The following is a 115343-nucleotide window of genomic DNA, read 5'->3' on the forward strand; positions in this document are numbered from 1 at the left end:
GAATACGAAAGCATCGACTGGCATGCGGGTCGAACAGCGATGCTGCGAGACAAAGCGAAGTGGGCCCAGCTCCAAGAGGTTGGCTGGACGATCATTCCGATAGTGGTCGATGACGTCAGGCTGTACCCGGCGCGGCTTGCCGAGCGCATCCGTATCCACCTGAACCGCGCAGCCTGACGCCGCGGCGCCCAACGCGCCAGGGGGGTGGCGCCTCGCGCGGCCGATCTACAGCTCCGGAACAAAGGTTAGGTTATGGTGCGTAGATGTTCACGCTGCGATTCGACATGCGTGCACCGGGGTGGGGCGCCCCGGCCGTAGACCTGTACTCCGCCGCGGTCGACATGTGTGAGTGGGCGGAACCCAGGGGTGCGGTAATGGTGGTGCTGTCGGAGCACCACGGTGCCGAGGACGGCCATCTGCCCGCGCCGCTGCTGCTTGCGTCGGCGATCGCTGCCCGTACCAATCGGCTGCCGATTCTCGTTGCGGCGGTGCCGATTCCGCTCTGGGATCCAGTGCGGCTCGCCGAGGAGATCAGCGTACTGGACCTGATCAGCCGGGGACGGGTGTCCTACGCCCTCGGTGTCGGCCATCGCCCCGAGGAATACGATCACTTCGGCATCGACATGACCATGCGCGGCCGAACCGCAGACGAAATGGTCGCGGTGCTGGGTGCATTGGTGCGCGGCGAGCCCGTCGACTACCACGGCCGCCGGGTCCGCGTGACTCCCCGCTGCGCGTCGAGCAACGGACCCCCGATGCTGATCGCCGGAGGCAGCAGGGCCGCGGCCCGCCGCGCCGGCACCCACGGCCTCGGTTTCCTCTCTCAGACAGCCGAACCCGGCCTCAAGCAGTACTACGAATCCCAGTGCCTCGAACACGGACATCAGCCGGGCATGTTCCAGGGTCCGTCACCAGGTTCGCCGACAACGGTTTTCGTCGCCGATGATGTCGACGAGGCCTGGGACGAACTCGGGCCCCACCTGCTGCATGACGCTCGCATGGCGGCGTCCTACCGGCCGCACGATGACGGGGTGGCCAGCATCACCCGCGCCCACACTGTTGCGGCCTTGCGTGCCGAAGGCGGCCCGTACCGGATCCTGACGCCGCAGCAGGCCGCCGGTTACCCACAGCCGCTCCCGTTGCATCCGCTGTGCGGTGGCCTGGCACCGGAGGTGGCATGGCGGTATCTCCAACGCGCCGAATGAAAGGGAACAATGCCTGTGCGTGTCGTCGTATGGTCCACCGGGGGAGTCGGGTCCAACGCGATCGAGGCCGTGCGGGGTCGGCCTGACCTGGAACTCGTTGGCGTGTGGGTGCATTCGCCGGACAAAGTGGGCAGGGACGCCGGCGAGCTCGCCGGGGGCGCACCGCTGGGACTCCGGGCCACCGACGACGCCGAGGCGCTGATCGCCCTACGGCCGGACTGTGTGGTGTACGCCGCCAGTGGGCCCGAACGCGACGCAGCCGCGGTGCCCGACTACCTGCGGTTTCTGTCGGCCGGCATCAATGTTGTGTCGACGTCGTCGACGAGCCTGGTGTACCCGCCGTCGTACTTCTCTCCACAGTGGCGCGACGAGTTGCAGCAGGCGGCCCTTGCCGGCGGGGCGTCGTTCTATGCCTCGGGCATCTTCCCCGGCTTCGCTTCGGATCAACTCGCTCTGCTGCTGACCACCCAGTCCAAGAGCATCCGCCGTATCACGGTCAGCGAGGTGTCGCTCAACGACCACTATCCGGTGGCCGACGTGATGATGAACGGCATGGGCTTCGGCCACCCGCTGGACTTCGAGCCCATGCTCAAGACCTCCGGCTTCATCGAAATGGCATGGAGTGCACCGCTACAGCTGATCGCCGACGGACTCGACGTAGGGATCGAGGAGGTGCGCGGCACCCTGGACCGCCGGCTGACCGCTCGGGACATCGACGTCGCGTTCGGCACCATTCCCGCCGGGACCTGCGGCGCCGTGCGGACCAGGGCCGCCGCAGTGATCGACGGCCGGGACGCCATCGTCATCGAACACGTGATCCGGATGGCGCGCGATGTCGCACCTGACTGGCCGGTTTCCGACAGCGACGCCACCTACCGAGTCGACATCGACGGCGATCCGGACGTGCACTGCGTGCTGACGCTCGGCGCGTCCGTCGGCCACGGCGCCGGGCATGCCGCGATGGCGGCCACCGCCATGCGTGTGGTCAACGCCATTCCGTATGTCGTCGAGGCGCGGCCCGGCCTGCTCAGTTCGCTGGATCTGCCGACGACCTTGCCGCGCCGCGTGTTTGGCCGCTGAACCCCCGCTGAGCAGACACAAACTCGCACCGGAACACGTGTTCCGGTGCGAGTTTGTGTCTGCTCGCGCCAGGGACGCGGCCCGCTAGGCCAGTTGGGCGCGGCCCGCTAGGCCAGTTGGGCGCGACCCCCTAGGCCAGTTGGGCGCGGCCCGCTAAGCCAGTTGGACGCGGCCGGTGATCAGGTCCATGATCGCCTTGCCCGGGGCGAACGAGCCGGTGATCGACGCCATGGCGTGGCCCTGGTCGACGTTGAGCGTGATCCCGTTGACCGATGCCGCGGCATCGCTGTTCAGCATGATCATCGCCTTGCCGATGTCCTCGGGAGTCAGCGTCTCGCTGCCGGTGTCGTCGCGGTAGTCCTGGGCGAAGGTCAGCCACAGGTCGGCGTTCGCGCGGGCCAGGGGAGTGTCGGTGGGGCCGGGGCACACGGCGTTGATCCGCACACCCTTCTTCTGGAACGGGTAGCCCTGCCAGGCCACATACCCGTTGATCGCCTTCTTGCTGAACCCGTAGTGGATGATGCCCTGCGGCTCGCGCTCCTGACACCAGTCGTGAGCGGACTTGTAGTCCGGTGAGGCCAGGAAGTCCTGAACGAGTTCCAGGTCGTTCTCCCAGCCCATCCCGGCCACCGAGGAGATGAAGCAGATTGCCGCGCCGCGGGGGAGCAGATCCTTGTCGAACAGTCGCTCGATCAGGTGGCGGTGCCCGATGAAGTTGACCCGCATCAGCTTTGGCCCGTCGGCAACGCCGGCGGCGGAGAACAACTTGTGCACCGGCCCGTCCAGCTCGTCGACCGCCCGGTCGATCGAATCCTGGTCGCTGAGGTCCAGCGAGATCACCCGATCGACGTCGAAGTCCACCGGCGCGAAGTCCATCACGGTCACGTGTGCGCCGAGAGACTTTGCGATCTGTGCTGCCGCGGCGCCCATGCCGGTCGCGCCGCCGACCACCAGGACCCGCTTGCCCTCGTAGCCCAATAAGTCTGACGCCGTCGTCATTTCTTGCCCCTTATTCCCTGGTGGTTCGTGCAACGACGTTACAGTATCCGGACAAGATGTAAGTTTCAATCGGGTGGTTGACCGTGGTCGCGGATCCCACGTAGCCTACGTGGGACAAATTTTAGGTCAGGCGGAATCAGCTGTGTTCACCCTGCGCTTCGACATGCGGGCTCCGGCTTTCGGAGCCGATCCGGCGGCGTTGTACGCCACCGCGCCGGAGATGTGCGCATGGGCCGAAAACCACGGCTGCCTGGCCGCCGTCATGTGTGAGCACCACGGATCAGAGGACGGTTATCTGCCGTCGCCGCTGTTACTGGCGTCGGCGGTGGCCGCGCGGACGCAGCGGCTGGCCCTGAGCCTCATCCTGATTCTGCCGTTCTACGACCCGGTGCGGCTGGCCGAGGACATGGCGGTCCTGGACATCCTGAGCGCCGGGCGGGCGTCCTACATCCTGGCGCTGGGCTACCGGCCGGAGGAATACGAGATCTTCGGCCTGGATCTGGGTGACCGCGGTCGGCTGGCCGACGAGAAATTGGGAATGCTGCGCCGGTTGCTTGCCGGTGAGACCGTGATTCAGAACGGCAGGCGGATCGCGGTGACGCCCCGGCCGCTGACCGAGAACGGGCCCGCAATGATGTGGGGCGGTGGCAGTCTGGCCGCGGCCCGGCGCGCGGGGCGGTACGGGCTGGGCATGCTGGCCAATGCGAATCTGCCGGGGATGCGCGAAGCCTACGAAAACGCCAGCCGCAAGCACGGCTACGAGCCGGGGCCGGCGTTCTTTCCCGACCGCAGCACCCCGTCGGTGTGCTTCGTCGCCGACGACGTCGACGAAGCGTGGGCGGAGCTGGGCGAGTATCTGTTGCACGACGCACGCACCTACGCGGCATGGAATCCCGGCAACGAGGTCTCGGCCGGCTTCACTCACGTCGATACCGTGGACGAGTTGCGTGAGGCCGCCGCCTCGCACGTGATCTACTCAGTGCCGGAGGCTGTTTCGCGGGTGCGCGCCGGCAAGATGCTCGCGATGTCACCGCTGTGCGGCGGGCTGCCGCCGGAGATCGCGTGGCCCTATTTGAAGCGGGTTGGCGAGGTCGTGCTGCCCGAGGCCGCCGAGCCTGCGGACAGCACGCTCGGCGAATTGCTGTCGAACAGGAACGGGTGATTGATGACTGGGGCTAGCACCACCGAGATCTACTACGACCCTTTTGATTTCGAGATCGACGACAATCCGTACCCGATCTGGAAGCGGATGCGTGACGAAGCCCCCTTGTATTACAACGAGAAATACAACTTCTACGCGCTGAGCCGGTACGAGGACGTCGCCCCGCAGCTGACGAACTGGGAGACCTACCGCTCGGGCCGCGGCACCACCATGGACATCATCATGAGCGGAATACAGGTGCCTCCCGGGGTGATCCTGTTCGAGGACCCGCCGCTGCACGACTTGCATCGCCGTTTGTTGTCAAGGGTTTTCACGCCGCGGCGGATGGAGGCGATCGAGCCGCTGACCCGGGATTTCTGCGTGCGGGCGCTGGACCCGCTGGTGGGTTCCGGCCGGTTCGACTTCATCGAGAACCTGGGCTCGACGATCCCCATGCGCACCATCGGCTACCTGCTCGGTATTCCGGAGGAGAACCAGGCGCACATCCGGGATCGCGGTGGGCGCGCCATCAACCTCACCGAAGGAACGTTCCGGGCGGTCGACGACGACCTGTTCGAGAAGAGCTACGAGGTGTTCTCCGACTACATCGACTGGCGTACCGAGCATCCCTCCGACGACCTGATGACACAGCTGCTCAACGCCGAGGTCGAGGACAACGGCACAACCCGGCGCCTAGATCGCACCGAGGTGTTGATGTACACCAGCATGATCGCCGGCGCCGGCAACGAGACGACGACCCGACTCATCGGCTTCATCGGCCAGCTGCTCGCCGAGCACCCCGACCAGCGCCGCGAGATCGTGGCGAATCCGTCGCTGATCCCGAAAGCCATCGAAGAAGTGCTGCGCTACGAGGCGCCGTCGCCGGTACAGGCGCGGCATGTGGCCCACGATGTCGAGTGCTACGGCACCGTGATTCCCGAGGGCTCGATCATGTTGCTGCTCAACGGGTCGGCCAATCGCGACGAGCGCAAGTACGTCGACGGCGAACGGTTCGACATCCATCGCGGCGCCGCGCATCTGAGCTTCGGGCACGGCCTGCACTTCTGCCTGGGCTCGGCGCTGGCCCGCATGCAGGCCCGGGTGGCGCTCGAAGAGGTCATCAAGCGCTGGCCGGACTGGGACGTCGATTACGCCAATGCCGTCAAGGCGCACACCAGCAGTGTGCGTGGCTGGGCGAAACTGCCTGTCCGCACGGGGTAGTGTCGGCCGGTGTCCGCCAACCGGTTGCCTGCCCTCGTCGTGGCGCTCGCCGCTGCGGCCGTCGGGTGCGGTCACCCGGACAACCAGGCGCCGAGGACCAGCAACGCCGTCAGAGTGACGATGACCAACAGCGGCGGCGGAAATCGTTGCGTGCTGGACACCACCACCGTGCCGGCCGGCCCGGTGACCTTCACCGTGTCCAACGCGAGTGCGGTGGGCATCTCACACGTGGAGTTGCTCAAAGACCAGCGCGTCATCGGCGAGAAGGAAAGCCTGGACCCTGGCGAGGACCCGGTCTCGTTCACGGTCACCCTGGACGGCGGTGCCTACCAGATCTTCTGCCCTGGAGCGGACATCGAATACCAGACGCTGACCGTGACGGGGCGCGCGCCGGCACCGGCCGACGGCCCGGTGGCAGCGATGTTCGCCAAGGGCGCCAAAGACTTCGCGCCGTATGTGGTCAACCAGATGACTCAGCTCAACGACGCCGTGCGGGCGCTGGACGCGGCCGTGCAGTCGGGCAACGTCGAGAACGCCAAAGCCGCCTACGCGCAGGCGCGACCGTTCTATGAGCGGGTGCAGTCCAGTGTGGACGGCTATCTGCTGCCGGGGTTCACCGTCGGTGACAACGCCGGAAATCTCGACTACCTGATCGACATGCAGGAGGCGACTCCGGTCGATCCCAAGGTCGGCTGGAAAGGCTTTCACGCCATTGAACGCGACCTTTGGCAGGCCGGTGCGATCACTGCCGGCACCAAGGCGCTCAGCACCGAATTGGTCAGCAACATCGGGACGTTGACCACCACTGCGACCACGCTGCAGTTCCGGCCCGAGGATCTGGCCAACGGCGCGGCCGATCTGATCGAGGATGTGTACAACACCAAGATCACCGGGCAGGAGGAAGCGTTCAGCCACCTCGATTTGGTCGATTTCGCCGCCAATGTCGAAGGCTCGCAGCACGCATACTCGCTGCTGCGGCCGGGGCTGGATCGGATTGACAGCAGTCTGGTTCAGCAGATCGACCAGCAATTCCAGGATGTCCTGGCCATGCTCGGGCACTATCGCGATCCGGCGGCGCTGGGCGGCTACCGCATCTACACGCCGGATCTGCGTGAGCGCGACACCCCGAAACTCACCGCGGTGGTTGTGCCGCTGCATCAAAGCCTGTCCGCCGTCGCGCAGAAAGTCGTCTCGGCGAACTGATCGCCGCGGACCGGCTCAGCGCGGCGGCTCGGTTTCGATCTAGGATTGGTCCACCAGGACCGCGCCCTCGGGCCGGTCGCCGAGAGTCTGCAACTGCAACGCGATGCTGGCACCCTGGGCGGTGAGCCGCACGATCTGGGCCAGCTCTGCGGGTGCGTCACACTGCAGATAGTGGTCGGCACCGGGCACCACCCAGTAACGGCTTCGGCCCGACATGCCCCGCAGGTAGGTGTGCCAGACATGGTTCGCCACCCGCAACGGTGCCACCGCATCGTGCAGTCCCCACACCAGCGTGACATTCACCGGCAGTGTGGACAGCGCCTCGAGCCAACGTTTCTCATCGGCTGCCCGCTCATGCAGATACTGGATCGTGTCCGGCAGCACCCGCATGCCGTCGTTGAACGCGAAACACTTTGCCAGCGCCGCGATCTCGGGATTTTCCGGCGTGCGCCGGGGCATGAACGTGGTGAACCCCAGCCCGGCGGCCAGCAATTCCGGCGTCGTCTCGGCGGCGGTCGCCCGGCCCGTCTTGCCGTTGAGCAGCGCGGTCTGGAAGGCGGTGAGGTTGGACAGCGGCAGGTAGATGTTGCCGTTGGTGATGATCAGATCTTCTGGCAGTGAGGATTTTTCGGCCAGCATGCCGATCGCGATCATGCCGACGCTGCAGCCCCGGTCATGGGTGATCATGCGGTAGTCGGTCAGTTTCCACACCTCGGTGATGGCGTGGACGAGCAGACGCGCGTCATCGTATAGCGAATAGACGTAGGGTTCGGGCGGCTTGTCGGATACGCCGTAACCGGGAAAGTCCAGCGCGAAGATCTCGAACTCGTCCTTGAGCTCACGCGCCAACGGGAAATAGTCGATGCTGGATGTCGGAAAGCCGTGCACGCACACCAGCGCCGGCTTGCCAGGAGTGCCGTAGCGCCGCAGGAACACCGTGACGGATTGCCCGTCGTTGGCTTCAGTGGTTGAGCGCCAGCGCAATTCCGTTCCACCGTTGTTCCATTCGACGAAAATGTCCATGGCTGTGGCCTTTCTAGGAATTCGGGAACGTCACAACGGCCAGCAGCAGCGGCAACTGGTTGCCCTTGAGCTGAGGGCTTGGCAGCATGTCCGGGCCGAAGAACGAGCCGCTGAGGTAGTTGTCGGCACTCCACACCTGTGCTGAGTTGACCTGGCCCTGGTAGCTGAAACCCTCCATGACGTAGGGCTGCCCGTCGGCCTCGAACAGCGAGGGTCCGTTCATCAGCTGGAAGTGCAGATGCGGTGCGTTGGAGTTGCCGGTGTTGCCCAGTTTGGCGATCTGCTGGCCCTTCTTGACCTTGTCGCCGGGTTTGACCAGCAGCGAGCCCTGGATGAGGTGGGCGTACATGGCGTACAGGCCGTCGCCGATGTCGAGAATGATGTGGTTGCCGTCGACGTTGTCGACGGTGAGCTTGGCGGCCAGGACGGGGTCGGAGGCCGGCAGGATGCCGGGCACATTGGCTTCGACGTTGTCGAGCGTGGAGACGACGGTGCCGTCGGCGACGGCGTAGATCGCCGACCCGTAGTCGATGAAGCTCTCGTTCTTGGTCCGGTCGCCGGCGTAGAAGTTGCCCTGGTCGTTCATGCGCATCCAGTCGATCGCGAAGCGCTGGCTGTTGTTCAGCTTCATGTTCAGCGGAAGGATGGCGTCGCGGTGCGCCCAGCCGGGGTCGCAGCAGCCGTTGAACGCCACCCAGTTATTGCCTTTCAGCGGTGACGCGATGACGCGTGGCGTGCCGGCGGAGATGTTGAACGGCGTACCCGTGGTGTCGAAGGGGCCCGGCTCCTTCGATGCCGGGTTCGCCACGCCGTTGCCGTGGAAGCGCAGCATCACGGCCTTGGGGAAGTCGGACAGGTTGTCCTGCCGGAAGTCGATGAGCAGCGAACGCGACGTGCCCGGAGCGATGGTGAAATCGGGCGCGGGAACGGCCGGTAGCACGCGCAACCGGTTGCAGTTGCCGTAATTGCAGGCGGGATCGACCAATTGGTTCCCGGAGAACGACGCGAGCACCTTGTTGGGGTCGCGCCCGTCGACCACATCGACGGCGTTCAGCGTGGCCGGCTGCGCGCTGGAGTTGGTGACCTGCATGTCGAATGCCAGGTGGTATTTGTCGTCGGTGCCCGGGAAGGGGAAGGTCGGCCGGCTGATCGGGGCGACCGTCAACGGCGTGAAGGCATTGGGAACCGTGACGCCGGCTAAGGGGTCTGGCGGTACGGGGGCACTCGTCGCGGCGGGTTGCTTCGGTGACGTGGTGCACGCGGCCACAATGAGTACGAACCCGAGGACCGCCAAACTCCGCCGTTTCGCCATCGGGTGAGCATAGTATTCCCGCCCGCGATTGCTGCTGCTTACCATGCTGGGCATGTTCAACACGCGGGTGATCGGGCTTGCCGAATACCGGATCAGCGCCGGAAAACCCGGTGTGCTCACCGCCCGCTACCTCACCGCGGGTTCCCGCGCGCTCGGCTCCGGTCGTGCCAGAGGGGAAGCCACCAGCGGTTCCGACAGCTTCGCCGGCCTCTATCGCATCCAATACGTCGACGACGCAGGCAAACTCACCGGCGACCTCGATCTGCAGATCCAGCGGACCGGCGAAGGATATCGACTGACCTGGCGGCACCGTCCCGAGAACGTAAGGCTCCCAGTGGCCATCGGTGAGGTGGTTTACGAAGGTATCGGTTTTCTGACGAGCGCGGACACGATGGCCATCACATACTGGATGGCGGAGAAGCCGTCATCGGCGCTCGAGCTTCGTCCGCTGCTGTGAGAAGGGGCACCAGTCGTGGAATCTGATCGGCACGTTCAGCTTTCGCGCAGTTCGCCTTCCGGAGCCGCCGCCGGTGCGGTACCGCACTGGTGTAACGACATGAAATCGCTAGTCAAAGAATGCGATAACGAATCTCCAACTATCGGCCGGGTCGCGCGAAAATCGTTCGTCGATTACTTCAGCCGCGCCCGCGAGATAGGGGGATCGTGCTCAAACGGTTCCGCGCTGCTCTGGTGGTGGCCGTCGCGCTGGGTCTGGGAGGCGGGCTGGCGACGGCGGATCCCGGGGGTGTGCGGACCGTGGTGACCTCGAGCTGCGAGCAGCGGACGCTGGTGCTGTCGGCGTTTCCGGCCGAAGCCGACGCGGTGTTGTCCCACACCTTGCTCGAGCCCAATCCCGTTGCCGTGTATGACCGGCAGTACTACTACCGCGGTTCGATCGCCGGCAAGAAGGTGCTGGTGGCGATGACCCGGATCGGGCTGGTAAATGCGACGGCCGTCACCGAGGCCGCGCTGAGCCGCTTCACCTGCGCCTCGGGCACCTCCGTTGAGGCAGTGATCTTTTCCGGCGTCGCGGGCGGCGCCGGCCGGACCAGTGTCGGCGACGTGGCCGTGCCGGCGCAGTGGACGCTCGACAACGGCGCCACCTACCAGCCCGTCGACCCCGCGATGCTGGCGGCGGCCCAGACGCTGACCGTCCAACTCAGCAGCGTCAACAATCTGGGCAACCCGATGTGCCTGTGCCGGCACGTCCCGACCGTGAAGCTCAATGATCTGGGGCGTCAGCCGCAGTTGTTCGTCGGCGGCAACGGGTACAGCCACGACGCGAACAACGGTCAGGCGTTCCCATGCGTCCCCAACGCCGGCGACGTCTTCGGTTGCCAGCCCTGCAGCCCACCCGGCCGCTCATTGTTGTACAGCGGCAACTTCTTTCAGGCCATCGGCCCGTGGCTGGCCAAGGGTTTGCTCAGCAACCTCAACATTCAGACCGCGGACAATCCGGCCTACGATGCGGTGGACCAGGAGACGGCCGCGTCGCTGGCGGTCGCGACCGCACATGGGGTGCCGTTCCTGGGAATTCGTGGGATGTCGGATGGGCCGGGGGACCCGCTGGGGCTTCCGGGATTTCCGTTTCAGTTCTTCTTCTACAAGCAGATCGCCGCGGAGAACGCGGCGCGGGTGGTGGAAGCGTTCATGGCGAGCTGGGCGGGCCCGTGACGCGGTTTGGTGCTGGAAGGCGGCCAGCCGGTTGGCATCAGAGGCGAAGGCCAGTGTGCCTGATGGCGGTTGGCTGCCCGTCTCGCAGCGACTATTCGTCTCCGCGGGCGACCGGCCGGGAGGGATCCGAACTCCATTCCGACCAGGATCCGGGATACAGCGCGACCTGCCGGCCCGCGGCCGCGAACGCCGCGACCACTACGGCAGCGGTGACGCCGGAGCCGCAGTAGGTGCCGACCTCCCCGTCGGGCAGCAGCTGATCGTCGACGATCAGCGTCCCGTCCGGCGCGAGCAGCGTCCCGAACGGGAGGTTCCGAGCGCCGGGTATGTGTCCGGCGACAGGGTCGAGGGGCTCGACCTCGCCGCGGTAGCGCTCCGGCGCACGGGCGTCGAACAGCAGCACGTTCCCGGTCTGCTCCGCCGTGAGTGCCGGCTGCGCACCGGCATACAGATCCGCATGCCGCACCGTCACGTTGCCCGGTTCCGGGTCGACGTCACCGGTCTGCAGCTCGCCGCCCGTCGACAGCCACGCCGCCAGCCCGCCGTCCAGCATGCGCACGGTGCGAAGGCCTGCCGCCCTCAGCACCCACCACGCCCGCGCCGAACCGGCGCGATTCCAGTCGTCATAAACCACGACGGCGTGGTCCTCGCGAACTCCCCAGCGCCGCAACGCGTCCTGCAGCCGGCCACCGGAAGGCAGCGGATGGCGGCCCCGCCCGGTCACCGAATGATCGCTGAGATCGTCGTCCAGCGAGACGTACACCGCCCCGGGAATGTGGCCCTCCAGGTATGCGGGCCGCCCGTCCGGAGTGTCGAGCCGCCACCGCACATCCAGGATCGTCACGGGTTGCCCGGACTCGATCAGCCGGGCGAGCTCGGCGGCGGTGATCAGAACCTCGTCGCGCGCATTCACGCGTTCACCCTATCCTCGACCGCGTTCACCCTATCCTCGACTGATGGTGCGACGGTTCCTCCCGTGCTGGGCTGCGGGTGCGCTGGCCTGCGGTCTCGCGACGGCAACCCCGGCCGGTGCCGTGCCCAACCCGAAGTGCACGCTCGCCACCGCCGTGCAGGAGGTGCAACACGTGTCCGAGCTGCCGGCCGAATTGCGCGGCCTGCTGCCGCCGATCGCTGATATCGGTGCGCCGTTCAACAGCACCGATGCGGTCAACGACCCGAACCTGCCGTTTCGCCGCCTGATTCGCGCCGGCCACCGCGGCAGTGACTGGTTCGTCTGGTACGAACACGGCGGAATCGGCTACTTCTGGCAGGCTGTCGTCGCCCGGGTCACGCCCGGCGGTTCGCCCACCGTATTGGCCGATGCCGGAACCATTTCCGACGCCCTGTGCACGGTGACCGACGGGGTCTACGCCGGCACGGTTCCGCCTTATCCGCCGGGCACCTGGGAGGCCGGTGCGCTCTAGGCGGGCCAGGCGTCCCAGCGGATCATGCTGCGCAACGGGCCGGCGAACAGTGGCCGCACCACCCCCGATTCCCACCGCTGCTCGACGACCGGCGCGAGCGCCGCGCTGACGGTCAGGGGGTCGTCGTCGAGATAGACGACGGTGACGTAGTGCGGATCGGTGCGCCACCCACGCGGGGCTGGGGCGCAGACCGAGCCGAACGTCCAGACTCCGGCCACACCGGCGCAGGCGAGCAGCGCCGGACTGTGCTCGGCCCGCAACGACCTGAGCCAGGCATCGGTTCGCCCGCCGGCGGGCTCCGCGGGTTCTTCCAGGATCAACAGCACGCCGCGGTGCGGCCGGAACGGTACCACCTCCGCCGACACCAGCGCCGGTGGCGCCGAATCCCATTGCAGCAGGCGAAGGCCGGAGATCTGCAGCAACGGCCGCATGGTGGGCATCCGCCCGTTCTCCCGTAGCACGCGGCCGAGTTCGACGAAATCGGCCAGCGTGTCCGCGACGGGTTCGCCGACGAGATAGTGCACGACATTGCCGATGTCGCCGAGCGGGCCGTGTGCCGCGATGCGGTGGGCGGGGTAGTCGCCGTCGGCGATCCAGCGCAGCGCGTGCACGATGCCGGGCAGCTGGAACTGCTCGGGCATGTGGTCCAGCAGGTGCCAGCGCAGGTATCCGTCGTCGGCCGGCGCCGCGGCGGTGAGGCTGAAGATCCCCGCCCTGACCCGGTTCATCCGGCGTTCAGTTCCGCGAGTGCCTGCAGGTTCTCCAGGTAGTGCTGCAGCGAGTCGTGGCGGAAGGTGGCGCTGACGATGGTGGCGCCGTGGGCGACGGTCTCGGCGATCAGTTCTCGGGCGCGGTCGGGTTCGCCTATGGGATCCAGCCGGTGCGCGGGTCCCAGTACCACCTCGAAATCCGGGGGAAGGTCGCAGCTGCCCAGCCATTCTCGCGCCTGCGGCAGGCTCACGTTGAACGGCGCCCAGCCGTCGGCCAGGGTGACGGCCCGCCGCAATGACCGCAGCGTGCGGCCGCCGATCCACAGCGGCACCCGCGGTTGCACCGCACACGGGTCGACGACCATGCCGTCGAATGAGTAGAACTCGCCATGGTAGGCGGGCTCGGCCACCGACAGGGCCGCGCGCAGCGCCCGCAACGCGTCGTCACCCCGCGTTCCGCGGTCCTCGAACGGGGCACCGATCAGGTCGAACTCCTCTTTCAACGACCCGACGCCGACCCCCAGGATGAGCCTGCCGTTGCTGACCTTGTCCAGCGTGCCGTAGCGCTTCGCGATCTCCAGCGGGTGGTGGTAGCCCAGCACCAACACGTTGGTGGCCAACCGGATTCGCTGGGTGCGGGCCGCCAGATAACCGAAGGTGGCCAGCGGATCCCAGTAGCGCGCGCCGCGGCGGGCCTGCTCCGCGGCGGGCAGTGCGATGTGTTCGCTACAGGTCAGATGGTGATAACCGAGCCGGTCGGCCTCCTCGGCAACCCGCGCGATGTCCTCGATCGACGCGTCGATCTCCCAGTCGGCACTCACCCCGGGGAACATCGTCACCACCGGTGTGGAGACGGATAACTTTGCGGTCGCGGCGCTCATCGCGCTAGATTCTAACAGTGCTCGAATTGATTCGAACATGGCTCGAATGACGGCGCGGCGCGCATACGGCGAACTCGACCGCACTCAGGTGGTGTCCTCGCTGCACGCACTGGCGCGTCGGGTCGGCGTGCAACAGGTGACGATGCGGGAACTGGCCGCCGAACTCGGCGCCGCGGTACCGTCGGTCTACTACCATGTGCCCGGAAAACAGGCCGCGCTGGACCTGCTCGCGGAATCCGTGCTGGCCGGCATCCCGGTGCCCGATACCGGCCCGTGGGATATCAGGCTGGCCGAACTGTACTGCGCGGCGCGCGAAGTCATGCTCGATGTGCCGGGCATCGCCGGCATCCTGCAGACCCGCGGCGGCGGGGAGCGCGCCCGCCGCCTGGACCGGCTCAGCCGTTCGCTGCTGGCCGAAGCCGGGGTGTCCAAAGCCGTTGCCGCGGCGGCGCACACGGTGCTCTACACCTACCTGCTGGGCTCGGTCAGTCTGGACGAAGCCCGCGGTAAAGCCAATTCCACCAGGCGTTTTCGGGCCGGGCTGGACGTGATCATCGCCGGTATCAAGGCATCCGAGGGGGAGTCATGACCGTTCCGAAGCTGGGTTCGCTGGTGGTCGAGAACCAGCAGACGCAGGCCGACCGCGACGCCGCGGCGTTGCTGAACCCCGACACCTTCGTCACCGGCGCCCCGTTCGACGCGATGGCCAGGTTGCGTGCGGATGCGCCGGTGCACCCGGTGCAGATGTCCGGCCTGCCCCGGGCGTGGCTGTTGACCCGGCATGCCGACGTGCGGCTGGTCAGCCGCGACACCGACACCTTCAGCAGCAGCAGGGGCAACACGCTGGTCGAGGTGGGGGCCGGTCCCACCTCGGCGATGCTGCCGGGCATCGACCCGCCGCGGCACGTGCACTATCGCAAGCTGATCAACCAGGGTTTCACCGCGCGCAATGTATTGCGGCTGGAGCCGCACATGCGCCAGGTCGCCCGTAACATCGTCGCCGACATCACCGAGAAGGGCGAATTCGATGCGGTTCCCGACATTTCCGCGGAGATGTCGCTGCAAGTGATCGCCGACGTGCTCGGGGTGCCCGCCGAGGACCGCATGGAGGTTTTCCGGTGGAGCAACGCGATCGGGACGTTGGGCATCGAAGATCCCGACTATGCCCCCACTCCGGAAGCCCTCGGGCAGGCCGCGGCCGAGATGTTCCGCTATTGCGGCGAACTGGTCAAGCACCGCCGCACGCACGGTCTCACCGACGACATCCTGTCGGCGTTGCTCGCCGCCGAGGTGGACGGGCAGAAACTCAACCGCGATCAGCTCAACGAGTTCTTCCTGCTGCTGGCTATCGCCGGCAACGAGACCACCCGAAACACGTTGAGCCACGGCATTTTGGCGTTGTCGCAGCATCCCGATCAGCAGGCGCTGCTGGCCCGCGATCCGGAGGCGGTCAAGCCGGCGGTCGAGGAACTGCTGCGCTGGGCGAGTCCGGTGATGCACTTCCGCCGCACCGTCACCCGCGACGTCGAGATCCGCGGCCGGCGCATTCCCGAGGGCGACTGGGTGCTGATGCACTACCTGTCGGCCAACCGGGATGAGGAGGTGTTTGATCGGGCCGGCGAATTCGACGTCACCCGCCCGGATGCCGGGCACGCGGCGTTCGGCGGTGGGGGAGTGCACTTCTGCCTGGGGGCGCAACTGGCCCGGCTGGAGATGCGGGTGATGCTCGAGGAGTTGTATCCGAACGTGCCGGGCCTGACGGTGACCGGTGAGCCCGACCGGCTGCGGTCGTCGTTCTTCCATGGGATCAAACGACTTCCGTGCAGTACGGGTTAGCCGCCTTCGGCTTTCGTGATCTGCTCGCCCATGTCTTCTGCGTTCAGTCGCGCCTGCAGGAATGCGCCCGAGGTCGGCAGGCTCAAGTGCAATTGTGAGGCGCCGCTGACGGCGACCTCGCCGCGCTGAAGCGTGAAGTCCAGGACGTGGCCGCCGGCGGTGCGGTCGTCGTTAAGGAAGTGCAGGTGATAGCCCGCGACGGCAATGCCTTGTTCGAAGTCGGGGGTGCGAAACCCGACCAGGGTGCCCGAGATGTCGGTGAACCGGGTTTCGGCCTGTCCCTCGGTCGCCTGCGTCAGCGGCGGATACGGCTTCTCCTGCTCCATGACGGTGCGGGTGTGCAGGTCGGCGAAGTGGCCGGTGACTTTGACGGCGTAGATGAGGTTGGGGCTGGTGATCCGCTGGTCGATGGCGGCGATCACCGCGGCGCGTTCGGTGCGGGCGTTGATGGCGATCGCGAAGTCACGGTGGAAGCGGGTGACGGCCGCGAACGGGGTGCGGTCGGTTTGTGCTGCGCGCGTGGCGGTTCCGTCGGCGCGCAGCCGGTAGCACATACCGTCGAGGATCACCATCTCGCCGTCGAGGTGGTTGAACGTGCCGAGCCCGAAGTCGCCGTGCTGCAGGATGTCGGCCACCGTGGCGTCGCCGTCGTACACGCCGTCGAGCAGGGCGCTGATGGTGGAGTACTGGTAGACCTCGGACTGGTGCCCGATGAGCCGCGCCGCCCACCGGCGGAAGTGCTCCTGCGCGGTGCTCATTCGAATGTGTCGTCGTGTAGGTGCGCGGCGAGGTCGACGTTGTGGCTGTAGTCGACGGGGACATCGATCAGCGACGGCCCCGGTTCGGCCAGCGCCTGTCGCAGCACCGCGCCGAATTCCTCGAGGCTGCCCACCCGGTAGCCGTGTGCGCCGAACGCCTTCGCATAGGAGACGACGTCGTAATCACCGAGCTGCACCCCGGATTTGCGGCCGTACTTGAGCTCCTCCTGAAAGCCCACCATGTCGTAGCTGTTGTCGCGAAAGATGATGTGGGTGAACGTCAATCCGAGCCGGGCGGCGGTCGCGAGCTCCTGCGCGGAGAACAGGAAGCCCCCGTCCCCGGACACCGACACGACGGGAGTGCCCGGCCGCACCAGGCAGGCGGCCATGGCCCAGGGCAGAGCGACTCCGAGTGTCTGCTGACCGTTGGAGAACAGCAACCGGCGCGGCTGGTACACCCGGAAGTGCCGCGCCAGGTAGATGTAGACCGAACCGATGTCGCAGGCGATGGTCGCGGTGTCGTCGAGTTCCTCGCGCAGCCGCAACACGACGGCCACCGGGTTCAGTCCCGGGCCGTCCGGCGGCTGGTTGCGCGCGGTTTCGTCGATGTCGGTCAACGCTTTTCGCTGAGCGTCGATCTCCGCCTGGTAGTCGGGGGTCGGGGCGAGCCCGGTGAGTGAGTCCGTCAGTGCGGTCAGTGTCGCCGCGATGTCACCGCGCAGTTCCACCGTCGGCTGGTAGTGGTTGTCGACGTCGGCGGGTACCGAGTCGATGTGCACGATCGGTCGATCGACGTGGTCGTTCCACAACGCCGGGTCGTATTCCACCGCGTCGTAACCGATGGTGACGATGACGTCGGCATGCGCCACGATGACGTCGCCGGGCTGGTTGCGGAACAGGCCCACTCGGCCCAGGAAGTGGTCTTCGAGTTCGCGGGAGATGACACCGGCGGCCTGAAACGTCTCCACTACGGGCAACCCGGTCGCGGCCACCAAAGCCCTTAGCGCCGTGCAGCTTTCGGGATCGGCGCCGCGGATGCCCACCAGCAGCGCGGGGCGCTGTGCGGTGCGGATCAGTTCGGCTGCGCGTGCCACGAGATCAGCCGGCGCCGCGGCCAATCGCGGGATCGGCAGCGCCGCGGTGATGCCCGCGGTGGTTGGGGCGGCCAGCACGTCGGAGGGCAGGACCACCGCGGCGGCGCCACAGGGTTCGGTCAGCGCCGCGCGGAACGCCGCGACGGTGGCCTCGGCGGCGTTGTCGGGATGGTCGATCTCACCGGTGAACTTGGTGACCGTGCGCAACAGCGCCGCGGCGTCCATCGACTGGTGGGTGCGCTTGAGCCGGTCCTCTCGCTGCACCGCGCCACACAGCGCCACCACCGGATCCTGTTCGGTGTTGGCGGTGAGCAGGCCGGTGGCCAGGTTGGCGGTGCCCGGCCCGGAGGTCACCAGGACGACGCCGGGGACGCCGGTGAGGCGGCCGACCGCCGCGGCCATGAAGGCGGCGTTCTGCTCGTGCCGGCACACCACCACCTCGGGTCCGCCGTCGAGCAGCGCGTCATAGACGGCGTCGATCTTGGCGCCCGGTACCCCGAAGATGTGCCGCACGCCCTGCGCGGCCAGCACATCGACGATCTTCTGGGCGCTGCGCACGGGAGTCACCCAGGCGACGCTACTTGTTCGTCGGCCATGCGGTGACCCCTAGTCGACGTCGGCGGGACCGAGCAGCCGCACCTCTTCGAGGTCCATGGTCTCCTGGATCTCCCGCAGCACGATGTCGTCGATGCGCCGCTGGTTACGCAGTTCGGTGATGGCTTGGCGTTTGCGCTCCAGGACGCGCAGGTGCACCTCGCGGATCTTGTCCCGGGCCTCGGTGAGGTGATTGCTGTCGTCGGAGTCGTCGCCGTCGGCTTCGGCCAGCCGGGCCTTCTCCTCGTACTCCTTCTGCAGGCGGGCCATCAGCTTGGGGCCGATGCCGACCTCGGCCGCGACCTCCGGCAGTGCCTCCAGCGCGATTTCGGCGCCGCGGGTGCGGGCCAGTTGCACCTCCTCGGCGCGGGCCACGTCTTCGGGCAGCTGTGCCCACCGGACCACCAGCGGCAGCGTGCTGCCCTGCATCAGGACGGTCACCAGGATCACCACCGAGACGACGAAGATGATCAGGTTGCGATCCGGGAACGGGGCGCCGCTGTGCGTTTCCAGCGGGACCGCCAGCGCCGCGGCCAGGGAGACCGCCCCGCGGAAGCCGGCCCAGCTGGTGACGCTGCGCTGCCGGAAGGGGACGTGCCGGGTGGGCCGGTTGGTGGTTCTGTCGATGGCCAGCCCCAGCATGGTGGTGAGTTCGACCCAGAGAAACCGTGTCGCGATCACCACGCCGCACACCACCAGAGCGAGGTAGAAGGCGTGCCGGATTCCGCCGTGCACGTCGGCGATCCCGCGCATGGCGTTGGGGATCTGGACGCCGACGAACACCCACAGCGAACCGTTGAGCAGGAACGTGGTGATGTCCCAGAAGGCGAACGACTGCAGTCGCGAGCGGGCCCGGATGACGCGCGGGCTGACATACGTGAGCATCAGCGCCGACACCAGCACCGCGACCACGCCGCTGCAGTGGGTCGACTCGGCCAGCAGGAACGCCGCGAACGGTGTCAGCAGGCTCAGCGCGCCCTCTTCCAGGGGCGCGTCGATGCGGCGCCGCAGCAGCGTCACCAGTCCGCCGACGATCAGCCCGGCCAGGATGCCGCCCAGGTAGGAGTAGACGAATCGCAGGGTGAGGGCCAGCGGTCCGACCTCGCTGCCGCCGACGGCCACCGACACGGTGACGCCGAACAGCACCAGTGCGGTGCCGTCGTTGATGAGGCTCTCGCCGCGCAGCACGGTCAGCGAGCGGCGCGGCAGTTTCTTCGCCAGGCCGGCGACGGCGGCGGCGTCGGTCGGGGACAGCACGGCGCCCAGCACCGCGGCCGCGTGCGATTCCATGCCCATCGCGCGGGCGGCCCAGGACACCGCGAATGCGGTGGCGATGACCAGGCCGATGCTGGTCATCACGATGACCCGCATGTTGGCTTTGATCTCCCGGAAGCTGGTGTTCAGGCTCTCCCAGTACAGGATCGCCGGCAGGAACAGCAGCAGCACCAGCTCGCCTTCGATGTGGACGTGGGCGAAGCGGGGGATCAGGCCGAGCAGTGCGCCGAGGAAGATGAGCAGCACCGGGGGACCGACGCGGAAGCGGCGGCCCAGGAGGGTGCCCAGGACTACGGTGGTGACCAGCGCGACGATCAGAACAAGCGCGAACACCTGTCCCATCCTTGCGTAGCGTCACGCCGTCGGCGCGGCGGCTGGTGTTTCAGCTGCAGTCGCAGCAGTCTCCGCAGTCGCAGCAGCAGCTGTCGCCCTCGCAGCAGGTGTCGCAGCAGCAGTCGCATTCGCACTCACAACAGCAGGCGTCGGTGCAGGTGTCCCAGCAGCCTCGTTTGGGCTTCGCTTCGGGCGGAAGCTCACCGGGCGGGATCTCGCCGGGGTAGTTGGTGAAGGGCTGGTCGCCGAAGTTGATGCCGTCCTGCTGACCGTGCGGCGTTCCGGACGGCCCGTTCGGATAGTTGTTGAAGGTGCGCGAGACCGAGCGCCTGAGCTCTTTGGTCAACAGCCGCGTGGGCAGCCGGCCGTCGGTGAAGTCGACGTCGGCGAGTGCGAGCTGGATGCCGAGCACCGCGTCGTCGCAGAGGGTGCGCGCCTCCTCGATCGGTGTCCCGGTGGCGGCCAACGGGTTCCACTTGCCGTGTGCCACGTCGTCGCGGTAATCCTCGACGGCGTCCAGGAGGTGCGCCACGCGGCCGAAGAGCAGGCCGATCTCGCGCAGCGGCGCCTCGTTGGCCGGGCGTCCGGCCAGTACGGCGGTATGCGCGAAGGCGGCAGCGACCGCGGTCTCGGTGGGTTCGGTGACCGTGAGCAGTGAGCTGCCGGGGCCGGCTTCGGCTTCCAGCTCGGTCTGGCGGTCCATCGCGGCGACCAGCACACCGGCGTCGAAGCCCAGCTCGTGTCCGGTGTCGGTGCCGCGGCGCACCCAGCGTTCGGCGAGGCGTCGCGCGGTGGGGCGTACCGCGGCCACCCCGACCAGGCCGTCGCGGTCGTCGACGTGATCGCGGACCTTGGCCGCGGCCAGTGCCAGTGACACCACGGCGGCCAGTCGCACGCATTCGCCGGTCGCCACATCGGCACGCTTCATGCCGCGCAGTGGGCACGGGCCGGCCGTGCGGCGCGTCGGCTTTGCCGCCGACTGCGCCTCGACCAACAGCGAGACGATCAGGCCGTCGTAGTTGGTTGCGATCCGGGCGGCCTGGCCGTAGTCGTCGCGCAAAGCCAGACACAGGCCGCAGAGCTGGGCGCGCCAGGCGGCGGTGAGTTCGCCGCCGAGCCGATGACGGCAGGGCCGAATGATGCCAAACACGCATTGAAAGTACCGGACCGTTTGCTGGTGCGCCGGTATATCCGGGTGCCGTGGCGGCGGGATTTCGCAGGTGTGTGCGCCGTCTGTGAACCTGCAAAGCCGTCGGCGCACACTCGGTCAGCGGGGGTTTATTGTGCACTGATGAAGGTCAAGTTCATGGCCATCCTTGCCGCTTTCCTGATGCTGGTGGGGTGCTCGAGCCCGAGCAAGGCGGCGACCAAGACCATCGAGGTCTCCATCGACGAGGTGCTCAAAGAAAGCGCGATCACCCGGGACGTCACGCTCGCGGTCGGTGACACGCTGAAAATCTCGCTGGGCGCCAATCACAGCACGCCATACCGCTGGACGGCCGATCCGAAGATCGCCGACGCCGCGCTGCTGAAGCAGGACACCCACGAATATCTGCGCGGCAACACCGACCGGATGGGTGCGCCCGGCACCGAGGTCTGGACGTTCACGGCGGTGAAGTCCGGGAAGACGACGATCGTCGCCAACTACGGCAGCGTGGTGGGGGATGCCGCACCGACGTGCGTCTTCACCGCGAACGTCACGGTGCAGTAGTGCGGTAGTTCCACGCCGCCTGCGTCCCCACCCGTCGTCAGAGAGGAGTCCCGCGATGACCGAGGAACTGAACAAGGTCGACTTCCACTTCGATCCGATGTGCCCGTTCGCGTATCAGACCTCGGTGTGGATCCGGGATGTCCGGGAGCAACGAGGCATCACCATCGACTGGCGCTTCTTCAGCCTGGAAGAGATCAACCGCGTCGAGGGCAAGAAGCATCCCTGGGAGCGGGAGTGGTCCTACGGGTGGTCGCTGATGCGGATCGGGGCGTTGTTGCGCCGCACCGACATGGATCTGCTCGATCGCTGGTATGCCGCGGTCGGCCATGAACTGCACGACCTCGGCGGCAAGCCGCACGACCCTGCCGTGGCGCGGCGCCTGCTCGGTCAAATCGGCTGTGACGCCGACATTCTGGATGCCGCGCTGGCCGATCCCTCCACCCACGACGAAGTCCGCGCCGAGCACCAGCGCGTCGTCGACGCGAGCGGATACGGCGTTCCCACACTGTTTTTCGAGCACGGACAGTGTCTGTTCGGGCCGGTGCTGGTCGACCCGCCGACCGGGCCGGACGCGCTGAAGCTCTGGGATGTGGTCACGGGCATGGCCTCGCTGCCGCACGTGTACGAATTGCAGCGGCCCAAGACGCCGGCCGACGCCGAGCTGATCGGTCGCAGCCTGCGCCCATATCTGGACGGGCGCGACTGGGTGAGCATCAACCGGGGTGAGGTGGTCGACGTGGATCGGTTGGCCGGGCGGTCCTAGACCCTCGCGCTAGGGATTTCATTCCCATCGCCCATTCGCCGGCTGACGCTCGGCAAAGTTTCCTAGCCGGAAATTACGCGCGAAGCTTTTAGGGCCTTTAGTCCCTTATTTCCGCATTCCGGTACTCGTAGCATCTGCGCTGGGGCGACGCGATTCCACTCGGGCATGGCCGCATCGGGGCGGCCGGGAATCGGGTCAGGAGGTCAACCATGGCTAATTTTCCGATGCTGCCGCCTGAGATCAATTCTCTACTGATGTTCAGTGGCGCGGGTTCCGCGCCGATGGTCGGCGCCGCGGCGGCGTGGAACGGGTTGGCCGATGAGTTGGGCGCGGCGGCGGATTCGTTCTCCTCGGTGACTTCAGGCCTGACCAGTCAGGCATGGCAGGGCCCGGCCGCGGCGGCGATGACCGCCGCGGCCGCGCCGTATGCGGGGTGGCTGAGCGCGGCGTCGGCCAGTGCAGCCGGTGCGGCGGCGCAGGCCCAAGCGGTCGTCAGCGCCTTCGAGGCCGCGCAGATAGCGACGGTGCACCCGTTGCTGGTGGAAGCCAACCGCAGTGCGTTCGTGCAGCTGGTTCGCTCGAATTTCCTCGGCATCTTCGGACCGGCGATCGCCGCCTTCGAGTTCGACTACGAGGCGATGTGGGCCGCCGATGTCGCCGCCATGACCGAATACCACGCGAGCGCGGCGGCAGCTGCCGCCGGATTGAACCCGTTCGAGCAGCTGTTACAGGCATTGCCGTTCAACGTCGGCATCGGCAATAAGCCTGGCAGCAACGGCAATATCGGCAACGGCAACAACGGCAACGCCAACATCGGCAGTGGAAACACCGGAAGCGGAAACCTCGGCGGCGGAAACGGCAGGTTGGGTACCACGGCCAACGGGAACATCGGCAGCGGGAACCTCGGCAACAACAACTTCGGCAGTGGCAACAGGGGCAACGACAACATCGGGTTTGGAAACACCGGCAACGCGCTAACCAGCACCAACCCCGGTGCCAACTTCGGCGCGGGCAACGCCGGCAACGGAAACTTCGGCATCGGCAACCGTGGCGACCTCAACGTTGGCGCCGGCAACACCGGTAACGGCAACGTCGGCTTCGGCCTGACCGGTAACAAGCTGGTCGGTATCGGGGGTGCGTACTACGACTCGGTGACCGGTCAGTTCGTTTTTAACGGCCTGAACTCTGGGACCGGCAACATCGGCTTCGGCAACTCGGGCACCCATAACATCGGCTTCTTCAATTCTGGCGACGGCAACGTCGGCATCTTCAACTCGGGCTTCAACCCCGTGTTGGCTGATGTGGGCAAGATTCAAGGTATCGGCATCGGACAGTCCGGCTTCGGCAACATCGGTCTCGGCAATACCGGTAGCGGCAATTTCGGCCTGGGAAACACGGGAACGTTGAACACCGGCTTCTTTAACACGGGCACGTTTGACACCGGCTTCGGTAATGCGGGCAGCACCGACACCGGCTTCTGGAATTCAGGCAACCTGAACACAGGCAGCGGCAATTCGGGCAACACAAATACCGGCTTCGGGAACTTCGGCAACCTCAACACCGCCATCGGCAGCGTGACCAACCAACCCGGCCCGAACTCGGGCTTCGGCAATACCGGCACCGGCGTATCGGGCTTCTTCAATTCGGCCACCGGCGGAGCGTTCAACGGCAACATGTCGGGTGTAGGAAACACCGCCAGCGGTGGCTCGAACATAGACGCCGTCGTGTCCGGCTTCTTCAACAACGCCGTCACGAGCGCTTTGAGTCCCAACAACGCCTTCAGGGTCTCGGGCTTGCTGAACACAGGCAACCAGGTAGCGGGGCTATTCAGCATTGTGCCGCTGTTGAAACAGCTGACGGGATAAGGGGCCCGTCACACCATGGCGATCGGCGAGATCTTCAGCCCAATTGCCAAGGCGCCGGACAACTCTCGGCTGGTGTCGTAGTCGAAGATCACGTGCCCGCTGATCACGTCGACGTCGCGCTTGGCCCGCTGCAGGGGGTTTTCGAGGAAGTGCGCGCTGGCGCCGGAGGCTTCGAGCAGATCGGCGATCACGCCGCGGGATTCCTTGACGATGTGCGCGGCCGCCAGGCGTGCGTCGGCGCGCACCGCGCGGGGCACGGTGTTGCCGCTGGCCAAGATGTCGTCGATGCGGTCGGTGGTGTCATGCAGTAGGCCGTGCAGCGCGCGCAATCTGATGCGGGCCTGGCCGAGGCGCGCCTGCGCTGCGGGCTTGTCCTTCTGGCTGGTGCCCTCGTAGGCGATGACCCGTTCGCTGAGCCGCTGGGTGTAGATCTCCGCGACGCGTTCGGCGGCGCCGAGGGCCGGCATGGCGGCGGTGAGCGCGAGTGCGGGTACCAGGGGCCAGCGGTAGACGTCCGCGTCGTGCAGCCTGGCGCCCGGTGTGGTGCCGGCGTAGATGTCGGTGATCTTGACCAGGCGGTGCTCGGGCACGAAGACACCGTCGGCGACGATGTCGTTGGATCCGGTGGCGCACATGCCGTCGGTGTGCCAGACGTCGACAATGCCGATGTCGTCGGCCGGCAGGAGCGCAAGCGCCGGGTAGATGGCGTCGTCGGGGCCGCAGAGGGCGCCGACGATGGCCCAGTTGCCGTCCATCACGCCGGTAGCCCAGGACCAGCGTCCACTCAGGGTGACCCCGCCGTCGGCCGGCGTGCCGCGGCCGGTAGGTGCCAGCGGAGCAGCGGCGAGGAACGGCTGGGCCGCGAAGCCCTCGGCCTGGGCCCGCTCGTCGAACAGGGACAGCATCCAGGTGTGCAGGGTGTAGAACGCGGCAGTCCAGGCGGTGGAGGCGCAACCGTGTGCCATGCGGCGTACCGGGTCGAAAATGGCTGAGAATTCGGCTTGTTGGCCGCCGTAGCCCTTGGGCTTGAGCAGCTCGGTGAAGCCGGATGCGCGCAGCTCGTCGACGGTGGCTTCCGGGAGCCGGCGCAGCCGCTCGGCTTCCTGGGCGCGCTGTTGCAGGCGGACGACGAAATCGTCGGTGATAACCGTCATCGTTACACCATACCTTTTGGTATGGTCAGGGGCGAAGCAGGAAGTCCAGGAACGTGTCGCGTTGCCGCTTTTCCGGCGTCGCTACGGACAGATGCAGCAGACCGATCCCGGCGGCGAACGTGGTGCTGGCCCGCAGGTCGGCGTCGTCGGCGCCAAACCCGTAGTCGCGGAAGGCTTGTCGTACCTGCTTGAACAGCCGGCCGTCGGCGGCGCGGACGGAGGCGGCGATGTTCTCGTCGGAGCGCGCCCACTCGCGCATGGCGCGCTCCAGGGTCCAGTGCCGCGGCCTGACGAGCATTGCGATCATCTGCGACAGCCGTTCGCGGGGTTCGACGTCGCCGAGTTGCTCGATCTCGCGGAGTTCGTCGTCTTTCATCCGGGCCCAGGATTCGATCAGCGCCTGGCGGTAGGCCGCCATGTCGGTGAAATGCCAGTAGAAGCTGCCTTTGGTGACGTTCAGGCGGCTGCAGAGCCGGTCGAGTTTGAGAGCGTGGAGTCCTTCGTCGGCCACTGTCGCATACCCGGCCTGTAGCCAGTCGTCCACCGTGAGACGGCTGCTGGTCGCCATAGACGGCAGCCTACGTGGAAGGATCGGGAGATGACTTCGCCGCGTGGCGGGTCGCGTGTGGGGACCCGGTTCGGACCGTATGAGCTGCGGTCGTTGCTGGGTACGGGCGGTATGGGCGAGGTGTACCGGGCCTTCGACACGGTGCGTGGGCGGATGGTGGCGCTGAAGCTGTTGCGCCCGGATCTGGCCGCCGATCCGCAATATCAGCAGCGATTCCGCCGGGAATCCCAGATCGCGGCGCGATTGCAGGAACCGCACGTCATCCCGGTGCATGATTTCGGGGCGATCGGGGGCGTGCTGTTCATCGACATGCGGCTGGTCGAGGGCGGCAGCCTGCGGGACGTGTTGCAGTCGCGCGGCCCGATGGACCCTGCCGATGCGGTGGCGGTGGTGGCCCAGGTGGCGTCAGCGCTGGATGCCGCCCACGCCGACGGGCTGGTACATCGCGACGTCAAGCCGGAGAACGTGCTGATCAATGCCGAAGGTTTCGCCTACCTGGTCGACTTCGGCATTGCCCGTGGCGGCGGAGATCCGAGTTTGACGGGCGTGGGCCTGCCGATCGGGTCGTATGTGTACATGGCGCCGGAGCGGTTCAACGGTGACCGGGTCGGGCCGGCGACCGACGTCTATTCGCTGACCTGTCTGCTCTATGAATGTCTCACGGGCAGGCCGCCTTTCGACTTTCCTGAACCCGCTGCGGTGATGAGCGCGCACCTGTTCTCCGCGCCACCGCGGCCGAGCATCATGCGCCGCGGGGTTTCCCGGGCCTTCGACGGGGTGATCGCCAAGGGGATGGCCAAACAGCCTGCGGCACGGTTTGTTTCGGCCGGTGATTTGGCCCGTGCCGCTGGCGCGGTGCTGCGTCCGCCGTCGGGCACGCGTCCATTTCCCACGGATTATCCGAATCCCGAGGACACCGGTTACAGTCCGTATCCTGCTCCGGCGCCCGCGCCGGTCCCGGTTCGGCCGGTGCGGAGGCGCCTGCCGGTGCTGCTGGGTGGATTCGCGGCACTGATGCTGGTGATTGCGGCGGTGTTGGCGGCGTTCCTGGCGTTCGGCAGCCGGTCCGGTCCGTCGACGCCGTCGGCTTTGCCGACGACGTCGTTGGCCCCGTCGTTGTCTCAGCCCGTGGACGGTGCCGACGGGCTCGGCTTCGTCGGGCACACGGCGCGCTGTGACCCCGGGAACCCGCCCGCGGCGGTGCTGCGCACAGCGAAATCACTGGTGGTGGTGTGTCAGCGTGGGTCGGGGAGCTTCTACTACCGGGGTGAGCGCATCAGTGACGGTGCGCATATCGAATTGGGTGGTGCGGTAAGGGCTTCGGGAGGATTCGACGTGGTGAATCCGGCGAACGGGGTGCGCTATCAGATTCGTCCGCAGATGCTGACCATTCTGAGTGGTAGTCACGTCGACTCTGCGGAGCCGGCATTGGGGTATGCCGCGGGTGGTTGACGGGGGCCGGCGTCACATCGGTCAGGTTGAATTGCGGTTTGGCGCCAGTGGCGCCAAAATGGCGCCATGCCGAGCGTCCAGATCAAGGATGTCCCAGAAGAGACTCACCGGGTGTTGCGGGAACGCGCGGCGCGCGCTCACCAGTCCTTGCAGGAGTACCTCCGCAGTCGGTTGATCGCCGAGGCGAATCAGCCGACGGTGGAAGAGGTCCTCGACCGAGTGGCCGGACGACGTGGGGGTCGAGTGTCGAGTAGGGCGGCTGTCGAACATATCCGGGCCGAGCGTGATCGTCGTTGACGCGAGTGTCTTGGCTGTCGCGCTAGGCGACGACGGAGACGAAGGACAGCGTTTTCGGGAACGGCTCGAGAGTGAAATATTGGTTGCCCCAGAACTCTTCGACCTCGAGGTGATTTCGGTGTGGCGCCGCCACGTCACCGCGAAACTGATGACCGCTCGAAGGGCCAGAGCCGCGGTCGAAGATTTGTCCGACCTCCCGATCCGACGCTGCTCGCATCAACCAGTTCTGCAACGCATCTGGGAACTACGGCATACCGTGACGTCCTACGATGCCGCTTACATCGCGCTGGCCGAGACGCTCGCTGTCGCCCTGGTCACCGCCGACGCACGCCTCGCGCGAGTATCGGGCGCCAGATGTGAGATCGAGACGCTCGGTGGCTGACCGTTTACTCGCCGAACACCACGCCGGGATTGAGGATGCCCGCCGGATCGAAGCTTTCCTTGATCCGCCGCATCAACGCCACCTTCGCGGGGTCTTCCAGTTTCAGGTAATACGGCGTCTTGGCCCGTCCCAGCCCGTGCTCACCGGAGATCGCCCCACCCAATTCCATTGCCAGCGCGAAGATGTCGGTCATCAGCTGCTTGCGGGCCACCTCATCCTTCAGCAGGATCGCCAGGTGCACATTGCCGTCGCCGGCATGCCCGCAGCCAGCCACGCCACCGCCGGCCGCCGAAGCCAAACCCCGCACCGTGCTGAGGAATTTGGGCATCGCCGAACGCGGTACCACGGTGTCGATGATGTCGTCGGCCCCGATCGCCTTGGCCGTCCAGAAGGCCTTCTCGCGCGCCTCGATCAACCGCCGCGCCGAGCCGCCTTCCAGCACGTACGCGTCCACGGCACCCAGCTCGGCCAGCAGCTCGCCGGTACGTTCGACGTCCTCGTCCAACCGGTCTGAGGTCCGGTTCTCAAGTCCCACAACCAGATACGCCGCGCAGCTGTCCCGGACCCGGTCCGGGATACCCAGTTCGAGATTCTGGGTGTGGATGATCGCGGCCATCGTCAGGTTGTCGATGTACTCGAGGATGTAGGGGGCCAGCCCGGCGGCCAGCACGGCCGGCACCGCCGTCATCACCTGGTCGAAGTCGGCGAACGGGGCGACCACCGTGGCGCTGTGGTCCAGGCGCGGGTACAGCTTGACGGTCACTTCGGTGGCCAGCGCCAGCGTGCCCTCGGAGCCGACGATCAGCTGTGTCAGGTCGTAGCCTGTCGACACCTTGGCGATCTTGCCGCCGGTGCGGATGATCTCACCCGTCGGCAACACCGCCTGCAGGCCGAGCACGTTGTGGCGGGACACCCCGTATTTGACCGCACGCATCCCGCCCGCGTTGGTGCCGACGTTGCCGCCGACGCTGGCCGACAGCTCGCCGGGGTAGACCATGTAGCGCAGGCCGTACTCGTCGGTGGCGGCGTCGAGTTCGGTCAGCGTGATCCCCGGCTGCACGACGGCCACCTGGTTGGTGGTGTCGACCTCGAGAACCTTGTTCATCCGCTCGAACGAGATGAGCAGCCCGCCGTCTGCGGGGCGCGCGGCACCCGACAGGCCGGACCCGGACCCGCGGGCCGTCACCGGCACGCCGGATTCGGATGCCGCCTTGAGTAGTTGGGCGACCTCCTCGGAGCTGGCCGGTTTGGCGACGTACGCCGGGCGCACGGGTGACTGGGTCAGTTCTTCGTCGTGGGAGTAGTCCTCGGGGACCGCGTCACCGGCGAGCAGGTGCTCACTGCCGACGATCTCGGCGAACCGCGTTGTCATGTCGCTCATCGGCATCAATCTATCCTTCGTTCGGCCCTGGAAGGTGAGGACTTCTGACTCTCACCAGCGCACCCGTTGGGGCGGATAGTAGCGGCCATGGAGCACCTGTCTGCCCTCGACGCCGCATTCCTTGAAGTCGAAGACTCCGATCCACACGTGAGCCTGGCGATCGGCGGGGTGTCGATCATCGAGGGGCCGCCGCCCACCCATGAGGAGTTCGTCGAGGCGTTCGCCGAACGCGTGCAATCGATTCCGCGCTGTACGCAGGTGCTGCGGACTCACCCGCTCGACATCGGTCCGCCGGAATGGGTGCAGGATCCGCACTTCGACATCTCGCGGCACCTGCACCGGCTGGCGGTCCCGCAGCCCGGCGGCGACGTGGAGCTGTTCGACGTGGTGGCCGATGTCATGGAGCGCCGGCTGGACCGCGAGCGCCCGCTGTGGGAGTGCTACATCATCGAGGGTTTGAGCGACGACCGATGGGCGGTGCTGACCAAGCTGCACCACTGCATCGCCGACGGCATCGCGACCACCCAGATGATGGCGAAGTTCAGCGACGAGGGCGGCGGCGAGTCCTTCGCCACCGACATCCACGGCGCCCAGGAGCCGGAGCGGCGGTGGTGGGACGTGAAGGTGAGCTTGAACCCGGTTAGTTGGATGAGTGGCTTGGTACGCGGTGCCCTCAGCGCGGCCTCTGCCGTCGAACATGCGGCGCTGGGCGCGGCCGAGCTGACGGCCAGCATGCTCACCTCGGCGCCGGACACGTCCTTGAGTGGCTCGGTCACCACGAGGCGGCGCTATCGGGCGGCCCGGGTCCGGTTGGCCGATCTGCACGAGGTCGGCGACGCGTTCGACGTGACGATCAACGACGTGGCGCTGGCGGCGATCACCGCCAGCTACCGGCAACTGCTGCTGGACCGCGGGGAGCAGCCCGGACGCAGCTCGCTGCGCACGCTGGTGCCGGTGTCGGTGCGCGGGACGAACCACTTCAACATGACCGACAACGAGGTGTCGGCGATGCTTCCGCTGCTGCCCGTCGACGAGGCCGATCCGGTGACCCAGCTCGAGTTGGTGCACAAGCGGCTGCTGCACGCCAAGGCAAGTGGTCAGAGCGAAGGCGGCAGTGCGATGCTCTCGGTGGTCGGGAATGTGCCATTCGCGTTCTCGGCGTGGGCCGTTCGACTGCTCAGTCATCTGCCGCAGAAGGCCGTGGTGGCGCTGGCGACCAATGTCCCCGGTCCGCGTGCTGAACAACGGCTGCTGGGCCGTCGGGTAGTGGAGATCCTGCCGGTGCCGCCGATCGCGCTGCAGTTGCGCACCGGCATCGCGATGGTCAGCTATGCCGAGCATTTCGTCTTCGGCATCACCGGTGACTACGACGCCGCCCCCGACCTCGACGCGCTCGCCTCGGGGATCGAAGACGGGGTGGCGCGGCTGTTGGAGCTCGGCAGGGCGCTTCGGGTCAAACGCCGGAAGCCACGTAAGGCGTTGGCCTAGGCCACCTTCGGGGCGAAGGTGACGGGCAGCGTGCCGAGGCCGGTCATGGCGGGGTTGCCGAGGTAGACGGCAACACCGTCCTCCTCGACCGCATAGTCGGGAATGCGGTCGAGGACGGCCTTGACCATCACCTCGGCCATGGTTCTGGCCAGGTGCGATCCGATGCAGCGGTGGGGTCCGAGGCCGAAGGCCAAGTGGCGATTCGGGTTTCGGTCCAGGATGATCTCGTCGGGCCGGTCGAACTCATTCTCGTCGTGGTTGGCGGCCAGCCAGCTGATGATGAGTTTGTCGTTCGCTTTCAGGTGTTGGCCATTGAGCGTGACGTCTTTGGTGACGGTGCGGCTAAGTTGCTGATTGACGGAGAAGTAGCGCAGGAACTCGTCGGTGGCGGTGCGGTACAGCTCGGGGTTGTGTCTCAGTTGGTCTCGCAGCTGGGGGTGGGTGCCCAGGTGCAGCAGGGTCAGCGCGGTTTGTGAGGTGGTGGTGTCGACGCCGCCGCCGATGAGGTTCCAGATGATGTTGAGCAGTTGCTCGTCGGTGAGTCTTCGATTCTCGAACTCGAACTGGAGGAGGAAGCTGGTCAGGTCTTCTTTCGGATTGCCTCGCCGCAGGGCGGCGTATTCGAGGACACCCTGCATCATCTCCGGGACGGCGGCGATAGCGGTGGCGTATTCGGGGCTGTCCTGGGGGACGGCCATGACGGCGTGGAAGAGGTTGGCGTAGAGGTGCCAGTTGTCGTAGGGCAGGCCCATCAGCTTCATGGTGAGGATGGCCGGGACGGGGCTGGCGAAGTCGAGGACCAGGTCCATGTGCCCTTCGGTGATGTGTCGGTTGAGGAACTCGTGCGCTTTCTCTTCCATGAACGGCCGGAGTTTGTCGACGGCGCCGGGGGAGAAGAACGGGGCCAGGGCGTGTCGCAGGGCCTGGTGGTAAGGGCCGTCGATTTCGCCGATCCCGAGGGCGGGTTGGCCGTCGGGGCGCGGGACGCCCATCTCACCCTGGTAGTCGATGCCGTCTTCGGCGTTCGGCTCGTATTTCTGCGCGAAAGTGTCGCCTTCGCGGGCGGTTTCGCGCACCGCGTCGTAGCTGGTAAGAAACCAGAAGCCGCCGTAGTTGGTGTTCCAGGCGACCGGGCATTTGTGCCTGAGCTCGGCGTTGATGGCGAGTTCGTTGAGGTTGAACTCGTCGGAGTGGTGGTCGAAGTCGACGATGATCTCGGGTGGGATGTCGGGCCGGGCTGTCACTGGTCGGTGCCTCTCGGGGTGCGCGGCTGGGTGTGTGTCTGGGTCGGCGGCGGGGTGCGCGGCGGAGCGGGCGGCGCTTTTTACGCTATCTTTGCATTATTACGCAGGAGGTGTGGGGCCATCGAGGACTGGGCGGCTGGGGCGACGATCGGCGGGCAGGTGGTCCCGGCGCTGCCTGATCTGGCTCGCATGCGGCGCGAGCGGTTTGCTCGGCTGCAGGCCGGTTTGGCTTCTGCCGGCTTGGACGGGCTGGTGTTGCTGGGGTCCAGTGCGGTGTCGTATGCGACGGGAGCCTTGACGCCGTCGATGGACGGTGACACGGCGGCGTTGTTCCGGCCCGTGGCGGTGGTGGTGGCGGGGGAGTCGGCGCCGCATCTGTTCACGATGTTCGCGGACGGCGCTCCTTCGGACGTGGTTCTGCACGGGCCGTTGTTTCCGGATCTGGACGACGGGGTGTTTGCGTCGGAGTTGGCTTCGTTGTTCGGTGGTTCTGGCGCGCGGTTGGGCATTGACCACTTGTCGCACGCCATGTTTCGCGGGCTGAGCGGCTATGAGTGGGTGGACGCGTCGGGGGTGTTGGGTTCCGCGCGGGTGTTGAAGACGGTGGACGAGGTGGCGTGTATTCGGCACGCGCAGTTGCTGAATGAGCTGGCGATGGAGGATGCGCTGGCGTTGCTTCGGCCGGGGGTTCGGCAGGTTGACTTGAGTGCGGCGTTTCTGCGGCGGGTGTTCGAGTTGGGGGCGTCGGCGGGTGGGATCGATCCGATCTGGCAGGTGATGGCTCCTTCTCGTTCGGCGGGCCCCTGGACGGTGCACGGTGACTTGGCGTATCCGACGGTGACGTCGGATCGTTTTCTGCGGTATGGCGATGTGATCTGGGTGGACGCCGGGATCATGTACGAGGGGTATGCGTCGGACTACGGTCGGACGTGGGTGGTGGGTTCGGCTTTGGATGCCGTGCAGCGTGGCCAGTTTGGACGGTGGCGCGAAGTGGTCGATGCGTGCCTGGACGTGTTGCGGCCGGGGGTGTCGGGTTTGGATCTGTGCAAGGTTGCGGTGGCGGCCAATGACGGGGTGCGGCCGTGGATCGAGCATTTCTACCTGGCGCACGGGGTGGGGACCGACAGCGCGGAGATGCCGTTGATCGGGACGGACCTGGGCGAGGAGTTCGATTCTCGGCTGGTGGTGGAGCCGGGAATGGTGATGGTGTTCGAGCCGGTGATCTGGGATGAGGGGTCGGCGGGATATCGCGCGGAAGACATTGTGGCCGTGACGGATAACGGGTGGGTGAAGTTGAGCGGCTCGGATTATGCGCCTTACGGGCGTTTGTCATGAGTCCGGTGGCGCGGGACCGTGGTGTGCGGGTTGGGGTGATGTCTTTGGAGGATTCGTGTCGGGTTGACTTCGCTGGGTTGCGGGCGGAGCGGCGGGCAAAGGTGTTCGCCGGCATGGACTCTGCTGGTCTTGACGCGTTGATTCTCGGTGGCGCCGGCAATGTGCACTACGTGTGCGGTGCTCGGTTGTTGGGCCGGGCCGGGGTTTTGCCATTCGCGCCGGTGTGTGTGGTGGTGCGCTCGACCGGGCGGGTGCATCTGCTGTCGACGTGGGACGAGGGGGTGCCGCCGGAGATCGCGCGGGAGGATCTGTATCCGCTGAGCTGGAATCCGGCGAATCTCATGGCGTCCGTGGCTTCGATAGCGGGATTGCGGGAGGCGCGGCGGATCGGGACGGATGGTTTGACCGCAACGTCCGGGGCGATGATCGAGTCGTTGGCTCCGAGTGCGGAGTTGGTGGACGGCGGCGTTGTGGTTGAAGCGTGTCGACGGGTGAAGACGGACGCGGAGATCACCTGTCTTGAAGTGGCGGCGGCGATTTCGGAGTCAGCGTTGAGTGTTATGGCTTCGGCTTTGGGTCCGGGGGTTTCGGAACGGGAATTGCTGGGGGTTTACTCCGAGCATGTGGCGCGGTTGGGGGCGCCGGTGCCGCCGTCGGAGAGTGTGTGTTTCGCTACTGGTGGCTCCGTCGGGTTCCGTCACGTGCCGTCGGATCGGGTGGTGGGGGACGGGGAGTTGGTGGTGTTGGCGCCGGGGGCGCTGTATGCCGGGTATGAGGCGGGGTTGGCGCGGACGGTTGTGGCCGGTTCGGGTTCGGGTTCGGGCGGTGGTGGTGGCGGTTCGGCTTTGGGGGAGCGTTGCGTGGCGGGGATGGACGCGTTGATGGGGGCTTGTCGTGCAGGCGGGGTTGGGGCTGATCTGTATCGGGCTTGGGAAAGGCTTGGCGTTGGGCCGGCGTCGGTGGTGCTTGCGCACGGGCTGGGGTTGGGAGCTGAGCCGCCGGTGATCGGGTTCGGGCTTGGGCGCGATGCGGTGTTGGAGGAGGGGATGGTGTTGAGCGTCCAGTCGTGGGTTGTCGAGGAAGGCGTTGGTGGGTGTCTTCAGCGTGACACGGTGGTGATTGGCGCCAGCGGCCCCTTGGTTCTGACGCGGTATGGGAGGTCGTAATGGGTTCGCGGCCGGTCGTTTTCAACCATGTCGGGTTGTGTGTGCGGGACCGGGCGGCGTCGCGGCGGTTTTACGAAGGGCTGCTGGGGTTTCAGTTCTGGTGGGAGTTGGATGCGCCGGAGGAAAGCACGGCTGCGCTGTTGCAGCTATCCGGGCCGGTGGGGTTGCACGCGACGTATCTGGTGCGGGATGGGTTGGTTCTTGAGCTGCTGGACTATTCAGGTCGTACCGTGTCCGCCGGCGGCGAGCGGGTTATGGATCAGGTTGGGCTGACGCACATTTCGTTTTCGGTGTCGGATCTTCGTTCGGTACTGGGGCGAGTGGGGGAGTTTGGGGGTTCCGTTGTTGAGGGGACCGTGTCGGAGGGGGCGGCGATGGTGCGGGATCCGGATGGGCAGTTGTTGGAGTTGCTTTCGGATGGGTGGTTGAGGGCGTTGCCGGCGAAGCCGTGAGGGCGTGAGCGCGCCATAAATGGTCGCGACCAACAATCCAGCCGGCTCGCTCTGGATATAGGGATCCATCCGAATACAATCGTTAGGGCAATGCGACGCTTCTCTCAGGAGAAGCGAATTCATGTATGAATTCCCTATGGGTTGTTGCACCGACCTCGCTCGACCTGAAGGTGAACACTAAGTTAATCACCATTTCAAGGGATCCGGGGAGGTGGATTAGTGTGAAATCTCTGTCTTTCACAACGACCGCTCTCGGTGCCGCTTTGATGGTAGGCATGCCAATCTGGGCGCCTCCCGTGTCCGCGGATCCGTCATGGACGATGCCAAACCTCATCGGTAAAGATCTGCAGGGAGCTCAAGACGCAATACAGTCTTTGAGTAACGGTCAGGTGTGGTATTCGGGCTCGAAGGACCTGACAGGCAAGGGCCGCAACCAGATTGTCGATCGAAACTGGCAGGTGTGCACCTCGGTTCCGCCGCCCGGAGCGACGTTCACGACAAGCACAAGTATCACATTTGGCGTGGTCCGCATCGATACTGAGAAGTGCCCGTGACAGGATTCGCGCGCGCGAGGCGGCACGCTCCGAGGTGATCGCGGCGCGGTTGCTTTCCTGGCTATTTCGTCCAGAGGCCGAAGAATCTCCTGCATCGCCTCATGGTTGTCGGTGGTCCCCCCTAGAGTGCACCAAGACTTGTATTTGAGGGTGGGGGCAGATCGTGTCGTTGTCAGATTGGATGGCGGACAAAGACTTCGAGTGGCGTGGCCGCTTGAGGCCCGTGAAGTTGGTCATCGAAACGGATTTTTCCGCGGAGGATGTCAGGACTGCGCAGAGCAAGTACGGCGCGGCAGCAACGCATCTAATCAACCGCGGTTGGACGCACGAGAAATTCATCAAGCGGTTCCCGGCGCTCACGCTGATGATCCTGGTCGGGCACGCAGCTCTGGCATATGACCACGGCGCTTACTGGGAAAGCTTCTGGGACGAGCTCGGTATGTCGCGTGATGGCGACTTCGAAAACGCGATCCGTCGAAGCACTGTCCCACTGCTCGATAAGTTCTCGCTGGCGCGTTTCCCTGCAATCGAGCTGGAGAGCTCGCGCAGATACGTAATGATGTTCGCGTTGCACGCCGGCATCCCGGTGCATTGCCTGGGTGATCTGCTAACGGTGATCAATGAGCACATCACTCATGGCCGGCCCGCGACTGGCGCAGCGGTTATGGAGTGGCTCGAGGAGCCAGGCAAGGAATATCGCACCGATACGTTAACGATGCCCGTGCGGAACTTCCTCCACAACGGAGCGGAGTTCGCCGTCGATATTCTCGACCGAATCATCGAATTCGTCGAGGCAACTGCCGTGGACCCCTCATTGTTCGAGATGCAGTTGGATGCCTCGACGACCGGGCTACCGGGTGTCTTGCTTGAACAACTGATCTCTCGTTTGCGGGAAACGCCGGCGCCGACTACGCGCAAACGCACTGTTTCAAGAGCACCGCAACGACCGGAAGTCACATACAACATCGACGATGACGAGATCGTTCTCGTGCTTCGCGCGGGCGCGATCGATACCCGTCAGCCTTGGCGCGTGTCACTCGATGGAGACGTCCGCGAAGTACATGCAGCTCGACGATGGGGTGGCGATGCACAGTCAGCGGTCGTCCGAACAGTAGTCCCTGGCCCGATTCGGGAAGCGGTAGTTACCCCGCCGGACGGTTCGTTGGGCACCGCTGTGCCTTTGGTTTTGAAGGCCGACCCCCTCCTGACTTTCGACAGGACCGGTCACTGGATTCCGCGGCGTGACGGTTTGAAGGACTACGTGTGGGCGATCTTTCCACGCGATCATCAGCTGGTCGACGCACGCACCCTTCAGCCGATCGAAATCGGCGACACCGGCTGTCCTGTCGGATGGCATGGCTGGCGCAGCGCTTTCGTCGAGCTAGGCCACGTGAACGCGCTGCAGCTTTCGCTGAACGATGAGCTTGTAGGCAGCCCGCGCATGGTGCGAAAGGACGCACGACCCCGCTTTCAACTCGGCTCCATCGTGCCCGGAGTGCTTGCGGCAGATGGGCGCACGGTATGCAACCAGCGCCCGTGGGTCATGCTCCCACCGTCGGAAACTTATCCTGCACCTCAGTGGAATGTACGAGTGCGGCGGCTCGGGGATACCGAATGGATCGCCGATGAGTCGTGGACCGCTGAAGATGTCGAGACGTGCGTAGATCCTTTCGACGACGCCGAAGAGCCCCAGTTGGGGCTCTTCGAAATCATGGTGAGCGGCCCCCTCGGTACCGATGCGCGGTGCGTCGTGTTCCTCGCCGAAGGGCTAGAGGTGGCTTTCGACACGCAGGTGCGTGTTCCTGCACTGGGGGGCCTGACGCCGTGCGTTGGCGAAATTGACGTCGCTGAGTTCTCGCTTTTCCCCAGCGGCCCATTCACATTCGCCCCTCGAGACATGGAACTCAAAGTTGAACTCTCCGGATCCTCGTCAGCGGCTGCGTTGCTGCTCCGTCCTCCGCATGTCGAAATCCGAAGCGGCGAGGTCGGATCACCCGCCGCGTGGCGGATGACGGCCGATGTATGCGACCCCGAGGACTTTGTACAAGACCGCTTCGTCGCAATCCGAGCGCCGGGTATCGAAACCGTTGAGTTCGGCTATGTCTCGGCGGTCGGCGACCTCCTGCAGCGTGACCCGACCCCGCGCAAGCGCCAAGGAGATGTGTTCGAGTCACGGACCCAACAATTCGCTGACACTGTTCGCCGTCAACCCAATGGCCGAATTGTCGCGTCCTGGGTTACTGAGACTGGTCTGACGGAAGTCACAGTACTCTTGGCTCAACCGCGGCGGCTCGCGTCCGATGTGCATCTGACCGATGGCGTTCTGGTATTCAACGGTGTTGCCACAGTTGATGACTTGGCCGTCTACGTATGGAGCGGCACCGCCCCGTGGCGTCGGGCGGAGATCATTCCTGTTCTCGACGGCACAGCCACGCTCCCTAGCCATCTCGTAGAAGCCGGCGAATTGTGGTGCCAGCTCTTCATCGATGACCCGTGGGTCTCGGTCAATCCACCATTGGCGCCAGGTGAAAACGCCTTCCGGGTCGAGCAACTAGGCTGGCGTGAGGATGGCACGAGTGCCCAAGTGAAGCTGTCCCGCTACCTCGTCGGTCGCCGCAGCGCGCCGATGGAGGTCGGCTCTATCCCGGAAGTCTGGGCGGCCCTCGCGAAGCTGCACTCGGATGGCAACGGCGTGCGGTTCGCCGGGCTCATTCCGTTACTGGCCGATGATCCCAGAAAGGCACTTGAATGCCTGGGCGACACCACAATTCCGATCGGCGACAAGATGGCGATGCTGATACGCAGCGAGCTCGTAAATCAGAACTATTCGGCCGAGCAGACCATCAACAAACTGCATTCGCACCCGTGGTTCGGATGCATGGTGGAAATTTCCGACCTCCCTTCGCTCTACCAACGTCGTACCGCGGTACGAGCAGAACGTGCCGAGACTCTCGCTTATCTGCGGGACCGAGGCGGAGAGCCGTTGATGGAGTTGCTCGAAACGGGCAAGTCCGCCTCCTTGCACAGCGCTTGTTTCGACGCGAACGTTTTGTCGATGAGTTCCGTGCCGGGTAACCAGGTTGAAGCAAAATTAAGTGAGATCCAGCTCGTACCGCGTGCCCAGTTACACCCGGACACGCTGCGCGCTGCCGTTTACGAGGCGTTCTCCCGACGTACGGAGTGGATCAATTCGGGGTGGTCTCACAGCTTCGCCCAACAGACGGCCTTCGTTGTCAGTCCGATCAGACGAATCTCAATGCTGGCCTCCGAGAACATTGCGATGCGTAGTGACCGCGTCCGCGGAATCGATGTTGTTGAGCATCCCTGGATGCTGATGTCCGTTCAGTCGCTGACGCTGGCATTCCTGGCCCGGCTCGAGGCTCACGGCAGGATCAGCGGGCAATACCTGAACTCTGGCTTACTTGCTGAATGGGCGCGGCTGGCGCAACTCTGCCCGACGATGGTGGCCAATGACTTGTTGATTGCCGAAGCTCTGATGCTGTACGACCGTCGAGGTGATCTCATCGAAGGAGGCCGCCATGATTGATCGGCTGGATCCGTTGCAAACTGCCAAGCAGATCGAGGGCAGCTACAAGCGTTATCTCAAAACACTTCTCGCGCCGCGCGACGAAGGCTTAGCGGCCGCCTTCGACGCCGAAATCGATGCCAGCACGATGCTGATCAAAGGGCCGATCCTCGAGATGACACCGCCCTACGAGACCGGCGCGACATGCCGTCAACTTATCGATGAGGGTGTGCTCCATCCCGGATTCGCCAAGATCAACAGCGAGGCTCTCCCCATCGACCAGCCTCTCTACGTTCACCAAGAAGCTGCCATTCGAAAGTTCCTCGCAGGTCGGAACTTAGTGGTTAGCACCGGGACTGGGTCAGGCAAGACGGAGAGCTTCCTCATACCGATCATCAACTCGCTTGTCGAGGAAGCAGCGCACAACAGATTAGGGCCCGGTGTGCGAGCGCTGCTCCTTTATCCTATGAATGCCCTGGCGAATGACCAGCTCAAGCGCCTTCGTTCCGTCCTCGCCAACTGCCCCGACATTACGTTCGGGCGCTATACGGGTGAGACCGAGGAATACTCGCGAGCGGCGGAAGCCGACTTCCTGCAAAATAATCCAGGCGCCCGGCGTCTCCCCAACGAGTTGCTGAGCCGGGAGGAAATGCGAAGCGCTCCGCCCCACCTCCTGCTCACCAACTACGCGATGCTCGAGTATCTTCTCTTGCGGCCCGAAGACATCGACCTCTTCGACGGGCCCTACAAGGGAACTTGGCGGTTCATCGTGATGGACGAAGCCCACGTCTACGACGGTGCCCAAGGTTCTGAGGTTGCGCTCCTACTTCGCCGGCTTAAACAGCGGGTCGCTCCTGGCTCGAGTATTCAGTGCGTTGCTACTTCCGCCTCGCTGACAGGATCGACCCGCGACGACCCGCGCAGTGAAGCAATGGAGTTCGCGAGCAACCTATTTGACGCTCCGTTCGAGTCTGTCGACGGCGACCCAAACCGGCAAGATCTCGTCGAGCCATTACGGAAGCGGCATTCGCCGTCACCGCAGTGGCGTCTGACCGGGGAACAATTGCTGGCGCTGCGGACCGGTCAGATCGAGCCTGCCGCAGTGTTGCCTTCAGGGATCGGGCTCGCCGAAGCGCTCAGCAACGAGCAATCGATCATCGAACTGAAAGAGGCGCTCAATAGGAAGCCAGTCGACGTACGAGCGTTGCGGGAGCAGCTTTGGCCAGACGACGAGCAGTCGGCTGAAAAGCTGGATTCGCTTGTGCAACTCGGAAGCAGTATCCACGACGCAGCTGGCCATCCGGTGCTGTCTGCGCGGTACCACCTTTTCGTGCGCGCTACCGAGGGCGCCTTCGTCAGCTTCAATGACGATGGGCCACATATTTTCCTGGCCAGGCACGAAGTCGATCCTTCCACTGGGCGCGCCGTCTTTGAATTCGGAACGTGCACCCGGTGCGGTGCGGTTCACCTTGCTGGGGAGTTAAGTCGTCGCGACGGCCGGGAGTATTTTCTGCCTTCCAAAAAGGCTGATGCGTCCGTGAATTGGCTCGTCCTGGCGGACGAAGAGGGTGGAGTGCTCCTGGACGAGGATGAGCTGACGTTGGCCGAAGACGAAGCCAAGTCGGCGAAGTCGGACCCAACTACGGGTCGGCTGTGCACGGGGTGTGGCCTACTAGCCGATGCAGCGGCGGCGACGTGCCCGTCGCCTGACTGCGGCGGAGGACCGTTGCTCACGGTGCGGGAGCACCCCCGATCAACGCGAATCATGACCCGATGCACCGAGTGTGGTGCGCAATCGCGTCAGGGTATTCGACGGCTCCGGACTGACGTGAATGCTGCACCAGCCGTGGTCACCACGGCGCTCTATCAGCAACTGCCGGAGGCACGTGATCAAGCCGCGGATCAAGTCGGTGGCGGTCGGAAACTTCTGATGTTCTCCGACTCGCGGCAGTCGGCGGCTTTTGCTGCGCCGTACCTCGACCGAACGTACTCCCGCATGCTGGAACGGCGTTACATCGCACAAGCTCTGGCTGACCCAGCCGCAGCAGGCGGTGAGCTGACTATCGGTGACCTGGCCATTCTGACTCGTGAAAAGGCCCAAGCTGCAGGGCACTTCGCAAAAGGCATGGGAAACATCGAGATCACGCAAGCTGTCAATCAGTGGGTATCCGGTGAGATGATGACGCTTGAGACGCGTCAATCGCTCGAAGGCCTAGGGCTGATGCGGGTGGCGCTGCGGCAAGATCGCCCAATCGAAATGCGCGGATTTGCCTCCTTGGGGCTCACGGAAACAGAGACCTGGGCGCTGCTGAATGAACTCGTGAAGACAGTACGGCTTCAAGGCGCCATCACGGTGCTCGATCGCGTTAACGTCAAGGATGAGCGTTTTGCTCCGCGTAACACTCGGGTGCGCATGCGCTCCACAGGTTCAGACCGAGGCAAACAGATCATCAGCTGGAGCCCAAGCGGCACAGGAACAACGAACGGCCGAATGACGTATGTGAGCAAGGTGCTTGCCGCCTTGTCAAGCGAGGTCCCACCCGGTCGAATCGTTGAAGGTTGTTGGAAGACACTCGAATCTGGCGGGTTTCTGACAGCTGAAACCGATCGTGTGCTCGGACGGGTCCATCAGCTCGATCACACCATGCTGTCAGTCTCCAACGGTGCCGATATCCAGTGGTACCGGTGTGGCACCTGCAGGCTGCTAACTGCCTTCGCGATCCGCGGCATCTGTCCCAACAGCCGCTGCATCGGCACGTTGGAGCCTTACGAACCCCCAGCTCCCCAGGTCGATACGAACCACTACCGAGTGGTTTACCAGACGATGAACACGGCGCCGTTGACTGCCCGCGAGCACACCGCGCAATGGGACGCCAAGGTAGCTGCCGAGATTCAACGCGACTTTGTTGGTGGCAAGGTTAACGTGCTCTCTTGTTCGACAACGTTCGAGCTTGGCGTAGACGTTGGCGACCTCCAATCAGTGATGTTGCGTAACATGCCCCCGAAGACAGCCAACTATGTGCAGCGCGCTGGCCGCGCTGGCCGTCGTGCCGCCTCCGCGGCTCTCGTCGTCACCTATGCGAAGCGCTCCGCGCACGATCTAGCGCAATATCAGGACCCGAACGCGATGATAGCGGGCCGGATGCGTATCCCGTGGGTGCCGACCGACAATGCGAGGATTGCGCGCCGCCATGGGCACTCCGTAGCGCTCGCTTCATACTTCCGATATTGCTTCGAACTGCGCAATGAGAAATGGACGAGAGCCGGGCAATTCTTCTCAGCCGCACCGGATGGCGGTCCCTCGCCCGCAAGCCGAGTGCATGAATACCTAACACCGGTTCCCGCGGCGGTGGAAGAGGCATTGCGAGCAGCGTTGCCGGCGAGCGTGCAGACGGAGATAGGTGTGAGCGACGGCACCTGGGTCGGAGCACTGGTGGACCTGCTGACCTCGACGGAAGAGGAGCTGACCAAAGACGTAACCGACATCGAAGCACGGATCGAAGAGTCGGTTAAGCAGCGGAATTTCGGTCTAAGTAAGCGACTCCAAGACACGTTGCGAACCATCACAGGGCGAGATCTCCTCGGGTATCTTGCTAGCCGAAATATTCTGCCTAAGTACGGATTTCCGGTGGACACGGTTGAACTCAGTACGCTCCATGCCGCGGATCCGGTTGGACGCGATCTTGAGCTCGGCCGTGACCTCAGCTTGGCAATTTATGACTATGCGCCGGGTAACCAAGTAGTGGCCGGGGGCAGAGTCTGGACGTCGACGGGACTTAAGAAGCGCCCAGGCAAGGAGCTCGTGCGCCACAGCTACCGAATCTGTCATGCCTGCAGCCGTTTTCAGCGTGGTGCCAAACTTGATCCAGGCGACCTCTGCCCCAGTTGCGGAGATCCATTCAAGTCGATCGGCACTCTGATCATCCCCGAGTTTGGCTTCATCGCCGGCAGCGATACCCACGACGTAGGCAGCGCTCCACCCGAGCGGCGTTGGCACGGAGGTAGCTACGTGGAGACTCCGGGCGACGATGCCGGCCAATATCACTGGTCTGGGCATAACGGATTGAAAGTAACTGCGCGCGCTGGCGTAAGGGCTTGGCTGGCCGTCGTCTCTGATGGCACCGGAGAGGGATTTCAGCTTTGTGAATGTTGCGGCTGGGCCCGCGCCGCCGAGCGGGGGAGCCGACGCCGCAAGCATGAGCGCCCGGACAATGGACGTGACTGCGACGGGCCGCTTGAAAGGATCTCGCTCGGCCATCGGTATCAGTCCGACGTTGCCGAATTCACCTTCGACGTAGTCGCTTATCGCCATGAGCACCAGGCGAACTGGTTGTCCTCGCTTTATGCGCTGTTGGAGGGCGCCTCATACGCACTGGAGATCAGTCGCGACGACATCGACGGAGCATTATCGTGGAGCTCTGAGCACCGCCGGAGCATCGTCCTGTTCGATACCGTTCCCGGGGGCGCCGGCGCGGCAAAGAAGATTGCCGAGAATATCGGTCTGGTTCTGGAGACTGCGGTCAAGCGGGTGACGGACTGTGACTGCGGCGAAGAGACGTCTTGCTATGGGTGCCTTCGCACCTACCGGAACGCGCGATTTCACGAGGATCTTTCGCGGCGCGCGGCGCTGAACTTACTTGGAGGGGTGGCGGGGTGATTGCAATCTTGTCGCGGCGGAAACCATTTTTTCGAGTGATTTGAGACGGCCGTGACGGGTTTCCAGCAGCCATCAGTTCGAGCGATCCGTACGGCCTTGGAGGAAGTTCCTGGTGCCCTACGCGATGAGGCGCTACCTGAAGAGGCAAGCGAGGGTCGCAGCCCTGCAAGCCAAGTCCTCATTTGGGACCCCGAGTACCGTCACCGACGCCGACATCTGGCGAATACTTGGCGAGGAACGGTTTGGTGCACTCGACGCCTTACAGCAGATCCGTGGTATCGACGCCCTCGGGTGGTATATGACCTTTCACCAGCGCAGCTCACAACATGGAGTGCATATCCCGGTCGAAGGTGTCCTTTGGTTGGTGTTGAACGTGTTTGACAAAGTCCGGTTGCCACTTGCGCGACGAATCGAAATCGCTTTCCATGCGATTCTGCGGCATGAAATCTTCCACTTCGCCGCGGACTGTATGGCGGCTAACTGGGAGTTAGCAACGGGCGTCGAGGTTTACTGGTCGTCGCGTGGGCACCAGAACGCATTGGGGCATATCGAACTCGAGGAGGGGTTGGCGAACGCGTACATGCTGCGGGGGTTCAAGCATCCTTCCCGTTTGCTTGTGATGAGTCGTGTCATCGGTTATAGGTGTGTCGCGTCATGGGTCACAGATTGCTTGGCCATTGGCTGGGTTTTTGTCGGTGCGCCAGTAATCGTGTCGGGTTTGATAGTGCGGCTGCTCACACTCGGTACGTTGAGGCCGCCAAATTGGTGCCGCTATTCGTCGTCCTTCCAGACGACCTCGTAGTCCTAAGACTCGTAGACCAGCTCTGCGAGGGTGATTTCTCCCAGAGTGCCGCCGTCATACTCCAGGTATTCGTCCATGGCGGCGACGTCCTCGGGTGTCATCGCGTCGATCTGCGGCTGGAATACCGCCCACATTTCGTCCTCGGTGAAGATCTTCCCGTCGCTCATTCGGCGGTATCTCATCCAATTATCCGGTCGCAAAATCCGGCGATCTCACCGGCGAGATCGACCCACGTCTGCAGCGTGTCCAGCGCGGTCCTGTTCGGCGCGGCATTCGCAAGAGTCTCCTCGCCCTCTTCTCCGAAATCCGTAGCGGAATATGTGATCTCCACGTCGTCCGAGTCATCGGACCACGCCGCGGTCCCGTAGAACGGAGCACTGGACACGACCGACATTCCGGGGTTGAAAGTGCTGATGTCCCAGGACCACTCCGCGTCTTGTCTACCGTCCCAGGTGAAGAAGAAGTCGTAGACGACGTGCTCGACTTGGAACCCGGTCTTCCAGAACTCAATGGCGATTTGGCCCGGCGTGATGGTTTCGGGCATCGCCATGACCGGGCTTCGGTTCCATGGCGCATTGGATCGTGGTCATCCAGGTTCCATGGGTCGGTATCGGTCATGAGGCTTCACGCCCTTCAAATTTCCCAGGAGTTGATCCAGCGTTGTGGGGGAGTTGATCGGGTTGCCTACTGGGATGCCACGGGTGACGAGTCCATCGGGAAAGACGATCCATACACAGTCGTCGATCAGAATTTGCTCAACGTCTCGTTCCTGTACGTACCACAGCCCGTCGTGAATCGACCCTTGCGGTGCACGCCAAGCCTCGTAGCTCTGCGGGTTCAGACCGCGCTCCGCCGATACAGCGACGGTTGCCTCAGCTTGTTCCATTTGCATCTCCTTCGACTGATCGCTATGCAACTACTGCGCTTCCCAGAGCAACTGATCGAGAACAAGCAGAGACAAGCCGACTTCTTGGGCGACCGCCTTTACAATGACAAGCACGGCGTGGTCGCTGTCGGCTGGGACAGAAAAGCCTAATCGCGCCAGTGCTTTTCGTACGCGTACGTCGACCTTGAGGGCGTTCGCGCCGGAGCGCATCCGCATATAAGACCACAGAGCCAGGCCGATTCCCTTCACCGATCCGACGACCGGGTCGAGCCGGGGCGCGTGCTCGAAGGGCCCGTATCGTTCAGCCCACAGCCGACAGAGCCGGTCCTCTTCGGCGCTATCGGTCAAACCTTCTCGCTCGGCGAACTCCCGGAACCCTCGCGCCACGGTGGCGATCGTCTCCACCTCAGCTGCGGACAGTCCGTATTGCGCGGCACCGAGACGGTTCTGGTCAAGAGCGGCGATACTGTGCTCGTCGTTCGCGGCCAACCATTCTGCAACCAACGGCCTCACTCGCTTTTCGTACCTCCGTTGCCGCGAAGCAACCACGTCGACGATCATTGCTCCCCGGCGGCCCGCATACACACCGACGTAGTCGGCGGCAGCCGCCTCCGCCCGTGCGCCGCGGGATTCCTTCAGCGTCTTCAATCTAACGACGGCAGGTCCCCAGGCAGGATCCTCCCGCAACAATTCGAGCGCCTGATTCATGCTGCCCCCCGAAACTTGGCCGCCCGTCACGGCCGTACTAGAGAAAAAGGATAGGGGTTAAGGCCGACATCGGGGTGTCGGACTGCCTGGGCTAGGGTTCGGCGTTCGGAGTATTAGTCGAATGCTGCTGGTCGGGCCGGCATCCAGGCCTTCGGGAGTGAGACGCTCACGTAACTGCACCACCGCGCAGGTTGATGACAGGCCGGCTGACGCGGATTCTACTGCGTCGAGACCAATCCTCGCGGTAGCGCTTGAGCAGCCGGTAGATGTGTTGTCGAGACAACTTCTCCGCACGGGCAGCTTCAGTCACTGGCAGATAACCACTAGTGAATTCGATGACAACCACTCGCGCTCTGCGACCCGACCCGCGTCGATTGGTCCAGGTGTCCGATCATCCTGATTGTCAACGGCCAAGTTGAAGTATCCGCTGGTGGCCAGATGAAAGTATCCACCCCGTGCGGTAGTTCCTATGTTGGCTTGGGAGGCTCCTTTCGGTGTTGGGCGTCTTTCATGCGGTAGGAATCGCCGTCGGTGATGACGACGGTGGCGTGGTGCAGGAGGCGGTCGAGGATGCTGACGGCGGTGGTCTGCTCGGGTAGGAATCGGCCCCATTGTTCGAAGGGCCAGTGCGACCCGATGGCCAGGGATCGGCGTTCGTAGGCGCCGGCGACGAGGCGGAACAACAATTGGGTGCCGGTGTCATCGAGTGGGGCGAAGCCGAGTTCGTCGAGAATGATCAGATCGACCCGCAGCAGGGATTCGATGATCTTGCCGACGGTGTTGTCGGCTAGGCCGCGGTAGAGGGTTTCGACGAGGTCGGCGGCGGTGAAGTAGCGGACCTTGTGCCCGGCGTGGATCGCCGCGGTCCCCAATCCGATCAGGGTGTGGGACTTTCCGGTGCCGGCGGGGCCGATGATCGCCAGGTTCTGTTGCCCCCGAATCCATTCCAGGCTCGACAGGTAGTCGAACACCTTGGGCTGGATCGAGGAAAAGGCCACGTCGAACGATTCCAACGTCTTGGGTACGGGGAACGCTGCGGCCTTGAGGCGGTTGACGATGTTGGAGGCATCGCGGGCCGCCAACTCGGTTTCGATGAGGGTGCGGAGGACTTCCTCGGGGGTCCAGCGTTGGGTCTTGGCGGTGATTAACACCTCCGGTGCGGTGCGTCGCACGGCGGCCAGCTTCAACCGCCGTAGTCCGGCATCGAGATCGGCGGCCAGTGGTGGAACCGATGGTGGTGCAACGAGTTCGGCGTCGGTGAGAGGTGGGGACTTGGTCATGAGATCACCTCGCCGTCGATGGCCGGTGTGATTTTGTAGGCGTCCAGGGACCGGGTCGGAGCAACGGGCAGGTCCAGGATCAACGCGTCGCCCGCGGGGCGCGGCTGGGGTGTTCCGGTGCCGGCGGCCAGGATGGAGCGCACGTCGGCGGCCCGGAACCGGCGAAACGCCACCGCCCGGTGCAGAGCGCAGACCAGGGCGTCGGTGCCGTGAGCGGCGCCCAGTGCGAGCAGGATCTCCAACTCCGAGGCCAGGCGGGTGTTACCGATCGCCGCGGCACCGACCAGGAACGCCTCGGCGTCGGCGCCGAGGTCACAGAACCGCTTCTCGACCGTGGTTTTCGGGCGGGGTCCGCGGTTGGGTACTGGCCGGGGTCCGTCGTAGTGCTCGTCGAGGATCGACACGCTGCCGGGTGCAACGAGTTCGTGTTCGGCCACGATCACCCCGGTGGCCGGTTCCAGCAGACAGATCGCGCCGTGATCGACGACCACGGCCACCGTGGTGCCGATCAACCGCATCGGCACTGAGTAGCGGGCCGACCCGTACCGAATACAGGACAGGCGGTCGACCTTGCGCAGCACCGAGACAGCCCCGATCTGCAGTCGCAGCGATGGGAGTGGTTGCAGCAGTTCACGTTCAGAGATCAGCCGCTCCTCAGGAATGGCGCAGATCTCTGAATGGGTCGCGGCGTTCACTTCCGCGCACCACCCCTGAGCCGCCGCGTTCGCATCGCGCAGGCTAATCGGCGCCCCGGTGACGGCGGCCTCGGTCAGCAAGGGTACGGCCAGATCGTCCTGGGCATAGCCGCACAGGTTCTCGACGATGCCCTTGGACTGCGGTTATCCGGCTAATCTTTGTGCGGTCTCTGCTGTTGAAGATGGGTCTTCAGTCAGGTTTTGCTTTTCGTAGGCGGCGGATTTCTTCTTCGTGGCGGCGCACGGTGGTGGCGATGGTGTCCAGTGCGGTGCGTAGGTGGGCGATCTCGGTGCTCAGTCCGGAGAGGGTGTGGGCTTGCTTGCCGCGGGTGCGGTGTTCTTCGATGATTGTGCGCAGGTCGGGGTTGCGGTAGAGGGTGGCGCGGCCGAGTCCGGTGCGTGCTGCGACATCATCGAAGGTGACTTGATGTCCGTCGAGAATGATTGCTGCGCAGGCGTCTTCGACGTCTTGGCGGCGTTGTTGGGGGGTCATCCGGTTTGGGCCTGGCTGAGGTGGGCGTCGAGGCGTGCGATGAGTCGGCGGTGGCGTTCGGCTTCACCGGTCCAGCCGCGGGCTTCGGCGTCACGGGCCAGGGTTTCGGAGTCGGCACGCTGAGCGGCCAGCACTGGCAGGTAGCCGGTGTCGGTGCGGAAGTTCGGGCAGTGTTCACAGATGTTGGCGTAGGCGCACGGGCCCTGGACCTGGGCGCGGATGCAGAAGCCGCCTGCCAGGCGGGCTTTGATTGCGGCAGCCTCTTTCCAGTCGCCGTCAACGATCGGCAGCGAAAGGCGTCCCTGGGGTGCCTCGGTGGGCAAGGTTCCGAGGTGGGCCTTGGCGGCAGTCAGGGCTCGCTCGTATTCGGTGCGCACGGTCGAGTCGAACAGCCGTCCGTAGCGCAGACTCATCTCGGCCGAGACATGGCCGAGCAAGGCCATCAGGCTCTGCAGGGAGACACCGGCGTTGACTAGTGCTGTGGCGTAGGTGTGGCGCAGTTGGTGCGGGGTGATGTGCGATAGGCCGGCATCGGTGGTGACGCGGGTCAAGACGTCACGGAGGTGATCGACCGTTAGGCGGCGGCCGTGGTGGGTGAACAGGTAGTCGGTGGGTCGAGCCGTGCGCGGGTGCCGCAACGGTCGCCCGGGTGAGCGGTGGGCCACGATGCGGTCGATCAGTGCGACGGTTTCCTCATCGAGGGGCACCATGCGTTCGGTGTTCAGCTTGCCCAGCGGAACTTTCAGCCACGCGCCTTGGCCGGGGATCTCGTGGACGCTGTCGAGTTCGAGGTCAACGAGCTCACCGATGCGCAATCCGGTGGCTCGTTGCAGCAGCAGCGCATCGGCGGGCAGCCGCTCGGGCCAGGCTTGCAGCGCGTGGGTCAGACGCCGATCCAGGTCCGGGGTGAGATAGCGGGGCAAGGCGCGGGGCAGCTTGGGGATGTCGGAGCGAAACACCAACCGCCGCTGCGGTGCTTCCGGCCAGCCCCATTCGGCGATGTCGTTGAGCAGGCAGTGCACCGCCAGGACCCGTCCGCGGCGCTCGGAGGCCTGGATGGGTGTCCCGGTGCGCGAGTTGGTCGCCTCGGCCGTCGCCGTCAGGTAGGTCTCGATGTGGCGGCGGCGGTCCAGCTCAGCCAGGCTCGGTAGTGCCGGATCGATGGCGGCCAGATGTGCGGCGAAGTGGTTGAGTCGGGTCGCGGTGCCGGTGACCGTGCTGCGGGAGTGGGTGGCGGTCAGCCGATCGAGGTAGGCCACAAACGATCCCTGCAGCGCCGGGCTGGCATCGCGCATCCGTTGGGCGAAGCTCTGCCGTAGCAGGCTGGTCGCATTGACCGGCTGTTCGGTAAACACGCCGAGGTGAAACATGACCTGTCGGGCGGTGTGCGTGGAGCTGCTGTAGTGACGACTGGCTTTTCCTGCACCGTGACGGGCAGCGCTGGCGGTCAGTAGGTCGTCGAAATCGTTGTCGGTCAACGCGTCCAACCGCCGGCCGGTCTGGATGAGCAGCCTGCCGATCACCTGGGATGCCGACGCGCTGCTGGTGCGCTCGGTGAAGCCGAGTTCCTGCGCGGCGCCCAGGAATAGCGCCAGGTCGTCAGCCAACGGCCCCGTCGGCAGATGCCGCCAGAACACGGCCAGCTTGCGGCGGATCAGGTAGTCATAGCCGGGCCGCAAGTAGCCGGCCAACATCAGAAACGTGACGAACGAGCGGGTGGGATGAGAAATCGTCAACCGCGCCCCGAGCGGCTCACCGGCCCAGGCCTGCGGATCGGGCCAGTGTCGCAGGAACGTTCGTGCCGCCGAGCCAAGGTTCACACTGATCAAACCCAGCCGAGTGCAATAGTCGCCGTATTCGGTGAGCAGGTCGGTCTCAGGAACGGGTGCGTAGGCGAGTGCGGGCGGCATCGAACTCCTTCCGCAGAAACGTTGGGGCCAAATGGATGTAGGCGGCAGCAGAATCAACATGGTCGTGGCCCATCAGTGCTTGGATCACCGACAGATCGACTCCGGCCTCGGCCAATGCGGTGCCAAACGAATGCCGCAACGCGTGGGGATGGCCTGCCGCAACGCCGGAACGCTCGCGGTGATACCGGAACACCGTGCGCAGCCCGGCAGGGGTCAAGGGCTGACCGCGATGGGCACCTTTGGCGACGACGAACAATGCTTCCGCGTGAGTTTCTGGGCGCTCGGCCAGCAGATAGGTTTGGATCGCACCGGCCACGTCGGTATCGATAGGCACCGAGCGTTCCTTGCCGCCCTTGCCGAACACCCGAACCCAGCGGCGTGCGATATCGACATCACTGACCCGCAGACCGAGCACCTCCGCCGACCGCAGACCCGACAGCAACATCAATCCGCCGATCGCACGGTCACGCCAGCTGCGGAAACTGCCCAGCAGCGCCGCTGACTCCTCCCGCGACAACCCGCGAGGCAACCGGCGCGGCTCGCGGACCCGCAACGGTGAACGCGCCTTCGGTTTCGCGGTATGCGCCAACAAGCCGGAACGCTCTCTGCCCGAACGCAATCGAGCCGCGCGGCCGCTGCTGACCGGGCTTCGTGCCTGCGGGTCACGCATCTCCCGGAACGCGAACAGACTCGAAATCGCCGCCAGTCGCCGATTGATCGTCGCCGGCGCATACCCCTGATTGCGGCCATCACGAATCGAATAGACGTTGCCGCCAGGTCGGCCCGGCAACCTCGCCTCCCGGCATGCCGTCAGAAACCGAAGCAGCACATCAACATCCACGTCCACCAGAGCCGCCTGCTCGCCACGCAGCCATCGCGCGAACGCCAGCAGGTCATAGGCGTAGGCCCGGCACGTCCGAGGGGAAAAGTTCCGGTCAGCCAGATACCCCAGGAATTCGTTGACCAACTCGAACTCGCCTGCAGCCGTCCCGCGCAACTGCCACACGCCGTCATCGCCGACAGCCGCGCACAGCTCCTCAGCCATGAGATGTACATATCCCATCTCGCACTACCGCCGTCAAGGAACCGCAGGAAAACGGCGTGTCGATGATAGACAGTTCTTCCGATTAGCCGGTTAAGAGAGGGTCGCTGGCGTGACAGAAATCCGGGGCGAAACCGTAGTGACCAGCCAACCGCACGTAGTCCGGGGTCGGGACGACGACATTGGCGACAACGCCGCCCTTGAGGCAGGCCATCCGGTCGGCCAGCACCCGTGTCGGGACCCCGCCAATCGCGGCCAGCGCCTCGGCGATCAACGCCAGCGTGGTCGATGCCCTCTGATCGGTGGCGAACCGCACGAAGCGCCACCGAGAGAACGCCAGCACCGCGCAGAACAGGAACAGTCCCGGCGCGACTTGGGCCCAGTCGATCACCAGGTACTGGCCCGGTTCCCACACCGCCGGACGCCGGCCTCGATGATTAGTGCTGCGCCACAACGCTTTCGCGTCCGCGACCAGCCGCCGGAAGTTACGTGCCGAACCCTCGTAACCAGCGGCCTTCGCGATCGGCAGCAATCGCTTGGCCGAGATCCGACCGTGTGACTTCTCCACGCGTTCGACGACCAGGTCGGCCACCGAATCGTAGTTATGTGCCCGTTCGGCCCGCGGTGGCGGCGGCACACCGGCCTGGCCGGCCTCGAACTTGTCCACGACCTTCTTGACGGTGCGGTGCGTGGTTCCGCACTCCGCGGCGGCGGCTCGGTAGGACCCGAGCTGATGGTAGGCGGAAATGATGTCCATACGGTCCTTCGCAGACTCAGACGAAACTAGAGGCGAGGGACCCATGCGACGTGCGCAGTGGCTGCACTCAAATAGTCAGGCAGCTGGGCTGATCTCCACGTTGTAGCCGAGTTCTTTGAGCTGGCGCACCAGCCGTGCCTTATGGAAATCTGGATCGTTGCGCTCGGCGTAGAAGTCCGCACCCAAGTCGGTGTAGGCGACCTCATCGTGAAGGACGTGCCAGACGATCACCAGGATCGTGTGGGCGATCGCGACGGCAGCCTTCTTCCCGCCCGCTTTGCCGAACCGGCGATGCAGACGCCGAAAGCGTGCGCCCAATCGTGTCTGGGTGCGCGAGACCGCCCACGCTGACTCGACGAGCACGCTGCACAGCTGCGCGTTGCCGTTGCGGGTCGCGGTCTTCTTCCGCTTGCCGGCGGACTCGTTGTTCCCCGGGCACAACCCTGCCCATGAAGCGAGATGGTCGGCGGTCGGGAACCGAGACATGTCCACACCGATCTCGGCGATGATTGTCTGCGCAGCGCGTGTACCGATACCGGGAATCGTCATCAGCAGATCCCTCTGAGCAGCGAACGGGGTAACGGCGGCGTCGATACTGAGCTCCAACCGGCCGATCATCAAGTTCAGGTCGTCGATGTGCGCTAAGTGAAGCCCGGCCAACAGAGCGTGATGCTCGGCGAATCGACCCGCCAAAGCCCTTGTCAAGTCAGGGATTCTCTTTCGCATCAACCCACGCGCCAGGTCGGCCAACGCCGCTGGATTACGCTCTCCGGAAATTAACGCCGCGATCATCGCCCGACCTGAGACACCGAGGGAGTCAGACGCTACGGAGTCCAGCTTGATGCCGCCGTCCTCGAGCACCTTGTGCAGCCGCTGGGTCTCCCTGGTCCGCTCCTCAGTCAACTTCCGCCGGTAACGGGTGAGCTCACGAACCGCAGCGATCTCCGCCGGCGGGATGAAGCTCCCACGCAGCAGCCCCACCTCACATAACTGCGCCAACCACACCGCATCAGTCGCGTCGGTCTTGCGCCCCGGCACATTCTTGACGTGGTGAGCGTTGCACAACAGGATCTCAAACGCGTCGACCTCGGCCAGAGCATGAAACACCGGCCGCCAATACACCCCCGTCGCCTCCATCGCGACATGCGTAACCTGTTCAGCACGAAGCCATTCCGCCATCTCCAGCAACGCTGCGTAGAACGTGGCGAACCGTCGCACCTTCTGCGCACGCGCTTCGCCACCACGCTCGCCTGCGCTGTCCGGGACGCGAACTGCCACCGTGACTTGTCTCTTGTGCACATCGATTCCGGCGACCCTCGAGAACATGATCTCCACGTCAACGCCTCCTTCGCTCATCCTCAAGGCGCGTCACCCGCGGAGCCCGCGAAATAGTCGAAACTCAGACACGCGCTCGTAGCAGCAACCCGGAGTACCTCCCGGTGCGGACTCCAGCGTCACTCTTCAATACGGACTTTGAAGATGCCAATCTGCACCGACGTCAGCGGGTGACGCACCACCAAGTTTCAGCCACCCGAGCGCCCCACCAGGGGCATCACCCTCTTCAATGGAACTCCCCGATGGTGATGGCGATTGGTTGGCGCCTTCACCGTCACCATCGGGGCCCGCAGTTCCTGATCGACACGACGAACACGGGGTGGATACTTTTACCTGGCCAAAAACGGATACCTCGACTTGGCCACCAGTGGGTACTTTTTCATGGCCACGGACACTGATTGAGGACCATAATGTGTTGCGCCAGATCGGATTACCGTTTCGTACTTCGAATTGGTCGCCGAGGTGTTTGAAACCGCCAAGTTTGAACGGGAGCTCGCGAAGTTGGACCGGCGCCTACAGGAACTCTGGCAGATGACCAAGCGGGATCTCACCCGATCGACTTCTTTGAAGAGCCTCGATTTCAAACAATGGAAGAAAGGCGGACGCGACTGGTATTCGGTTCGCGTGACGGGAAATTTCCGCGCCCATCTTCGGTACGACCGCGCCAAATCAGTCTGGTACGCCGAGGAAATCGGAGACCACAAAGCTATGGGTCACGGCTGAAACACTGCCCTGGGCTTTCGAGCGACTCTTCATTTGCACGGGCGACCATTATCGAATCTTAGGAAGGGTCAGTATGCCATCGTCACTGGCTACTGCCTTACCGTCGTTGACGAGATGGTCGATGGCTTCGTTGAGGCGACGCTCGACAATTGCTCCGCTTCGGGTCCAACCGAATACGCGGGCGACGCCCTGGACAACCTCGGGGCGGCTGACCGCACCGACATCTCGGATCGTCAGAATCACAGCGAGGGAGAGCTCGTCTAAATGTACATGCTCGACCCGTCGTGCGGCGCCATTTGCCGGCGCGCGAACCTGTGTGACGTCGCTGCCAGGCAGCATGAGGAAGTTTCCGTCGCGTACGACGTCTGCTCGTTGAATAGCTAGGTCGATGTTGTGTCGGATGTTGGATCCGATACGTCCTATGTTCCACCAATTACGAAGGCGTTCATAAGCAAAATCGAGATGGACTGGTCCCTCGACATTGACGAGCGTCTGAATCGAGTCGACCATGTGGAGGTGGCCGCCCGGCTCACCTGGCTCAACCCACCGCGGAAGCGGGCGTGCTGGGGCGAGTCGATAGTCGCTCGTCCATGTCGGTTCGACGGCGAAACTGGCTTCCTCGATCTCAACATTTGGGCGATCAATCACGGGCGTCTTCTTGCTTCGGTTCTCTAGGGGCGCGTTGATTGCTTCCTCAATGGCAGCCCGCAGACGCGTCTCTTCCGTAGCGCGGTCTCGGTACCACGCCGTGCTCCAAATGCGATGGAGTCGCCAGCCGAGTCCATTGAGGATCTGGTCGCGGAGCCGGTCTCGGTCTCGTGCAGCGGGCGCGGAGTGGTAGTGGTACCCGTCGCACTCGATCCCGATCGCGAACATGCCGGGATAGGCCGGATGGCGCACCCCAATATCGATGCGGAAACCGGCGGCTCCCACCTGTGGCTCGACAACATAGCCCCACGTTCTAATGGCGTTGATCACAGACTCCTCGAAGGGTGAATCGGGTTCAAGCCCGGTCGAGGAGTAGGGGACAGCGAGCGTTTGGGAGCCCTTCTCCGCATAGTCAAGGTAGGCGCGGAAGTACTCGACATTCTCGTTCAACGACGGTGGAATCTGTCCTGCCTGCATGGAAGCGACAACCTCGACGCGTTGCCGTGCACGGGTGATGCCAACGTTGAGGCGTCGCCATCCTTTTTCTTTGTTTAAGGCACCGAAGTTAGCTGATATCTTGCCTGCTTCGTCAGGCCCATATCCAATAGAGAAAATGATGACGTCGCGTTCGTCGCCCTGTACCTGCTCGAGCGCCCGAATGAAGAAGCCATTTAGACGGTCTTCGCTATCGAAGAATCGGTCGAGATCTCGCCTATTGATTCGAGCTTCATCAATCGCATTTTGGACGGCATCTGCTTGAGTGACCGAAAAAGTTACAACCCCAAGAGTCAAGTCAGGGCGCTTCGTGAAGTGCTCGATGACACGCTCGGCGACTTTAGCGGCTTCGATGGGGTTGAATGCTCCCCCGCCGCGACGGTACATACCGTGGGCATGGAAGAACTCGACTCCGACGTCGTCGCCTTCAGCATGAGCGGACGGGAAGGTAACGAGTTTGCCCTCGTAGAATTTGTAGTTAGAAAAGGCGATAAGATCTTCGTGACGGGATCGGTAGTGCCAGCGGAGTCCAAGGTTATTCAAAGCGCCGGAGGCTTTTGCGAGTTCGAGGATAGATTGAAAGTCGTCGACATCCGTTTCCTCGTCGTCGTCATCTTCGATGTGTCGTTCAAAAAAGGAGGTGGGTGGCAACTGTTTGTCGTCGCCAGCGAGAATCAACGCCGTACCTCTGTAGATGCAGTTGATCGCATCACCAGGCGTGACTTGGGACGCTTCGTCGAAGATTACGACGTCGAACTGCATGTCCGGCGGAAGATATTGAGAAACTGCCAGCGGCGACATCATAAACACTGGCTTGATACAGGGCGTGACATTGCGGGTCAGCCCCATGAGTTCGCGAACCGGCCTGTGCCTCTTTTGCTTCGCACCTTCTCGACGAATCACGCCCGGCTCGCCCATGGTCGTATTGATTGGCCGGCGACTGTTGGCGGCGGTGATGATGTCCGCGGTCGCTGCGCTAATCAGGTTGCGATCGAGGTTTCGGTATTCATCAACTAGGGCCTCGCGCTGAGTTGCTAGCACGGGACGGAGCCGCGCATCACCTTGAACGACCGCGTCTGACCAGGCCCGCAGGAGAGCCCGAAGGACTACTTTCGGCACCTCGCGGTCAGTAAGCCGGCGCTCGATGCAAAAGTCGACAGCAGTGTCGAGCCCACGCTTGGCGAGGTCTGCATACGCTTGCTGATATTCAAACCACTCTTGCTGGCCGACGGTGTCGACGCGGAACTCATTCATTAGTTCAACAGCGTCACGATAATCATCGAGTTCTGTCAGCAGCTCAATGTGTCGACTTTGGGCGAATGCCTGGACAACGTGGTCGCGGGATCGGACCCACTTCTCGTAGCTGGGTCCCATCGCATCAACAGGGTTGGAATCTGCTAGTGCCTTTATTTGTCGCGTGGTCAAGGGACCACCAGCGAGACCACGCAGGTCAGTAGACCAAGCAATGGCCTTATCTAGGGCATCGAGGTCGGTGTCGCCAAAATTGAAGTAGTCACCAAGCACAGAGCGCTGGGCCGGTTCGGCAGCTTGCAGGTCTTGTGCGGTTTGCCTCGCTGCACCGGCGAGGACAAGCAATTGATTCGCTTCAGCCAGGGTGTGATTTTGACCGGTGACGCTGCTGACCGCGCGGATCCGGGTTGCGGCGCAGTGCATGGCGTCGATGTGGACTGATAGCCACTCGATCGCATCCTTGATGGCGCCGAGCGCGAGTTCTGGGCGAGCCGCAAGGCTCGGAGCCGGCCTGAGGCCGCGCTTCCACCCGTCGAAGTCAGCACGGGCGGTGTGAGCCACGGCCTGATAGGCGTCATTGGACTCACTGCTAGTCATGTACCTAACCAGTGATCCGGGCACGTTGTTATCGTTCAGGCCTAGGACCGCCTCTGCGACATCGAAAGCCTGCTGTAAAGCCGAGTAGTCCGTATTGCGTCCGAGCCAGTGTGTACCGAGAATGCCGCCGCGCATTGCGGAGAGGTATTCAAAGTTTATTTTGCTTTGGCTCCATGCGATTGCGTCATGTAGGTGGCTGATCCCATCTTTGATTTTGGCTGCTTCTGTGATCAGCCCAGCAACAACCTTCTTATCGGCGCGATAATTTCCAGATAACTTCCTTAAGCCCTTGTGTAAATTCGTGAAGCGGTCATGCAGGTCCTGCAGCGGCGCGCCTAATGCTTCGGGAGTGAATATCGAGGACGCCTTCGCCTCGGCGTCGCTGAGGCCCATGGCGTGCCCTTGGAGGGCCGTCGCAGCTGCACGCGCCTCTGCCAATCCTGCAGGGGTGAACCAGCGTGGGTCTGGGCGGGTGTTCAGTGAACGCAAGTCGATGATCCGGTTCAATCGGTCGACGTCGGCGAAAGTCGAGATCGCCGGCAGCCCGAGACTGAAGCCAAGCGAAGACAATGCGTCGAGACGTTCTTTCAACATGCGCAAGTCGATCTCGAACAGTTCGGCGGTTGGCGTCAGGTCGGAGGCCGACACCGTTTGAAGGTTGATCGGGGAAGGGGACACCGCAATGGGTGCTGGGCTCCGGGGTACCGATGCGGGGTCAGGCAAGTCGGTCCAGGAGACGCCGGCCGCTTGGGCGACTGCTGATTCTGCTTCTTTCAAGCGGGTTATTTGCTGCACCAGCGCGTTACGCGCGGACACCAATTGGGCTGTGGTAGGCGACGTCAGCCATTGATCCATCACGTACGTGGGACGGTTTCGATGCTGCTGAGCGATGAGTGCCAGCAGTTGGGGGGTATCGGAAGGTTTTGTCAGCTCAAACGCATCGACAAGGTCTGAATTGAGGGCAACCGTGCCGCGTAACTCTTCCAGCGCGGATTCGGCATAGTAGAGACGTGCCTCCAGGGACTGCTCGTCCGCAATTTCGCGCCAAAGAAATGACTTACCTTGTGCAGCTGGGCGCCATGCGCGAGCCAGCTTGGAAAGTGTGTCTTGGATATCCAGGTACTCAGCCTCGGTCAGGTTCCTTGGAGGCTCGTCTGGGATCGGAGCGATCGGTTCGTTGATGAGGTTTGCGCATAGCCCAATAACGTGGTGCAGCGTCATGTTCAACGGCTTCCGGACCTCGTTCATCGCGGCCGAATAGTCGTTGAGTTGTTTCCGGCGATCCTGCACACCACGCCTGGCTAATGCCGGCATCGGCATAGGAGGCTTGGGCACGTTGTCAAGAGTCTTGAGCAGTTCAGTCGCCACTTCCTTCCGGCTCGCTTTATGTGAATGCAGCTCAAGCAGATACGAGCCGAGTCCTGCATCAACGAGGCGGTTACGGACGACATCGAGTGCGGCGATCTTTTCTGAAACAAATAGGACCGTCTTGCCGGCGTGCAGCAATACACCAATCATGTTCGCGATAGTTTGTGACTTGCCGGTGCCGGGAGGGCCGTCCATGACGAACGTTCTTCCCGCGAGAGCCGCTGCGACGGCGGCGCGCTGAGACGAATCTGCGTCAAGCACAAGCGGCGTCGATTCGGGGGGTGCAAGCCGGTCGATATCAGTGGGCTCAATCGGGTCGAACTGAAACTCTGGCGACTGTTGCGACGGGTCTGATGTAGCCAGTGCTTGCACAATTGGGTGCTGAAGAATCACTGCTTCGTTATCTTCGAGATCCTTGTACATCGCCTCCTTGGTGAAGGAAAACGTTGCCAGGTAAGTAGCCTCACGAAGGGACCAGCCGGTGAATCCTCTGTGCCTTTCCAGCTTGGCGCGAATCGTCACGAAGATTTGCGATACTGACAGGCCCTCGATGTCGTCAGTTGTAGGCAGTTCGATGCCGAATTCTTTCAGCCGTAGGACAAGTGCCGGATTTAGTACCGGTTCATCGTCGCCTTGCGTGATGCGTGGGACGTCCTTCGGACCCTGAGGGAGCAACTGAACCGGGACGAGCAAGAGCGGGGACACCATTGCTGTGTCGTCAACGTCGCGCCAGTCCAGCATTCCGAAGGCCAAATAGAGCACTGATAGCCCGCGGTCTAGGAACTCTGCGGAACTTTTTCGCATTAAGTTCCGGATAACCGGGCCCACCTCGCTGTTGGGCCGCGGCGAGTGAAAATAATCGCCGCGGAATGACGCTATGCCATCGCGTTCATCAGGGTCCGCGTCGCCCCGGAAAGCTTGTGGCTTACCCGAGCGTATGCGCGTCAGCACCTCGTCTGGTGTCGGGTCATCAATAAGAAGAGAAGACATCTTCGGGGCACGAAATCTGATGAGTGAGCTTTGCCTTGTTAGGCCCACCAGCCCATCACGCCACTTCTTGAGGGCTGCCTGAATCTCGCGTTGCTGAACCATTCTATTTCTCGGATGATCCTTTGAGGCGCACGCTTGACTCCTCGATCTTGGGCATTTGTGGATTTAGCTCGCACCTAACGTTCGAGCCGCAAGAAATCGCGGAAGGAACCCAACCACACGCACCGCGCGCAGTCCCTTGGGCATCGCCCTGTGCTCGTCGTTCGTTGCAGTATTCCACTCGTAACAGGCTATTCAACTTCGAGACGCTCAAGCAACGGCGCGGACCCGTACGTCCGATCTTGGCGTCATAAGCAAGCTGCGATCGTAGGCCCGATTGCGGCTGAAGCAGACCGGACGCAGCTGGCGTCATGCCCTCGGTTCTCCACACCCCCAGGCTAGAGCCGCCACGTTTTTCGGTGGCCGGCACGCACGCGGGAGAAGTGCTGAGATGCCCGTCATGAGAAACCATGGAATTGGATGTCACTGGTGCATGCCACACGGCTCATACCCGAACTGGTCAAGTCGGCGACGTGCAACTTCAATCTCATTCTCGCTGAACAATTCTGAGAAAGTCGGGTCAACGACTAGCGCTTCAACAGTGAGGTCGAGTCGCCCGCGCTCCCATAGTTGCGCGAACCCATCGGAGACCGCGGGGGATGCCAGAAGCTTATGCGCCGTTTCTTGAGGGCCATACTGAGACAGCATGCTCAAGAAGTAAGTGGCGTTGTATCCCGCTTCCGACCGACCGCGTTCATATATGGCCTTCATCCGCTCGCTGAACTGAGTCTCAGCGGGGCTCGCCTTCGGCTCGGTGGTGACGGCGACGACCGGAGGCGCTTCACCAGCGGCGGCCACGCTCTCATTGTCTACGAAACCCAGCAGCGCATCCACGGAGGTGAATACTTGGTACCCAAGTTCCTCCAGCCGAGGTAGATCGGCATCATCGGGATCCAATTCTAGGACCACAGGCGAACCAATGCCCTGTTGGAGGCCTTCGGGCCAAAACGCTTCTGCCACTGCAAGTTCGGTTCCACTCACAGGATCAGGGATTTCGGCATCGACAACTGGACTTGCAAATCCACGGCTCGCCAGTTCGGCGATCAGTGCACGAACCTGCTCGCCGCGAGGGTCGTCGACGACTTCGTCGACTACCTGGAGTCGCTCTAGCGTCACGTTGTCATGTGGGGCCTTGGGACTGCGAAGACTTTCGAGGAACGACTGCGCGGATGCAGCGAGCAGTTCACGGCGCGCTGCCAAGAAATCTGCGTAGCGCTCCACTCGCCACAATTCTGGATCGGTCGGAATCCATTGAGATTCAAGGATACCGGGGTGCTTAGCCTCCACCTCCGGCAAGTACTCTGCCGGCGCGCGCATCCCTATCTTGATGTTGGTGTCCTGCGTCAGGAAACAGAAGTTGGCGATCGCATTGATCTCGTTGCGGTCCAACCCATGCTTGCGCAGCAGCGCCTTCGGGAAGATGTGGTGCATGAATCGCCCTGGAAATCCCGGAGGCTCCTGACCTTGGAAACGAGGATGCAGGTATGCCGAAGGAACAGTCGTCTGGGAAGCCCACGGCGCGTCGCTATAGCCCGGAGGAAAAGGCCGCTGCGGTGCGGATGGTCCGAGCCCTGCGCGCCGAGTTGGGCACCGAGCAGGGCACGGTGTCGCGGGTGGCTCGCCAGTTGGGGTACGGCGTGGAGTCGGTGCGTTCCTGGGTGCGCCAAGCCGACATCGACGACGAGTACGCTCCCGGGGTGTCCAGCGCGGAGTCTGCCCGGATCAAGGAGCTGGAACAAGAGAACCGAGAACTCAAGCGCGCCAACGAAATTCTGAAGCGAGCGGCGAGTTTCTTCGGGGCGGAGCTCGACCGCCAACACAAGAAATAGTGGACTTCATCGACGCCCACCGCGAGGAGTTCGGGGTCGAGCCCATCTGCACCGTCCTGCGATCTGCAGGGGTGTCGATGGCCCCGAGCACTTACTACGACACCAAGACCCGTGCCCCGTCAGCGCGCGCCCAACGCGACGCAGAGCTTGGGCCGGTCCTGGTAGGACTCTGGGAGGACAACTACCGGGTATACGGGGCCCGCAAGCTGTGGAAAACGGCACGTCGGGCCGGCCACGACGTCGGCCGGGATCAGGTCGCACGGCTGATGCGTACCGCCGGCATCGCAGGGGCGCGGCGCGGCAAACGCGTACGCACCACCACGCCGGATCCCGCCGCGGCGCGACACCCCGATCTGGTAGGGCGGAAGTTCACTGCGACCGCGCCGAATCAGCTCTGGGTGACGGATCTGACGTTCGTGCCGACCTGGGCTGGGGTGGCCTACGTCTGCTTTATCATCGATGCCTTCAGCAGGATAATCGTCGGCTGGCGAGTCGCCACGCACATGCGCACCACGATGGTGCTCGATGCGCTGGAGATGGCGCGTTGGTCACGCGGAAACCTGTTGGCGGGCTTGACATGTCACTCCGATGCAGGATCGCAGTTCACGTCCATCCGCTACGGCGAGCGGCTCGCCGAGATTGGTGCGGTCCCCTCGATCGGGTCGATCGGGGACAGCTTCGATAACGCTCTGGCGGAGACGGTGAACGGCTACTACAAGGCCGAGCTGATCTACGGGCCCGCCCGCAGCGCGCCGTGGAGGACCGTCGAGGACGTCGAGCTGGCCACCCTGGGCTGGGTCTACTGGCACAACACCAGCCGCCTCCACGGCTACCTCAACGACATTCCACCGGTCGAGTTCGAAGCCGCGTTCTACGATGCACAACGGACCGACCAACCACTGATCGGAATCCAATAGCCCGAGTCTCCGGCAGAACCAGGGCGATTCATGCACCTGCAACGACGTCAGTTTGCCAAGGAGTTCGGCACGCAACTCGAGGCCACTCCCAAAATCGCGTGCTCCGTCGACCCGAGTCAGTAAGTACAACAGGGGATAGAAACGTGAGCCACGGGTGGCTCCGCCGAAGTCGTCGGGGCTCACAGTCAGATGACCGCCACGAACTCGCTCCAGGGTGGCAATAAGCGCGTCGACTCCACCACGCTCGGCGGCGTCGTAGTCCTGCTGCAGATACGTCTCCGTTGAGCCGCTGAACCTGCCCCACAACGCCGAGTGGACGTACCAGTAGAGCACCTTGTCGCGGTGGACGCTGTCGCTGAACCCTCCGCTATTCAGGTGAAGAAGGCGCGTGATGACCGGCGTGGCGTACCGGCCCATAAGCACTCGGTCGTGATCCAGGCCGAGCCGACCGGATGCAGCGTCAAGAAAGGTTCCGATGTGATTCACAGATTTCGCGAGTGCCGCCTCGAAGTCGACAGCGGACACCTCACTCAGGGAGGAGAACAACGCCCTCCCGGTCGCGACCGCGGTCGCGTTCCGCAGCAGCCAGTCAAGTGAGAACCGAAAGCCAGCCTTTTTCCAACGATCTAAGCTGTCGCGCAGCTCTTTTCGCGCTTCAGGCCACTCGGCACACAGCTTCGCCAACGCAAGGTCGCCTTTAGACAGTTTGGTGCCGCCCGAGTTGACTTTGTTGAAGATGTCGACGACCTCATCAACCGTCTTGCCTGCACCGGTGATCTTCTCGGAGTTGAAGTTGCGGTTCTCGATCTCCTTGATGCGGTTGAGACGCCCCAAGTACGTATTGAGCAAATCACGTTCGACGTTCGGGAATGCCGACAGGTATTCGAACGGGCCTTTATGGAATAGCTCCGTGACGTTCACCCACGTCGGATCGCCCGCCATCTTTGTCGGAGCATGAAATTCGAACGACTCGGCCTCGACGTTGAAGTACAGCCCGGTAAAAGCACTTTTGTCGCCCTCGAAAAACGGAGGAGGGGTACCGCGGACCACCCCGTACATCGAGGTCACTCTCTGCTGACCATCCAGCAGGAGCTGTCTGGTGCCGCTACCGCCGGACGCGCCGCGGACGGTGATGTCCTCCGATGTGGTCTCCCACATCAGCAGCCCGCCGACCGGGTATCCGCGGTACAACGATCGCATCAAGCCGCGAACCTGGTCACGATTCCAGACATAGCCGCGCTGAAACTCCGGGAGAAGTACAACGCCGGAATCGATTTCGTCGAGTAGCGTAGAAAGTCGGGTCACTGAGAAACCTCCTATTACGTCTTGTCTAGGGCGGTCAAGAAGGGGCTGCGTGGGCCATGCCAGCTGACCCGCAGTTGTTCGCGGGCGCGAGTGCAGGCCACGAAGAGTAGACAGCGTTCGCGCTCTAGGTCTTGCTGGTGCGTCTGCTTGTCGTCCTGGATTGGAGTGACGGCGTTGGTGGCGGGCACCAGCTTGGCGCCAACACCGGCGACGCACATGCAGCGGAATTCCAGACCCTTCATGCGGTGCATCGTGCCGACGCGTACCGCATCGTCGTCGTCCGATGCCTTCGCGAGGTCGACGCTGTCAATCCCCGCCTGCTTGAGGGCTCGCTCGATCTTCGAAGTCAACCACTTGGCGCGAACAGCGATTCCAATCTCCGATGGGGTGATCCCGCTGTCAATCCAGTCCTTTGCAGTCGCAGCGATGAACTTTGCCTCCGCCTCCGCGGTTTCGTGCCCGCTAAGAGTCGGTGACTGCCCATGCACGTACGACTTGCAGCCGGCGATGGAGTCCAGGCCGCCTTCCATATCGTCGATCGGTTCGCCTCGCAGCAAACCCAGGCTCCAGCCGAGTATTTCAGCGGTGGTGCGGTAGTTGATATTCAGCCGCGACGATCGGCCCGCGATGTTGATCCCGACCTCGCGTAGGCTGACTCGATTGTCGTAGATGCGCTGGTGCGTGTCACCAGCGATGAAGATATCGTCGGGTGCCGCTGCGACCGCCGCGCGAAGTAGCCGCCACTGGTCAGGGCTGAGATCCTGGGCTTCGTCAATGATGATGTGGCGGAACGGCTTATCGGACAACTTCTCCAGCAGGCCAGTCGCCTCGCGCCGGATGGTTTCGTGGGTCCACGTACCCTGCCGGTTGAGGGTCTGCTCGAATTCCCAGATCGCCTGCCAAACTTGGGCGCGCTGAGCCGCTCCAAGGGCTCGACCGCGTCCGGTGCGTTTCGCGGCAAGGTATGCGTCGGCGGTGCTGATGCGACGGGCCAGTACGACCTGCCGCCACTCCTCGGACAGGAAGGTTGGCGTGAAGGTGAGTTGAAGCTCATCGATCAGTCCGGCCCACAACGCCTTTTCATCTTCAAAGCCGAGCATGTGGGGTGCGCCATGGGTCTTGCGAAAGATGCGGTGCGCGACCCGATCGACATGCGTTATCTCGATGCGGCTTTCGATCTTCTCGTCGTCGACGAGCATGTCGAGGGCGGACTGCAGCGTCTCGGAAAGCGTTGAGGTGAAGGTAGTGACAAGCACTTTGCCCTCACCGCGTTGAGCGAGCGTGCGTGCCCGATGAAGTGCGACCACTGTCTTGCCGGTGCCGGGTCCGCCCGTGACGCGGGCGGGCCCCTTATAGCCGGCGTCGACGACGGTGCGCTGGGTCGGGTGAAGATACACGCGCCAGCTGGCGAAGGGGTAGGCGAAGACGTCCATGAGTTCGTCGGGTCCGCTGACGAGTACAACGCGGTCGCTGCTCCGCAAGATCGCAGCATCGATATCTTCTGTGTCAACGGGTTCGCTCAGAATCTGTGCGCCGAGGTCCGCCCACACTTCCTCGGGCGTAAATCCTGCAGCGAGACCGAACAGCACGTCCCATTGAGTCTCGGGCAAGAAGGATTTGGCCGCGTCTAGCTGTGCGGCGTCAGTGACGGTTCGCGCGAACGCGAGAACCTTCTCGTCGATTCCGAGCTTCGACAGTTCTCCGTCGCTGATGTTGCCGAAGATCGGGGCGCCGGAGCTCTTCGCGGCCGCTGCCATCTCGGGGATCTGGCGGTCGAGTTCGGCTTCGTCGCGGATTTCGATGCCACCGGTCGCCGAGTTGACCGAGACGTTGCTGCGTTGTGCCCATGCATAGGCGTCGTCGTGAGGTAACACCTTCAGCAGGGTGTAGACATCACCAGCGTTGGGGGCGAGGATGATTCCGCGCCAGGACTGATCGATGCGTATGGAGCGGAACCGTGGGTTTCGGGCGTTGGCGATCTTTTCCAGGTGTAGCCCCGTGTGCGTGGCGGCGTCGAATTCGTCGAAGACCTCGGTTACGCGATTGTAGACGGGCTTCTCCAGCTTGCCCAGGTCTTTGAGGAATCCCTTGTCAATAGCGAGTGGCATTGTTCTTCCGTTGCTTAATTATTCGGAGTGACGGGGCCCGTGCCCGGCGGGCGGATCTGCGAGTGATTTCCAGCCCTTGCCGCCGTTGGCGATGGCTTCGGCCATGCGGTCGTAAGCCTCCAGAACGAGGCGCTTGGTTCGGTACTCGCCCAAGTCGCGCTCCTCGTACTTGCGGGTTACGGGGAATGAGTCGAGGACATGTGCGGCTTCGTCACGGTTAACGCCGTAAATGTGGAAAAACGCGGCATCCAAGTCGCCACGGAGTAGGGCCCGACGTGCTGGGTCCCATCGGAATGGTGGCCCCGCGTCCCCGAGCGCTTGGGCATAGGGCAGAAGCCGGTCTGATGTGTATTGAAGCTCGACGACGTACGGGGTAAGCCATCGAGCGATTGACACCGAGTGCCGCCACGGGGCCGCTGCCTCAAAGCGTTCAGGGGCCGGGCATGCGATCTGCTTCACTATGAAGTACTGCATGTTGCTGCCTGCGAACTTTTGCCGGACCACGTAATCGAATATCAGAGACGTTGCGATTGCCCCAAGCATCGGGCCATTCGTGGGCGCTTCCGGCAGCGATAACAGACATGTGTCACCAGCAGCGGCACGCGGGAAGACGAACGGGACGAAGGTCCGTTCATTTCCGGCGCTTGAAATTTTGCGCCAGCCCATCAACCAATCGCATTCCCACTTGTTCTCTATCTTGGCGTTGACTTCTTTGCGATCAACCCAGTACCTTGCCAGAGGTTCAAGCTTGGGATCACCATGCTGTTCATCGGTAAACCTAGGAAGCGCACCAACATTCAACTGCGCCTGTGTCGCTCCCCGATATGTCGAAAACCGATGATCGAAGTGGCTGAGCATCTTCGCTTCGTAGAGTGGCACGTACTCTTTGTTGCCCCGTTTGTAGGACCAGCCATTGAACTTCGCGTCGGCCAGGTCGGCCGGTGTATGGAACAGGCCAGAGTCATTGGCCATATCGAACAGCCGCGCGAACGACAGTCCCCACGGATTGCCGTCGGGATCATCGTCACGGATGAGCACAGGATGGCGTGAGTAGATGCCGAGGGTGATGTCAGCATCCTTGCGGCTGCGGAACATCGGCAGCGTACCGGTGTTGGGGTTAAGCGCAAGAACTTCTTCGGCTGCCAATTGAAATCGCTTTTCTGGCACATCGGAGACGTGGCGGTTCAGGAAGGCGAATTTGGTGCGCTGCACCGTGCGCTGGCTCCCGGTCATCGCCGTGACCGCGAACCGGACGCGATGGTCGACGTCGTGAAAGATCTTGGCTTCGTTCTCGAAGTCGTAAAAGGCATAGAGACGATGACTGCTTAATGTGTCGGCGAAGAATGGCGCGGTCGTCTTGTCAGTGGCCAGCCCAGTTGGGGTGATGATCCCCGCCGAACCCCCATCATTCGTCACGGTGCGCATGGTTTCGGCGAACACGCTGTAGGTATTGACGTCACCTTGCCCGGTGAAGGGATAGCGGCCGCTCTTCAGAAGCAGGTGTGCGGTGCCGTCGGACTGGCGGAGCGCCGCGAGGTACGCCGCATGGAGGTCGGGATCGCTGTCGGCGAGCCTATCGATAATTCGTTTGCGAATCGCCGCAGTGGACGCGCCTTCAATGTCGACTCGGCCGGCATTGCCGAAAAACTCCTTATCCTGAATCTTCACACGCTCCCACGGCGGGTTGCCGACTACACAGGAGAAACCGCCTTTCCAACCTGTTGGGGTGTCGGCACTGCCGTCGTCGGGGACGGTGAAGATTCCCGGAAACTCCAAGTGCCAGTGGAAGAACCGATACTGTCGGGCCAAGGTGTTGACCCGAGTCACAATCGAGTCGGTCACCGACTCCGGCGTTTCAGACAGTGCGCGGACAGTCGAATGAGTTATGCCCTGGCCCGAGCTGATCGCCCCAGTCTTGGGTTGCACGAACGCCGCACACCACGCATCGGCCACCAATTTGCGAGCCACCAACTCGGGATCGGCCTCCAGACGCCGCCACGCGTCCGCGCGGGCCCGCAAGGCGGCCACCGTGCCGACTGCCCCGCTGTCAGCTTCTCGCGCGGCCTTGGTGAACTGGCTGGTTTCAACGTTTAGGGTTTCGGAGCCAAAGTTAAGCGTCAGCTGATCCTGGTCGGCTTGGCGTTCGGACTTGTTGCGTGCCTTGAGCTTCGACGTCCAGGTCTTGTCGTCGTCACCCAGCGGCACAAACGCCGCGTCGGGGATGTTGTGGCGCAACAACTCTGGGGTGGTCCCGAGCAGTGCGTTGCCGACACGGAAATGCGCGTCGAGGAAAGGAAAGGGGCGGTCTGCGTCGAAAGCCTCCAGCCACAGCGCGACCTTGGTGATCTCGATTGCAAGGTCGTTGAGGTCCACGCCGTAGACGCAGCGTTCAATGACATCGGCGGTTGCTGTCCGCAGCGCCGCAGGAGTGGGTTCGGTTTCCCCGGTGCGTCCTGTGGCCAGCGCGGATGCGATCCGCCGTGCAGCTGCAACGACGAAATGTCCGCTGCCGCAGGCTGGATCAACGACTGTCAGTGCCAGCAGTGCTTGTTCGGGGGTAGACGAGCGGACGGCTTCGTCGATCAACGGGTCGAGGGCTTCGTCGAGCACGAGCGCGATGAGGTCAGACGGCGTGTAGTAGGAGCCGGACTTCTTGCGCTCGTTGCCGGTGGACACGGCAAGGGTGAAAGCTCGTTCATCGGCGTGGTAGCGGGGGGTGTAAGCCAAAAGGCCCTCGTACATGCCGCCGAGTTCTTCACTGTCGAGGTTGCGGTAATCGACGGGCCGCGGCAGCCCGGTCACCGGGTCATCGATCTGGGACAACGCTCGCACCGCGGCAAGCAATGCCCGGTTCGGCAGTTTCGCGCCATCGAGAATACTCAACGCGTCACGTGAAAAAAGGCTTGCACCAAGGCCACTCAGTCCGAGTGGCGTCAGTCCGTCACCGGCGAGAGCGTCGGTGACGATCTGGTGGGCCTCCCACAGGTCGATGTGCCAGCCGCCGATCGGCTCGGCGGCCAGTCGCCGGAGCCGTGCTGTAGAGAAGTAGTCCGCATAGAGAGTGCGCGCGCTGGCGGGGACGTCAGAGCGGTGGAGTAGATCGCGGTCCTCGACCACGAATAGCACGATGAGCCTGTAGGCAATGCGCAACAGCGCGCGTTGCAGGTCGCGATCGGCGTCGGTGGCGGCAGCCAACGTCTCGCGCAGCGCAGAATTGGACGGGTGCGAAACGAAGCCGGTGCCTAATTCCTGCAGGGCGGCCGCGACGCCGTGCTGCAGATTCAATAGGGCGCGGGCGCCGTCGTCGATGGCCGTGGTGCGCCAGCGTTCTAGCCAAGAGTTGTCGAGTTTGGGTTCGGCCTTTTCGAGCTCGGCGTCCTCTTCAGAATCTTCACTGCCTGCAAGAGCTTTGGCGGCTTTGTCGTCGAGGCGCGGTGCGAAACGGCTTGCATGGATGGTCAAGAACAGGATGCGGAAGTCGGCGTAGAGCTGGTCGGTGAACATGGCGTCGAGGTCGAACTCGACGAAAGATTGGCGGGTCAGGCTGGAGGCGTCGCGCAGCAGCCTTAACCGATGACCGTTGGACAGAATCGCCCATAGCGCGTGGTCTTCGCGGTTGAGGTAGTCCTGCACCATGGCTTGCGGGGCCCGGGCGGTAATCGACGGCGTTTTGGTGTCAAGGTCGATGCCGGCGCCAACGAGATGCAGTGGTACCCACGCCGCGGCGTTCGCGGCGTCAGGCCAGGCGACACGGTGCGAGATTGGGAAGTGCGGTGCCTCCGTCTCACCGAGCCCTGGCGGCACGACCAGGCCGCCGCTAACGACATCGGGCCGGCCCCAACCCAATTCGTACAGGAGCGGCAGCAGCCACTTGTCCCGGGTGAGTTTGGTGGCGGCGTCGCCCTCCGGTAGCCGTTCCAGGGCGGTACACCAGGCCCGGTGGGCGGCGAGCATGGCTTCCCATGCGCGGGCGATGGCTCCGTTGACGGCCATCCCGGGTGGAAGTTGATATGCCTCCGCGGTCTGGCCGGGCATCCGCAATTCGTTCGCGCGCGGGATGGCTTCGGCTGGTAGTGCGGTGCCAACGGTGCGGACGGCGCGGAAGACCGTGAGCGCGCTCATCGACCACCGGCTTCGGGTAGAAACACGTAGAGGCCGAGGACGTCTGCGGGCGGTAGAAACCGGACGGTGGGTGTGCGGCCGGCGGCCTTGGAGGCGCTGCGCACCGACTGGTGTTGGGAAACAAGGTCTTTCGCCGCGTCCTTACCTGCGGTGGTGAGGTGTTTGGCGAGTACGGGCAGCCGGCCCAGAGCGCGACCCAACTGCACTCGGGCCAGCGCGTCGTCAACGTTGCTCGACGGAGTCAGCGGCAGGAGCGCGTTCACTTCAGACTGGGGCAACCAGGTCAGGTCGTCACCGGTAGCTGTGAACGCTAGGAAGGTGGCATCCTCGGCGACTTGGGTAACGGTGGTGGCCGAGCCGGGAATGCTTATTTCCAGCCGGTGTCGCACCATGACCAGCGTGGTGACCTTGCTAACCGCGCGGGTGCGCATGACCCCTGCGCGGCGCGCGGGCCGGGCTGCTGGATCGAGCCGGGAGTCGAGTGCGGCGTCGAGAACATAACGCGAGAGTGCGTCGACTGTGGGGTCGGTGCGGGTGAGCACGTTGTGACGTGCGGGCACAGGCAGGGAGCGGTGAAAGTGTAGACGGCCCTTGGTCGGTGGTAGCTGGTCGCGCACCGCGGCGGGCAAGGTGTCGACATTCGCGGTGAACCCGACTTCGGTGTCGCTGATGGCGGCACCCATGAGCGATAGAGCTGTGCGCGTGAAGGTTTCGACGTCGGCCGGACCACCCAGGGCGCGCCGCACCTCGTTCAGGGCTTGTTCGACAGTGTCCGGTTTAAGCCCGGCTTGGCGGAACCGCGAGCGGGAGGCCTTTTCCCGTTCGGCTGCGTTGGTCCACTCGATCTCGACCTTTTCGGCGAGTGATTTTGAGGTGGCCTCGGCGAAGTCAAGGGTCAGCTGCTCGGCCTCTTTGCCGCGCAGCAAGAGCGATTCCCAAATCGCCTTCATGACCGTGGTGGAATCGACTGGGATCGGCACCGAGACGCCGATGCTGCGCTTGATGTGCTCGTGACGGCGGATGAGGACCTGCAGGACGATACCGTCGATGCCGTTGTCCTCGCCGTAGTAGGTCACGGTGCGCACGGTGGGGGCTTGCTGGCCAAAGCGGTCGACGCGGCCTTCGCGTTGCTCGTGGCGTGTGGGGTTCCAGGCGAGGTCATAGTGGACGACTGCGGTGAAGCCGTCCTGCAGGTTGATGCCTTCGGAGAGGCAGTCGGTAGCGATGAGTAGCCGGGGCCCGTCGTGGGTGCTTAGGGCGGAGACGCGAATTTCGCGCTCTTCAGGTGGAAGTGTCCCGGTCACGGCGTCGATCTTGAGATTCTTGACCTTCGACAGCGCAGCGCCAAGGTGCTCGGCCAAGTATTCGGCGGTGGGGATGTAGCGACAGAAGATAATGGGGTGGTAGCCCCCTTCTAGCAGCTCTTTCATTAACGGGACGAGGCGTTTGAGCTTTGCGTCGGAGCGCGGTCCCTTGAGCGCTGCGGCCGCAGATGCTAGTTCCCGGAGGCGTTTTCGAGCGGCGGAGTTCGGCATGTCGGTGTCGCCGGTGTCGGCGCCGACGGTGACGTCTTCGGCCTCGAGCGTGTCGTCTAGGTCGGTGTCGAGAACGCGGGGCTCGGCGTAGGCGTCGACTTCGCTTTCATCCTCCGAGGCGGCGACCGCGGAACGGTTGAGGAGGGTTTGTTCGGCGGCGGCTGGGCTGGAGGCGAGGCAACGCAACAGCGCGATGGCCGACCACCACCGGACGCGCTGCCGTACCGCGCTCAGCTTGGGGTCGGCGACCTGTTCGCGGACGTAGTCCATAATGTCGTCGAACAGTTGGCGGTATGCGGTGGTGAGCTTGTATGCGGTTTCTGTGGTTTCGCGCTCTGGGAATGGCGTGTCCTCGTCGAGATACTCGCGGATGTCGGCGCGTTGCCGCTGGACCATGAATCTGGCGAGCAGCTTGCGGTCGTCTTCACGGTCGCGGCCGGAAAGGTCGGCCGGCAGGCTTCCGAGCCGGTGGTCAAGCAGGCCGATGAGCGATTGCCACGCGGTGTCGTCGCCGCTGTGAGGGGTCGCAGTGAGCAGGACCAGGTGCCGAGCGGGGTTGTCGGCCAGCTTGCGGAGGAGTGCATACCGCAGGTGCGCCTGGGAGGACTTACCAACTCCGGCGGGTGCCACGCAAGTGTGGGCTTCGTCAACGATCACCAATTGCGGGCAGTGCAGAGCGAATTCGTCGCGGCGTGTCTTCTGTTTGATGAAATCGGTGGAGATCACCAAATACGGATGGTGCTGGTAGACGTTGGAGCCGAACGGCACCGTGCGCATTAATCGGTTGACGGTCGAGGGCAGAAGGAGTTGTGCTTCGATGCCGAACTTATGTCGAAGCTCGCTCTGCCATTGAGGTGCCAACTGGGGTGAGCAGAGAACGGCCAAACGCTGGGTCTCGCCGGTCGCGAGCAGTTCGGCGGCGATGAGTCCGCCTTCCACTGTCTTTCCGACCCCGACGCCGTCCGCGATCAGCAGTCGGGTGACGTCTTGGTTGGCCGACATCATCAGCGGAACCAGTTGGTAGTTACGGGGTGTGACGGCTAGTCGGGCGAACGACCGGAAGGGGCCGCCGCTAGCACGAAAAGACAGTCTGAGCGCGTCGCGGAGGAGGCGGGCTCTGGTGGCGTCCCCGCGGTCTTCGACGGTCGGTGGATCGAAGGTGGCGGCGGCGAAATCGTCGACATGTGGAAGGAGCACGGTGGTTTCATGCTCGTGGCCTCCCAAGGGACGAACTAGTAGCGTGCCTTCGGGTGAGCCTGGCAGAACAAGCCAGTCTCGTCCGCGGGCGTTGACTAGCGTTCCGGCGGGATAGTCGAGCGTAGTCATGCGGTCGCCTTACTTTGGCCGAAGACGCTTGGGTTCTGAGCGATAGTCTTGAGCCAACCGCCGTCGCCATCCTGATAGTTGAAGCGCAGCACCAGCCAGGCAGCCTCGGGGTCTGCTGCACGAATAGGTGACATCTGAGTTGGCTTGCCCAGCATGGGCGGGCTGGAAGGATGTCCCCATGGCAAGGCCCTACCCCCGCGAGTTCCGCGACGACGTCGTCCGGGTCGCTCGCAACCGCGATGACGGTGTAACGATCGAGCAGATCGCCACCGATTTCGGAGTGCACCCGATGACGCTGCAGAAATGGCTCCGTCAGGCCGACATCGACGAAGGCACCAAGCCCGGCAAGAGCGCCAGCGAGTCCGGTGAGCTGCGCGAAGCCCGACGGCGGATCAAACTGCTAGAGCAAGAGAACGAGGTGCTGCGCCGGGCCGCAGCGTATTTATCGCAGGCCAATCTGCCGGGAAAAGGGTCTACCCGCTCGTGAAAGAGCTCGCCGCCGACGGGATCCCCGTCGCGGTGACGTGCCGGGTACTCAAGCTCTCCCGCCAACCGTATTACCGCTGGCTGGCCGACCCCATCACCGAGGCCGAACTCATCGAGGCCTACCGCGCCAATGCGCTGTTCGACGCGCACGCAGACGATCCGGAGTTCGGCTACCGCTACCTCGTGGAGGAGGCGCGCGATGCCGGCGAGCCGATGGCCGAGCGCACCGCATGGCGGATCTGCTCGCAGAATCGACTGTGGAGCGTGTTTGGTAAGAAACGCGGCAAGAACGGCAAAGTCGGGCCGCCGGTGCACGACGATCTTGTCGAGCGTGACTTCACCGCTGAAGGGCCAAATCAGTTGTGGCTCAGTGACATCACTGAGCACCGCACCGGTGAGGGCAAGCTCTACCTCTGTGCGATTAAGGACGTGTTCTCCAACCGGATCGTCGGCTACAGCATCGACTCCCGAATGAAGTCACAACTGGCCATCCGGGCACTACACAGCGCGGTAGCCCGACGCGGAGATGTCGCGGGGTGCATTCTGCACTCGGATCGCGGATCTCAGTTCCGGTCAAGGAAATTCGTACACGCCTTGAATCAACACGAGATGGTCGGCTCTATGGGCCGTGTCGGAGCCGCCGGCGACAACGCCGCCATCGAGAGCTTCTTTAGCCTGCTGCAGAAGAACGTGCTCGACCGCCGCCGCTGGGACACCCGAGAACAACTCCGCATCGCGATCGTCACCTGGATCGAGCGCACCTACCACCGGCGCCGCCGCCAGTCCGGCCTCGGGCGGTTGACCCCGATCGAATTCGAAGCAATCATGACCACACCGGCCAGTCAGGCCGCGTGACCGAAACTGTCACCTGATCGTGCAGCAGACCCTCGTCCTCTAGCCTCACTTGTGCTTGTTGGTCTTTCTCGTGCTGATGTGCCGTGTCATGAATGGGTCCGTCGATGAAGATTGCGACGCTCATGCCGTCTGTGTGGTAGGCGAAGTCGGGCCTGACGTAGTAGCCGTCGACGATTTGTTGGACATCGTCTGGCAGTCGGTATCCGTGCTGGTCGAGCAACGTGAGAAACTGCCTCTCCAACTCGCTGTCGCATGCTCTCTTTAGTCGTTCGAGCTGTTCCGCTCGCTCTTCTCCACCGGCCCCGACGGCCACACCCGCCGCTGCGAGCCGCCGCAGTAGGTCTTTGACCGAATGCCGGTCGAGGTGCTGGTGATCCCACTGATTGCCGTAGGAGAGCAGGCAGTCGTAGCAGGCTTGGGCGCAATCTTCGATCGCATGTGGTGCGCGTTTAAGATCTTCACCTGAATCAGCGTCAAAATGCAGGATCTCAAGTGCTTTTCGTGCGACGACGCGCAACTGTCCATCCTCGGTGGCGAGGCGGCGCAACACGCCCGCCCCGCCCTCAGCGGCCTCAAAGAACAGTAACCGTGACCATGCGTGGTCGCCGGTGTTGCTGGGCAACGCCTCGACGGCGAGTTCGGAACCTTCCAATTGGTAGACCGCTTCGATGCCGCGCTTGAGTGCATACATTGCAGCCATTCGTTGATCCGCGGGGATCGATGGGTCCAGTTGCAGCAGAAGCGCATTGCGGTGATCCTCGACATGGGGTATCACCCTTTGATAGCGCGGGGCTTCGCCATGCACGTTCTTGGCGAGGTCTTCCTCTTTGCCCCAGCGCCCCTCGACCGTGTCCAACACGTAGCCGCGAACATCTTTGTTTTTGCGGCGGCGCAGGCCGACGTTCATGCGCCGGATCAGTGCGGTGTCGCCGTAGGTCATCGTGCCAAGCCCTACTTGGCCATCGGTGATGGTACTAGTGAGTTGTCCGGCTCGAACTCCATGCGGCACAAAGCGAATCGTCGTGACGATCTCGTGCCCCGCGCGCTGTCGTTCCTCCTCGTCTGCACTAATCCGATCCCGGCGGCGAGTCTTCACTGAGAGCAACCGCATCAGGTTGGCCATGGTGCTTTCCGGTGGAAACGGCGCATTGCAGTGTTGGCACAAATCAGGTTCGGTGGATTCGTGGAGATAGCCGCAAGACCCGCAGCGCTTGATCTCGGTGATATTGATGCCGGTGCCATCGTCGCGAGCGGGCAGGCTCACCCGATTCACCTCGTACCGTGCCCCCTCGTGGTAGATGAAGGCACCCGGGCCAAACTCGCTGATCGCCATGAATCTAGGTCGCTGGATGAAATCGCCTTCACCACCGCTGCGGGTGCGTCGCTCAGCGGGAATGAAGGCCGAAATCGGCAGCCTTGGGAACGAATAACCCGGCAGGAAACCTTCCGATGCGAAGTAGCGGTAGGTGTAGAAGTCGCCTTGCAGCACATCGTCGACTTGACCTTTGAGGAGGTCGAGAGCGGCGCGCGCTTCTGAGATTCGGCCGCGCGCGCGCTGTTTCGAGCTCTCGGACGCGCCGATCGTCTTCAGAATCTGATTTGCGCTGTCCAGTTCGTTCTGGGCTTCGTTGTAGAGCCCGCGCCAACGGTCCGTGGCGTGGTTGAACCGAGTTGGCGCCTGCTCGACGGTGTCAGCGATCCAGGTGTCTGTCCACCAGGGGGCGGACGTAACTTCTTTGGTGGCCATGAGGACGGCCGTGATGGCAGCGATGGCGGCCGCTCGGTTCGACGACGATTCGATCGTCGTGAGTACTTCTGGACGGAGCGGCTGCCCTGGCTGATCGATCTCGAGAAGGTCAACCATGCTGGCTTTCAAGTCCAATCCGCATTTGACTAGCCAGATGGAATGGGCGTGTGCTCGAACGAGATCCTGGTTACCAAGTTCGAGCCGCGGTGGCGCCACCGCGCCTGCGACCATGTCCTGGCTGCGGCGGAAGTAGTAGGCGTCGTGCGCGTTACCGGTGGCGCAATACGTCAGGGCGATTGCTGGTTGACCTGAACGCCCGGCACGTCCTGAACGCTGCGCATAGTTCGCTGGGGTGGGTGGAACATTGCGCATACCAACGACATTAAGGCTCTTGATGTCGACGCCGAGTTCCATGGTGGGGGAGCAGTACAGCACCGGAAGGCGGGCTTCGCTGAACTCCTCTTCCCGCTTTTGGCGTTTAGACGGTTCAACCTGAGCGGTGTGTTCACGGGCTTCCAAGCCGACGAGTGCTTTGGCGGTCTCGGCGTAAAGAGCGCGAAAATAGGGATTTACCCGGCCTTGCGTCACATTGCTGCGGATGGGGTCCGGTGCCCGATGTTCGCCGGTGCCAGGGTGCCAGGCGATGAGGTCGGCACGCAGTTGGTAGCCGGTTGAGCGTTTGGGAATCGGAACCCGCACCAGAATCCCCGCGCCGGCCATGACGTGCATCAGAGTAGCGATGATGACTTGGGCATCAGCCGTTTTGAGCGCATGCTGAAATGCGGGAAAGCGATTCGGCCGTCGTAGCCAGCGCCCGTATGCTCCTAACCCGGATACGTAGAGGTCGGCGCCGAGGCCGCCCACACCTTTCGGTCGACCGCCGGGGTAAGCGAGCCCGCTCTGTGTGCCGGCGTCGTCTGAAATGGCCCAGGGGTCCTTCAGCCACTCTCTGCTGGCACGCCTGACCGCATCGAACTTTTCGTCCGTAAGGAATTCAGTGTCGATGCATAGGTTTCTGCGGAGCTCATCCAGGAGCACATTCATTACCTCTTGGCGAGTCTTGGCGCTCGCGCTTGCAAGGGGTTCGCCGGAATCTGCCCACTTTTCGTCGTTGCCGGCGAGTTCGTCGACGCCGTCGTACGCAAGGCGCAGCTGCCCAGTCTGTTCCAGGTTCGGCATGGTGATGCGCCAACCGCGCTTGAGGTCGGCCCACAAGCGATAGGTGACGACATCGCGTAGTGCGCGAGCGATCTTCTTCCGGGGGATGTGTTCGTCGGCCGTTTCCTCATCACGGGCGAAGAACTTCAAGCTTTCTCCGCTCAGCGCTTTGACCACCTCAGGTCCGAGGTTCTCGTCGGTGAGCGGTTCTCCGGGGTTTTGCTTCTGGTAGTCGGAGGCGGCGCGGTAGAGGGCCGAGCGAATCATGCCGACGAGAACGAAGTCGTTGAAGTGACCGGCCTGCAGACTCGCGTCCTGACGATTATCGCTGAAGGCGAGAAACTTTCGGGCTTCATCGTCGAGACCGGAACCCGCTCTCAGGGCCCTGACGACCGACTGGGACAGTACTGTCACAGCACTGGCGCGGCCTTCTGTTCCAAGGCTTGCGACGCGGGAGAACTGCGACTGGCGGGTGCTCTCGTAGCTGGTCTTACACGAGGGACAGAATTCCAGACGCTCGAAAAATGCCACCGGTATGCCGTCGTCGGTGATCGTGCCATATTCGTCGACATGTAATGACCTGGGCAACTTGGGGATTCGGGCCTTATCTAGGACCTCTCCGCTTCCGCTCGCGACTACCCAATCCTCTGGAACCAATTCGAGCAGTGCGGGATCGTGAGGGTCCGGCCAGGGCGTATCGGCCAGGAGCAACAGTCCATCGGCCTCCGGGTGTTCGACCAGATCGGAATTGGGGATCCGCGGGCTGAAGTTCTCACCCCCGCGCTCTAGGTTGACGACCAGGTATTCCTGACCGCACTCCCGGCAGAACGCCAATGGAAACAGCGGTTGGCCAGAAGCGCGGTTAGGTGCGCTGCGCTGGTATTGCGTGGTGAGGAAGCGGGTGGCCGGCGGTTCGAGGGTGGTGTAGACCGTGTCGCCTTTACCGATGAATTGATGAAGCTTGAAGGCGAAAAGGGCACGGCCTTGCATGTCGCGCGCACGCGAGCCAGCGAGCAGCAGCTCCTGCAACTTCGCGCGGCATGTCGACTCGTCGACGCCTGTTTCGTCGTGCAGTTTCTTGGCGGCATCGCTGAGTTTGGATGGTGGGCGCCGAGCGAGATTGCCCTCGTCGTCCGTGTGCAGACCAAAGTGCTGCTCGGTCCAAACGGCCAGCTGATCCTTCTTCAGGTTTTCCCATTCTGCGGGGGTTTTATTGGTGAGCCGTTCCTTGAGCGCAATCGGATCAACCTCGCCGATTGTCGCGCGACGCAGTGTCTCCCCGACGATGTTCTGGGCGGGGATCTTGACGCCGAAGATCCTCGTAGCCAGTTCGGCAACCTGCTGACGCTGCTCGGCTTTGGTTCCAGGGCCTGCAAGAGTCGCACTGGTGCCGATGCATTGAACGGCTTTTGACGTCACCGCTCCACGCAACCGGCGGACGAGCATCGCGACGTCGGCGCCCTGGCGTCCGCGGTATGTGTGAAGCTCATCCAGAACCAAGAATGAGAGCGCTTCGGCGCTGTTGATGAGGCGCTTACGCTCGTTCGGGCGGGTGAGCATGAGCTCCAACATGACGTAGTTCGTCAGCAGGATGTCCGGGGGAGAGGCGAGTGTCCGTTCACGCTCTTCCCTGTTTTCCTGCCCCGTGTACCGGGCGAAGGTGACCTTCTGTTTCGTCGAGCCGAGGAACTTTTCGAGCTCGTTCCGCTGGCTGTTGGCCAAGGCGTTCATTGGGTAGACGATGATGGCTCGCACACCGTTGCCGGATCCGTCGCGCAGAACGCGGTCGACGATAGGCACTATGTAGGACATCGACTTTCCGGAGCCGGTCCCCGTCGTTAAGACGTATGACTCGCGCCTGTTTGCGATCTCGAAGGCGTCGGTTTGGTGGCGGTGAAAGGCGATCTCTCTGCCGGTCTGATCCTGATCCGTCCGTGCGCGGAAGATGTGGACTGCCTCAGCGTGTAGGACATCTTTCTCAACCAAATCACCAACAGTGCCTCCGGACTCGAACGCCGGGTTGAGGGCCAGCCAGGGTTCGGGCCAAAGGAGACCGCCGTCGATCTCCTGCTCGACCTTCGTGCGGATTTGCTCGTCTTTGATGTCGAGGAAGCCTTTGACAAAGCTCTCGTAGTCGTCCAGAACCTCGTCGAGGACACCGAACGCGTCCATCAGGCATACCCCCTTTCCGCGCGCCGCCACTATGGAACTTACGTGACCATACTTGCGGAGTACGACACACTCGCCGCAAATCCCGACCGTCGCGCGGCCTGTCGGGGCAAATTCTGCGGGGTAGCTGGAATTCGGACTCAGTGACGGGGGTTGCAGCGGCTGGCAGACGGCACTGAACCCAACAGCCCGAAACATCTGACCTAGCTATAGGATCCGATGCGAGACAGGCCCGAAGCATCACGAGACATGTTGGTGCCTGGCGCACCATTAGCTAGATGGTCTATTCATAGCAAATTCTTCTCATATAGATAGGGAGTTTCGTTTCTTGGCTCCCGCGGCCGCGAGCTGGTGTTGCGGATTCGGACTTTTGTGCTGTCGCCTTGTTATTTTGCGTTGGGCCTCCCGTGTGCCCGTATACCGTGGTAGACCTGTAGGCGATGGGAGGGACGATGGCTCTGGTTCGCGAATTCCAGGAAGTTGGCTCGGACAGAAACGGAGTCCATAAGCCGGTTCTTTGCGGCTGGCGGACGTTCCAGGCGGGCGGTGAGACGATCCTCCAACTGGACACCTACGGCTCCGATGAGCGTCAGATACCCAACAAAGTTTCACAGTCATTCCAGTTCGATCGAGAGGGTGCCGCGGTTCTGTCGAGGTTGATCCGCGATACGTTCGGCGATGTCTGAGACCGGGGACATCGCCGCCGCGGTTCGACTCGCCGATGCCGTCCTAGGCCGCCACCGAAGATGCCCGTGTCTTAAACCATGCGTGAGCTAAGCACTTTGAACGGCGTCGATAGGTGGAAGACTGTGCGCGAACAAGAGAACCACATGGCTGTGCCACCGCTACCTGGCCTTCGCTACTTGAGCATGCTCAGAGGTGCGTTCGACGAACCATGTCTGGGGGTTGTCAGCCGGCCTTCCGTCAGCGCGCACACATTGGTTTAATCGGTTGTCAGGGCGCTGATATCGGGGGTATGAAGTGGCCGCACGGTTGACCAAGGAGGACCGGCTCGAGCGCTTGCTGGATCAGACGAGCAAGCGTGTCGATGAGATACCCAAGGAGACAACTTCTCTCAGGCAAATGCCTTATAGCAGGCTCGGGGTGTTGATAAGGGCGGCCGGGTATGAACGAGCTTCAGACAGGTTCCTCGATCTGCTCGAAAAGCGTATGCGCGACAAGGGAATTGGTTTCTCTCCCGAGCTGACCGATCCGGCGAATAGTGTCAAGACCCGCATCTACTTTTTCGATGCGAAGCGTCCGGTCAAAGGCCTGCGCCCCACCTACGAGTTGTTCAAGGAGGAGAAGGACCTTTCGCGCTTCCTCTGGCTCAACAGAGATGTTCTTTCCTACATGAAGAAGAAGAACCTCAAGATCCTAAGTCGCGAAAAGCGCCTGTCGAATGGCGTGATCATTGATCTGGTTGCCGAGGACCGGAAGACGGGCGAGCTCGTCGGAATTGAGCTGAAGGCCGAAGAAGCTGACGACCGTGTGGTGGGACAGGCCGCAAAGTACATGCGCGCCCTTAAGCTGCAGGCAGACGCCGACGGCCGACCCGGTGCTCGGTTGCTAATCGTGACTGGGCAGCCTGACGACAATCTTGCTGAACTCGTCCAGGATGACGCTCAGAAGTTCGGAGTTCCTACGCAATGGTTGCTTTACCGCGTCCGTCTGGAACTGGCGGAGGCGTAGTGACCCGCCGATCGCCGCGCGCCGCCGAACTCGATGATGATCTGTTCGATCGAATCTGCGCCGTCGTACGGCGCAGCGACGAGATCACCACTCTCAGCATCAAGCGAGTCAATAGGGTTGCTGCGGTTGATCGTTCGGGGGTGTATGTCGAGACTGCAAGGTCGGACCGTCTCGGCACAGGGCCACAACTCGTCCCAGCCTGGATGATCGCCGTCGCATGGCAACACTTGCGCACTCATGGCGAGCTGACGCAAGACCAATTGTTGAATGATCTGAACGTTAAGCGCTCAGCTTTCGTCTGCGCACTTCTCGCTCAGTTCGATGACGTGAAGGTCGCCTCGACAGGCACAACGACGCTGAAACTTGTTCGAGGTCAATAGAACTCCCGCTTGCGATAGGTAGCCCACCAAGCTGCGGGCCGCCGCGCCAGGAATTAAGATGGCCGATGAACTCGATGGTCGGAACAGTTCATCGAGGCTGTTGATTCGGACAACTCGGTGGCACCGCGTTGGACGAGCAGATCCCGCCGCACTGGGAGCAGGCGCGGCGCCTGGTCGTATCGACTGCCTGCGATGCCGAACCCAAATTCGCCGTGTTGCGTTCTGCGGCAAGGGCGGAACAACAGAAATCGCGGTGGGCGGATACCGTGGCTGCTGACCGCGCGCGGCTGCTCGAGCCGACACCGAGCCTGGAACTCCATGAGCACCGCAGCGACCAGAGCTGTCCCGTCTGTGGCCTAGGGATTCTGGACGCGAACTGGGCCGTTGCCGCGCGCGCCGCTTTGGAGCAAGCGGAGAACGCCGCGCGGGACCTAACTGCGGCTCGTGCCGAGAGCCGGCAGGCCCAATCGGCGGTTGTCAATATGGCGCGAGCCGCGGTCCCCAGCTGCTGTCCTGTGCCGAGTTGCTCGGAAGGTGTCGGACACGCAGGACTCAGCAGCGACACTATCCGGCTAACCTTAAGCAAGGATGTTGGGGAGAAGCCGCGCCAACATTCGTCGCTGCACTGAAATGCTTTGTAACGCAGATGAGTTGCGGTTGAGAGTTAATCAGAATCTTCGCTGGGCTGCACTTTGCGCTTATCGACAGGCTCTCGCTCTGTTGATGTTTCCTTCAACTGAGCGCCGAACCGCAGAAGCTCGTGCCCGGCGGCCTCAAGCACGCGACCTGCAGTCGATTTTGCGCTGTCAAGTGTCGCAGTCGCCGCCTCAAGGAAGCTGGGGATATGGAAGTCCTCCCACGCCTCGACTTGGTGGCGGCGGGCTTTGGCGAAAAGGTCGAGTTCTTCACGGAGTGTGGCGCGGTGAGCGGCCAGCTGGCGAACCGCCAAAAATCGGAAGCCTTCCACGGCATCCGCCTTGGCGAAGCCATCCAGGACGCCTTTGGCGCGTCGGTAGATGTCGGCGTCTTCACGGAGGTGGTGCGCGATGAGCTCGCGCGCCTCGTCAATCGCTCGCAAAAGATGCTCTGGCTCGGTCGACTCGACGCGTGCCAGATGTAGGCGTTGCCATTTGTAAAGGGATTCCTCTGCAACAACCAGCAAGCTCAATGTCTCGCCAAGGCGATTGTCATCGATTGCGTCGCGCAATTTTTTGCTGCGCTCTTGCACCGCGAGATTGCGGTCGAATGATGCGAGGACGCGCCGTATATGGTCGCGTAGCTGCTCGACGGTGACGTTGAGCGTTGGTCCGAGGCTGGCAACGGAATCCCAGTAGGAATTGGGTAGCGAGCCGTAGCGCTCCAAAGAGTCGACCATTCGCGAAATGGTCAGGTTGCTGCCCAGTACATCACCCGCTCGGGTAGCCTTTGCCAGTTCGAGGACTGATTCAACCTTGCCCTGAACTCGACGAACGGCTTCTTCCACGTCCGCGATGGCCGCTTTCAGCGCCACCTGCACAGCGATTATCTGCGCGGACAGCATTACTTCCGGGCCGAGCTTTGCCTCTCTCCACTGGAGCTGTGCGAGAAAACGGCCGTCGTCGCCGCGGGTCATCATCCGATGGAAGCCGTCAGTTCCTGGAATCAGCTTGCCGTGCGCTAGCGCGTTCACACTGTCAGGATGCAGCTGAACATACTTGCCGGAGTTTCCGAGTATTGAGGCCGCTCCTGTGAGCAGGCCCGTCACATTGCCAAGCGACACGCTGTCTACCCCGGCCACTTGTGCGGCGCGACCCGCTGTCTCCCTCAACCGACTCAGGTACGACTCGACCGCCGCAGCATCGCCGCCAATCAGCAGTCCCTCGTCGTGATAGGACACCACGATCTCGCCACTATCGATCGCCGCCGGCAAGTTCGGCACGTCATCACCCATTTCGTCTCCCTAATCTTTGGGCAGTGTATGCAAGGCCACTGACATTTCGCAGCCACTCGTCGCAGGCGCGGAGCGCTGAGTATTACTGGGGACTATGCGAGGACTCCGACCTCGTTCTCGCGTACCACGAGTGTCATGGTCTGACCGGCAATGTCCTTAGCTCTGCACGCTGAGTGAACTTGAGGATGTCGGGAACCGCGTAGCGAACAGTGAGTTCTACGACGGGTTCACCACCTCGGCCGCGCTCTTGGCGCCAGAACTCGAACGGATAATCCGCAAGGGGAGTGAACACGTCGGGTCCTCTTTTGGGTGCATTTGGCACATGCGCGCTCCCCGTGTTGTAGGGCGCGAGGTCCACTTGGGGCGCATAAGCGGCGAGCAGCTCTCGGGTGTCAATCGACAGAATGAGGTGACGGCGGCCCCGGTACGCCCTTGCGTTGAGTAGCCGCTCCAACCGCTCTTCGGCCACCCAGAAGTAAACTCGTCCGTTTAGAGCATCGAGGAATGCCTGCCGAGACACGCCCTCCTTGAGGCACGCATCAAGAAACTTCAACGGCAACTGGTCTCGCACTGTGACGTCGTCAAAACCATCGCGGCGGAGGATGATCGACGAGCGCCGAACTTCTGACAGGATGGCATCCCGAACTCCTGCAGTCGGCTGAAAAAGGTCGACGATCGCCGCCGTGCTCAGAAGACTGTGACGCTGAATCGACGGCCAGGCGCCTTCTTCGGCCATGTGGTAGAGCGTCGGGTAGCGAGAGACGAATTCCTCGGGCGTCACCTGCACCAAATTACGCCCTCGTCCGCGCATATTTTCCCCTTGCATCGCGTTGAGGAGCACAGAATCCGACAGAAAATTGGGACAACGGGACGCCGCAGCATTCTCGGGCCTCGGCGTCGTTGTGGCGGGCTGCCGCCGTGACTACACGAATCCTTCGTCAACCAGGATCGCGCCCTGCGTGGTGACCACGTGTGCCTGGCCTGAACCGTCGACGACGCGACACCAACTCTTCACGTCGAGATGGTCCTGCATCAAAGTGATGTCGAAGCCCCCGTACATCCCGGGCACGGGGAACCAGATGCGCTGACCCGGAACCTCATGCATGATCTCGACTGGTGGGTATCGCAGGACACGTTGGGGGTCGCGGCGGTCAAAGAGCACGCCACAAATGCGGCTGTCGATGACTTCGGCGAGATGCCAGTTGAGCGCGCGGATTTGGTGTAGCGCCAAGAGGGAAGTCGGAGGCTTGAGATAGCGGGTGCGGAGAACCAGCGACTTTCGCTTTTGTGCGGCAATGTCTTTGGGATCATTCGCCTTGAGGTCGCGTTCGCGCCGAATGTCGCAGGCGGTGCGTCCCCGAGCGTCGGTGAGCGACTTCAAGGCGCCACGTCGGATCAGTTCTGCCGCGACCTCGTTGGGTGCGCCGTGCCAGGCCGCTTGGTGCAAAACGGTGAACCACCTGGTTCCGCCGGGGCGCCACCAGTTGACGTCTACTTTCTGTTCGTCGTCGTCGAGCAGCTCGAAGACCGTTGACCAGTCAGCCACTTTGGCCGCATTGGCGAGTTCATGACCCGCCGACACGGCATCGTCGAACAACAGGTCGGGGTCGAGTATCCCGCGCCACACGAAGGGTTCGTCGGTCGGTGCGTTTTCACGCTCGGTCATGACGTTACCTCCTGTCCCGCAGGGGTTGAGTATCTGCGAGGCTATGACAATGCGAGCCCCGGGTCTCCGTGCCCCGCCGAGCAAGACCGTCAATGCAACAGCACTTCCCGCGTCACCCTGGTTCTTCACACCCGTGACGGCATCCAAAGGTGATCGTCCCCGGCATCAGCACGGCTCACGCCGCATCGTGTATCCGTGGCGGCCCTTGTAATACCCTGAGCACACGCCGATTTGGTCGAATCCCACACTGCAGTACAGCGCGATGACTCTCCCGTTGTCGGTGTGAACCTCTAGATACACGACGCCGGCTTCGGCGAACGTCAGCAGCCCGCGAACAGTCGGCGGCCGATACCGAGGTCCGGTGTGAACGCCGAATCCACTCCGATGTTCGAAGAATTACACGCGCGGGAGACCTGTGAAACCCCAATCGCGCGATACCGGGATAACTGATCAGAGTGCCTGCCGTGCGGGCGCTCATAGACCAACTGTGCTCACTGGCCAGTTCGCGTTCGAACACCGCAGCCGACCACGGCGTCACCGTCTAACGGGCGTGAGTCCAACTCGGCGCATCTGTGACATCGGTGCGTGTCACTGCGCCGATGGCAACCGGCTTTGGGTGGCCGGTTCAGTTTGCGTTAGCCGGGGGTTGATATCCGGCGGGGCCAGATGGGACGCCCAATACGCAACTCGTCCACCCCCAACAAAGGACCTTGTCCTCTGGCCGCGCCCCCGCACTCGTCGGACACTCGGGAGTCAGCAATAGTCCCGCTCAGTAGTCGAAGGAGCAGGAAGGAATGGTCGAAGCCGACCCAGCCGTGGTCCGGCACCCCAGCGGAGCACTGGTGTCCACGCTGCCGCAAGCCTTCCAGGAGACGGCCGCCATCAAGCCGGACTCGATCGCCATCCGGACGGTCGGCGACGAAGTGGTCATCACCTGGCGTCAGTACGCCGACCGAGTCCGCAAGATCGCCGCCGGCCTTGCCGCCCTGGGGGTCGCACACGGTGACACGGTCGGGATCATGCTGCGCAACCGCCCGGAGTTCCACCTGGTCGACACCGCGGTCATGCATCTGGGCGCGATCCCGTTCTCGATCTACAACACCTCGGCGCCGGATCAGATCCGGTACCTGTTCAGCAACGCCGGGAACAAGGTCGTGGTCACCGAGAAAGAGTTTCTGCCCGCGGTGGAGGCGGCCGGGAGTCAACCCAATCACGTGATTGTCGTCGACGCTGACGTCGAGGGCTACCAGAGCCTTGAACAGCTCGAATCTCACGGAGCAGAAGCCGATCTCAACCCAGCCTGGCGCGCGGTCCGGCCCGACGACGTCGCCACGATCATCTACACCTCGGGCACCACCGGCCCACCCAAGGGGGTCGAGCTCACCCACGCCAACGTCATGGCCGAATTCTCGGCGATCGTCGACCTGGTCGGCTTGCTACCGACCGATCGGATCACCTCGTACCTGCCGCACGCGCACATCGCCGACCGAGTGACCGGGCACTACGCCAACATGGTTCTGGGAGTGCAGGTTACCGATGTCGCCGACCTCCACGCGATCGCGCCGGCGCTGCAGGATGCTCGCCCCACGGTGTGGCTGGGGGTGCCCCGAGTGTGGCAGAAGATCAAAGCCGGAATCGAAACGAAACTCGAGACCGAGGCCACCGGCCTCAAGCGCCGACTAGCGTTGTGGGCCATCGAAACCGGCGTGCACGCCGCCCGCCTGTCGTTGGCCGGCGAGCCGCTGCCCGCATCCCTTGCCATCCGCCGCAAGATCGCCGATCGCCTCGTGCTGGCCAAAGTGCGCGATGCGCTCGGGCTCGACCGGCTGCGGTGGGGAGTCACCGGTGCCGCCGCCATCCCGGTGGAGACAATCGAATTCTTCTGGGGGCTAGGCATTCCCGTCTACGAAGTGTGGGGGGAGTCGGAGTGCGTGGGCGGCGCGACCTCGAACCGGCCCGGTATGAACAGGGTCGGTTCGGTCGGGCCGGCGCTGAACGGCGTGGAGGTCTCGGTGGCCGACGACGGCGAACTGCTGATCCGCGGGCCGATCGTGATGCGAGGCTACCGCCATCAACCAGAGCAGACCGCGGAGGCAGTCGACGCCGACGGCTGGCTGCACACCGGTGACATCGGCACGATAGACGCAGGTTTCGTGACGATCGTCGATCGCAAGAAGGAGCTGCTGGTCAACGAATCTGGCAAGAATCTCTCCCCGACGAACATCGAGATGGCGATCCGTGCCGCCTCTCCGTTGATCGACCAGGTCGTGGCGTTCGGCGATGCGCGGCCCTACGTGACGGCACTCATCGTCCTCGATTCCGAAGCCGCCGCCGCGCAGGCCGCGGCGCTCGGCATGGCCGACGAGTCGGTGGCCGCATTCGCCCAGCATCCCGACGCGCGCGAAATGCTCACCGCCGCAGTCCTCGACGGGAATTCCAAGCTGTCCCGCGTCGAGCAGATCAAGCGATTCCTCATCCTCGGCACCTCGTGGGAGCCGGGCGGCGACGAGCTCACCCCGACGATGAAGCTCAAACGCAAGCCGATCGCAGAGAAATACGCGACGGAGGTTGACAAGCTCTACTCGGCGACGCCAGGCCCGGACGTCATCAGCCTCTCCGGCAGCAGCTGAACCCCGATGAACCGCACCTTGCGCGCGAATGCCGACGAGAGACCAGTGCAGCCATGAAGCGGTTGTCAGCCCTCGATGCGACGTTCTGGTTCGCTGATACGCACGAGTGTCCGCTGCACGTCGGGGGACTAATGATCTGCGACCCGTCCGATGCGGAGAATTTCAGCTTCGATCTGATGAAAGACCTGCTCGTACAACGCCTCCCGGAGCTTCCCATGCTGCGTCACCGGGTGAAGGGCGCGCCGCTGGGTCTGGACCGGCCGTGGTTGGTCGAGGACACCAAGCTCGACATCCACTATCACATGCGTCAGATCGCGGTGCCCGCACCCGGAGGACGCCGCGAGCTCGACGATCTGGTCGGCCGCCTGATGTCCTACCCGCTCGACCGCGACAGGCCGCTGTGGGAGATGTGGTTCATCGAGGGTGTCGAGAAAGGGCGGGTCGCGATATTGACCAAGATGCATCACGCACTGATCGACGGGGTGTCCGGCGCCGGGCTGACCGAGATCATGCTCGACGTCACGCCTGAACCGCGACCGCCCGCCGTCGTAGCCGGCGCATCATCGACGTCGGGCATGCCCCGATTCGAGCGGCGCATGTTCGGCGCGATCGTCAACGTCGCGATCATGACGCCCTACCGCGTGCTGCGGATTATTCAGCAAACGCTGTTTCAACAGTTGGCGGTGCGCGGGCTGCCCAACAAACCGCCGCGATTCTTCCAAGCTCCCACGACGCGTTTCAATGCCGAACTCACCCCCGAGCGGCGGGTCGCCACGTGCAGTCTGCCCCTGGACCGGCTCGAGGCGGTCAAGCGAGCCCATCTTGTGAAGCTCAACGATGTTGTGCTCGCACTGGTTTCGGGAGCAATGCGCCGTTACCTGCAAGACCGTGGCGAGCTGCCCGAGCGGCCGTTGGTGGCTCAGGTCCCGATATCCACCCACCACAACGGCGCCGAAGTCGGCAACCAGATCATCTCCACGACGATCAGCTTGGCCACCGACGTGGTCGAACCGGCCGAACGACTGAAGAAAATTTTCGCCAATTCCCAAGGCGCCAAGGAAATGACCAAGACGCTGACCGCTCATCAGAGCTTGGGGCTGACCGACACGACACCGCCTGGGTTGGTGGGACTGGCGATCCGCGCCTACACCGCAAGCCATCTCGGCGGGCACGTCGCCCCGATCAACCTGGTCATCTCCAACGTTGCGGGCCCTGACCACCCGATCTATCTGGCGGGCGCGGTCGTCGAGCGGCTGGTGCCGGTAGGACCGCTGATGCTGGACGTGGGGTTGAACATCAGCTGTTTCAGCTATCACCGATTGATCAATTTCGGTTTCGTCACAACACCCGAGATCGCCGACGACATCGACAAACTTGCCGACGGCATGGAGCCGGCCCTGCAGGAGTTGGAAGAGGCTGCGGGCCTTCACACGGTGAACTGATCAACAACGATGAGCCAACCTGAGATTGCGGCCGGTGAGGCCGTGGCGACCGTCGAAAGAAGAGGCCTCAAGGGCGGCGCACTCGGTTTGCTCTCCAGCGTGATCGTCGGGTTGGCATCCACGGCGCCGGCGTACAGCCTGGCCGCGACATTGGGTCTGATCGTGGCCAGTGGCGGTGGGCAGCTCGCCGGTGTCAAAGCCCCTGGCGTCGTGCTCATGTCGTTTGTCCCGATGTACCTGATCGCGGTGGCCTGCCGGGAACTGAACGAAGCCGAACCGGACTGCGGCACCACGTTCGCGTGGGCGTCGCGGGCATTCGGGCCCGTCGCCGGATGGCTTGGCGGTTGGGCAATGATTGCCGCGGAAGTGATTGTGATGGCCAACCTGGTCGAGATCACCGGGGCGTACTCGTTCAGATTCGTCGGCGTCCTGGGCTGGCATTCGGTTGCGGACCTGGCCGACAACAGGATCTGGTCGACGGTCGGAGGCGTCTGCTGGATCGTGTTGATGACCTACGTCTGCTATCGCGGCATCGAGATCTCGGCCTCAGTGCTCTCCGCTCTGCTGTCGATCCAGATCCTGATGCTGATGGTGTTTTCGGTAGTGGCGCTGGTCAAGGTGTATACCGTTAGTGCCCAGGCGAATTCACTGCATCCGTCACTGTCGTGGTTCTGGCCGGACGGTCTTGATTTCGGGACTCAAATCGCCCCAGCGATTCTGCTGGCCATCTTCATGTACTGGGGCTGGGACACAGCTTTGGCGTGCAACGAGGAGTCCGAGGACCCCACCCGCACCCCGGGCCGGTCGGCAATCATCTCGACTTTCCTGCTGCTGGCGACCTACACCCTGGTGACCGTGTCGGCCGTCGCGTTCGCCGGCGTCGGGACGGCGGGCACCGGGCTGGGCAACCCACACAACTCCAAAGACGTCTTCGCATCCATCGGTCCGGAACTGTTCGGCGACGGCACACTCGGCACGATTGCACTGCTGTTGCTGGCGGCGTCGATCCTGACGTCTGCCGCCGCCTCGACGCAGGCGACGATCTTGCAGACCGCGCGCACCACCTTGTCGATGGCGAGGTACCAGGCGCTGCCCGACTCGTTCGCGAAGATCCACCATCGCTACCTCACGCCGACCACATCGACCATCGCGGTCGGCGCCGTGTCCATCCCGTGCTACGTCCTGTTCACTCTCGTCAGCACCAACCTGCTAACCGCGCTGGTCGGATCGGTCGGGTTGATGATCGCGTTCTACTACGGGCTCACCGGGTTTGCGTGTACGTGGTACTACCGCAAGACCCTCACCAGGTCGGTGCGGGACTTCGTGATCCGCGGCGTCGCCCCGCTGCTGGGCGGAGCGGTCTTGCTGATCGTGTTCGGCTACGGGCTCATCCAGTACGCCACGCCGGGTTGGCTGACCGACGACGACGGCAACGAGATCACATTCCTCGGGTTCGGCGCTGTCGCGGCGGTTGGTATCGGGGCGTTGGTGCTCGGACTGATCCTGATGGCGGTCTGGTGGGCGATAGCCCCAGCCTTCTTCCGGGGCCGCACCATGACGCGCGGCGGCAGCTGACGGAATTGTTCAGCGGTGCCCGACACCGCGGACCAGCTGGCCGCCAAGCACGACCACCGCAAACACCCCGCCAACAATCCCCGAAACCAACAGTGGCAGTTGCCCGTTCGACCCCCACAGCAGCCCCGCCCACAAACCCGCTACCAGTACTCCGAAACCGGTCCCGCCCTGGAACACCCCCTGCGCGCTGGCCTGATGCTCCGGCCCGACGAGCCCGGAGATCCAGGCCTTCCCGACCCCGTCGGTGCATCCGGTGAACAGTCCGTACGCCCCGATGAGCAGCCAAGCCGTCACCACGTCGGTGGTCAGTCCCAGCCCGATGTAGCCGATTGCGAAGAACGTCAGCCCGAAACCGAACAGCGCCGGCCTGCCAACCCGGTCGGCCAGTGCCCCGGCCGGGTAGCTGGCCAGCGCATACACCAGGTTGTACCCGACGTAGGCCAGAATCACCTCGACCACCGAGAAGCCGATCTCGTTGAGCCGCAACAACAACAGGGCGTCGGGGAAATTCACCACACTGAACGCGATGAGCAGCGCGGTCACCCGCCAATACGGCCGCGGCAAGCTGCGCACACCGGCCCACATGGACGGCCGTTGTGCTCGTGGCACGGGACGGCTGCGCTCCCGTACCAGGAACATGAGCGCCACGCTCAGGACGGCGGGCACGATCGCGACGTACAGCAGCGGCTTGATCTTGTGGTCGAGCAACTCGTAGCACGCCAGGCCCAGCAGCGGGCCGACGACAGCGCCCAAGGTGTCCATCGCGCGGTGGAAGCCAAACACGCGGCCGCGCAACGCCTCGTCCACCTGGTCAACCAGCAGGGCGTCCCGCGGCGCACCGCGGACACCCTTGCCGAGCCGGTCGACCACGCGACCCGCGAGCACACCCGGCCACGCCGTGGCCACGGCGATGATCACCTTTCCGAGTGCCGCCATCCCGTACCCGGTGGTGATCAGGGGACGACGCGAAAACCTGTCGCCCAGCGGGCCGGCCGCGAGTTTTGTCAGGGAGGCCGCACCTTCGGCCACGCCCTCGACGGCTCCCACCACAGACGGCGGAGCACCCAGCACGGCCGTGAGGTAGATCGGCAGCAGCGGATACAGCAGCTCACTCGCGCTGTCCTGCAGGAACGACACCGCCGAGAGCACCCGCACGTTACGAGTCAGCCAGCCGGGCCCCGAGCGGCTCGGTCGCACCATGTCTTCCTGGTCCACGGTGGTCAGCGTAGGCAACGACGTTGCCGTGGGCGCCATTGGACTTGTGGCCAGTTGTCACCGGAACGTTGTTCAATCATGAAATGGCGGTAACCAAGTCGACGGCACTGCATGCCACAGCCCCGCGCCTGGCGAACGGCGCCGAGCGCTGTGTGTACCACGCGCTGATCGACCAACTGCAGCCCAACGATCTGGTGATCCCCGGCCAGCGTGTCACCGACCATCTCAAGGACCACGAGGTCGACTTCGTTGTCGGTATCGAAGGTGCGGGCATCGTCTGCTTGGAGGTCAAGGGCGGTGAGGTGTGGCATGACGGTGAGGGCTGGTGCCAGATCCGCGGTGGGAAAAAGGTCAACATCGAGCCGATCCGCCAAGCGCGTGAAGCGTGCTATGCGCTACGGAGCTATGTCGAGAGCGATCCGCGCTGGAAGCGGGGGCGCCTGCGCTGGGATCACGTTGTGGTTCTGCCCAATGTCGAACTGCCGAAGGACTTCTCGCTGCCGGAATGCCCACGTTGGAAGATCATTGATCGCACCGATCTTCCTACGCTGGTGCACAAGCTGCGTCGCATCATCATCCGGCAAGAGTTGGACCGGCCGCTGCTGGCCGAAGACGGGATCACACAACTCGGCACCGTGCTCAGCGGTAGGGGATTACCGCAACGCGACGTGGTCGCCCGCGCCCTGGCGAATGAGGACGCGGCCGATACGCTCACCGGTCACCAGTCCGTCATCCTTGACGCAATTCGTCTGATCAACCGCGTTGAAGTGCGCGGCGGTGCAGGCAGCGGCAAGACTTTCCTCGCCATCGAACAAGCCCGCCGGCTCGCTCAGCAGGGCCAACGGGTGGCGCTCGTGTGTTACTCCCACGGCCTGGCGTCCTACCTGGAACGTGTCAGCGCCGCCTGGCCCCGTCGCCAGCGGCCCGCATATGTAGGGGAATTCCATGCGCTCGGAGTTCTATGGGGCGCACCCGAAGGCCCGGACGAATCGTTACGCACTGAGCAGACCATCCGGTTCTGGGAACACGACCTCCCGCAGCAGATGGCAGAGCGCGCAGCGCAATTGGAGCCTGGACACCGCTATGACTCGATCGTTGTCGATGAGGCACAGGACTTCGCCGACGCCTGGTGGGATCCACTGCTCGCCGCCTTGAAAGACGAGGAATCAGGCGGTCTGTACGTCTTCAGCGACGAGGGCCAGCGCGTGTTCAGCCGGCATGGCACGCCGCCCGTTCCCTTGGTCCCGCTGATCCTGGATCACAACGTGCGCAACACCAAGCAGATTGCCAACGCTTTTCAGCCGCTCGTGGATCACCCGATGCGCTTCCTGGGTGGCGACGGGCCCGCCGTCAAGTTCGTGGCCTGCTCGCGCGACGACGCTATGGATGTCGGTGACGACGAGGTCGAATCACTCCTGGAACAGGGATGGCGCCCGGAAGACGTCGCTCTGCTGACTACTGGCAGCCGACACCCGGAGCAGAAGGAGCGGCAAGCCGCGGGTAACGCCGCCTATTGGGATAGCTTCTGGGATGCAGAGCAGGTCTTCTATGGACACGTGCTGGGCTTCAAGGGACTTGAGCGACGGGCGATCGTGCTGGTCGTCAACGAACAGTCAGCATTCGAGCGCTCGCGGGAACGGCTCTACGTCGGGCTTTCCCGGGCGCGGGATCAGCTCGTGGTGTGCGGAGACCCGGAATTCATCCGGGAAGTGGGTGGCCCGGACCCTGCTGCCAGACTGAATCTTCCTGCTGGATAGTGCGCACCGGCATCGATATGAGTGTTGCGCATGGCTCCGCCATGCGGAGGATTGAATGGCGCATGGTGGAAAGAGTCTGAACTCATCACCGAGCAGTTCCATCGGGACCGGGTCTGTCGGCGCATTCGCCCTGCAGGTCCTGAAGAGTTAGGTGAAATGCAAGCGCTGGGCTTGCTACGCGGCCTGCAGCGCAAAGTCAGCCGCATCACCTCGGCTGATCCGTTGTTTCCTGGGAGCAGTCGGCGGTCAAATCCCGCTGGCGGCGACTCACGCCCTACTTGAAGTCGCGCGGTGAAGAGGCGGAAGTCGTTTCCGTGCCAGGGGACAAGCGCTTCTGCTGCCCTGGATTGCCGAATAGACGAATTTCGTCAACAACTCCCGCGCCTACCCGCCCTACGACCAGAACCCATTCATCGGCGTCGCATACATGTCATTAAACGTCAACGGCGCCAACGGAACTCCCGGCATCGGACCCAGCGCGTACTCGATCGTCGACATCAGGCTGTACTGGTCGTAGTAGCTGTGAGTCACGAACTGTCCGGACAGCATCCCCGATGTGATGGCGCCCTGGTTGGGGATGACGATCATCGGAACGTGGTTGCCCTGGTTGCCGATTCCCAATCCCAGATTGTTGAAGTCCTCGTCCCAGGTGATGATGATGGCGTCGCGCTGGCCGGCCGTGTTCCACGCGGTGGAGTTCTGAATCTGCGAAACCTGCTGTTGCAGGAACTGGTCGCCGGCGGCCACGTTGTACTGGTGATTGGTGAGCTGGCTGCCCACGAAGTTGAGGATGCTGAGAGGCGAATCCACCGGCCCTTCCATGTCATTGGCGTTGTTGGCGACGATCCAGCTGAACCGCGGCGTGGTGCTCGGGTTCTGCAGATCGATGCTCAACTGTGTCAGCGGCAGCAGATGCTCCTGCTGATATGCCACGGTGTTGTTGAAGACATAGCTGTACTGAGCGGCTGGTATCTGGAACGTGCTGTAGTCACCGGAGGAGACCAGCGCGCCGGGGTAGGGCATGCCTTGCGCGTAGTTGGCCCACGAAACCCCGGCGCCGTCCATTTCTTGCATCAGGCTGGGTGCGTTGATGGACGGGGGGTTCGGGTTGTAGGTGAGGCCGAAGTCCGAGCCGCCGAGAATCCGGAAGTAGTTCGGCGCGCTGGGGTGGCTGTTGGCGAAGTAGTTGTCCGCCGACCCGTAGGTGCCGAGCAGGCTGTTGATGTACGGCGCGTTCACACTCCCGACGATGTCGGTGAAGCCGTGGTTTTCCATGTAGATCAGGAACACATGATCAAGTTGGCCGACGTTGGAGGTTGGCACGGTCAGCGCCGCGGGGGTCAGGCCGGGCGCACCGACAGTGAACGACAGGTTGTCGGCGTAGGCGTTGTTGTAGTGGTTGGTGATGGGGTTGGAGTCGTTGAAGGTGGCGGTGACCACCGCGGAGGTGGTGCCTACCGGGATCGTCCCGGAGACCGAACGCGGCTGCAGCCCAATGGTTCCCAACCGATCGATGGCGCTGACCGTTGTCGTCGATCCGGTGCCCAGCACCGCGCCGTTGGAGTTGAGGAAGCTGACCTGCAGCGCGGTCGACGACGGGTCTACCAGGTATCCGCCGAGCAGCCCGCTGAGCGTGTAAGGCGTTGTGCCGGTGTTGATCTTGGTGGCTGCGGCGCTCAGATCGACCGTTTGACTGATGCTGGACGTCGCCACCGGCCCGCCACCGGCGAAATTGGCACCGGCGCCCGGGGGAGCGGTGCCCGGGAAGCCCAGGAAGCCCGGTAGGTCCGGGAACGGGAACGAGACTCCCAACACGTAGCTGACCTTGTCGGTTCCATACGCGATGATCGTCGGGGTGCCGCTCACGGACCAGCCTGGGAAGGTCACCGAGCTGGTGCCCGACGGTGACGGGGTCGCGATTTCAAAGTTCCCGTTGACCAACAAGTTCGGGCTCATCGGCAACCCGGGGATTCCGTTGAGGCCCAACAGCATTCCGCCGCTGCCGACGGTACCGGGGCCGCCCAGCAACGCGAGCGTCGCCGCGTTGCCGGCGTTGCCGCCATTGCCGCCGGTGCCGATCAGCGGGGCGTCGCCGCCGGCCCCACCGTTTCCGCTACCGAACCCGGGGGCACCTTCAGCGCCGGTCCCGCCGGGCCCGCCGTTGCCCAGCAGCGCCCCGCCGACTCCGCCACGGCCGCCGGTCCCGCCGATGCCCGCGTCGGAGAAACCACCGGTTCCACCGGCCCCGCCGGAACCCAGCAGGGTGGCATCACCGCCGATGCCACCTCGACCGCCGGAGAAATGCCCGGCAAGGGGCACTCCTGCCGCGCCTCCCGCACCGCCGGAACCGCCGGAGCCCAGCCATCCTGCGTTGCCTCCGCCGCCGCCGTTGCCTCCTCCTGCGCCAAATTGTGCGGGTGACAGCACCGATCCACCGGCTCCGCCGGAGCCTCCGGTGCCGGCGAATTGTCCACCCGCCCCACCGCTTCCACCCGGCCCTCCGGTTCCGGTCAGGCTGGCCCCGCCGTCGCCGCCGGCCCCGCCGGTACCGACCACGGAGCCCCCGATGGTGCCCGCTCCGCCCCCGAACAGCGAACCGGCGAGGCCGGCGGGCCCACCGTTTCCGCCGGCACCCCCGATGTCGCCGGCCCCGCCGACCCCGCCGTAGCCGCCGCCGGCACCGACCAGCCCGCTGAGGGCGCCACCGGCCCCGCCGGCCCCGCCTGCACCGCCCAGGAGAATGGGGACCGAGATTCTCGCCATCCCGCCCGTCCCACCGACCCCACCGGAGCCGAAGATCCCGCCAGTACCGCCGTCCCCGCCACCGCCACCGTTGCCGTCGGCCCCGACCGCGCCGGCTCCGCCGGCTCCGCCGTTACCGAACAACAAGCCGCCATTGCCGCCCTGACCGCCGGCGCTGCCGACCCCGGTCGCGCCGTACCCGCCGGCCCCACCTGTGCCGCCGCCGCCCAACAGTCCCGCGGACCCACCGGGCCCGCCGGGTATGCCGTTGGCGCCGGACCCGCCGGCTCCGCCGTCACCGAGCAACCACCCACCCGGACTCCCGGCGGCCCCACTGCCGGCCGCGCCTGGGGCGCCGTTGCCGATCAACGGGCGCCCGGTCAGCGCCACACTGGGCGCGTTGATGGCGTCGAGCACTGCCGCCGGCAGCAACAACCCGTTCGCGCCGGCGGCGCCGTTGCTGCCCGCCGGGGCCCCGAGTCCGCCGATCCCACCCGTTCCGCCGAGTCCGAACAGCGTGGCCTTTCCGCCGGCGCCACCGGCCCCGCCGGCGAAGAGCGCCGGCGCGGCCTGGGCGCCGGCCCCGCCGGCCCCGCCGCTGCCGAATATCAGGCCGCCCGCGCCGCCGTTGCCGCCGGCCCCGCCGGCACCGGTCGCGAACCCGCCGAACCCGCCGGCGCCGCCGAAACCGAACAGCCCCGCGTCACCGCCGGCCCCGCCGTGGCCGCTAGTGCCCCCGGCCCAGTTGCCGCCGCCGGCCCCGCCCGCGCCGCCCGAGCCCAATAGCCAGCCGGCGTGCCCGCCGCTGCCGCCCGACCCGGCGCTGCCGTGCAAGCCGGTGCCACCGGTGCCGCCGACGCCACCGTTGCCGAACAGGGGACCGGCCGCACCACCGGCGCCTCCGGTTCCGCCACCTCCGGTGCCGCCCAATCCGCCAGTGCCCCCGCCGCCGCCGGCGCCGAACAGCAGGCCACCGGCGCCGCCGGCCCCACCGGTACCGCCGGCGATGCCGACTCCGCCCGCCCCGCCGGGCCCGCCTCCGGCGCCGACCAGCCCGGCGAGTAGCCCACCGGACCCTCCGGCTCCGCCGACACCGCCCGCTCCGGCCGCCGCGAAGCCGCCGGTCCCGCCGGCGCCGCCGGCGCCGAACAGACCGCCCGCACCGCCCGCGCCGCCGGCCCCGGCCGTCCCGGCCGCCGCGAACCCACCGACCCCGCCGGCCCCGCCGGTGCCGATCAACCATCCGCCGTGCCCGCCCGGCCCACCGGCACCGCCAGTGCCTCCCGCCCCGCCGGCCCCGCCGGTGCCGATCAACCCCGCATCCCCGCCCGCGCCGCCGCCGTAACCGAACGGGGGACCGGCCGCACCTGACCCACCGGCCCCGCCGTCCCCGATCAGCCAGCCGCCGGGCCCCCCTTTGGCTCCCGTGCCGGGTGCGCCGTTGGCGCCGTTGCCGATCAGCGGACGTCCGGTCAAGGCGAGGACGGGTTCGTTCACCGTGTCCACCACCTCGAGCAGGGTCTGCCCGATGGTCTGCTCGAATGCCTGCAGCGACAATCCGTTGACGGTCTCGGCGGCCGCGTAGGCACCGGCGCTGGCAGTCAACGCCTGCTGAAACTGCTTCTCGTACAGCGCAAGCTGAGCGCCCACTGACTGGTATGACTCGGCGTAGCCGCCGAACATCCGGGCGATCGCCGCGGACACCTCATCAGCGGCGGCGGCCGCGATCTGAGTGGTCGACGGGGCCGCAGACGCGGTGGCTTGCCTGATCGCCTCCGCGATCCCGTTCAGATCCGCTGACGCCGAAGCGAAGGCTTCAGGTGCTGCAACGAGAAAAGTCGACATCTGCGGCTCCCATCGACGGGGCGAGGTGATCGGCTCACTCTATTCACAGCGACTTCAAATGTGAACACACCTTGAGGTGCCGCCGGACATGTTTGTGCGCCGGCACCAAAAACTGGGGGCTCGACCCAGCCCGAGGTTCGAGATCGCGCATCGAAACCTGGCCAAGGATGCCGCTGGACGTTGGCATTCTGCCAATCACGTTGTCAGAGAACGGTACTGCGACCGCAGAACCTCTACGACCAGAAGTCGTTCATCGGCGTCGCATACAGGTCGTTGTTCGTCAGCGTCACCAGCGGGGTTCCCGCGGTCGGGCTCAACGCGTACTCGATCGTCGACATCAGGCTGTAGTGGTTGTAGTAGCTGTTGGTGACGAAGTGTCCGGACAACATCCCGCCGGAGGTCACGGCGGCTTGATTCGGGATGACGACCATCGGAATGTGGTTGCCCTGGTTGCCATTTCCGGTCGACAGGTTGTTGTAGTCCTCGTCGAAGGTGATGATGATGACGTCTTTGGAGCCACTGTTCCATGTCGGCGAGTTCATGATGGTGGACACGTTCTGTTGTAGATACTGGTCGCCGGCAGCGATGTTGTACTGGTGGTTGGTGAGCTGGCTGCCAAGCCAGTTGGCGATGTCGAGAGGCGAGCTCACCGGGCCTTCCATGTTGGTTTCCTCCGAGCCGCAAATCCAGGCGAATCTCGGAGCGGTGAGCGGGTTCTGCAGATCGGCTCCCAGTTGTGTCAATGGCAACAGGTGGTCGGCCAGGTAGGTCGGAGAGCTGTTGTAGACGTAAGTCAAACGGGGGAAAGGCAATTGGTCGACGCTGTAATCGCCGGACGACACGATCGCGCCCGGGTAGGGCATGTTCGGTGTGTAGCCGGCCCACGAGATGCCCGCGGTGTCCATCTTCTCCACGAGGTTGGGCGCGGTGACGGTGTTCGCTGTCGGGTTGTAGTCGATCCCCAGGTCGGTGCCGAGCAGGATCCGGAGATAGTTGGGCTCGCTGGGGTGGCCCAGTGCGTAGTAGTTGTTGGCGTAGCCGTAGGTATTGATCAGGCTGTTGAGGTAGGGAGCGTTGACGCTGCCGAGGATGTCGGCGGCGCCCTTGTTCTCCATGTAGAACAGGAACACGTGGTCGAGTTGGCCGACATTCGACGTGGGGACGGTCAGAACCGGCGCGGTCAGGGTGGGGTCGCCGACGGTGAACGACAGGTTGTCGACGTAGGCGTTGTTGTAGTTGCTCAGGATCGGGTTGCGGTCGGTGAGGGTGGCGGTCACTACCGCCGACGTGGTGCCGACGGGAATGGTCCCGGAGATGTCGCGGGCCTGGAAACCAGTGGCTCCCAAGCGATCCAGCAGGTTGACCTCTGAGGTCATACCGGTGCCCAGAACTGCCCCGTTGGCGTTGAGGAATGTGACTTTCAGTGATGCCGCAGAGGGGTCCAGGAGGTAGCCGCCGAGGAGTCCGCTGAGCGTGTACGGGACGGTGCCGGTGTTGATGTTGGCGGTTGCGGCGGTCAAGTCGACGGTCTGGCTGATCGAGCCTGAGCTCACCGGTCCACCGCCGGCGAAGTTGGTGCCCGCGCCCGAGGGAGCGGTGCCCGGGAAGCCCAGCACCGGTGGCGTATCCGGCAACGGGAAGGAGAAGGGCGAGGGGTAACCGCGTGGCGTTCCGTAGGAAATGATCGTGGGGGTGCCGGTGACGGACCAGCCGGGGATGGTCACCGAGCTGAAGCCCGACGGCGACGGTGTGGCGATCTCGAAGCTGCCGTTGACGAGCAGGTTGGGGCTCATGGGCAGGCCGGGGATGCCGTTGTGGCCGGCGAGCCAGCCGCCGGTGCCGATGGTGCCGGGGCGGCCGAGCAGGTTGAGGGTGGGGGAGTAGCCGCCGTTGCCGCCGTTGCCGCCGTTGCCGATGAGCACCGAGTTGCCGCCGATGCCGCCGCGGCCGCCGGCTGCGGTGGAGGCTTCTGCGCCGGCGCCACCGGGACCGCCGTTGCCTAGCAGGGACCCACCGATTCCGCCGTGGCCGCCGGCGCCACCGGGGCCGGCGGCGGCGTGTCCGCCGGTTCCCCCGGCCCCGCCGCCACCGAGCAGTCCCGCGGCGCCGCCGATGCCGCCCTGGCCGCCCTGGATTCCCGCGGCGCCGCCGACGCCGCCGCCACCGCCGGAGCCCAGCAGGCCGGCGGTGCCGCCGGGTCCGCCGAGACCCCCGGCGCCGGCTTGGCTGGTACCGCCGGCCCCGCCCGCGCCGCCGCTGCCGATGAACTGTCCGCCGGTGCCCCCGGCCGCGCCGGGACCGGCGGTGGTCAGGCCGACACCGCCATCGCCGCCGTGCCCACCGCCGCCGATCAGTGAGCCGCCGATGGTGCCGGCGCCGCCGCCGAAGATCGAGCCGCTGATGCCGGACGGGCCGCCGGCCCCGCCGGGACCGCCGATGTCGCCGGCACCGCCGACCCCGCCGCCTCCGCCGGTGGCGCCGAGCAGCCCGCTGAAGGCGCCGCTGGCCCCGCCGACCCCGCCGCCGCCGCCGCGCAAACCAACGCCAGCTGGATCGGCCATGCCGCCGGTGCCGCCGGCGCCGCCGCCGCCGAACAGCCCGCCGGTGCCGCCGGCGCCACCGCCGCCGCCGTTGCCATCGACACCGAGACCGACACCGGCGCCGCCGGCCCCGCCGGCGCCGCCGGTGCCGAAGAACAGCCCGCCGTTGCCGCCCTGGCCGCCGGCGCGCCCGACCCCGGTGGCGCCCAGTCCGCCGGCCCCGCCGGTCCCGCCGCTGCCCAGCAGACCGGCGGCCCCACCGGGGCCACCGGGGATGCCGTTGGCGCCCGAGCCGCCGGCTCCGCCATCCCCGAGCAGCCAGCCGCCCGGCCCGCCGGCGGCCCCGCTGCCTGCGGCCCCGGCTGCGCCGTTGCCGATCAGCGGGCGCCCGGTCAGCGCCACGCTCGGGGCATTGATCACGTTCAGTGCCGCGGCGGGCAGCAGCAGCCCGTTGGCGCCGGTGGCGCCGGTGGCGCCCGCGGGGGCGCCGAGTCCGCCGACTCCGCCGGCTCCGCCCAGCCCCAGCAATACGGCCTTGCCCCCGGCCCCGCCGGCCCCGCCGGCCAACAGCGGGGCGCCTTGGGCGCCGGCGCCGCCGGCCCCGCCACTGCCGATCAGCAGCGCCCCGGCCCCACCGGCCCCACCGGCGCCGCCGGCCCCGGCCGCGGCGAACCCGCCGACACCGCCGACCCCGCCGAACCCGAACCAGCCCGCATCCCCGCCGGCCCCACCGTGGCCGCCGGTACTACTACCGAACGTGGCCCCGCCGGCCCCACCGATGCCCCCCGAGCCCACCACCCCGGCGTGCCCGCCGGCTCCACCGGCGCCGGCGTTTCCGAGCACGCTGGTCCCGCCGGTCCCACCCGCGCCGCCGTCGCCCCATAGCGGGCCCGCCGCGCCGCCTGTCCCGCCGATCCCGCCTGCTCCGGTCAGGCCCAACCCGCCGGTGCCCCCGGCGCCGCCGGCACCGAACAAGGGACCGCCGGCCCCGCCGGCACCGCCCGCGCCGCCGACCTGCCCGGTACCGCCCACCCCGCCGACTCCGCCACCCGCCCCGACCAGCCCACCGAGCAACCCGCCCGCGCCGCCGGTCCCACCGGCCCCGCCCGCCCCGGCCTGGCTCAACCCACCGGTCCCGCCGGCCCCGCCGGCGCCGAACAATCCACCGGCCCCCCCGGCGCCGCCGGCGCCGCCGGTCCCGTTGGTCACCAATCCGCCGGTGCCCCCGGCTCCGCCGGTGCCCAGCAGCCATCCGCCTTGTCCGCCGGCCCCGCCGTGGCCGCCCCCCGCACCGCCGGCCCCACCGGCCCCGCCGGTGCCGATCAGCCCCGCCGCCCCGCCCGCGCCGCCCGCCAAGCCCGCCGCCCCCGTCCCGCCGGCCCCGCCATCACCGAGCAACCAGCCCCCGGCCCCACCGGCCGCACCCGTGCCGGGAGCGCCGTTGGCGCCGTTGCCGATCAGCGGACGCCCGGTCAACGCGACCACCGGACCGTTGATCGGAGCCAAAAGCTGCTCGCCCAGCGCATGCAGATCCACATTCTGCAGCGCCGACAGATTCACCGCCTCCGCGCTGGCATACGCCCCCGCCCCCGCACTCAACGCCTGGGCAAACTGCGCCCCGAAGACCGACGCCTGCGCATCCAGCGCCACAAACGTCTGCGCGTAATTACCGAACAACCCCGCAATCGCCGCCGACACCTCATCAGCGGCGGCCGCCGCCACCGACGTGGTCGACGGCGCCCACGACGCCGTCGCCTTCCTGACCGCCTCCCCGATCCCACTCAAATCCGCCGCCGCCGCGGCCAGAGCCTCAGGTGCTGCGATCAGAAAAGTCGACATCTGCGGCTCCCATCATTGGGGCGAATCGATCGGTAATGTATTGCAGAAATGCGGGAATGTGAACCACCTTCTTGCCGGGTATTCGACCGCGATCGGGGTGGGGAATGCGGGCGCCGTGGAGTCCCTGATCCTTCGTCGCTCTCCTCCGAGAGGGGTTCGCGCCACGGCCGCGCGCGCCTAACCCAAAAGTCTCAACTAGAGGTTTACCCTTCACTCCGTGATGGTCGGGGAGTGCGTACTGCTGCCGGAGTTCGAGGTCCTGTCGGCGCTGGATTTCGAAACCGAGATTCCATGCATCTGCCGGAAGTTCTGCAGCGAGGCGGACCACGCCGCCGACTGGTGGATCACCCTGTCGTGCGGATGCCGATACCCGTTCTGCAGCAAGGCGTTACGGATGTCGAGGCTTCGGTTGAAGATCCGGCCGCTGACGTGCCGGCTGTGCTCGTCGCACGACATCGTGATCAGCAAGGTGAAGCGCACATAGCTGCCCCGGGGAGCCCCCTCAGTTGTACGCCGTGCTCCCCGCCACCAGATGCGTCGTGCTCACGATCTTCGCGATGCAGTGATCCCGGTCGAAGCCCTTGCTGCTGCACCACATCAGCGCACCCCGGGCGTCGGCGAAGGTGATCCCAGCGATCGTCACCCAGAAATTCGGCTCGGAGAATGTCGACCAGTCACCCGACCACAGCAACTTGGCGTTGTACAGCTTGCGAAATTGCAGGTGTTCCTGCAGCGCCATTTCGTTGTCCCACACCACCCCGTTGTCGCGAATACCGGGACGCTTGGAACTGAGCTGCGGCACCCACTTGTCGGCGGCCTCGGTGGCGACGATCGAGCGGTCGAGGTTCACGTACTGGCGCAACTGCTGCTCGGCATCGCGCACCGCGGCGGCCGAAGTCGTGGGAATCGCCGCGGGCCGCGTGGTCGAGGGCGTCGTCGTCTGATAGGTCGGCGCGGCGCTCGTCTCGGGCGACGGCTCATACGTCGGTCGCCCCGACGTCGGATAGGCCACTGCCGGCCGGTCCGGATCCGGGTTCTGTTTCCCGGCGACAACCACCACCAAGACCACCGCCACAACGACCAGGGCGGCCGCCACGGCGACGAGCGTCGGCACCAGATAGCGCCGCGAGTCGTCCCGCGGCTGATACGGGGGAACCGTTGGGGGAGAAGGGAAATGCTGCGGCGGCGGCTGGTACTGCGCGGCATACACGGTGTCCGCGGCAGCCGGCTCCGGAGCCGACAACGCGCGCTTGGCCGCACGTGCCAACGCCCCGGCACTGCCGTACCGGTCATCCGGGTGCTTGGCCATTCCCCGGGCGACAACCTGATCGAGCGCCAGCGGCACGCCCGACCGGCCGACGCTGGGCCGCGGCGGCGGCGCCGTCAAGTGACCGGCAATGATCTGCTGGGTGTCGCCGACAAACGGCCGACGGCCGGTCAGTGCCTCGTACAGCACGCAGGCCAGCGCATACACATCGACCGCGGACGTCGCCGGCCCATCGCCGTTGAGCCGCTCGGGCGCCATGTAGGCGAAGCTACCGACCTGGTATCCGGTCATCGTCAGATGCGACTCGCCCCGCGCCTCGGCGATGCCGAAGTCGACAAGGTAGGCGAAGTCGTCGGGGGTGACGATGATGTTCTGCGGCTTGACGTCACGGTGGATCAGCCCGTTGGCGTGGGCGGCATCCAGCGCCGCCGCCACCTGACCGATGATCTCGACGGCCCGCTCCACCGGCAGCGCACCCTTGGCGAGGATGTCGTGCAGGGTCTGGCCCCGGACCAGCCGCATGTCGATGTAGAGGGTGTGGTCGATCTCGCCCCAGTCGTGGATCGGAATCACATGCGGCTCTTGCAGAATCGCCGCGGCATGCGACTCACGCAGGAACCGCTCCCGGAAGGTCTGGTCGTCGGCGTACTCGTCGGGCAGCACCTTCAGCGCCACGGCGCGCCGCTTGTCGGTGTCGAATGCCTCGTACACCTCGCCCATGCCACCCTTGCCGAGCAGCCGGCTGACTTCGTATTTGCCAAAGGTTTCACCCACGAGTGACTTCATGGCAATTCCTGCCTTCCTCCCGTTCGCCAGTATGCGATGGAGGTCTGACAAGCGGCGGGCGTTTTCGGGGAATGGATATCCGTTGCGCAAAGACGCCGGCGCGCATGATTCGCCCATGGGCTTGCCTGCAGGACGGGCTGGACGCAGGCCGACACTGCTGGGCTTCGGCCCCAAATCACTTGTGTCGCAACGCGACAATCTTGTCGTTGCGCCCGCCGACGTAGACGGTGCCGCTGTTGTCGACCGACAGGCCCCACGGGTAGTCGAGGCCGGTGAACGGCAACTCCTCCTGCGTCGAGGATCCGACCGCGAGTTTCAGCGTGCGATTGTGGCCGGTGTCGTTGAGGTAGACGTTGCCCTTGGAATCGAGGGTCAGGCCGCCCGGTTGCTTGAGACCCGAAAACGGAAGTTCCGCTTGCTTTTTGGTCTCGACCGGCAAAATCAGCACCCGGTTGTTGCCGCCGTCGGCCACATACACGGTGCCGTTGCCGGTGACTACCAGACCCGTCGGATTGTTCAACCCGGTGAACGGGACCTCGGAGATGGTGGTCGACCCGGCGGGAAGCGCCACGACGTGGTTCTTACCCGTGTCCGCGACGTAGACGGTGCGGCTGCTGTCGACAGTGAGGCCCGTCGGGTTCTCCAGGTCGGTAAAGGGCAGCACCTCTTGGGTTTGCGACCCCGGACGCAGGACCAGCACCCGCTTGTTGCCCGCGTCGTTGACGTACACGGTGCCGGTGTTGTCGGCGGTCACACCGGTCGGCAGGTTGAGGCCGTCGAACGGCAGCGTGTGCGGTTCGGTGGCGCCGGCGAACAACGCCAGAATCCGATTGTGTTCGGTGTCAGCGACATACACCGTGCCGCCGATGTCCACCGACAAGCCCTGCGGGTCGCGCAGCCCGCTGAACGGCAAGGTCACCTGTTCGTAGTCATTGTTCGACCCGGACGTGCCGATCACGACGATGGCCACCACGGTCACGATCGCGACCAGGACGGCACCCACGGCGACCGCCTTGCGGCGCCACCACGGGCGCGCCGGGGGAGCAGGCGGCGCGGGGGCCGGACGGGGCACTGACGGTTCCGGCGGGGGGACGACGACGGGCCGCGCCATCGTCGGGTTGACGTTCTGCGGGGGCGGCGGCGGTGCCGGCCGCCGCGGCGGCGGCGGGGGCGGCGGCGGTGGCCGGGGTGGCGCGGGGGGTTGGCGCCAGTTGGTGTCGGGGCGGGGCAGCCGATTGGTGTAGGCGGCCGGAGCCGGATTCATCCTGATGGTCGGGGTCACCGCCGTGGCAGTGAGCGCGTTGGCCGCGTCCCGGGCGAGCTCGATGGCGGTGTCGTACCGATCGCCCGGGTTCTTCGCCATGCCCCGCGCGATGACCATGTCCAGGCTGGCCGGAATGTCCGGGTTGGTATTCGACGGCCGCGGTGGTGGCGCACTGCGGTGGCCGGTGATCTGCTCCTGCAGGGTGTCACCGGGAAACGGCGACTGCGCGGTCAGGCATTCATAGAGCACACAGGCCAGCGAATAGATGTCCGAGCGGGAGTCCACCTCTGCCGCGGTAAACCGTTCCGGGGCCATGTAGTGGTAGGTGCCGATGAAGTTACCGGTCGCCGTCAACGACAGGTCGTCGGCGGCGCGGGCGATGCCGAAGTCGATCAGGTAGGCGAAGTCGTCATGGTCGAGCAGGACGTTCGACGGCTTGACGTCCCGGTGCAGCAGCCGTTCGCGGTGCGCGGCGTGCAGGCCTTTGGCGACCTGGTCGATGATGCCGACCGCCCGCGCCGGCGGCAGCGGGCCCTGGTTCAGCACCCACTGCAGGTCGTGCCCCTCGATCAGCCGCATGTCCACATACAGGCGCCCGTTGATCTCGCCGTAGGTGTGGATCGGAATCAGATGCGGGCTGTTCAGCCGCGCGGTGGCGTGGGCTTCGCGCCGGAAGCGCTGCTGGAACACCTCGTCGTTGGAGACGGCCGACGGCAGGATCTTCAGGGCGACGACGCGGTCGGTGTCGGCGTCATAGGCGCGCCATACTTCGCCCATGCCGCCCCGGCCCATCAACTCGATGAGCCGGTACTTGCCGAACGAAGTCTCCTGCAACGACGCCTCCCACAACCGCCACCACTGGCCCGACTGTAACGCGGGCGCCTGTGACCAGTCACAGCATTTCACCGGGCCCGTCGTCGCGCCAGGTTAGCTGCGCGTTTGCCGTCCGTTAACCATATTGGCAGTTCGCCGGCTGAACTTTGGGTTCGGTAGTCGACTGCATCGCGTTGACTTATCGGCGTGAAGCCGTGGATACCGGTCGTCATCACCACGACGGTGCTGGTTGCGGGGTGCTCGGCGCACCGGTCAGCCCCGCGCAACACGATGCCGGCCCTGCCCGGTCCGACGACGGTGCAGCAGCTGTGCGAGGCGCAGACCTGGCCGCGTCCGCTCCCTAACGTCGTCGGGCGACTGCTCTTCCAGGCCAAAGACGGAGCGTTGGGGTGCTGGGACAACGTCCGGGGGGTCGCGCCGGACGGGCACGACCCGCTGCACAGTCCCGCGCAGCCCGCGGAGAAGACCTATCGGATCGTCGCCATGTCGCCGGCTGCCGGCACACCGACCGGTCGCCACGACAGCGTGACGGTCGACCTCGCCGAACTCGACCCGACGGAGCCGGCGGCGCTTCGCCCGTGTGAGTGGGTGAGTGAGACCGAAGCCCGCCGATTGCTGGGTGGGCAGGTCAGCCTGGAGCCCTATGGCGACCAGGCCGGGTCGGTCGACATCGCCTGCATCTACAACAAGCCCGGTGACATGGGCGACGGCGTCGAGGTCGACCTGCAACTGCCCGGCGCGTTTCTGGTCGATGCGGCGTCGCAGTTCACCCTCGACGCGCGGCAGGCCATGAAGGTGGACGGCGTCGGGGTCAAGGCCGCCTGTGTCGACGACCCCACGACGTCGCCGCCGTCCACCACGCTGATCGTCGCGCTCAACGGCGACCGGCTGCTGCGGGTGATCCAGGGCAACGGATCGTGTGACACCGTGAAACGCTTCGCGCAGTTGGCAATTGGCCGGATTGGATGAAGCCGGGCCGCGGGCTAAGAGGCGCCGCCTGCGCGGTGAGATATGGCAGGTCGACCTCAACCCAACTCGAGGCAGCGAGGCGAACAAGGTTGGTCCGGCCGTCGTAGTGAGCAATGACCGGGCGAACGCGATTGCATCCCGTCTCGGCCGTGGAGTCGTGACCGTCGTGCCTGTAACGAGCAACGTGACTGCGGTTTACCCGTTCCAAGTGTTGCTGGCGGGCGACGCCATGGGTCTCGCTGTCGATTCGAAGGCCCAGGCCGAGCAGGTCAGATTCGTTGCGGCCGAACGTCTCCGCCGCCGACTCGGCCGGGTGTCCGGAGCCGAGCTGGCGCAACTCGACGATGCGCTGCGGCTGCACCTCGACTTGTGACGTGAGCCCTGGCGATGCAGGTGCGCGCGGCTATCCGAGCTTGAACGAGTCCCGGGAAACCTGGAAGTAGTGGCCGCTGCTGCTGTCGGTGCACTTCACGCCGGCTTCCTGGCTGACACAGCTGATAGTGCCGGCCGACGCGGTCTGGCCGTAGTTCAGGGTCGGTTCGCCGGGCACGCCCAGGGTGTCCCCGTGACAGTGGATCGCGGCCGGTTTGCCGACGTCGAGAACGAACCGGTTACCCCAGGCGATGTGCTGGGCGCATTCCGGCGGCGGAGGTGGAGTGTAGGTGTACTCGTTGATGTCGCACGCCGCGCCAGAGCTGTCCAGCGTGCAGACGATGTTGCCCGACGGGGTCCGGAAGTTCTGCGGGTTGGCGTGCGCGACGGCGGGCAGCGCGACGGCGGCCGCGGCCGCGATCGGCGCGAGCAGGAGAATTCGCATCGTCCGGTCTTAGCACGCGGATCCACCGAGTGCTGGCGCTTTGGCAACGTCGGGATTGCCGTCATGGTCGTGGATGAGCCGCCATGCGCAACCATTGCGGCAATCTCGCGGCCAGCCGAGCGGCCCCGTCGCAGGTGAAGGGCGCTGCGCCGACCCCGGTTGTTACCATCGCGCGGTGAGCCGATTTTCCAGGCGCGACGTGCTGAAATGCGCCGCCGCAGCACCGGTCCTCCTGGCCGCGCTGGCCACCGTCCCGCCCGCCTCAGCCGCCGGCATCGCCGGGATGAGCGTCTTCCTGGACCCCGGCCACAACGCGGTCGCTGACGCATCGATCAACCAGCAGGTGCCCAACGGCCGGGGCGGCACCAAGCCGTGCAACACCTCGGGCACCGCCGCCGGTGACGGCTACCCCGAGCACGCGTTCACCTGGGAGGTCACGAATATGGTCGCGGCCAACCTGCAGAACCTGGGCGTCAACACGCAGCTCTCCAGGGGGGACGACGGCTCCGTCGGACCCTGTATCGATGCCCGCGCCGCCCGCGCCAACGCGATGCACCCGGACGCGATCGTCAGCATCCACGCCGACGGCGGGCCCACCTCCGGGCACGGCTTCCACGTGAACTACTCCAGCCCGCCACTCAATGACGCGCAATCCAACGGCGCGATGCAACTCGCCAACGCGATGCGGTCCGCGCTGATCGCCGGGGGCTTCCAGCCGTCGAACTACATCGGCTCGGACGGCCTGTACGGTCGCGCCGACCTCGCGGGCCTAAACCTGGCCGAGTACCCGGCCGTGCTCGTCGAACTCGGCAACATGAAGAACGCCGAGGACGCCGCCCAGATCGAAAGTGCCGACGGCCGAGCGAAATACGCCGCCGCCGTAACGCAGGGGATCGTCGCTTATCTCCAAGCCAAGGCGGGCTAGCGTCCGCACCGTGATCGCGGTCATCGCAACACTGGTTGTGGCGGCCGCGATCGTCACATTGACTGCCGTCTACACCTACCGGCACGCCCCCGCTCCGCAAAGGCCACCGATGACGTCCCCCGCAAGCGCCCCGCCCCCGCAGAACCCGGATCTGGCAAGCGAATTCGCCCAACTCGCCACTCGCGTGCACGCCACGATGGGACTGGCCGTCACCGCGGTCGGAAGCACCGAGCCGGCCACCACGTACGGCGACTGGCACCAGGGCCCGGCCTGGTCGACGATCAAGGTGCCACTGGCGATCGCCGCCTACCGCCAGCAGCATCAGGTCACCGCCAAGATCAACATCACCATCACCGAATCGGACAACGCAGCGGCAGAAGCACTTTGGCAGCAGCTCGGCGACCCGGTCACCGCGGCGGGCAAAGTCCAGGACGTCCTCCGGGAAACCGGCGACCCCACCACCGTCGAATCGCGCAAGCTGAGACCGGAATTCACCGCCTTCGGCCAGACCATCTGGTCGCTCACCGATCAGGCCCGCTTCATCGCACAGGCGTTCTGCGACAAGCAGAACGAACCGATCTTCGCGTTGATGGGGCAGATTGCGCAGCAACAGAGTTGGGGCATCGGCGCGCTACCCGGCGCGCAATTCAAGGGCGGCTGGGGCCCGTCCCCGGCCGGGCGATACCTGGTGCGTCAGATGGGTGTGCTCAATTCGGGCAGACTCGCCGTCGCCATCGCGGCCGAGCCCGCCTCAGGATCGTTCGAGGACGGCACCCGCGCCCTCGACGAAGCCGCCGCCTGGCTCAGCGTCCATCTCTCGCAGCTGCCCGCCGGCCAGTGCCCGGGAAACCCTTAGACATCCCGGCAACGTGCCGCATAATCCCTACGGAGGAGGGCTTCAGCGGTGGATCAGCAGGTCGGCTCGACTTTCGGCAAATACACGATCACCGGCGTCGTCGGCAAGGGCGGCATGGGCGAGGTTTACGAGGCCTACGACAACCAGATCGGCCGCACCGTCGCGCTCAAGATCATGAACAGCCAGTTCGCCAACGACCGCCAATACCGCACCCGTTTCGAGCGTGAATCGCACGCTGCGGCCACCCTGCAGGAACCACACGTCATCCCGATTCACGGCTTCGGGGAGATCGACGGCAGGCTGTTCATCGACATGCGACTGGTCCGCGGCAAGGATCTGGACGGCTTGCTGGCAAGTGGGCCGCTGGAACCGGAGCGGGCGGTCGCCATCGTCGCCCAGATCGCCGCCGCGCTGGATGCCGCGCACGCCGAAGGACTCGTGCACCGGGACATCAAGCCGCAGAACATCCTGGTCACCCCCGCCGACTTCGCCTACCTGGCCGATTTCGGCATCGCCGAAACCATGGGGGAGCACACCCGTCTCACCGCGGCCAACATGCGCCTCGGCTCTTGGGCCTACATGGCACCGGAACGGTTTTCCGACAGCGACATCACGCCGTCCGCCGACATCTACTCGCTGGCGTGCGTGCTCTATGAAGCGCTGACCGGTCAGCCTCCGTTCCCGGGCGATTCCCAGGGCGCTTTGGTAGCCGCGCACCTGTCAGCACCGCCCCCGCGGCCCAGCCTGGCCAACCCGCGGGTTCCGGCTGCTCTGGATGAGGTCATCGCGCGCGGTATGGCCAAGGAGCCTGACGACCGGTACGGCAGCGCCGGGGCATTCGGGCGGGCGGCCGAACGGGCGCTGCGCAGCGGAGTACGCACCGCGGTCGACCCGGTCACCCCGGGCGACCCCACCCCGACCCGGCCCGCATCCTGGCCGCCCCCGCCGCCACCGCAACCGCCGACGATGCAGGCGGTCTATCCGCAACCGTTCCCGCAATCGTTCCCCCAGTCCGGCCCGCAGCCGGTGGTCGCCTCCGAAGCTCCAGCGAAGCCGGGACGTCGCTGGCTGGTTCCGCTCGTCACCGTGGCCACTGCGGTGCTGGTGCTCGGCGGCATCGGCGTGGCCGTCGGACTGCTGGCGAAGGAGGAGGACTCCCCGCCCGCGTCGACCGCCACCGTGCCGCCGACCATCCCGCCGTACTCGGGCGAGACGTCCACGGTGAGCCCGGAGCCCATCCCGTCGCGGCCGACCACCGCGGCACCGCCGCTGGTGACCGGCCCCGACCAGAGCGCCAACCACCAGAGCTGCGACCAGGGCTTCCAGATGAACGTGACCGGGTACGGCTCGCACGGCGGTCGCGGCTCGCCGCAGACGTCGTGCTACTTCGCCAACGCCGTCCTGCACGCGTACTGGAATACCTACAACAACGCCACCAACGGCGCGCGCACCGTGTCGTCGCCCGGAGCCGTGGACTGCTTCACGGTCGCGGGTGCGAATTGCGATCCGAAGATTCCGGCGAACTTTCTGATGCAGTGCGCCGGTGACGGAGCCAACCCATGGATCCGGTGCACCGGCGGCAAAGACGCCGTCGTCTATCTCTGGTAATCCAATCCCGTTACAGCAGTTGGGCGATGGCGGTAGTGGTGATGAGGATCAACGCCGCCACGCCGATGATGTGCACTTGACGGCGGGCAGTGATCCTGACCGGAAGCGGGCGCAAAGCAAGCGTTCGCTGACGTCGCAAGGCGATGGAGTAGGTGACCAACGCGGCCGCGCAGGCGATCCCGGCCGGAAGCAGTGCACCGGGCCGTTGTCCGGCGCCGTGTACGTCCTTGATCGCCAACAGCACGCCATTGGCCAGGAAGGCGATCGATGTCCTGGTCCACGCCAGGGTGGTTCGTTCGGCGGCGCTGCCGACCGGCTCGGGCGCGGTCACCCGTTGACCGATTTATAGATCACCAGCCCGAGCGCGATCATCCCCAGCACGATCAGGCCAACCGCCAGGAAACCTGGCGAGGGATGCCGGGGTAGCGGCTCGCCGCGGCGCATGGCGCGATCCGCATGCACCCAGCGGCGCAGGCCGATCCCGCTCGTGCCGATCGCCAGCGCGGCGAGGCCGATGCCGAGTAGACGTCGCGCCCCGGGTACGGCAAGCTCCGGTACCAGCTGCACCAACGCGACCGCGGCCGCCAGCAAACCCAGCGCGGTGCGCTGCCAGGCCAGGAAGGTTCGCTCGTTGGCGAGGGTGAATCGGTAGTCGGGCTCGGTCTCTTCGACGCTGTCTTCCACGGGTTTGCCTCTGGGCACGGTGCACATCGTAGATTCGGTCGGGTGCTCAAGGCGCTGTTATTCGATGTCCAGGGAACCGCGACCGACTTTCACTCCACGGTGTGCGACGACGCGCGCCGGATCAGCGCCGGCCGGGATGCCGGGGTGGACTGGCCGGAGGTCGTGCGGCGTTGGCGCGCCGGCTACTTCGCGGCGCTGAACCAGACGCCGCGCCAGGGGGCCTGGCTCTCGGTCCACTCCGTCTACCGGGACGTGCTCGACAACGTCCTGGCCGACGCCGGCTTCACCGCCCTGACACCCGACGAGCGCGACGACCTCGCGCTGGCCTGGCAGCGTCTGCGGCCCTGGCCGGACGTCGTGCCGGGGCTGACTCGGCTGCGCCGCGCGTACCTGCTGGCGACCCTGTCGAACGCCGACGTCAGCGCGGTGATCAACATTTCCAAGCGCGCCGGCCTGCCCTGGGACGCGATCTTCACCGCGGAGATGGCCGGGGCCTTCAAACCCGACCCGACCGCCTACCGGATGGCCGCCACCTACCTCGGTTTGCCGTCCGGCGACATCATGATGGTGGCCAGCCACAAATACGACCTGCGCGCGGCCGCGCGGCTCGGTTTTCGGACCGCCTTTGTCGCCCGGCCACTCGAGTTCGGCGCCGACGGTGTGGCGGACGTCGCCTACGAGGACGAGTTCGACGTCAACGCTTGTGATTTCGTTGACCTGGCCGACCAGCTCGTAGGGTGAGGCATATGCACTCTCTCTCCAAGGAACAGATGTGGAGGCAGCGCACCGAGTGGCCACTGGCCATCGTGGCCGTCGCCTTCCTGATCATGTACTCGGTGCAGATCCTGGCCCGCCCGCATGGTTCGGAGGCGCGCATCCTGTGGCTGCTGTGCTGGATTGCCTGGGCACTGTTCGTCGGGGACTACTTCGCCCGCCTGGTGCTGGCGGACAACCGGCGGGAATGGTTTCTGCTGCACATCCTCGACCTGGTGATCGTCGTGCTGCCGTTTCTGCGACCGCTGCGGATGGTGCGCCTGATCGTGCTGCTGGGGGTGTTGCAGAAGGCCGTCGGCCATGCCGTGCGCGGCCAGATCCTGATCTACACGGTGTCCGGGGTGCTGCTGCTGGTCTATACCGGCGCGCTGGCCGTGCTCGACGCCGAACGCCAGCAGGTCGGCACCACCATCAACAGCTTCGGCAAGGCCGTGTGGTGGGCGATTACCACGGTGACCACGGTGGGCTACGGCAATCTGTATCCGCTGACCGTCACCGGCCGTGTCGTCGCGGTCCTGCTGATGATGGGCGGCATCACGCTGATCGGTGTGGTGACCGGATCGCTGGCCTCCTGGATCGTGCAGCGGGTCTCCGAAACCGATGCCGCGACGCAGACGGCGACGGCCGCGCAGATCGAGGAGCTGCGCGGTGAGATCCGGGAGCTGGCCGAGCAGCTACGGGCGACGTCGGGCGGGCACCTGGCCGGCCATTCACCGGCGTCCGCGGCGCAGCTCGGCGTGAGCCCGGCCGGAACGTGACGGCGCCGAGTTCACGTCGGTCAGCGACGTGCCCCGGGTCTCCGGCAGCCGATAGGTACACCAGAGGCTGACGACCACCAGCACCGCCAGCATGAGCCCGATGGCCCAGCTGCCGTAGCGCGCTCTCAGCGGTTCGGCGATCAGCGGCGGAACGGCGCCGCCGAGGATGCCGGAGACGTTGATCGCCAGCCCGGCGCCGGTGTATCGGTGCGAGGTCGTGAACAGCTCAGGCACAAACGACGTCATCGGGGCGTAGGCGAACGCGGCGATCGCATAGGTGCCCACGATCGCCACCACGAACAGCATCGGGGTGCCGACATCGATCAACGGCAGCACGGCGAACGACCACGGCAACGCGACCGCCCAGCCGGACAGGATGACGGGACGGCGCCCGACCCGGTCGGACATCCGGGCCGACACTGGGACCACCACCATCCACGCCAGCCCGCCGAGTAATCCGGCGACCAGGATCGCGGTGCGGGAGAGCCCTAACTGGCTGTGGGCATAACCGGTCAGATAGGTGCCCGCCATGAAGACAAAGGCGAACAGCGCGACGAAGCTGCCTGACGCCAGCAACACCGCGCGCCACTGCCGGCGCAGGACGTCGGCGAGCGGCACCCGCGGTGGCGCGGTCTGCTTCGCGAATACCGGGGTCTCCTCGATGCTGACCCGCACGTACAACGCGAACGCCACCAGTAACCCACTGAGCAGGAACGGGATTCGCCATCCCCAGTTCTGGAACGCCGGACTCGTCTCCCCGACGGTGGCGTTGACGAGCAGGAAAGTCACGCCGGTCAGCACCATCGCGATCCCGGCACCGACGGCCGTGAACACGCCGTAGCGGCCGCGCTGGTCCGTCGGCGCGAATTCGGCGGCCAGCAACGCCGACCCGGCCCACTCGCCACCGACCGCGATGCCCTGCAACAGGCGCAGCGTCAGCACGATCAACGGCGCCGCCACACCGATCGTGGCGGCACCCGGGGTAAGACCCACCGCCACCGTGGATAAACCCATGATCAGCAACGTGGCGACCAGGGTCGCCTTGCGTCCGATGCGGTCACCAAAGTGGCCGAACACCGCGCCGCCCACGGGACGGGACACGAACGCGGCGGCGAAGGTGCCCATCGAGGCGACCGTGGCCAGACCGGGGCTGA

General features: G+C 64.6%; 83 protein-coding genes, 6 pseudogenes and 1 other annotated feature (2 of these 90 running past the window's edge). Of the genes and pseudogenes, 42 read left to right on the forward strand and 47 right to left on the reverse strand.

Annotation, left to right across the window (positions count from 1 at the left end; translation table 11 throughout):
* From QXH22_RS17740 to QXH22_RS17750, 3 genes are all read left to right on the forward strand, one after another.
* A protein-coding gene (locus tag QXH22_RS17740) for a hypothetical protein (protein ID WP_371934277.1) crosses the window boundary here: on the forward strand, window positions 1-177 show its final stretch. It extends 678 nt beyond the left edge of the window; the window shows 177 of its 855 coding nt (coding positions 679-855); its start codon lies off the left edge, out of view; its stop codon occupies window positions 175-177.
* A gap of 86 nt (window positions 178-263) precedes the next feature.
* Window positions 264-1205: an LLM class flavin-dependent oxidoreductase gene (locus QXH22_RS17745; protein WP_306239811.1), complete on the forward strand. Its 942-nt coding sequence runs from the start codon at window positions 264-266 to the stop codon at window positions 1203-1205.
* A 9-nt stretch (window positions 1206-1214) separates the two neighbouring features.
* On the forward strand, window positions 1215-2285 hold the full coding sequence (locus QXH22_RS17750; RefSeq protein ID WP_306239813.1) for a dihydrodipicolinate reductase: 1071 nt from the start codon (window positions 1215-1217) through the stop codon (window positions 2283-2285).
* 153 nt (window positions 2286-2438) lie between these two features.
* Here the strand turns inward: QXH22_RS17750 and QXH22_RS17755 are convergent, their stop codons facing one another.
* On the reverse strand, window positions 2439-3284 hold the full coding sequence (locus QXH22_RS17755; protein ID WP_306239814.1) for an SDR family oxidoreductase: 846 nt from the start codon (window positions 3282-3284) through the stop codon (window positions 2439-2441).
* Window positions 3285-3426: 142 nt separating this feature from the next.
* Here QXH22_RS17755 and QXH22_RS17760 point away from each other — a divergent pair, with 142 nt between their 5' ends.
* Genes QXH22_RS17760 through efeO form a run of 3 tightly spaced genes read left to right on the forward strand, consistent with a single transcriptional unit; the run spans window position 3427 to window position 6849 of the window.
* Window positions 3427-4446: an LLM class flavin-dependent oxidoreductase gene (locus QXH22_RS17760; RefSeq protein ID WP_306239815.1), complete on the forward strand. Its 1020-nt coding sequence runs from the start codon at window positions 3427-3429 to the stop codon at window positions 4444-4446.
* A 3-nt stretch (window positions 4447-4449) separates the two neighbouring features.
* A complete protein-coding gene (locus QXH22_RS17765) occupies window positions 4450-5646 on the forward strand; it encodes a cytochrome P450 (RefSeq protein ID WP_306239816.1) in 1197 nt (398 codons plus the stop codon).
* 9 nt (window positions 5647-5655) lie between these two features.
* A complete protein-coding gene (gene efeO / locus QXH22_RS17770; protein WP_306276488.1) occupies window positions 5656-6849 on the forward strand; it encodes an iron uptake system protein EfeO in 1194 nt (397 codons plus the stop codon).
* A gap of 39 nt (window positions 6850-6888) precedes the next feature.
* On the opposite strand, the gene QXH22_RS17775 is transcribed toward efeO, so the two are convergent.
* Window positions 6889-7872, reverse strand: coding sequence for an alpha/beta fold hydrolase (locus tag QXH22_RS17775; RefSeq protein ID WP_306276489.1), 984 nt, complete (start codon window positions 7870-7872; stop codon window positions 6889-6891).
* Window positions 7873-7885: 13 nt separating this feature from the next.
* The gene (locus QXH22_RS17780) at window positions 7886-9184 is read right to left on the reverse strand and encodes a M23 family metallopeptidase (protein ID WP_306276490.1); all 1299 of its coding nucleotides are present in this window, start codon (window positions 9182-9184) and stop codon (window positions 7886-7888) included.
* A gap of 52 nt (window positions 9185-9236) precedes the next feature.
* Here QXH22_RS17780 and QXH22_RS17785 point away from each other — a divergent pair, with 52 nt between their 5' ends.
* Window positions 9237-9641 (forward strand): hypothetical protein, encoded by a 405-nt coding sequence (locus tag QXH22_RS17785; protein ID WP_306239820.1) that lies wholly within the window; start codon window positions 9237-9239, stop codon window positions 9639-9641.
* A gap of 206 nt (window positions 9642-9847) precedes the next feature.
* The gene (locus QXH22_RS17790) at window positions 9848-10858 is read left to right on the forward strand and encodes a hypothetical protein (RefSeq protein WP_306239821.1); all 1011 of its coding nucleotides are present in this window, start codon (window positions 9848-9850) and stop codon (window positions 10856-10858) included.
* A gap of 91 nt (window positions 10859-10949) precedes the next feature.
* Here the strand turns inward: QXH22_RS17790 and QXH22_RS17795 are convergent, their stop codons facing one another.
* A complete protein-coding gene (locus QXH22_RS17795; RefSeq protein ID WP_306276491.1) occupies window positions 10950-11771 on the reverse strand; it encodes a sulfurtransferase in 822 nt (273 codons plus the stop codon).
* A gap of 43 nt (window positions 11772-11814) precedes the next feature.
* Here QXH22_RS17795 and QXH22_RS17800 point away from each other — a divergent pair, with 43 nt between their 5' ends.
* Window positions 11815-12282 carry a hypothetical protein gene (locus QXH22_RS17800; protein ID WP_306276492.1) on the forward strand — a complete coding sequence of 156 codons (468 nt, stop codon included), beginning with the start codon at window positions 11815-11817 and terminating at the stop codon, window positions 12280-12282.
* Here the strand turns inward: QXH22_RS17800 and QXH22_RS17805 are convergent.
* Complete coding sequence (locus QXH22_RS17805) at window positions 12279-13010, reverse strand: hypothetical protein (RefSeq protein ID WP_306276493.1); 732 nt, start codon at window positions 13008-13010, stop codon at window positions 12279-12281. The two genes, QXH22_RS17800 and QXH22_RS17805, sit on opposite strands and share 4 nt — an antisense overlap.
* Window positions 13007-13873 carry a TIGR03619 family F420-dependent LLM class oxidoreductase gene (locus QXH22_RS17810; RefSeq protein ID WP_306276495.1) on the reverse strand — a complete coding sequence of 289 codons (867 nt, stop codon included), beginning with the start codon at window positions 13871-13873 and terminating at the stop codon, window positions 13007-13009. The genes QXH22_RS17805 and QXH22_RS17810 overlap by 4 nt, the downstream gene beginning before the upstream one ends.
* Window positions 13874-13919: 46 nt before the next feature.
* Between QXH22_RS17810 and QXH22_RS17815 the strand changes: the two genes are divergently transcribed.
* Window positions 13920-14462 carry a TetR/AcrR family transcriptional regulator gene (locus tag QXH22_RS17815; RefSeq protein WP_306276496.1) on the forward strand — a complete coding sequence of 181 codons (543 nt, stop codon included), beginning with the start codon at window positions 13920-13922 and terminating at the stop codon, window positions 14460-14462.
* On the forward strand, window positions 14459-15709 hold the full coding sequence (locus QXH22_RS17820; RefSeq protein WP_306276497.1) for a cytochrome P450: 1251 nt from the start codon (window positions 14459-14461) through the stop codon (window positions 15707-15709). The genes QXH22_RS17815 and QXH22_RS17820 overlap by 4 nt, the downstream gene beginning before the upstream one ends.
* Here the strand turns inward: QXH22_RS17820 and budA are convergent.
* From budA to QXH22_RS17840, 4 genes are read right to left on the reverse strand one after another with little or no spacing between them, the layout of a single operon-like run.
* Window positions 15706-16467: an acetolactate decarboxylase gene (budA, locus tag QXH22_RS17825; RefSeq protein ID WP_306276498.1), complete on the reverse strand. Its 762-nt coding sequence runs from the start codon at window positions 16465-16467 to the stop codon at window positions 15706-15708. The genes QXH22_RS17820 and budA overlap by 4 nt on opposite strands.
* Complete coding sequence (alsS, locus tag QXH22_RS17830; RefSeq protein ID WP_306276499.1) at window positions 16464-18128, reverse strand: acetolactate synthase AlsS; 1665 nt, start codon at window positions 18126-18128, stop codon at window positions 16464-16466. The genes budA and alsS overlap by 4 nt, the downstream gene beginning before the upstream one ends.
* Window positions 18129-18167: 39 nt before the next feature.
* Window positions 18168-19763 (reverse strand): Na+/H+ antiporter, encoded by a 1596-nt coding sequence (locus QXH22_RS17835; protein ID WP_306276501.1) that lies wholly within the window; start codon window positions 19761-19763, stop codon window positions 18168-18170.
* A 49-nt stretch (window positions 19764-19812) separates the two neighbouring features.
* Window positions 19813-20913 carry a DUF5685 family protein gene (locus tag QXH22_RS17840; RefSeq protein ID WP_306239834.1) on the reverse strand — a complete coding sequence of 367 codons (1101 nt, stop codon included), beginning with the start codon at window positions 20911-20913 and terminating at the stop codon, window positions 19813-19815.
* A 141-nt stretch (window positions 20914-21054) separates the two neighbouring features.
* On the opposite strand from QXH22_RS17840, the gene QXH22_RS17845 reads away from it, so the two are divergent.
* The 3 genes from QXH22_RS17845 (at window position 21055) to QXH22_RS17855 (ending at window position 24102) form a co-directional block, all read left to right on the forward strand.
* Window positions 21055-21474, forward strand: a complete 420-nt coding sequence (locus QXH22_RS17845; RefSeq protein WP_306276502.1) for a protease inhibitor I42 family protein — start codon at window positions 21055-21057, stop codon at window positions 21472-21474.
* A gap of 67 nt (window positions 21475-21541) precedes the next feature.
* Window positions 21542-22237 (forward strand): DsbA family protein, encoded by a 696-nt coding sequence (locus QXH22_RS17850; RefSeq protein ID WP_306276910.1) that lies wholly within the window; start codon window positions 21542-21544, stop codon window positions 22235-22237.
* A gap of 209 nt (window positions 22238-22446) precedes the next feature.
* Window positions 22447-24102 (forward strand): PPE family protein, encoded by a 1656-nt coding sequence (locus tag QXH22_RS17855; RefSeq protein ID WP_306276503.1) that lies wholly within the window; start codon window positions 22447-22449, stop codon window positions 24100-24102.
* 8 nt (window positions 24103-24110) lie between these two features.
* Here QXH22_RS17855 and QXH22_RS17860 read toward each other — a convergent pair whose 3' ends face one another.
* Together QXH22_RS17860 and QXH22_RS17865 are read right to left on the reverse strand one after the other, a co-directional pair.
* Window positions 24111-25256, reverse strand: coding sequence for an acyl-CoA dehydrogenase (locus QXH22_RS17860; RefSeq protein WP_306276504.1), 1146 nt, complete (start codon window positions 25254-25256; stop codon window positions 24111-24113).
* A 25-nt stretch (window positions 25257-25281) separates the two neighbouring features.
* Window positions 25282-25824 (reverse strand): TetR/AcrR family transcriptional regulator, encoded by a 543-nt coding sequence (locus QXH22_RS17865; protein WP_306239838.1) that lies wholly within the window; start codon window positions 25822-25824, stop codon window positions 25282-25284.
* A gap of 30 nt (window positions 25825-25854) precedes the next feature.
* Here QXH22_RS17865 and QXH22_RS17870 point away from each other — a divergent pair, with 30 nt between their 5' ends.
* From QXH22_RS17870 to QXH22_RS17875, 3 genes are all read left to right on the forward strand, one after another.
* Window positions 25855-27276, forward strand: a complete 1422-nt coding sequence (locus tag QXH22_RS17870; protein ID WP_306276505.1) for a serine/threonine-protein kinase — start codon at window positions 25855-25857, stop codon at window positions 27274-27276.
* Window positions 27277-27342: 66 nt separating this feature from the next.
* Window positions 27343-27573 carry a hypothetical protein gene (locus tag QXH22_RS30500; RefSeq protein ID WP_371934252.1) on the forward strand — a complete coding sequence of 77 codons (231 nt, stop codon included), beginning with the start codon at window positions 27343-27345 and terminating at the stop codon, window positions 27571-27573.
* Window positions 27560-27955, forward strand: a complete 396-nt coding sequence (locus tag QXH22_RS17875; RefSeq protein WP_306276506.1) for a type II toxin-antitoxin system VapC family toxin — start codon at window positions 27560-27562, stop codon at window positions 27953-27955. The genes QXH22_RS30500 and QXH22_RS17875 overlap by 14 nt, the downstream gene beginning before the upstream one ends.
* Window positions 27956-27959: 4 nt before the next feature.
* On the opposite strand, the gene QXH22_RS17880 is transcribed toward QXH22_RS17875, so the two are convergent.
* Window positions 27960-29336 (reverse strand): FAD-binding oxidoreductase, encoded by a 1377-nt coding sequence (locus QXH22_RS17880; protein ID WP_306276507.1) that lies wholly within the window; start codon window positions 29334-29336, stop codon window positions 27960-27962.
* Window positions 29337-29423: 87 nt separating this feature from the next.
* Here QXH22_RS17880 and QXH22_RS17885 point away from each other — a divergent pair, with 87 nt between their 5' ends.
* Window positions 29424-30824, forward strand: a complete 1401-nt coding sequence (locus QXH22_RS17885; RefSeq protein ID WP_306276508.1) for a wax ester/triacylglycerol synthase family O-acyltransferase — start codon at window positions 29424-29426, stop codon at window positions 30822-30824.
* Here the strand turns inward: QXH22_RS17885 and QXH22_RS17890 are convergent.
* Window positions 30821-32068 carry a cytochrome P450 gene (locus tag QXH22_RS17890; RefSeq protein ID WP_306276509.1) on the reverse strand — a complete coding sequence of 416 codons (1248 nt, stop codon included), beginning with the start codon at window positions 32066-32068 and terminating at the stop codon, window positions 30821-30823. The two genes, QXH22_RS17885 and QXH22_RS17890, sit on opposite strands and share 4 nt — an antisense overlap.
* Between QXH22_RS17890 and QXH22_RS17895 the strand changes: the two genes are divergently transcribed.
* The 6 genes from QXH22_RS17895 to QXH22_RS17920 all read left to right on the forward strand — a co-directional run bounded on the left by QXH22_RS17895 (window position 32015) and on the right by QXH22_RS17920 (window position 44560).
* Complete coding sequence (locus QXH22_RS17895) at window positions 32015-33403, forward strand: Xaa-Pro peptidase family protein (protein ID WP_306276510.1); 1389 nt, start codon at window positions 32015-32017, stop codon at window positions 33401-33403. The two genes, QXH22_RS17890 and QXH22_RS17895, sit on opposite strands and share 54 nt — an antisense overlap.
* A gap of 38 nt (window positions 33404-33441) precedes the next feature.
* Window positions 33442-34569, forward strand: a complete 1128-nt coding sequence (locus QXH22_RS17900) for a Xaa-Pro peptidase family protein (RefSeq protein ID WP_306276511.1) — start codon at window positions 33442-33444, stop codon at window positions 34567-34569.
* Window positions 34569-35021 carry a VOC family protein gene (locus QXH22_RS17905; protein WP_306276512.1) on the forward strand — a complete coding sequence of 151 codons (453 nt, stop codon included), beginning with the start codon at window positions 34569-34571 and terminating at the stop codon, window positions 35019-35021. The genes QXH22_RS17900 and QXH22_RS17905 overlap by 1 nt, the downstream gene beginning before the upstream one ends.
* 735 nt (window positions 35022-35756) lie before the next feature.
* Entirely contained in the window at window positions 35757-39122 is a 3366-nt protein-coding gene (locus QXH22_RS17910) for a hypothetical protein (RefSeq protein WP_306276514.1), read from the forward strand.
* Window positions 39115-43758 carry a DEAD/DEAH box helicase gene (locus QXH22_RS17915; RefSeq protein ID WP_306276516.1) on the forward strand — a complete coding sequence of 1548 codons (4644 nt, stop codon included), beginning with the start codon at window positions 39115-39117 and terminating at the stop codon, window positions 43756-43758. The genes QXH22_RS17910 and QXH22_RS17915 overlap by 8 nt, the downstream gene beginning before the upstream one ends.
* Before the next feature lie 112 nt (window positions 43759-43870).
* A complete protein-coding gene (locus tag QXH22_RS17920) occupies window positions 43871-44560 on the forward strand; it encodes a hypothetical protein (RefSeq protein WP_306276517.1) in 690 nt (229 codons plus the stop codon).
* Window positions 44561-44562: 2 nt separating this feature from the next.
* Here the strand turns inward: QXH22_RS17920 and QXH22_RS17925 are convergent, their stop codons facing one another.
* From QXH22_RS17925 to QXH22_RS17975, 11 genes and pseudogenes are all read right to left on the reverse strand, one after another.
* Window positions 44563-44727, reverse strand: coding sequence for a hypothetical protein (locus QXH22_RS17925; protein WP_306276518.1), 165 nt, complete (start codon window positions 44725-44727; stop codon window positions 44563-44565).
* An 11-nt stretch (window positions 44728-44738) separates the two neighbouring features.
* Entirely contained in the window at window positions 44739-45110 is a 372-nt protein-coding gene (locus QXH22_RS17930; RefSeq protein WP_306276519.1) for a hypothetical protein, read from the reverse strand.
* Window positions 45111-45146: 36 nt separating this feature from the next.
* Complete coding sequence (locus QXH22_RS17935; protein ID WP_306276520.1) at window positions 45147-45446, reverse strand: hypothetical protein; 300 nt, start codon at window positions 45444-45446, stop codon at window positions 45147-45149.
* A gap of 30 nt (window positions 45447-45476) precedes the next feature.
* Window positions 45477-46154: a hypothetical protein gene (locus tag QXH22_RS17940; protein ID WP_306276521.1), complete on the reverse strand. Its 678-nt coding sequence runs from the start codon at window positions 46152-46154 to the stop codon at window positions 45477-45479.
* Window positions 46155-46621: 467 nt separating this feature from the next.
* Complete coding sequence (gene istB, locus QXH22_RS17945) at window positions 46622-47434, reverse strand: IS21-like element helper ATPase IstB (RefSeq protein ID WP_306276522.1); 813 nt, start codon at window positions 47432-47434, stop codon at window positions 46622-46624.
* Window positions 47431-48273, reverse strand: a pseudogene (locus QXH22_RS17950) (IS21 family transposase); the annotation flags it as partial. The gene istB and the pseudogene QXH22_RS17950, both read right to left, overlap by 4 nt.
* A 46-nt stretch (window positions 48274-48319) precedes the next feature.
* The gene (locus tag QXH22_RS17955) at window positions 48320-48622 is read right to left on the reverse strand and encodes a DUF6262 family protein (protein ID WP_065136786.1); all 303 of its coding nucleotides are present in this window, start codon (window positions 48620-48622) and stop codon (window positions 48320-48322) included.
* Complete coding sequence (locus QXH22_RS17960) at window positions 48619-50532, reverse strand: tyrosine-type recombinase/integrase (RefSeq protein ID WP_287042282.1); 1914 nt, start codon at window positions 50530-50532, stop codon at window positions 48619-48621. Before QXH22_RS17960 ends, QXH22_RS17955 begins: the two co-directional genes overlap by 4 nt.
* Window positions 50498-51577: a tyrosine-type recombinase/integrase gene (locus QXH22_RS17965; RefSeq protein WP_287042283.1), complete on the reverse strand. Its 1080-nt coding sequence runs from the start codon at window positions 51575-51577 to the stop codon at window positions 50498-50500. The genes QXH22_RS17960 and QXH22_RS17965 overlap by 35 nt, the downstream gene beginning before the upstream one ends.
* 85 nt (window positions 51578-51662) lie before the next feature.
* Window positions 51663-52376: pseudogene (locus QXH22_RS17970) on the reverse strand (DDE-type integrase/transposase/recombinase); the annotation flags it as partial.
* A gap of 30 nt (window positions 52377-52406) precedes the next feature.
* The gene (locus tag QXH22_RS17975) at window positions 52407-53657 is read right to left on the reverse strand and encodes an IS110 family transposase (RefSeq protein ID WP_306276911.1); all 1251 of its coding nucleotides are present in this window, start codon (window positions 53655-53657) and stop codon (window positions 52407-52409) included.
* Window positions 53658-54116: 459 nt separating this feature from the next.
* On the opposite strand from QXH22_RS17975, the gene QXH22_RS17980 reads away from it, so the two are divergent.
* Entirely contained in the window at window positions 54117-54389 is a 273-nt protein-coding gene (locus QXH22_RS17980) for a hypothetical protein (RefSeq protein ID WP_306276523.1), read from the forward strand.
* A 48-nt stretch (window positions 54390-54437) separates the two neighbouring features.
* On the opposite strand, the gene QXH22_RS17985 is transcribed toward QXH22_RS17980, so the two are convergent.
* Window positions 54438-59840, reverse strand: a complete 5403-nt coding sequence (locus QXH22_RS17985; protein WP_306276524.1) for a DUF3320 domain-containing protein — start codon at window positions 59838-59840, stop codon at window positions 54438-54440.
* A gap of 420 nt (window positions 59841-60260) precedes the next feature.
* A complete protein-coding gene (locus tag QXH22_RS17990; protein WP_306276525.1) occupies window positions 60261-61268 on the reverse strand; it encodes a hypothetical protein in 1008 nt (335 codons plus the stop codon).
* Between the two features lie 53 nt (window positions 61269-61321).
* Here QXH22_RS17990 and QXH22_RS17995 point away from each other — a divergent pair.
* Window positions 61322-62583 (forward strand): IS3 family transposase gene (locus QXH22_RS17995; RefSeq protein WP_142283916.1). Its coding sequence is split into 2 segments (ribosomal slippage): window positions 61322-61625 and window positions 61625-62583, totalling 1263 coding nucleotides; the frame shifts between segments, so codons are not numbered across the junction.
* Window positions 61621-61752: a sequence feature (AL1L pseudoknot), on the forward strand. Its footprint overlaps the gene before it by 132 nt.
* 684 nt (window positions 62584-63267) lie before the next feature.
* Here QXH22_RS17995 and QXH22_RS18000 read toward each other — a convergent pair.
* The 5 genes and pseudogenes from QXH22_RS18000 to QXH22_RS18020 form a co-directional block, all read right to left on the reverse strand.
* A pseudogene (locus tag QXH22_RS18000) lies at window positions 63268-63888 on the reverse strand (DUF262 domain-containing protein); the annotation flags it as partial.
* A 14-nt stretch (window positions 63889-63902) separates the two neighbouring features.
* Window positions 63903-65996: a UvrD-helicase domain-containing protein gene (locus QXH22_RS18005; RefSeq protein ID WP_306276526.1), complete on the reverse strand. Its 2094-nt coding sequence runs from the start codon at window positions 65994-65996 to the stop codon at window positions 63903-63905.
* 18 nt (window positions 65997-66014) lie between these two features.
* Window positions 66015-70118, reverse strand: coding sequence for an Eco57I restriction-modification methylase domain-containing protein (locus tag QXH22_RS18010; protein WP_306276527.1), 4104 nt, complete (start codon window positions 70116-70118; stop codon window positions 66015-66017).
* On the reverse strand, window positions 70115-72979 hold the full coding sequence (locus QXH22_RS18015) for a helicase-related protein (RefSeq protein ID WP_306276528.1): 2865 nt from the start codon (window positions 72977-72979) through the stop codon (window positions 70115-70117). The genes QXH22_RS18010 and QXH22_RS18015 overlap by 4 nt, the downstream gene beginning before the upstream one ends.
* Complete coding sequence (locus tag QXH22_RS18020; RefSeq protein ID WP_306276529.1) at window positions 72976-73134, reverse strand: hypothetical protein; 159 nt, start codon at window positions 73132-73134, stop codon at window positions 72976-72978. The genes QXH22_RS18015 and QXH22_RS18020 overlap by 4 nt, the downstream gene beginning before the upstream one ends.
* A gap of 23 nt (window positions 73135-73157) precedes the next feature.
* Between QXH22_RS18020 and QXH22_RS18025 the strand changes: the two genes are divergently transcribed.
* Window positions 73158-74320 (forward strand): IS3 family transposase gene (locus QXH22_RS18025; protein ID WP_142283724.1). Its coding sequence is split into 2 segments (ribosomal slippage): window positions 73158-73442 and window positions 73445-74320, totalling 1161 coding nucleotides; the frame shifts between segments, so codons are not numbered across the junction.
* On the opposite strand, the gene QXH22_RS18030 is transcribed toward QXH22_RS18025, so the two are convergent.
* Window positions 74289-79397, reverse strand: coding sequence for a DEAD/DEAH box helicase (locus tag QXH22_RS18030; RefSeq protein WP_306276530.1), 5109 nt, complete (start codon window positions 79395-79397; stop codon window positions 74289-74291). The genes QXH22_RS18025 and QXH22_RS18030 overlap by 32 nt on opposite strands.
* Before the next feature lie 449 nt (window positions 79398-79846).
* Here QXH22_RS18030 and QXH22_RS18035 point away from each other — a divergent pair, with 449 nt between their 5' ends.
* The 3 genes from QXH22_RS18035 to QXH22_RS18045 all read left to right on the forward strand — a co-directional run bounded on the left by QXH22_RS18035 (window position 79847) and on the right by QXH22_RS18045 (window position 81466).
* Window positions 79847-80080, forward strand: a complete 234-nt coding sequence (locus QXH22_RS18035; RefSeq protein ID WP_306276531.1) for a hypothetical protein — start codon at window positions 79847-79849, stop codon at window positions 80078-80080.
* Window positions 80081-80387: 307 nt separating this feature from the next.
* The gene (locus tag QXH22_RS18040) at window positions 80388-81086 is read left to right on the forward strand and encodes a hypothetical protein (RefSeq protein ID WP_306276532.1); all 699 of its coding nucleotides are present in this window, start codon (window positions 80388-80390) and stop codon (window positions 81084-81086) included.
* Complete coding sequence (locus QXH22_RS18045) at window positions 81086-81466, forward strand: hypothetical protein (RefSeq protein ID WP_306276533.1); 381 nt, start codon at window positions 81086-81088, stop codon at window positions 81464-81466. Before QXH22_RS18040 ends, QXH22_RS18045 begins: the two co-directional genes overlap by 1 nt.
* Before the next feature lie 664 nt (window positions 81467-82130).
* Here the strand turns inward: QXH22_RS18045 and QXH22_RS18050 are convergent.
* The 3 genes from QXH22_RS18050 to QXH22_RS18060 all read right to left on the reverse strand — a co-directional run bounded on the left by QXH22_RS18050 (window position 82131) and on the right by QXH22_RS18060 (window position 85191).
* A complete protein-coding gene (locus QXH22_RS18050) occupies window positions 82131-83396 on the reverse strand; it encodes a hypothetical protein (protein WP_306276534.1) in 1266 nt (421 codons plus the stop codon).
* Between the two features lie 133 nt (window positions 83397-83529).
* Window positions 83530-84177: a hypothetical protein gene (locus tag QXH22_RS18055; RefSeq protein WP_306276535.1), complete on the reverse strand. Its 648-nt coding sequence runs from the start codon at window positions 84175-84177 to the stop codon at window positions 83530-83532.
* 141 nt (window positions 84178-84318) lie between these two features.
* On the reverse strand, window positions 84319-85191 hold the full coding sequence (locus QXH22_RS18060) for an ankyrin repeat domain-containing protein (RefSeq protein ID WP_306276536.1): 873 nt from the start codon (window positions 85189-85191) through the stop codon (window positions 84319-84321).
* Between the two features lie 665 nt (window positions 85192-85856).
* Here QXH22_RS18060 and QXH22_RS18070 point away from each other — a divergent pair.
* From QXH22_RS18070 to QXH22_RS18080, 3 genes and pseudogenes are all read left to right on the forward strand, one after another.
* Entirely contained in the window at window positions 85857-87692 is a 1836-nt protein-coding gene (locus QXH22_RS18070; protein ID WP_306276538.1) for a long-chain fatty acid--CoA ligase, read from the forward strand.
* Between the two features lie 53 nt (window positions 87693-87745).
* Entirely contained in the window at window positions 87746-89134 is a 1389-nt protein-coding gene (locus QXH22_RS18075) for a wax ester/triacylglycerol synthase family O-acyltransferase (protein ID WP_306276539.1), read from the forward strand.
* A 9-nt stretch (window positions 89135-89143) separates the two neighbouring features.
* Window positions 89144-90697 (forward strand): annotated as a pseudogene (locus tag QXH22_RS18080) (APC family permease); the annotation flags it as partial.
* Between the two features lie 21 nt (window positions 90698-90718).
* Here QXH22_RS18080 and QXH22_RS18085 read toward each other — a convergent pair.
* Complete coding sequence (locus tag QXH22_RS18085) at window positions 90719-91909, reverse strand: MFS transporter (RefSeq protein WP_306276912.1); 1191 nt, start codon at window positions 91907-91909, stop codon at window positions 90719-90721.
* Window positions 91910-92007: 98 nt separating this feature from the next.
* Here QXH22_RS18085 and QXH22_RS18090 point away from each other — a divergent pair, with 98 nt between their 5' ends.
* A complete protein-coding gene (locus QXH22_RS18090) occupies window positions 92008-93681 on the forward strand; it encodes an ATP-binding domain-containing protein (protein ID WP_306276913.1) in 1674 nt (557 codons plus the stop codon).
* Between the two features lie 393 nt (window positions 93682-94074).
* Here the strand turns inward: QXH22_RS18090 and QXH22_RS30505 are convergent, their stop codons facing one another.
* The 4 genes and pseudogenes from QXH22_RS30505 to QXH22_RS18105 form a co-directional block, all read right to left on the reverse strand.
* Entirely contained in the window at window positions 94075-95673 is a 1599-nt protein-coding gene (locus QXH22_RS30505) for an alkaline phosphatase family protein (RefSeq protein ID WP_371934278.1), read from the reverse strand.
* Window positions 95674-95907: 234 nt separating this feature from the next.
* Window positions 95908-98268, reverse strand: a pseudogene (locus tag QXH22_RS30510) (PE family protein); the annotation flags it as partial.
* 233 nt (window positions 98269-98501) lie between these two features.
* Window positions 98502-100061, reverse strand: a complete 1560-nt coding sequence (locus QXH22_RS18100; protein WP_306276914.1) for an alkaline phosphatase family protein — start codon at window positions 100059-100061, stop codon at window positions 98502-98504.
* A gap of 3 nt (window positions 100062-100064) precedes the next feature.
* Window positions 100065-102647, reverse strand: a pseudogene (locus QXH22_RS18105) (PE family protein); the annotation flags it as partial.
* Between the two features lie 220 nt (window positions 102648-102867).
* Between QXH22_RS18105 and QXH22_RS18110 the strand changes: the two are divergent.
* Window positions 102868-103131, forward strand: a complete 264-nt coding sequence (locus QXH22_RS18110; protein WP_306244085.1) for a hypothetical protein — start codon at window positions 102868-102870, stop codon at window positions 103129-103131.
* Window positions 103132-103149: 18 nt separating this feature from the next.
* Here the strand turns inward: QXH22_RS18110 and QXH22_RS18115 are convergent, their stop codons facing one another.
* Both QXH22_RS18115 and QXH22_RS18120 read right to left on the reverse strand, forming a co-directional pair.
* Window positions 103150-104700: a serine/threonine-protein kinase gene (locus QXH22_RS18115; RefSeq protein WP_306276541.1), complete on the reverse strand. Its 1551-nt coding sequence runs from the start codon at window positions 104698-104700 to the stop codon at window positions 103150-103152.
* A gap of 175 nt (window positions 104701-104875) precedes the next feature.
* Complete coding sequence (locus QXH22_RS18120; protein ID WP_306276542.1) at window positions 104876-106798, reverse strand: serine/threonine-protein kinase PknD; 1923 nt, start codon at window positions 106796-106798, stop codon at window positions 104876-104878.
* Window positions 106799-106984: 186 nt separating this feature from the next.
* Here QXH22_RS18120 and QXH22_RS18125 point away from each other — a divergent pair, with 186 nt between their 5' ends.
* Entirely contained in the window at window positions 106985-107767 is a 783-nt protein-coding gene (locus QXH22_RS18125) for a hypothetical protein (RefSeq protein ID WP_306276543.1), read from the forward strand.
* A gap of 28 nt (window positions 107768-107795) precedes the next feature.
* A complete protein-coding gene (locus QXH22_RS18130; RefSeq protein ID WP_306276915.1) occupies window positions 107796-108140 on the forward strand; it encodes a type II toxin-antitoxin system PemK/MazF family toxin in 345 nt (114 codons plus the stop codon).
* A gap of 30 nt (window positions 108141-108170) precedes the next feature.
* Here the strand turns inward: QXH22_RS18130 and QXH22_RS18135 are convergent, their stop codons facing one another.
* On the reverse strand, window positions 108171-108584 hold the full coding sequence (locus QXH22_RS18135) for a DUF6636 domain-containing protein (protein WP_306276544.1): 414 nt from the start codon (window positions 108582-108584) through the stop codon (window positions 108171-108173).
* Window positions 108585-108759: 175 nt separating this feature from the next.
* Here QXH22_RS18135 and QXH22_RS18140 point away from each other — a divergent pair, with 175 nt between their 5' ends.
* From QXH22_RS18140 to QXH22_RS18150, 3 genes are read left to right on the forward strand one after another with little or no spacing between them, the layout of a single operon-like run.
* Window positions 108760-109509, forward strand: a complete 750-nt coding sequence (locus QXH22_RS18140; protein ID WP_306276545.1) for an Rv3717 family N-acetylmuramoyl-L-alanine amidase — start codon at window positions 108760-108762, stop codon at window positions 109507-109509.
* A gap of 10 nt (window positions 109510-109519) precedes the next feature.
* Window positions 109520-110365 carry a hypothetical protein gene (locus tag QXH22_RS18145; RefSeq protein WP_306276546.1) on the forward strand — a complete coding sequence of 282 codons (846 nt, stop codon included), beginning with the start codon at window positions 109520-109522 and terminating at the stop codon, window positions 110363-110365.
* 48 nt (window positions 110366-110413) lie between these two features.
* Window positions 110414-111973, forward strand: coding sequence for a serine/threonine-protein kinase (locus QXH22_RS18150; RefSeq protein WP_306239884.1), 1560 nt, complete (start codon window positions 110414-110416; stop codon window positions 111971-111973).
* A 10-nt stretch (window positions 111974-111983) separates the two neighbouring features.
* On the opposite strand, the gene QXH22_RS18155 is transcribed toward QXH22_RS18150, so the two are convergent.
* The gene (locus QXH22_RS18155; protein WP_371934279.1) at window positions 111984-112316 is read right to left on the reverse strand and encodes a DUF202 domain-containing protein; all 333 of its coding nucleotides are present in this window, start codon (window positions 112314-112316) and stop codon (window positions 111984-111986) included.
* Complete coding sequence (locus QXH22_RS18160) at window positions 112301-112657, reverse strand: YidH family protein (protein WP_306276547.1); 357 nt, start codon at window positions 112655-112657, stop codon at window positions 112301-112303. Before QXH22_RS18160 ends, QXH22_RS18155 begins: the two co-directional genes overlap by 16 nt.
* A gap of 42 nt (window positions 112658-112699) precedes the next feature.
* Between QXH22_RS18160 and QXH22_RS18165 the strand changes: the two genes are divergently transcribed.
* Window positions 112700-113398 (forward strand): haloacid dehalogenase type II, encoded by a 699-nt coding sequence (locus QXH22_RS18165; RefSeq protein ID WP_306276548.1) that lies wholly within the window; start codon window positions 112700-112702, stop codon window positions 113396-113398.
* Between the two features lie 5 nt (window positions 113399-113403).
* Complete coding sequence (locus QXH22_RS18170; RefSeq protein ID WP_306239889.1) at window positions 113404-114189, forward strand: potassium channel family protein; 786 nt, start codon at window positions 113404-113406, stop codon at window positions 114187-114189.
* Here QXH22_RS18170 and QXH22_RS18175 read toward each other — a convergent pair.
* Window positions 114142-115343: the 3' portion of an MFS transporter gene (locus QXH22_RS18175; RefSeq protein WP_306276916.1), read on the reverse strand. 88 nt of this gene lie beyond the right edge of the window; 1202 of the gene's 1290 nt are visible here — the last part of the coding sequence; its start codon lies off the right edge, out of view — the gene reads right to left on this strand; its stop codon occupies window positions 114142-114144. The genes QXH22_RS18170 and QXH22_RS18175 overlap by 48 nt on opposite strands.

The sequence above is a fragment of the Mycobacterium sp. TY814 genome (assembly GCF_030755175.1).
In the GTDB taxonomy this organism is placed as follows: Bacteria; Actinomycetota; Actinomycetes; order Mycobacteriales; family Mycobacteriaceae; genus Mycobacterium.

What these genes read in the sequence shown, in the direction of transcription:
- QXH22_RS18050 (WP_306276534.1), bottom strand. Translation starts at nt 83,396, where the DNA reads ATGGGTGATGACGTGCCGAACTTGCCGGCGGCGATCGATAGTGGCGAG.
- QXH22_RS18015 (WP_306276528.1), bottom strand. Translation starts at nt 72,979, where the DNA reads ATGACTACGCTCGACTATCCCGCCGGAACGCTAGTCAACGCCCGCGGA.
- QXH22_RS17865 (WP_306239838.1), bottom strand. Translation starts at nt 25,824, where the DNA reads ATGGCGACCAGCAGCCGTCTCACGGTGGACGACTGGCTACAGGCCGGG.
- QXH22_RS18100 (WP_306276914.1), bottom strand. Translation starts at nt 100,061, where the DNA reads ATGAGCCCCAACCTGCTCGTCAACGGCAGCTTCGAGATCGCCACACCG.
- QXH22_RS18170 (WP_306239889.1), top strand. Translation starts at nt 113,404, where the DNA reads ATGCACTCTCTCTCCAAGGAACAGATGTGGAGGCAGCGCACCGAGTGG.
- QXH22_RS17915 (WP_306276516.1), top strand. Translation starts at nt 39,115, where the DNA reads ATGATTGATCGGCTGGATCCGTTGCAAACTGCCAAGCAGATCGAGGGC.
- QXH22_RS17935 (WP_306276520.1), bottom strand. Translation starts at nt 45,446, where the DNA reads ATGGAACAAGCTGAGGCAACCGTCGCTGTATCGGCGGAGCGCGGTCTG.
- QXH22_RS17860 (WP_306276504.1), bottom strand. Translation starts at nt 25,256, where the DNA reads ATGACGGTTATCACCGACGATTTCGTCGTCCGCCTGCAACAGCGCGCC.
- QXH22_RS17775 (WP_306276489.1), bottom strand. Translation starts at nt 7,872, where the DNA reads ATGGACATTTTCGTCGAATGGAACAACGGTGGAACGGAATTGCGCTGG.
- QXH22_RS18005 (WP_306276526.1), bottom strand. Translation starts at nt 65,996, where the DNA reads ATGCCACTCGCTATTGACAAGGGATTCCTCAAAGACCTGGGCAAGCTG.
- QXH22_RS18070 (WP_306276538.1), top strand. Translation starts at nt 85,857, where the DNA reads ATGGTCGAAGCCGACCCAGCCGTGGTCCGGCACCCCAGCGGAGCACTG.
- QXH22_RS17800 (WP_306276492.1), top strand. Translation starts at nt 11,815, where the DNA reads ATGGTGCGACGGTTCCTCCCGTGCTGGGCTGCGGGTGCGCTGGCCTGC.
- QXH22_RS17985 (WP_306276524.1), bottom strand. Translation starts at nt 59,840, where the DNA reads ATGGTTCAGCAACGCGAGATTCAGGCAGCCCTCAAGAAGTGGCGTGAT.
- QXH22_RS17905 (WP_306276512.1), top strand. Translation starts at nt 34,569, where the DNA reads ATGGGTTCGCGGCCGGTCGTTTTCAACCATGTCGGGTTGTGTGTGCGG.
- QXH22_RS17815 (WP_306276496.1), top strand. Translation starts at nt 13,920, where the DNA reads ATGACGGCGCGGCGCGCATACGGCGAACTCGACCGCACTCAGGTGGTG.
- QXH22_RS17940 (WP_306276521.1), bottom strand. Translation starts at nt 46,154, where the DNA reads ATGAATCAGGCGCTCGAATTGTTGCGGGAGGATCCTGCCTGGGGACCT.
- QXH22_RS17820 (WP_306276497.1), top strand. Translation starts at nt 14,459, where the DNA reads ATGACCGTTCCGAAGCTGGGTTCGCTGGTGGTCGAGAACCAGCAGACG.
- QXH22_RS18110 (WP_306244085.1), top strand. Translation starts at nt 102,868, where the DNA reads ATGGTCGGGGAGTGCGTACTGCTGCCGGAGTTCGAGGTCCTGTCGGCG.
- istB (WP_306276522.1), bottom strand. Translation starts at nt 47,434, where the DNA reads ATGACCAAGTCCCCACCTCTCACCGACGCCGAACTCGTTGCACCACCA.
- budA (WP_306276498.1), bottom strand. Translation starts at nt 16,467, where the DNA reads ATGAGCACCGCGCAGGAGCACTTCCGCCGGTGGGCGGCGCGGCTCATC.
- QXH22_RS30505 (WP_371934278.1), bottom strand. Translation starts at nt 95,673, where the DNA reads ATGCTGTTGGGCCTCAACGGAATCCCCGGGTTGCCGATGAGCCCGAAC.
- QXH22_RS17900 (WP_306276511.1), top strand. Translation starts at nt 33,442, where the DNA reads ATGTCTTTGGAGGATTCGTGTCGGGTTGACTTCGCTGGGTTGCGGGCG.
- QXH22_RS17960 (WP_287042282.1), bottom strand. Translation starts at nt 50,532, where the DNA reads ATGCCGCCCGCACTCGCCTACGCACCCGTTCCTGAGACCGACCTGCTC.
- QXH22_RS17765 (WP_306239816.1), top strand. Translation starts at nt 4,450, where the DNA reads ATGACTGGGGCTAGCACCACCGAGATCTACTACGACCCTTTTGATTTC.
- QXH22_RS17885 (WP_306276508.1), top strand. Translation starts at nt 29,424, where the DNA reads ATGGAGCACCTGTCTGCCCTCGACGCCGCATTCCTTGAAGTCGAAGAC.
- QXH22_RS18010 (WP_306276527.1), bottom strand. Translation starts at nt 70,118, where the DNA reads ATGAGCGCGCTCACGGTCTTCCGCGCCGTCCGCACCGTTGGCACCGCA.
- QXH22_RS18075 (WP_306276539.1), top strand. Translation starts at nt 87,746, where the DNA reads ATGAAGCGGTTGTCAGCCCTCGATGCGACGTTCTGGTTCGCTGATACG.
- QXH22_RS17810 (WP_306276495.1), bottom strand. Translation starts at nt 13,873, where the DNA reads ATGAGCGCCGCGACCGCAAAGTTATCCGTCTCCACACCGGTGGTGACG.
- QXH22_RS18030 (WP_306276530.1), bottom strand. Translation starts at nt 79,397, where the DNA reads ATGGACGCGTTCGGTGTCCTCGACGAGGTTCTGGACGACTACGAGAGC.
- QXH22_RS30500 (WP_371934252.1), top strand. Translation starts at nt 27,343, where the DNA reads ATGCCGAGCGTCCAGATCAAGGATGTCCCAGAAGAGACTCACCGGGTG.
- QXH22_RS18085 (WP_306276912.1), bottom strand. Translation starts at nt 91,909, where the DNA reads ATGGTGCGACCGAGCCGCTCGGGGCCCGGCTGGCTGACTCGTAACGTG.
- QXH22_RS18090 (WP_306276913.1), top strand. Translation starts at nt 92,008, where the DNA reads ATGGCGGTAACCAAGTCGACGGCACTGCATGCCACAGCCCCGCGCCTG.
- QXH22_RS17965 (WP_287042283.1), bottom strand. Translation starts at nt 51,577, where the DNA reads ATGGCTGAGGAGCTGTGCGCGGCTGTCGGCGATGACGGCGTGTGGCAG.
- QXH22_RS18020 (WP_306276529.1), bottom strand. Translation starts at nt 73,134, where the DNA reads ATGCTGGGCAAGCCAACTCAGATGTCACCTATTCGTGCAGCAGACCCC.
- QXH22_RS17805 (WP_306276493.1), bottom strand. Translation starts at nt 13,010, where the DNA reads ATGAACCGGGTCAGGGCGGGGATCTTCAGCCTCACCGCCGCGGCGCCG.
- QXH22_RS17780 (WP_306276490.1), bottom strand. Translation starts at nt 9,184, where the DNA reads ATGGCGAAACGGCGGAGTTTGGCGGTCCTCGGGTTCGTACTCATTGTG.
- QXH22_RS18135 (WP_306276544.1), bottom strand. Translation starts at nt 108,584, where the DNA reads ATGCGAATTCTCCTGCTCGCGCCGATCGCGGCCGCGGCCGCCGTCGCG.
- QXH22_RS17750 (WP_306239813.1), top strand. Translation starts at nt 1,215, where the DNA reads ATGCCTGTGCGTGTCGTCGTATGGTCCACCGGGGGAGTCGGGTCCAAC.
- QXH22_RS18035 (WP_306276531.1), top strand. Translation starts at nt 79,847, where the DNA reads ATGGCTCTGGTTCGCGAATTCCAGGAAGTTGGCTCGGACAGAAACGGA.
- QXH22_RS17855 (WP_306276503.1), top strand. Translation starts at nt 22,447, where the DNA reads ATGGCTAATTTTCCGATGCTGCCGCCTGAGATCAATTCTCTACTGATG.
- QXH22_RS17745 (WP_306239811.1), top strand. Translation starts at nt 264, where the DNA reads ATGTTCACGCTGCGATTCGACATGCGTGCACCGGGGTGGGGCGCCCCG.
- QXH22_RS17845 (WP_306276502.1), top strand. Translation starts at nt 21,055, where the DNA reads ATGAAGGTCAAGTTCATGGCCATCCTTGCCGCTTTCCTGATGCTGGTG.
- QXH22_RS18115 (WP_306276541.1), bottom strand. Translation starts at nt 104,700, where the DNA reads ATGAAGTCACTCGTGGGTGAAACCTTTGGCAAATACGAAGTCAGCCGG.
- QXH22_RS17870 (WP_306276505.1), top strand. Translation starts at nt 25,855, where the DNA reads ATGACTTCGCCGCGTGGCGGGTCGCGTGTGGGGACCCGGTTCGGACCG.
- QXH22_RS17975 (WP_306276911.1), bottom strand. Translation starts at nt 53,657, where the DNA reads ATGTTCTCGAGGGTCGCCGGAATCGATGTGCACAAGAGACAAGTCACG.
- QXH22_RS17910 (WP_306276514.1), top strand. Translation starts at nt 35,757, where the DNA reads ATGGCGGACAAAGACTTCGAGTGGCGTGGCCGCTTGAGGCCCGTGAAG.
- QXH22_RS17880 (WP_306276507.1), bottom strand. Translation starts at nt 29,336, where the DNA reads ATGAGCGACATGACAACGCGGTTCGCCGAGATCGTCGGCAGTGAGCAC.
- QXH22_RS17930 (WP_306276519.1), bottom strand. Translation starts at nt 45,110, where the DNA reads ATGGCGATGCCCGAAACCATCACGCCGGGCCAAATCGCCATTGAGTTC.
- QXH22_RS17955 (WP_065136786.1), bottom strand. Translation starts at nt 48,622, where the DNA reads ATGACCCCCCAACAACGCCGCCAAGACGTCGAAGACGCCTGCGCAGCA.
- QXH22_RS17990 (WP_306276525.1), bottom strand. Translation starts at nt 61,268, where the DNA reads ATGCACCACATCTTCCCGAAGGCGCTGCTGCGCAAGCATGGGTTGGAC.
- QXH22_RS17755 (WP_306239814.1), bottom strand. Translation starts at nt 3,284, where the DNA reads ATGACGACGGCGTCAGACTTATTGGGCTACGAGGGCAAGCGGGTCCTG.
- QXH22_RS17925 (WP_306276518.1), bottom strand. Translation starts at nt 44,727, where the DNA reads ATGAGCGACGGGAAGATCTTCACCGAGGACGAAATGTGGGCGGTATTC.
- QXH22_RS17785 (WP_306239820.1), top strand. Translation starts at nt 9,237, where the DNA reads ATGTTCAACACGCGGGTGATCGGGCTTGCCGAATACCGGATCAGCGCC.